This window comes from Lysinibacillus sp. NPDC086135, assembly GCF_044746345.1.
Lineage (GTDB): Bacteria > Bacillota > Bacilli > Bacillales_A > Planococcaceae > Lysinibacillus.
Map to the genome: position 1 here is coordinate 1 of NZ_JBIVCA010000015.1, position 115,343 is coordinate 115,343.

At 36.8% G+C, this 115,343-nt stretch carries 115 protein-coding genes, 1 tRNA gene, 1 pseudogene and 1 riboswitch (1 of these 118 running past the window's edge); of the genes and pseudogenes, 34 read left to right on the plus strand and 83 right to left on the minus strand.

Annotated elements, in window-relative coordinates; genetic code table 11:
* The 6 genes from ACIPKN_RS18230 to ACIPKN_RS18255 all read right to left on the minus strand — a co-directional run.
* A partial coding sequence (locus ACIPKN_RS18230) for a transposase (RefSeq protein WP_400938682.1) occupies nucleotides 1-752 on the minus strand: 752 nt, incomplete at its 3' end.
* 134 nt (nucleotides 753-886) lie between these two features.
* Nucleotides 887-1,357, minus strand: a complete 471-nt coding sequence (locus ACIPKN_RS18235; RefSeq protein ID WP_142510537.1) for a GNAT family N-acetyltransferase — start codon at nucleotides 1,355-1,357, stop codon at nucleotides 887-889.
* Nucleotides 1,358-1,761: 404 nt separating this feature from the next.
* Nucleotides 1,762-2,358 (minus strand): adenylyl-sulfate kinase, encoded by a 597-nt coding sequence (cysC, locus tag ACIPKN_RS18240; RefSeq protein ID WP_400938683.1) that lies wholly within the window; start codon nucleotides 2,356-2,358, stop codon nucleotides 1,762-1,764.
* Nucleotides 2,355-3,494, minus strand: a complete 1,140-nt coding sequence (gene sat / locus ACIPKN_RS18245) for a sulfate adenylyltransferase (RefSeq protein WP_400938685.1) — start codon at nucleotides 3,492-3,494, stop codon at nucleotides 2,355-2,357. Before sat ends, cysC begins: the two co-directional genes overlap by 4 nt.
* A gap of 358 nt (nucleotides 3,495-3,852) precedes the next feature.
* On the minus strand, nucleotides 3,853-4,917 hold the full coding sequence (locus ACIPKN_RS18250) for a sulfate permease (RefSeq protein WP_400938687.1): 1,065 nt from the start codon (nucleotides 4,915-4,917) through the stop codon (nucleotides 3,853-3,855).
* Between the two features lie 12 nt (nucleotides 4,918-4,929).
* Nucleotides 4,930-5,631, minus strand: a complete 702-nt coding sequence (locus ACIPKN_RS18255) for a phosphoadenylyl-sulfate reductase (RefSeq protein WP_400938690.1) — start codon at nucleotides 5,629-5,631, stop codon at nucleotides 4,930-4,932.
* 444 nt (nucleotides 5,632-6,075) lie between these two features.
* Here ACIPKN_RS18255 and ACIPKN_RS18260 point away from each other — a divergent pair, with 444 nt between their 5' ends.
* Genes ACIPKN_RS18260 through ACIPKN_RS18275 form a run of 4 tightly spaced genes read left to right on the plus strand, consistent with a single transcriptional unit; the run spans nucleotide 6,076 to nucleotide 9,942 of the window.
* Entirely contained in the window at nucleotides 6,076-7,125 is a 1,050-nt protein-coding gene (locus tag ACIPKN_RS18260) for a sulfate ABC transporter substrate-binding protein (protein WP_400938693.1), read from the plus strand.
* Between the two features lie 11 nt (nucleotides 7,126-7,136).
* The gene (gene cysT / locus ACIPKN_RS18265; RefSeq protein WP_400938695.1) at nucleotides 7,137-7,970 is read left to right on the plus strand and encodes a sulfate ABC transporter permease subunit CysT; all 834 of its coding nucleotides are present in this window, start codon (nucleotides 7,137-7,139) and stop codon (nucleotides 7,968-7,970) included.
* 9 nt (nucleotides 7,971-7,979) lie between these two features.
* A complete protein-coding gene (gene cysW / locus ACIPKN_RS18270) occupies nucleotides 7,980-8,846 on the plus strand; it encodes a sulfate ABC transporter permease subunit CysW (RefSeq protein ID WP_400938698.1) in 867 nt (288 codons plus the stop codon).
* A gap of 25 nt (nucleotides 8,847-8,871) precedes the next feature.
* Nucleotides 8,872-9,942 carry a sulfate/molybdate ABC transporter ATP-binding protein gene (locus ACIPKN_RS18275; protein WP_400938700.1) on the plus strand — a complete coding sequence of 357 codons (1,071 nt, stop codon included), beginning with the start codon at nucleotides 8,872-8,874 and terminating at the stop codon, nucleotides 9,940-9,942.
* A 41-nt stretch (nucleotides 9,943-9,983) separates the two neighbouring features.
* On the opposite strand, the gene cysI is transcribed toward ACIPKN_RS18275, so the two are convergent.
* From cysI to ACIPKN_RS18310, 7 genes are all read right to left on the minus strand, one after another.
* Nucleotides 9,984-11,705 carry an assimilatory sulfite reductase (NADPH) hemoprotein subunit gene (gene cysI / locus ACIPKN_RS18280; protein WP_400938703.1) on the minus strand — a complete coding sequence of 574 codons (1,722 nt, stop codon included), beginning with the start codon at nucleotides 11,703-11,705 and terminating at the stop codon, nucleotides 9,984-9,986.
* Between the two features lie 87 nt (nucleotides 11,706-11,792).
* Nucleotides 11,793-13,577 (minus strand): assimilatory sulfite reductase (NADPH) flavoprotein subunit, encoded by a 1,785-nt coding sequence (locus tag ACIPKN_RS18285; RefSeq protein ID WP_400938704.1) that lies wholly within the window; start codon nucleotides 13,575-13,577, stop codon nucleotides 11,793-11,795.
* A gap of 131 nt (nucleotides 13,578-13,708) precedes the next feature.
* A complete protein-coding gene (locus ACIPKN_RS18290) occupies nucleotides 13,709-13,858 on the minus strand; it encodes a YezD family protein (RefSeq protein ID WP_400938706.1) in 150 nt (49 codons plus the stop codon).
* Nucleotides 13,858-14,598, minus strand: coding sequence for a sirohydrochlorin chelatase (locus tag ACIPKN_RS18295; RefSeq protein ID WP_400938708.1), 741 nt, complete (start codon nucleotides 14,596-14,598; stop codon nucleotides 13,858-13,860). The genes ACIPKN_RS18290 and ACIPKN_RS18295 overlap by 1 nt, the downstream gene beginning before the upstream one ends.
* A gap of 12 nt (nucleotides 14,599-14,610) precedes the next feature.
* Entirely contained in the window at nucleotides 14,611-15,387 is a 777-nt protein-coding gene (gene cobA / locus ACIPKN_RS18300) for a uroporphyrinogen-III C-methyltransferase (protein WP_400938709.1), read from the minus strand.
* A 557-nt stretch (nucleotides 15,388-15,944) separates the two neighbouring features.
* Complete coding sequence (locus tag ACIPKN_RS18305; protein ID WP_400938711.1) at nucleotides 15,945-16,163, minus strand: hypothetical protein; 219 nt, start codon at nucleotides 16,161-16,163, stop codon at nucleotides 15,945-15,947.
* 68 nt (nucleotides 16,164-16,231) lie between these two features.
* Nucleotides 16,232-17,740, minus strand: a complete 1,509-nt coding sequence (locus ACIPKN_RS18310) for a leucyl aminopeptidase (RefSeq protein ID WP_400938713.1) — start codon at nucleotides 17,738-17,740, stop codon at nucleotides 16,232-16,234.
* A 115-nt stretch (nucleotides 17,741-17,855) separates the two neighbouring features.
* On the opposite strand from ACIPKN_RS18310, the gene ACIPKN_RS18315 reads away from it, so the two are divergent.
* The gene (locus tag ACIPKN_RS18315) at nucleotides 17,856-18,338 is read left to right on the plus strand and encodes a divergent PAP2 family protein (RefSeq protein WP_400938715.1); all 483 of its coding nucleotides are present in this window, start codon (nucleotides 17,856-17,858) and stop codon (nucleotides 18,336-18,338) included.
* A gap of 461 nt (nucleotides 18,339-18,799) precedes the next feature.
* Here the strand turns inward: ACIPKN_RS18315 and ACIPKN_RS18320 are convergent, their stop codons facing one another.
* The 4 genes from ACIPKN_RS18320 to ACIPKN_RS18335 form a co-directional block, all read right to left on the minus strand.
* On the minus strand, nucleotides 18,800-19,129 hold the full coding sequence (locus tag ACIPKN_RS18320) for a YuiB family protein (RefSeq protein ID WP_132361742.1): 330 nt from the start codon (nucleotides 19,127-19,129) through the stop codon (nucleotides 18,800-18,802).
* Nucleotides 19,130-19,448: 319 nt separating this feature from the next.
* Complete coding sequence (locus ACIPKN_RS18325) at nucleotides 19,449-21,242, minus strand: carbon starvation CstA family protein (RefSeq protein WP_400938717.1); 1,794 nt, start codon at nucleotides 21,240-21,242, stop codon at nucleotides 19,449-19,451.
* 119 nt (nucleotides 21,243-21,361) lie between these two features.
* A complete protein-coding gene (locus ACIPKN_RS18330) occupies nucleotides 21,362-21,802 on the minus strand; it encodes a LytS/YhcK type 5TM receptor domain-containing protein (RefSeq protein ID WP_400938720.1) in 441 nt (146 codons plus the stop codon).
* Between the two features lie 20 nt (nucleotides 21,803-21,822).
* Complete coding sequence (locus ACIPKN_RS18335) at nucleotides 21,823-22,320, minus strand: NUDIX hydrolase (RefSeq protein WP_400938722.1); 498 nt, start codon at nucleotides 22,318-22,320, stop codon at nucleotides 21,823-21,825.
* A 177-nt stretch (nucleotides 22,321-22,497) separates the two neighbouring features.
* Here ACIPKN_RS18335 and ACIPKN_RS18340 point away from each other — a divergent pair, with 177 nt between their 5' ends.
* Nucleotides 22,498-23,049 carry a hypothetical protein gene (locus tag ACIPKN_RS18340; protein WP_400938724.1) on the plus strand — a complete coding sequence of 184 codons (552 nt, stop codon included), beginning with the start codon at nucleotides 22,498-22,500 and terminating at the stop codon, nucleotides 23,047-23,049.
* A 161-nt stretch (nucleotides 23,050-23,210) separates the two neighbouring features.
* On the opposite strand, the gene ACIPKN_RS18345 is transcribed toward ACIPKN_RS18340, so the two are convergent.
* Nucleotides 23,211-23,654, minus strand: coding sequence for a MarR family winged helix-turn-helix transcriptional regulator (locus ACIPKN_RS18345; RefSeq protein WP_400938726.1), 444 nt, complete (start codon nucleotides 23,652-23,654; stop codon nucleotides 23,211-23,213).
* A 144-nt stretch (nucleotides 23,655-23,798) separates the two neighbouring features.
* Between ACIPKN_RS18345 and ACIPKN_RS18350 the strand changes: the two genes are divergently transcribed.
* The 3 genes from ACIPKN_RS18350 to ACIPKN_RS18360 all read left to right on the plus strand — a co-directional run bounded on the left by ACIPKN_RS18350 (nucleotide 23,799) and on the right by ACIPKN_RS18360 (nucleotide 25,999).
* Nucleotides 23,799-24,290: a CarD family transcriptional regulator gene (locus tag ACIPKN_RS18350; protein ID WP_400938728.1), complete on the plus strand. Its 492-nt coding sequence runs from the start codon at nucleotides 23,799-23,801 to the stop codon at nucleotides 24,288-24,290.
* A gap of 900 nt (nucleotides 24,291-25,190) precedes the next feature.
* Nucleotides 25,191-25,568 (plus strand): hypothetical protein, encoded by a 378-nt coding sequence (locus ACIPKN_RS18355; RefSeq protein ID WP_400938730.1) that lies wholly within the window; start codon nucleotides 25,191-25,193, stop codon nucleotides 25,566-25,568.
* A gap of 218 nt (nucleotides 25,569-25,786) precedes the next feature.
* Nucleotides 25,787-25,999 (plus strand): hypothetical protein, encoded by a 213-nt coding sequence (locus tag ACIPKN_RS18360; protein WP_400938732.1) that lies wholly within the window; start codon nucleotides 25,787-25,789, stop codon nucleotides 25,997-25,999.
* 140 nt (nucleotides 26,000-26,139) lie between these two features.
* On the opposite strand, the gene ACIPKN_RS18365 is transcribed toward ACIPKN_RS18360, so the two are convergent.
* Nucleotides 26,140-26,511, minus strand: a complete 372-nt coding sequence (locus ACIPKN_RS18365; protein WP_142510557.1) for a HesB/IscA family protein — start codon at nucleotides 26,509-26,511, stop codon at nucleotides 26,140-26,142.
* A 185-nt stretch (nucleotides 26,512-26,696) separates the two neighbouring features.
* Between ACIPKN_RS18365 and ACIPKN_RS18370 the strand changes: the two genes are divergently transcribed.
* Complete coding sequence (locus ACIPKN_RS18370; protein WP_400938735.1) at nucleotides 26,697-27,389, plus strand: DUF2225 domain-containing protein; 693 nt, start codon at nucleotides 26,697-26,699, stop codon at nucleotides 27,387-27,389.
* Nucleotides 27,390-27,439: 50 nt separating this feature from the next.
* Here the strand turns inward: ACIPKN_RS18370 and ACIPKN_RS18375 are convergent, their stop codons facing one another.
* Entirely contained in the window at nucleotides 27,440-27,676 is a 237-nt protein-coding gene (locus ACIPKN_RS18375; RefSeq protein WP_010857481.1) for a NifU family protein, read from the minus strand.
* Nucleotides 27,677-27,759: 83 nt separating this feature from the next.
* Here ACIPKN_RS18375 and ACIPKN_RS18380 point away from each other — a divergent pair, with 83 nt between their 5' ends.
* Nucleotides 27,760-28,095, plus strand: coding sequence for a YuzD family protein (locus ACIPKN_RS18380; RefSeq protein ID WP_400938738.1), 336 nt, complete (start codon nucleotides 27,760-27,762; stop codon nucleotides 28,093-28,095).
* A 70-nt stretch (nucleotides 28,096-28,165) separates the two neighbouring features.
* On the opposite strand, the gene ACIPKN_RS18385 is transcribed toward ACIPKN_RS18380, so the two are convergent.
* Nucleotides 28,166-29,230 carry an NAD(P)/FAD-dependent oxidoreductase gene (locus tag ACIPKN_RS18385; protein WP_400938740.1) on the minus strand — a complete coding sequence of 355 codons (1,065 nt, stop codon included), beginning with the start codon at nucleotides 29,228-29,230 and terminating at the stop codon, nucleotides 28,166-28,168.
* Between the two features lie 357 nt (nucleotides 29,231-29,587).
* On the opposite strand from ACIPKN_RS18385, the gene ACIPKN_RS18390 reads away from it, so the two are divergent.
* Nucleotides 29,588-29,824 carry a YuzB family protein gene (locus tag ACIPKN_RS18390; protein WP_142510561.1) on the plus strand — a complete coding sequence of 79 codons (237 nt, stop codon included), beginning with the start codon at nucleotides 29,588-29,590 and terminating at the stop codon, nucleotides 29,822-29,824.
* A 126-nt stretch (nucleotides 29,825-29,950) separates the two neighbouring features.
* Here ACIPKN_RS18390 and ACIPKN_RS18395 read toward each other — a convergent pair whose 3' ends face one another.
* Both ACIPKN_RS18395 and ACIPKN_RS18400 read right to left on the minus strand, forming a co-directional pair.
* Complete coding sequence (locus ACIPKN_RS18395) at nucleotides 29,951-30,712, minus strand: TIGR01457 family HAD-type hydrolase (protein ID WP_400938743.1); 762 nt, start codon at nucleotides 30,710-30,712, stop codon at nucleotides 29,951-29,953.
* Nucleotides 30,709-31,161: a DUF86 domain-containing protein gene (locus ACIPKN_RS18400; protein WP_400938745.1), complete on the minus strand. Its 453-nt coding sequence runs from the start codon at nucleotides 31,159-31,161 to the stop codon at nucleotides 30,709-30,711. Before ACIPKN_RS18400 ends, ACIPKN_RS18395 begins: the two co-directional genes overlap by 4 nt.
* 88 nt (nucleotides 31,162-31,249) lie before the next feature.
* Between ACIPKN_RS18400 and ACIPKN_RS18405 the strand changes: the two genes are divergently transcribed.
* Complete coding sequence (locus ACIPKN_RS18405; protein WP_142510564.1) at nucleotides 31,250-31,516, plus strand: DUF3055 domain-containing protein; 267 nt, start codon at nucleotides 31,250-31,252, stop codon at nucleotides 31,514-31,516.
* Between the two features lie 176 nt (nucleotides 31,517-31,692).
* Here the strand turns inward: ACIPKN_RS18405 and ACIPKN_RS18410 are convergent, their stop codons facing one another.
* From ACIPKN_RS18410 to ACIPKN_RS18465, 12 genes are all read right to left on the minus strand, one after another.
* Nucleotides 31,693-31,887 carry a hypothetical protein gene (locus ACIPKN_RS18410; protein ID WP_400938748.1) on the minus strand — a complete coding sequence of 65 codons (195 nt, stop codon included), beginning with the start codon at nucleotides 31,885-31,887 and terminating at the stop codon, nucleotides 31,693-31,695.
* A gap of 64 nt (nucleotides 31,888-31,951) precedes the next feature.
* The gene (locus tag ACIPKN_RS18415) at nucleotides 31,952-32,479 is read right to left on the minus strand and encodes a D-glycero-alpha-D-manno-heptose-1,7-bisphosphate 7-phosphatase (protein ID WP_400938750.1); all 528 of its coding nucleotides are present in this window, start codon (nucleotides 32,477-32,479) and stop codon (nucleotides 31,952-31,954) included.
* A 453-nt stretch (nucleotides 32,480-32,932) separates the two neighbouring features.
* Nucleotides 32,933-33,286 carry a YutD family protein gene (locus tag ACIPKN_RS18420; protein WP_400938752.1) on the minus strand — a complete coding sequence of 118 codons (354 nt, stop codon included), beginning with the start codon at nucleotides 33,284-33,286 and terminating at the stop codon, nucleotides 32,933-32,935.
* 32 nt (nucleotides 33,287-33,318) lie between these two features.
* Nucleotides 33,319-34,242 (minus strand): lipoyl synthase, encoded by a 924-nt coding sequence (gene lipA / locus ACIPKN_RS18425; protein WP_132361772.1) that lies wholly within the window; start codon nucleotides 34,240-34,242, stop codon nucleotides 33,319-33,321.
* Between the two features lie 271 nt (nucleotides 34,243-34,513).
* Complete coding sequence (gene yunB, locus ACIPKN_RS18430) at nucleotides 34,514-35,302, minus strand: sporulation protein YunB (protein WP_400938756.1); 789 nt, start codon at nucleotides 35,300-35,302, stop codon at nucleotides 34,514-34,516.
* Nucleotides 35,303-35,345: 43 nt separating this feature from the next.
* The gene (locus ACIPKN_RS18435; RefSeq protein WP_400938759.1) at nucleotides 35,346-36,455 is read right to left on the minus strand and encodes an HD-GYP domain-containing protein; all 1,110 of its coding nucleotides are present in this window, start codon (nucleotides 36,453-36,455) and stop codon (nucleotides 35,346-35,348) included.
* A 41-nt stretch (nucleotides 36,456-36,496) separates the two neighbouring features.
* On the minus strand, nucleotides 36,497-37,861 hold the full coding sequence (locus tag ACIPKN_RS18440) for a bifunctional metallophosphatase/5'-nucleotidase (protein WP_400938761.1): 1,365 nt from the start codon (nucleotides 37,859-37,861) through the stop codon (nucleotides 36,497-36,499).
* A gap of 82 nt (nucleotides 37,862-37,943) precedes the next feature.
* Complete coding sequence (locus tag ACIPKN_RS18445; RefSeq protein WP_400938764.1) at nucleotides 37,944-38,765, minus strand: sulfite exporter TauE/SafE family protein; 822 nt, start codon at nucleotides 38,763-38,765, stop codon at nucleotides 37,944-37,946.
* Nucleotides 38,765-39,622, minus strand: coding sequence for a DUF72 domain-containing protein (locus ACIPKN_RS18450; RefSeq protein WP_400938766.1), 858 nt, complete (start codon nucleotides 39,620-39,622; stop codon nucleotides 38,765-38,767). Before ACIPKN_RS18450 ends, ACIPKN_RS18445 begins: the two co-directional genes overlap by 1 nt.
* A 199-nt stretch (nucleotides 39,623-39,821) precedes the next feature.
* Nucleotides 39,822-40,424, minus strand: a complete 603-nt coding sequence (locus tag ACIPKN_RS18455) for a nitroreductase family protein (protein ID WP_400938769.1) — start codon at nucleotides 40,422-40,424, stop codon at nucleotides 39,822-39,824.
* A gap of 91 nt (nucleotides 40,425-40,515) precedes the next feature.
* Nucleotides 40,516-41,115 carry a DsbA family oxidoreductase gene (locus ACIPKN_RS18460; RefSeq protein ID WP_400938772.1) on the minus strand — a complete coding sequence of 200 codons (600 nt, stop codon included), beginning with the start codon at nucleotides 41,113-41,115 and terminating at the stop codon, nucleotides 40,516-40,518.
* 300 nt (nucleotides 41,116-41,415) lie between these two features.
* A complete protein-coding gene (locus ACIPKN_RS18465) occupies nucleotides 41,416-41,853 on the minus strand; it encodes an Rrf2 family transcriptional regulator (RefSeq protein ID WP_400938955.1) in 438 nt (145 codons plus the stop codon).
* A 1,053-nt stretch (nucleotides 41,854-42,906) separates the two neighbouring features.
* On the opposite strand from ACIPKN_RS18465, the gene ACIPKN_RS18470 reads away from it, so the two are divergent.
* Nucleotides 42,907-43,773, plus strand: coding sequence for a ferritin-like domain-containing protein (locus tag ACIPKN_RS18470; protein ID WP_400938775.1), 867 nt, complete (start codon nucleotides 42,907-42,909; stop codon nucleotides 43,771-43,773).
* Nucleotides 43,774-43,901: 128 nt separating this feature from the next.
* Here ACIPKN_RS18470 and ACIPKN_RS18475 read toward each other — a convergent pair whose 3' ends face one another.
* The 7 genes from ACIPKN_RS18475 to ACIPKN_RS18505 form a co-directional block, all read right to left on the minus strand.
* Nucleotides 43,902-45,260 carry a lytic polysaccharide monooxygenase gene (locus ACIPKN_RS18475; protein ID WP_400938778.1) on the minus strand — a complete coding sequence of 453 codons (1,359 nt, stop codon included), beginning with the start codon at nucleotides 45,258-45,260 and terminating at the stop codon, nucleotides 43,902-43,904.
* Between the two features lie 415 nt (nucleotides 45,261-45,675).
* Nucleotides 45,676-47,073: a Fe-S cluster assembly protein SufB gene (gene sufB / locus ACIPKN_RS18480; RefSeq protein WP_142510736.1), complete on the minus strand. Its 1,398-nt coding sequence runs from the start codon at nucleotides 47,071-47,073 to the stop codon at nucleotides 45,676-45,678.
* Between the two features lie 100 nt (nucleotides 47,074-47,173).
* Entirely contained in the window at nucleotides 47,174-47,602 is a 429-nt protein-coding gene (gene sufU, locus ACIPKN_RS18485; protein ID WP_142510737.1) for a Fe-S cluster assembly sulfur transfer protein SufU, read from the minus strand.
* The gene (locus tag ACIPKN_RS18490) at nucleotides 47,592-48,821 is read right to left on the minus strand and encodes a cysteine desulfurase (protein WP_400938781.1); all 1,230 of its coding nucleotides are present in this window, start codon (nucleotides 48,819-48,821) and stop codon (nucleotides 47,592-47,594) included. The genes sufU and ACIPKN_RS18490 overlap by 11 nt, the downstream gene beginning before the upstream one ends.
* Nucleotides 48,821-50,128: a Fe-S cluster assembly protein SufD gene (sufD, locus tag ACIPKN_RS18495; RefSeq protein WP_142510738.1), complete on the minus strand. Its 1,308-nt coding sequence runs from the start codon at nucleotides 50,126-50,128 to the stop codon at nucleotides 48,821-48,823. The genes ACIPKN_RS18490 and sufD overlap by 1 nt, the downstream gene beginning before the upstream one ends.
* An 18-nt stretch (nucleotides 50,129-50,146) precedes the next feature.
* On the minus strand, nucleotides 50,147-50,926 hold the full coding sequence (gene sufC / locus ACIPKN_RS18500) for a Fe-S cluster assembly ATPase SufC (protein WP_142510739.1): 780 nt from the start codon (nucleotides 50,924-50,926) through the stop codon (nucleotides 50,147-50,149).
* Between the two features lie 593 nt (nucleotides 50,927-51,519).
* On the minus strand, nucleotides 51,520-51,822 hold the full coding sequence (locus ACIPKN_RS18505; RefSeq protein ID WP_400938784.1) for a hypothetical protein: 303 nt from the start codon (nucleotides 51,820-51,822) through the stop codon (nucleotides 51,520-51,522).
* A gap of 479 nt (nucleotides 51,823-52,301) precedes the next feature.
* On the opposite strand from ACIPKN_RS18505, the gene gltC reads away from it, so the two are divergent.
* Entirely contained in the window at nucleotides 52,302-53,204 is a 903-nt protein-coding gene (gltC, locus tag ACIPKN_RS18510) for a glutamate biosynthesis transcriptional regulator GltC (protein WP_400938786.1), read from the plus strand.
* Here gltC and ACIPKN_RS18515 read toward each other — a convergent pair.
* The 22 genes from ACIPKN_RS18515 to ACIPKN_RS18620 all read right to left on the minus strand — a co-directional run bounded on the left by ACIPKN_RS18515 (nucleotide 53,181) and on the right by ACIPKN_RS18620 (nucleotide 81,924).
* Nucleotides 53,181-53,501: a hypothetical protein gene (locus ACIPKN_RS18515; RefSeq protein WP_400938788.1), complete on the minus strand. Its 321-nt coding sequence runs from the start codon at nucleotides 53,499-53,501 to the stop codon at nucleotides 53,181-53,183. The two genes, gltC and ACIPKN_RS18515, sit on opposite strands and share 24 nt — an antisense overlap.
* 170 nt (nucleotides 53,502-53,671) lie before the next feature.
* Nucleotides 53,672-54,718, minus strand: a complete 1,047-nt coding sequence (locus ACIPKN_RS18520; RefSeq protein WP_400938790.1) for a glycosyl hydrolase family 18 protein — start codon at nucleotides 54,716-54,718, stop codon at nucleotides 53,672-53,674.
* Between the two features lie 21 nt (nucleotides 54,719-54,739).
* The gene (locus tag ACIPKN_RS18525) at nucleotides 54,740-56,491 is read right to left on the minus strand and encodes a polysaccharide deacetylase family protein (protein ID WP_400938793.1); all 1,752 of its coding nucleotides are present in this window, start codon (nucleotides 56,489-56,491) and stop codon (nucleotides 54,740-54,742) included.
* Nucleotides 56,488-58,353: a glycosyltransferase family 2 protein gene (locus ACIPKN_RS18530; RefSeq protein WP_400938795.1), complete on the minus strand. Its 1,866-nt coding sequence runs from the start codon at nucleotides 58,351-58,353 to the stop codon at nucleotides 56,488-56,490. The genes ACIPKN_RS18525 and ACIPKN_RS18530 overlap by 4 nt, the downstream gene beginning before the upstream one ends.
* Nucleotides 58,354-58,358: 5 nt before the next feature.
* Nucleotides 58,359-59,786 carry a polysaccharide deacetylase family protein gene (locus ACIPKN_RS18535; protein ID WP_142510748.1) on the minus strand — a complete coding sequence of 476 codons (1,428 nt, stop codon included), beginning with the start codon at nucleotides 59,784-59,786 and terminating at the stop codon, nucleotides 58,359-58,361.
* Between the two features lie 15 nt (nucleotides 59,787-59,801).
* Nucleotides 59,802-61,127, minus strand: coding sequence for a nucleotide sugar dehydrogenase (locus ACIPKN_RS18540; RefSeq protein WP_400938798.1), 1,326 nt, complete (start codon nucleotides 61,125-61,127; stop codon nucleotides 59,802-59,804).
* Nucleotides 61,128-61,698: 571 nt separating this feature from the next.
* Complete coding sequence (locus tag ACIPKN_RS18545) at nucleotides 61,699-62,862, minus strand: dicarboxylate/amino acid:cation symporter (RefSeq protein ID WP_400938801.1); 1,164 nt, start codon at nucleotides 62,860-62,862, stop codon at nucleotides 61,699-61,701.
* 142 nt (nucleotides 62,863-63,004) lie between these two features.
* Nucleotides 63,005-63,289, minus strand: coding sequence for a hypothetical protein (locus ACIPKN_RS18550; protein WP_400938804.1), 285 nt, complete (start codon nucleotides 63,287-63,289; stop codon nucleotides 63,005-63,007).
* Between the two features lie 278 nt (nucleotides 63,290-63,567).
* A complete protein-coding gene (locus tag ACIPKN_RS18555) occupies nucleotides 63,568-66,747 on the minus strand; it encodes a hypothetical protein (protein WP_400938806.1) in 3,180 nt (1,059 codons plus the stop codon).
* The gene (locus tag ACIPKN_RS18560) at nucleotides 66,744-68,168 is read right to left on the minus strand and encodes a glycosyltransferase family 2 protein (protein ID WP_400938809.1); all 1,425 of its coding nucleotides are present in this window, start codon (nucleotides 68,166-68,168) and stop codon (nucleotides 66,744-66,746) included. Before ACIPKN_RS18560 ends, ACIPKN_RS18555 begins: the two co-directional genes overlap by 4 nt.
* Nucleotides 68,165-69,211 (minus strand): HEAT repeat domain-containing protein, encoded by a 1,047-nt coding sequence (locus ACIPKN_RS18565; protein ID WP_400938812.1) that lies wholly within the window; start codon nucleotides 69,209-69,211, stop codon nucleotides 68,165-68,167. The genes ACIPKN_RS18560 and ACIPKN_RS18565 overlap by 4 nt, the downstream gene beginning before the upstream one ends.
* Nucleotides 69,208-70,092: a response regulator gene (locus ACIPKN_RS18570; protein WP_400938814.1), complete on the minus strand. Its 885-nt coding sequence runs from the start codon at nucleotides 70,090-70,092 to the stop codon at nucleotides 69,208-69,210. Before ACIPKN_RS18570 ends, ACIPKN_RS18565 begins: the two co-directional genes overlap by 4 nt.
* Before the next feature lie 458 nt (nucleotides 70,093-70,550).
* Nucleotides 70,551-71,405, minus strand: a complete 855-nt coding sequence (locus tag ACIPKN_RS18575; protein WP_400938817.1) for a MetQ/NlpA family ABC transporter substrate-binding protein — start codon at nucleotides 71,403-71,405, stop codon at nucleotides 70,551-70,553.
* An 85-nt stretch (nucleotides 71,406-71,490) separates the two neighbouring features.
* Nucleotides 71,491-72,159 (minus strand): methionine ABC transporter permease, encoded by a 669-nt coding sequence (locus tag ACIPKN_RS18580; protein ID WP_142509371.1) that lies wholly within the window; start codon nucleotides 72,157-72,159, stop codon nucleotides 71,491-71,493.
* Nucleotides 72,149-73,177: a methionine ABC transporter ATP-binding protein gene (locus ACIPKN_RS18585; protein ID WP_400938819.1), complete on the minus strand. Its 1,029-nt coding sequence runs from the start codon at nucleotides 73,175-73,177 to the stop codon at nucleotides 72,149-72,151. Before ACIPKN_RS18585 ends, ACIPKN_RS18580 begins: the two co-directional genes overlap by 11 nt.
* Before the next feature lie 289 nt (nucleotides 73,178-73,466).
* Nucleotides 73,467-73,571, minus strand: a riboswitch (SAM riboswitch).
* A 64-nt stretch (nucleotides 73,572-73,635) separates the two neighbouring features.
* Nucleotides 73,636-73,938: a thioredoxin family protein gene (locus ACIPKN_RS18590; protein WP_400938822.1), complete on the minus strand. Its 303-nt coding sequence runs from the start codon at nucleotides 73,936-73,938 to the stop codon at nucleotides 73,636-73,638.
* Between the two features lie 15 nt (nucleotides 73,939-73,953).
* Nucleotides 73,954-74,295 carry a toprim domain-containing protein gene (locus tag ACIPKN_RS18595; protein ID WP_132361835.1) on the minus strand — a complete coding sequence of 114 codons (342 nt, stop codon included), beginning with the start codon at nucleotides 74,293-74,295 and terminating at the stop codon, nucleotides 73,954-73,956.
* A gap of 435 nt (nucleotides 74,296-74,730) precedes the next feature.
* Nucleotides 74,731-75,111, minus strand: coding sequence for a glycine cleavage system protein GcvH (gcvH, locus tag ACIPKN_RS18600; protein ID WP_142509367.1), 381 nt, complete (start codon nucleotides 75,109-75,111; stop codon nucleotides 74,731-74,733).
* 173 nt (nucleotides 75,112-75,284) lie between these two features.
* Nucleotides 75,285-75,641 (minus strand): arsenate reductase family protein, encoded by a 357-nt coding sequence (locus ACIPKN_RS18605; protein ID WP_400938826.1) that lies wholly within the window; start codon nucleotides 75,639-75,641, stop codon nucleotides 75,285-75,287.
* A gap of 364 nt (nucleotides 75,642-76,005) precedes the next feature.
* Nucleotides 76,006-77,790 carry an acyl-CoA dehydrogenase family protein gene (locus tag ACIPKN_RS18610; RefSeq protein ID WP_400938828.1) on the minus strand — a complete coding sequence of 595 codons (1,785 nt, stop codon included), beginning with the start codon at nucleotides 77,788-77,790 and terminating at the stop codon, nucleotides 76,006-76,008.
* A gap of 148 nt (nucleotides 77,791-77,938) precedes the next feature.
* Nucleotides 77,939-79,111, minus strand: a complete 1,173-nt coding sequence (locus ACIPKN_RS18615) for an acetyl-CoA C-acetyltransferase (RefSeq protein WP_400938830.1) — start codon at nucleotides 79,109-79,111, stop codon at nucleotides 77,939-77,941.
* 428 nt (nucleotides 79,112-79,539) lie between these two features.
* A complete protein-coding gene (locus ACIPKN_RS18620) occupies nucleotides 79,540-81,924 on the minus strand; it encodes a 3-hydroxyacyl-CoA dehydrogenase/enoyl-CoA hydratase family protein (protein ID WP_400938832.1) in 2,385 nt (794 codons plus the stop codon).
* Nucleotides 81,925-82,288: 364 nt separating this feature from the next.
* Here ACIPKN_RS18620 and ACIPKN_RS18625 point away from each other — a divergent pair, with 364 nt between their 5' ends.
* Nucleotides 82,289-82,633: a thioredoxin family protein gene (locus ACIPKN_RS18625; protein WP_256469537.1), complete on the plus strand. Its 345-nt coding sequence runs from the start codon at nucleotides 82,289-82,291 to the stop codon at nucleotides 82,631-82,633.
* Nucleotides 82,634-82,691: 58 nt separating this feature from the next.
* The gene (locus ACIPKN_RS18630; protein WP_142509385.1) at nucleotides 82,692-83,195 is read left to right on the plus strand and encodes a C39 family peptidase; all 504 of its coding nucleotides are present in this window, start codon (nucleotides 82,692-82,694) and stop codon (nucleotides 83,193-83,195) included.
* 242 nt (nucleotides 83,196-83,437) lie between these two features.
* Here the strand turns inward: ACIPKN_RS18630 and ACIPKN_RS18635 are convergent, their stop codons facing one another.
* The 9 genes and pseudogenes from ACIPKN_RS18635 to ACIPKN_RS18675 form a co-directional block, all read right to left on the minus strand.
* Nucleotides 83,438-84,325, minus strand: a complete 888-nt coding sequence (locus ACIPKN_RS18635) for a 5'-3' exonuclease (RefSeq protein WP_400938835.1) — start codon at nucleotides 84,323-84,325, stop codon at nucleotides 83,438-83,440.
* A 171-nt stretch (nucleotides 84,326-84,496) separates the two neighbouring features.
* Nucleotides 84,497-85,042, minus strand: a pseudogene (locus ACIPKN_RS18640) (GNAT family N-acetyltransferase).
* A 111-nt stretch (nucleotides 85,043-85,153) separates the two neighbouring features.
* Nucleotides 85,154-86,146, minus strand: coding sequence for an agmatinase family protein (locus ACIPKN_RS18645; RefSeq protein ID WP_400938838.1), 993 nt, complete (start codon nucleotides 86,144-86,146; stop codon nucleotides 85,154-85,156).
* A 382-nt stretch (nucleotides 86,147-86,528) separates the two neighbouring features.
* A complete protein-coding gene (locus ACIPKN_RS18650; protein ID WP_400938840.1) occupies nucleotides 86,529-87,554 on the minus strand; it encodes a polysaccharide deacetylase family protein in 1,026 nt (341 codons plus the stop codon).
* The gene (locus tag ACIPKN_RS18655) at nucleotides 87,542-88,288 is read right to left on the minus strand and encodes a hypothetical protein (RefSeq protein WP_400938842.1); all 747 of its coding nucleotides are present in this window, start codon (nucleotides 88,286-88,288) and stop codon (nucleotides 87,542-87,544) included. Before ACIPKN_RS18655 ends, ACIPKN_RS18650 begins: the two co-directional genes overlap by 13 nt.
* A complete protein-coding gene (locus ACIPKN_RS18660; RefSeq protein WP_400938845.1) occupies nucleotides 88,269-89,942 on the minus strand; it encodes a GNAT family N-acetyltransferase in 1,674 nt (557 codons plus the stop codon). Before ACIPKN_RS18660 ends, ACIPKN_RS18655 begins: the two co-directional genes overlap by 20 nt.
* Nucleotide 89,943: 1 nt before the next feature.
* Nucleotides 89,944-91,038, minus strand: coding sequence for a glycosyltransferase family 4 protein (locus ACIPKN_RS18665; RefSeq protein ID WP_400938847.1), 1,095 nt, complete (start codon nucleotides 91,036-91,038; stop codon nucleotides 89,944-89,946).
* Nucleotides 91,039-91,085: 47 nt separating this feature from the next.
* Nucleotides 91,086-91,724 (minus strand): sugar transferase, encoded by a 639-nt coding sequence (locus ACIPKN_RS18670; RefSeq protein ID WP_400938850.1) that lies wholly within the window; start codon nucleotides 91,722-91,724, stop codon nucleotides 91,086-91,088.
* 333 nt (nucleotides 91,725-92,057) lie between these two features.
* Nucleotides 92,058-92,501 (minus strand): SACOL1771 family peroxiredoxin, encoded by a 444-nt coding sequence (locus ACIPKN_RS18675; protein WP_142509353.1) that lies wholly within the window; start codon nucleotides 92,499-92,501, stop codon nucleotides 92,058-92,060.
* A 432-nt stretch (nucleotides 92,502-92,933) separates the two neighbouring features.
* On the opposite strand from ACIPKN_RS18675, the gene ACIPKN_RS18680 reads away from it, so the two are divergent.
* Together ACIPKN_RS18680 and ACIPKN_RS18685 are read left to right on the plus strand one after the other, a co-directional pair.
* Complete coding sequence (locus ACIPKN_RS18680; RefSeq protein WP_400938852.1) at nucleotides 92,934-93,614, plus strand: NUMOD4 domain-containing protein; 681 nt, start codon at nucleotides 92,934-92,936, stop codon at nucleotides 93,612-93,614.
* Between the two features lie 330 nt (nucleotides 93,615-93,944).
* Nucleotides 93,945-94,631, plus strand: coding sequence for a ZIP family metal transporter (locus ACIPKN_RS18685; protein WP_400938957.1), 687 nt, complete (start codon nucleotides 93,945-93,947; stop codon nucleotides 94,629-94,631).
* Between the two features lie 41 nt (nucleotides 94,632-94,672).
* Here ACIPKN_RS18685 and ACIPKN_RS18690 read toward each other — a convergent pair whose 3' ends face one another.
* Nucleotides 94,673-95,701 (minus strand): S-layer homology domain-containing protein, encoded by a 1,029-nt coding sequence (locus ACIPKN_RS18690; protein WP_400938854.1) that lies wholly within the window; start codon nucleotides 95,699-95,701, stop codon nucleotides 94,673-94,675.
* 473 nt (nucleotides 95,702-96,174) lie between these two features.
* Between ACIPKN_RS18690 and ACIPKN_RS18695 the strand changes: the two genes are divergently transcribed.
* Together ACIPKN_RS18695 and ACIPKN_RS18700 are read left to right on the plus strand one after the other, a co-directional pair.
* The gene (locus ACIPKN_RS18695) at nucleotides 96,175-96,831 is read left to right on the plus strand and encodes a hypothetical protein (protein WP_400938856.1); all 657 of its coding nucleotides are present in this window, start codon (nucleotides 96,175-96,177) and stop codon (nucleotides 96,829-96,831) included.
* A gap of 186 nt (nucleotides 96,832-97,017) precedes the next feature.
* The gene (locus ACIPKN_RS18700; RefSeq protein ID WP_400938858.1) at nucleotides 97,018-97,917 is read left to right on the plus strand and encodes a 3-hydroxyacyl-CoA dehydrogenase; all 900 of its coding nucleotides are present in this window, start codon (nucleotides 97,018-97,020) and stop codon (nucleotides 97,915-97,917) included.
* A 103-nt stretch (nucleotides 97,918-98,020) separates the two neighbouring features.
* Here the strand turns inward: ACIPKN_RS18700 and ACIPKN_RS18705 are convergent, their stop codons facing one another.
* The 3 genes from ACIPKN_RS18705 to ACIPKN_RS18715 all read right to left on the minus strand — a co-directional run bounded on the left by ACIPKN_RS18705 (nucleotide 98,021) and on the right by ACIPKN_RS18715 (nucleotide 99,196).
* The gene (locus ACIPKN_RS18705; RefSeq protein WP_400938861.1) at nucleotides 98,021-98,221 is read right to left on the minus strand and encodes a hypothetical protein; all 201 of its coding nucleotides are present in this window, start codon (nucleotides 98,219-98,221) and stop codon (nucleotides 98,021-98,023) included.
* A gap of 3 nt (nucleotides 98,222-98,224) precedes the next feature.
* Nucleotides 98,225-98,809 carry a sigma-70 family RNA polymerase sigma factor gene (locus ACIPKN_RS18710; RefSeq protein ID WP_400938863.1) on the minus strand — a complete coding sequence of 195 codons (585 nt, stop codon included), beginning with the start codon at nucleotides 98,807-98,809 and terminating at the stop codon, nucleotides 98,225-98,227.
* A gap of 144 nt (nucleotides 98,810-98,953) precedes the next feature.
* Nucleotides 98,954-99,196 (minus strand): glutaredoxin family protein, encoded by a 243-nt coding sequence (locus ACIPKN_RS18715; protein ID WP_400938865.1) that lies wholly within the window; start codon nucleotides 99,194-99,196, stop codon nucleotides 98,954-98,956.
* 122 nt (nucleotides 99,197-99,318) lie between these two features.
* Between ACIPKN_RS18715 and ACIPKN_RS18720 the strand changes: the two genes are divergently transcribed.
* The 4 genes from ACIPKN_RS18720 to ACIPKN_RS18735 all read left to right on the plus strand — a co-directional run bounded on the left by ACIPKN_RS18720 (nucleotide 99,319) and on the right by ACIPKN_RS18735 (nucleotide 100,833).
* A tRNA-Cys gene (locus ACIPKN_RS18720) sits at nucleotides 99,319-99,389 on the plus strand.
* 41 nt (nucleotides 99,390-99,430) lie between these two features.
* The gene (locus tag ACIPKN_RS18725; RefSeq protein WP_016993736.1) at nucleotides 99,431-99,604 is read left to right on the plus strand and encodes a YvrJ family protein; all 174 of its coding nucleotides are present in this window, start codon (nucleotides 99,431-99,433) and stop codon (nucleotides 99,602-99,604) included.
* A 78-nt stretch (nucleotides 99,605-99,682) separates the two neighbouring features.
* The gene (locus ACIPKN_RS18730) at nucleotides 99,683-99,985 is read left to right on the plus strand and encodes a hypothetical protein (protein ID WP_400938867.1); all 303 of its coding nucleotides are present in this window, start codon (nucleotides 99,683-99,685) and stop codon (nucleotides 99,983-99,985) included.
* Nucleotides 99,986-100,548: 563 nt separating this feature from the next.
* Entirely contained in the window at nucleotides 100,549-100,833 is a 285-nt protein-coding gene (locus ACIPKN_RS18735) for a hypothetical protein (protein WP_400938870.1), read from the plus strand.
* A gap of 79 nt (nucleotides 100,834-100,912) precedes the next feature.
* Here the strand turns inward: ACIPKN_RS18735 and ACIPKN_RS18740 are convergent, their stop codons facing one another.
* Complete coding sequence (locus ACIPKN_RS18740) at nucleotides 100,913-101,410, minus strand: GNAT family N-acetyltransferase (protein ID WP_400938872.1); 498 nt, start codon at nucleotides 101,408-101,410, stop codon at nucleotides 100,913-100,915.
* Nucleotides 101,411-101,527: 117 nt separating this feature from the next.
* Here ACIPKN_RS18740 and ACIPKN_RS18745 point away from each other — a divergent pair, with 117 nt between their 5' ends.
* Nucleotides 101,528-102,100, plus strand: coding sequence for a DinB family protein (locus ACIPKN_RS18745; protein ID WP_400938874.1), 573 nt, complete (start codon nucleotides 101,528-101,530; stop codon nucleotides 102,098-102,100).
* Nucleotides 102,101-102,129: 29 nt separating this feature from the next.
* A complete protein-coding gene (locus tag ACIPKN_RS18750) occupies nucleotides 102,130-102,468 on the plus strand; it encodes a CHY zinc finger protein (protein ID WP_400938877.1) in 339 nt (112 codons plus the stop codon).
* Between the two features lie 76 nt (nucleotides 102,469-102,544).
* Here ACIPKN_RS18750 and ACIPKN_RS18755 read toward each other — a convergent pair whose 3' ends face one another.
* From ACIPKN_RS18755 to ACIPKN_RS18765, 3 genes are all read right to left on the minus strand, one after another.
* A complete protein-coding gene (locus ACIPKN_RS18755; RefSeq protein WP_400938880.1) occupies nucleotides 102,545-103,738 on the minus strand; it encodes an alpha/beta hydrolase fold domain-containing protein in 1,194 nt (397 codons plus the stop codon).
* A gap of 313 nt (nucleotides 103,739-104,051) precedes the next feature.
* The gene (locus tag ACIPKN_RS18760) at nucleotides 104,052-104,345 is read right to left on the minus strand and encodes a hypothetical protein (RefSeq protein ID WP_400938883.1); all 294 of its coding nucleotides are present in this window, start codon (nucleotides 104,343-104,345) and stop codon (nucleotides 104,052-104,054) included.
* A gap of 137 nt (nucleotides 104,346-104,482) precedes the next feature.
* Nucleotides 104,483-105,334: a pyridoxamine kinase gene (locus tag ACIPKN_RS18765; RefSeq protein ID WP_400938959.1), complete on the minus strand. Its 852-nt coding sequence runs from the start codon at nucleotides 105,332-105,334 to the stop codon at nucleotides 104,483-104,485.
* A 187-nt stretch (nucleotides 105,335-105,521) separates the two neighbouring features.
* On the opposite strand from ACIPKN_RS18765, the gene ACIPKN_RS18770 reads away from it, so the two are divergent.
* Together ACIPKN_RS18770 and ACIPKN_RS18775 are read left to right on the plus strand one after the other, a co-directional pair.
* Complete coding sequence (locus ACIPKN_RS18770) at nucleotides 105,522-106,073, plus strand: ECF transporter S component (protein WP_400938885.1); 552 nt, start codon at nucleotides 105,522-105,524, stop codon at nucleotides 106,071-106,073.
* 130 nt (nucleotides 106,074-106,203) lie between these two features.
* On the plus strand, nucleotides 106,204-106,644 hold the full coding sequence (locus tag ACIPKN_RS18775) for a cell wall hydrolase (protein WP_142509340.1): 441 nt from the start codon (nucleotides 106,204-106,206) through the stop codon (nucleotides 106,642-106,644).
* A 66-nt stretch (nucleotides 106,645-106,710) separates the two neighbouring features.
* Here ACIPKN_RS18775 and ACIPKN_RS18780 read toward each other — a convergent pair whose 3' ends face one another.
* Entirely contained in the window at nucleotides 106,711-108,177 is a 1,467-nt protein-coding gene (locus ACIPKN_RS18780) for a DUF7309 domain-containing protein (protein WP_400938888.1), read from the minus strand.
* A 1,114-nt stretch (nucleotides 108,178-109,291) separates the two neighbouring features.
* Here ACIPKN_RS18780 and ACIPKN_RS18785 point away from each other — a divergent pair.
* From ACIPKN_RS18785 to tnpB, 5 genes are all read left to right on the plus strand, one after another.
* Entirely contained in the window at nucleotides 109,292-110,416 is a 1,125-nt protein-coding gene (locus ACIPKN_RS18785; RefSeq protein ID WP_400938891.1) for an RNase A-like domain-containing protein, read from the plus strand.
* 67 nt (nucleotides 110,417-110,483) lie between these two features.
* Nucleotides 110,484-110,852: an RNase A-like domain-containing protein gene (locus ACIPKN_RS18790; protein ID WP_400938893.1), complete on the plus strand. Its 369-nt coding sequence runs from the start codon at nucleotides 110,484-110,486 to the stop codon at nucleotides 110,850-110,852.
* Between the two features lie 743 nt (nucleotides 110,853-111,595).
* Nucleotides 111,596-111,910, plus strand: coding sequence for a hypothetical protein (locus ACIPKN_RS18795; protein ID WP_400938895.1), 315 nt, complete (start codon nucleotides 111,596-111,598; stop codon nucleotides 111,908-111,910).
* Between the two features lie 1,216 nt (nucleotides 111,911-113,126).
* Nucleotides 113,127-113,714 (plus strand): hypothetical protein, encoded by a 588-nt coding sequence (locus ACIPKN_RS18800; RefSeq protein WP_400938898.1) that lies wholly within the window; start codon nucleotides 113,127-113,129, stop codon nucleotides 113,712-113,714.
* A gap of 471 nt (nucleotides 113,715-114,185) precedes the next feature.
* Nucleotides 114,186-114,470: an IS66 family insertion sequence element accessory protein TnpB gene (gene tnpB / locus ACIPKN_RS18805; protein WP_400938901.1), complete on the plus strand. Its 285-nt coding sequence runs from the start codon at nucleotides 114,186-114,188 to the stop codon at nucleotides 114,468-114,470.
* Between the two features lie 23 nt (nucleotides 114,471-114,493).
* Here the strand turns inward: tnpB and ACIPKN_RS18810 are convergent, their stop codons facing one another.
* Nucleotides 114,494-115,343, minus strand: the final stretch of a protein-coding gene (locus ACIPKN_RS18810; RefSeq protein ID WP_400938903.1) for an AAA family ATPase. Its footprint extends 2,348 nt past the window's final position; 850 of the gene's 3,198 nt are visible here — the last part of the coding sequence; its start codon lies off the right edge, out of view — the gene reads right to left on this strand; its stop codon occupies nucleotides 114,494-114,496.

The window sequence follows — 115,343 nt, forward strand, 5'->3', positions numbered from 1 at the left end:
TATTTTAGTTTGCGTTCAATATAGTCGATTAATTGTTTGCGGGCTTTCTTTGGAAATTTCCGTTCCGTTCTTAAAGCCTTTCGCTCTGCTACATCCGATGAGTCCTCAATTTTTTGATCATATTCAGAAATCACTTCATCTACTTTTTCGACCATTTGAGCGAGGTCTTCCAATGCCAGTTCCTTTTCATTTTCCCGTTCAATTTCTGGTATGATTTCTTTTTCAAGCAGCTCATCGTATAGCTGGTTTGACTTTTGAATTAGTCCGTTATGATATTTCTCAATCGACTTTTTCCACACGAATGTAAATTTGTTCGCATTTGCTTCAATCTTAGTTCCGTCGATAAAAATGGCTTCATTCTCAATCAGTTTTTCTTGCACAAGCTGACAACGAAATTGGACAAAGCATTGGCGTAATAATTCCTTTACTTCCGGATGAACACGAAAACGATTAATTGTTCGATAGCTCGGTTCATAACCTTGAGCTAACCACATCATTCGAACACTGTCTTTTACGAGATCTTCAATTTTTCTTCCAGAGAAAACAGATTGGGTGTAAGCACACAGGATAATTTTTAACATCATTCGTGGATGATAAGCAGGACAACCCGTGCTTCTAAGAAATAAATCCAACGCTTCATTTGGAATACTTTCCACTAAATCATTGATAGCGTAGGCGATATCATTTTCTTGAAGTTTTATTTCTAAATCTAGCGGTAAAACAACTTGATTCATGTTATAATCTTTAAACATAAGGACCCTTCTTTCAGTATAATTTTGTTATGGTGACTTAATTTTATCAGAAGTGGTCCTTATTTTTTATGACAAAAATTCAAAGCCGGTGAAATTTTAGTTTAGGGAGGGGTTTTGTCCCAGCCTCACTTTTTTTAGTTATTTGATAGCATAAAAAATTCCTTCTCTAAACCAATGCCTTCCCAAAAGTTTAGTGCTAAGTCATTTTCTAAATCTACATAAACATTTACTACAGTAGTATTATGTTCGTCATTAAACCAATTCACTAAATCATCTACTAGACGTTTAGCAACCTTCTGTCTTCTATATACTGGCACTACATAAACCTCGTCTATTTGACCATAGTTCATATCGAAAATAAAATCCTTTTTGATCGAAGCCATCCCAAAACCAATCATTGCATTATTTTCATCAGTTGCTATATAAATGGCCCCATATTTTGATTGAATATATTGTTCTAGTTGTTCTTGAATACCCTTCCTTTCACTCTCCCCTAATTCGCAATCTGCAGTTTCTATGGCATTTTCATTCCATAGCTCCAATATTTCATTTAATAATTTTTGGTTTACAATATCCTCCGTTAGTAGTTGAATATGTATGCTCATTTCTTCATCTCCTATAACATATGATGACTTAATCATCCCACAACACATGGAATAATTCTATAAAAATAGGTAAATCTGGATCATCACCAAAACGTGTGGTTGATTTCCGTTCCGACTGGGCGCTTTGTAGCTGACGCTACGCTTTCGCACAGAAAACATCCGCTGCGCTGCAGGGTCTCGGGCCAACACGATGTTGGTCACGAAGGCGTTATCACAGGATGTGATGCTTTTAGCCTTCGTTCCTCTATCGCTGATCCCCGAGGAGTCGCCCAGTCTCCACTCCAATAACTATTTACATAGTAGACGTTTTAACAAAAGTCATCCACAACTTTTGGTGATGAACCGTAAATCTACATAAAAAAATCTGCTCATCATAAGTAAGCAGATTCTTTAAGAAAACAGATTTAGTATATATATCCTTTTGAAGTTAATATGTCTGTGAGCTGGACTACGCATTCTTCGATAGAATGAAGTTCTGTGTCTAAAATAATTTCTGGATTTTCCGGTTCTTCATAGGGTGCACTAATCCCAGTAAAGTTTGGAATTTCCGCATTACGTGCTTTTTTATAAAGACCTTTTGGATCACGTTTTTCACACGTTTCTACCGAACAATTCACATATACCTCTATAAATTCCCCTGTTTCCACAAGCTCACGGACAACTTGACGATCTTCTCGGTAAGGTGAAATAAAAGCAGTTAGAACAATTTGTCCATTTTCCACAAAAAGCTTAGATACCTCTCCAATACGTCTGATATTTTCCTTTCGACCAGCTTCATCAAATCCTAAATCCTTATTTAAGCCATGGCGAACATTATCACCATCTAAGACAAATGCTTGATGGCCACGTTCAAAGAGTCTGCGTGCAAATGCGTTTGCCACAGAAGATTTCCCAGATGCTGATAAGCCGGTGAACCATAAAATAAAACTTTGATGCTTGTTTTGTGTACGACGCTCCTCTTTCGTAATGGAAGCTTCATGCCAAACGATATTTGAACTCACTTTAAAACCTCCTTACGCATTCCCTTAATTAGTACATCCACAACCTCTTTTCGGCTAAATGTACTTGGAGGCAATTCGCCATTACGTAACATTTCACGAACCTTAGTACCCGATAAAATAACATGCACCGAGCTATCATGTGGACAAGTTTTCGTCGTTGCCATGCCCTCACATTTGTTGCAATAGAAACTATGCTCAAATTTTAATGGAATAATTCCTAATTCATCTTCCGTAAATTGTTCAAAGATTTTTTGTGCATCGTATGTGCCATAGTAATCACCAACACCTGCATGGTCACGCCCAACGATAAAATGCGTACAGCCATAATTTTTTCGTACAAGTGCGTGGAAAATAGCTTCCTTTGGACCTGCATAACGCATTGCAGCTGGAAACACGCCTAATTGCACGCGATTTTCAGGATAATAATTTTGTAGTAAAACTTCGTAACTTTCCATGCGAATTGCAGCTAATACATCGTCTGATTTTGTTTCTCCAACTAGTGGATTTAAAAATAAACCATCAATTGTTTCAAGTGCCGCCTTTTGAATGTATTCATGTGCTCGATGCACAGGATTCCGTGTTTGGAAACCAACAATTGTTTTCCAACCCTTTTCAGCAAAAAGCTTTCGTGTTTCAAGCGGATCGAATGAATAGGCAGGAAACTTTTGCTCTAGACGTTTTACTAATGTAATTTTCCCGCCCACATAAATACTTGGACGTTCATACAACTTTTTAACACCTGGATGCTCTGAATCCTTCGTGCCGTATATTAACATTGCCTCTTTCTGTTTATTTGGCTCATAAATATCAGCAACTTCAATAACACCATAAACAGCATCACCGTATACTAATATTGCCTCCTCGCCCGGTTGCAATGTTGCCGCAACTTCCTTGACTACTGGTAATGTAATTGGAATACTCCATACCACCCCTGACGCTAAACGTGTATGTTCAACAACAGATTCATAATCCTCCTGTGTTAAAAAGCCTTCAATTGGGCTGTAACCACCGATAGCAATTAACTCTAAATCGCTAAGTGCAATGGCATCCAAATCAATAATTTTATTTATCTGCGTTACATCCTTCTTTGGATTAAAAGCTTGCACTAATCGTCCACCATGCGGTTGTAAACTCATCAAAATCTCCTCCTAGTTTTATTGAATTACTCAGTTTTATATTTAATCAAGCGTGTTGATCGACCATTTTTATCTACTATAATTAATTAGAAGGCTCTGATTTCCGCTGTGGGTGAGCGTCGAGTAGCCCTATGCTACAATCAGTTAAAATGGACATACATTAGTAAAATATCAACAAAAAAATCATTTTATTAGCCAATAATAACCCTATATTTTCCTAATCAACACGCCTGATATTTAAGTTTATTTACATTGATTTTTCATCTTAGGCAAATTGAGGCTTCTTCGATTAATTTCTTCCTTACAGAAATGATCGGGAATCCTTCTGAATTGACCGGCTTTCCCCTCAACCAGGTATTTAAATTCCTTCACCCTCATCGTATATTGAGCGCTCTTCTTCACGCATTGTTCGCATTAAGCTAATGACACCAAGTGTTCCAATAATAATGCTGCCAATTATGACGATGGCATAGAAATCTTTCTCTAAAAATAGCTGTACTAAAAAATAGGAGATGGTTAAAGAAAGGATTGGCGAGACAATCCAAATACGGATTATTTTTTTCACAATATGCTTATGGAAAATTTGTGTCCCGTTTTTAGCCATCCCCATCCCGATAATCGAAGAGGATGTTACTTGTGTTAACGGCACGGGCAGCCCAAAGATAGAACTTATACCGACTAGTAGTGCACCTGTGCTCGATATTAATATCCCTTCTGCCTTCTCAAAGCGCATAATTTTTTTACCGTTTGTTTCAAGCACTCGTTTTCCTAGTAGCACCGCCCCAAGCGCCACAAATGCCCCACCAAGTAATATTCCAGTTGTTACACTCATCATTCCTGCACCAACAAGAGGCCCAACTGCATTTGCTACGTTATTCATCCCTGCTGAAAAGGCTTCGAAAAATCCAGCGAACACAAGGAGGATTGTTAATATTGAATGATCTTTTAACAAGCCCTTAACACGTAATTTATACAGCCACTTCCCAAAGACAAATGCAATGACAAACGCTACAATTGGCACTATTACCCAAAACGATATGATGACAAGCAATGATTTAATATATAACACTTTGTAGGCAATCCCTACACCTACAACTGCTCCTACTGTCACTTCACTTGTTGATAATGGGATGCCTAAAAGATTGGCGAGAAATAGTGAGCTTGTCGCAGAAATCAAAATAATAATGACAATCTTTACTGTAATGTACTCCTGTGGCATTATGCCGGAGCTGATTGTTTTTATTACCTCTCCACCTCCAAGAACTGCCCCAGAAAAAACACCTACTGAGCAAATGAGCAATGCTTGCCAAGCTTTTTTGATGGCACCTGCTCCGTAAGCGACTCCCATTGAGGCTGCCGCTCCACTAGCACCTATATTCATCGCAAAAAATAAACTAATCGCTATTGCTACATATTCAAGCATGGCAAAACCCCTTTACTCATGTAATCCACATTCAGTTTTACCAGACCCCTGCCATCTACCTGAACGCAAATCATCCATTGTAAATGCCGGTTTTGTACAGTGCTCGCAGCCGACGCTTGGATAGCCTCTGTCATGCAATGGATTGTATGGCAAACTATGCTTTGAGACATAGCGCCAGACATCCTTCCATGTCCAATGAATGAGTGGACAAATTTTAATAGACTGGAATTTATCGTCACGATTGATAAAGTTCGTATTTTGTCGGGTTGGTGATTGTTCACGACGCAAACCTGAAATCCAAGCTTTTGCGCCCGCTAACGCTTCATGTAACGGTACAATCTTGCGAATCTCACAGCATTTATTTGGATTGGACTTCCATAATTCATCACCATATTCAGTTGCTTGTTGTTCGAGTGTAAGTGCTGGTTTTTGCATAGTAATGTTAAGCTCTGGATATTTTTCTTTTACTTTATCAATCGTTTCATATGTTTCCTTAAAATGAACATCTGTATCTAAAAAGATAATAGTAGCATTAGGCTTCACCTTTGAAATAAGGTCAAGCAAGACAATTCCCTCAATCCCAAAGCTACATGCATAGACGATATCCTCTCCATATTCAGCATAACTCCACTGTAAAACCTCTAGTGCGGCCTTATACGTTTCGTCTACCTGAAAATTCAATGTTGGCTCATGCCAAGTTGCATATGTTAGCATATAATCCTCCTCATAACTAAAAAGAGACGTTCTAACGAAAGACATATATAGACATGTCTTTGTTAAAACGCCTCTAGTTTGACTAGCCAGCTTATTATGAAATGATTGTCACTAGTATTTGCTACCTCGTTCTACAATCATTTTTCTTATTACCAAATATATACTAAATTACACCTAGTAGTCAACTAGGTTTTTTGCAAAATTTCATTTCAATGAGCCCAAATTTTTCTACTTTATTCTTGCATATAATGATGGTTAAGAGCACCATTTTTAAATTCCTTGTTGACTAATAGGAAATATATGTTTAATGTATAACTAAGCTTTAAACCAAACCAATATAAAAATGCTGATCAGAGTATCTGAAGGCCATCTACTTATGACGATTATACATCGTACCAGTAGATGGCCTTTTGTAATCTCTAGACAAAAAAGGAGCGATTTTTTATGAAAAAAAGGAAACATTTTCTCCAATCGTTAGCACTTTCATCTGTATTAGCTCTAATATTAACCGGTTGCGGCAGTAGCTCTTCAGAAAAGAATACAAATGCTCAGGAATCCAAAAAAACTATAGAACTATTAAATGTATCCTATGATCCAACACGTGAGCTTTATGAGGAATTCAACAAAGATTTTATAAAAAAATGGAAGGATGAAACCGGTCAAGATGTAACGATAAAACAATCGCATGGAGGCTCTGGTAAACAGGGGCGAGCTGTAATTGATGGTCTAGAGGCAGATGTTGTTACGCTAGCACTAGCTTACGATATTGATGAGATTGCACAAGCTCGAGGCCTATTAAATAAAGATTGGCAAACAGAATTTGACAATAACTCAACACCTTATACATCGACTATTGCCTTTTTAGTACGCAAAGGCAATCCAAAGGGTATTAAAGACTGGAATGATTTAATTAAAGATGATGTATCTGTCATCACACCAAATCCTAAAACATCTGGTGGTGCACGTTGGAATTATTTAGCTGCTTGGGCCTATGCAGGGAAATTATATAAAAATGATGAGGCTAAAATAAAAGAATTTATGAAAGCTCTATATAGCAATGTAGAAGTACTGGATTCTGGTGCACGCGGTGCTACAACAACATTTGTTGAACGTAAAATTGGTGACGTCTTAATAGCATGGGAAAATGAAGCACATTTATCGCTCAATGAATTGGGTGACGAGTTTGATATCATTACACCTTCTTTAAGTATTTTAGCTGAGCCACCTGTGGCAATCGTTGACAAAATCGTTGATAAAAAAGGCACACGCGAAGTAGCAGAGGCTTATTTAAAGTATTTATATAGTGAACGGGGTCAAGAAATTGCTGCAAAAAATTACTATCGACCACGAAATGAAAAAATTCTAACAAAATATCAAGAGCAATTTCCAAAACTTGAACTCGTTTCAATTGATGATTTTGGTGGTTGGGCAGAAGCACAAGCGAAGCATTTTAAAGATGGTGGTACATTCGATGAAATTTATGTACCTCAATAAGGAGGCATGTCATGAATATTTTAACTGTAAATAAAACGACACGCCGCATTATTCCAGGTTTCCACCTTTCACTTGGCTACACTATGTTATATGTTAGCTTGCTAGTCTTATTGCCACTATCTATGATTTTTATTCATACAATGTCCTTAAGCTGGGCAGAGTTTGTTGATATTGTGACCGCTCCTCGTGCTGCCGCTTCCTATAAGGTAAGCTTTAGTACAGCGTTCACTGCTGGTTTACTAAATGTTATTTTTGGCACAATCATTGCTTGGGTGCTTGTGCGCTATCACTTTCCATTTAAACGAATCATCGATGGACTTGTCGATTTACCCTTTGCTTTGCCAACTGCTGTGGCAGGAATTACCTTAACATCACTCTATGCGCCAAATGGTTGGATTGGTCAATTTTTTAATTTTGAAATTGCCTATACGCCACTCGGCATTATCATTGCCCTTACATTTATTGGGCTACCATTTGTCGTCCGTACTGTGCAGCCTGTTTTACAAAATATTAGTACTGAGGTTGAGGAAGCCTCTGCAAGTCTTGGAGCAACTCGTTTACAAACCTTTCGTAAAGTTATTTTTCCAGAGCTTGCTCCTGCCATTTTAACAGGTTTTTCATTAGCATTTGCACGTGCATTAGGAGAGTACGGTTCTGTTGTTTTTATCGCCGGTAATATGCCGATGAAGACTGAAATTACACCATTAATTATTATGACTAAGCTCGAGCAATATGACTATGCTGGTGCAACCGCTATTGCAGTAGTAATGCTTGTCACTTCCTTCATTCTATTATTTAGCATTAATTTTATACAATGGCTGGTAAATCGTCGCTTTGTACATTAGGAGGTATTTATGGAACAGTCTACATTTATACAGCAAGTCGCTCCTGAAAAAAATAATGCAGTGACAAAGTCTGCTGCCTTACAAGAGCCTCGCTTTGTCCGATATACGCTAACTTTTATTGCGCTAGCTTTTTTAGCATTTTTCATTGCACTTCCACTAGTATCAATTTTTTCCACCGCCTTTCAAAAAGGGGTGGACGTATATGTAGCAGCTATCACACATCCAGATGCATTGGCAGCTATAAAATTAACCTTAACTGTCGTCGCGATTGCAGTACCATTAAACGCAATCTTTGGCGTTATGGCTGCTTGGGCTTTAACAAAGTTCAACTTTAAAGGAAAAAATCTATTACTTACAATCGTCGATCTCCCTTTTGCAGTATCTCCTGTTATTGCAGGTTTAGTATTTATTTTGTTATTTGGCTCACAGGGACTATTTGGGGATTGGTTATTTGAACATGACATTAAAATTGTTTTTGCGCTACCCGGTATTATCCTTGCTACTGTCTTTGTTACGTTGCCTTTTGTTGCACGGGAGCTTATTCCTCTTATGCAAACACAAGGCACTTCTGAGGAGGAGGCGTCCATTTCACTTGGTGCCAATGGTTTTAAAACATTTTGGCATGTAACATTGCCAAATATCAAATGGGGCTTATTGTACGGTCTTATACTATGTAATGCTCGGGCAATCGGTGAATTTGGTGCCGTTTCTGTAGTATCAGGGCATATTCGAGGAATGACAAATACAATGCCCCTTCATATTGAAATTTTATATAATGAGTACCAATTTGCAGCAGCCTTCGCCGTTGCTTCACTGATGAGTGTGATCGCCATTATTACACTTATCGTTAAAGATATTATTGCTTGGAAATCATAATCCGTTTTAAGGAGGTATTGTCAGCATGAGCATTCAAATTAAAAATGTATCTAAAAAATTCGGTTCCTTTCAAGCTTTAGAAAATGTTTCACTTCATATTCAATCAGGGGAACTGGTTGCCCTTCTCGGCCCATCTGGTTCTGGCAAAACTTCCTTACTACGCGTTATTGCTGGGCTTGAAACGTCAGATGTTGGCGAGATTTTATTTGATGGTCAATCGATGATAAATCGCCATCCAAAGGAGCGAAATGTAGGCTTTGTATTCCAGCATTATGCCCTTTTTCGCCATATGACAGTTTTTGATAATGTCGCTTACGGTCTTAAAGTACGCCCCCGTAAAACAAGACCGTCTAAATTAGAAATAAAGAACAAAGTGACGGAGCTTCTACGACTCGTCAAACTAGATAATTTTTCTGATCGTTACCCAACTCAGCTTTCAGGTGGGCAACGTCAGCGTGTTGCACTTGCTAGAGCTCTCGCAGTGGAGCCCAAGGTGCTTCTATTAGATGAACCTTTTGGAGCACTGGATGCTAAGGTACGCAAGGAATTGCGTCGTTGGCTACGAAAGCTTCACGATGATTTTCATATTACTAGCATTTTTGTCACACACGATCAGGAAGAGGCACTTGATGTTGCAGACCAAATTGTCGTAATGAACAACGGCAAGATAGAGCAAATTGGTAGTCCAGACGACGTATACACAAATCCAAAGAGTCCTTTTGTTTATGATTTTTTAGGTAATGTGAATCTCTTTAAAGGACGGTTACAAAATGGTATGCTCCTGCATGGTGAATTTGCGATTGATGTACCTGGCGTACTAGAACATACAGTGGATCATGCAGTAGGCTATGTACGTCCCCATGATATTCATATTGAGAAAACTAACAAATCTGGCACCGTCCCCGTCAAAGTTAGCCATATTCATTTGCTCGGACCTATCGTGCAGATTGAGCTGCGTCGTGAAGATATAGATGAATTTTTAGAGGCAGAACTGACTAAGGAACAATTTACTAACCTTCAGCTTAAGGTTGGTGACCATGTATTTGTCAAACCAAAGCAATTAAAAGTCTTTATCCCAGAGGACTTTTCCATTTAAAAAAGCCGTGTAGCAAATTTCTTTGCTACATGGCTATTATTTTATTTATGATGAAAATCTCGTCCGTCGTAAACAGCTGTTACATAACCCGCACGAATAACAAAATCACCGAAATGCTCGCCCTCTAGACGTTCCTTCGCATAGTGTAGAAGGATTGGACGAAGCTCCGTCAATATTTCCTCCTCACCTATATTTTCACGGTATATTTTATTGAGACGATCACCTGTAAAGCTTGCTCCTAAATACATATTATATTTCCCTGGACCTTTACCGATAAAGCCAATTTCAGCCATTGCTGCGCGAGAACAACCATTCGGACAGCCTGACATGCGAATAACAATTTCTGTATCATTTAAGCCTGCTTCATCGATGATTGTTTCAATTTTTGTAATAAGGGAAGGCAGGTAACGCTCTGCTTCTGCCATGGCTAAACCACATGTTGGTAACGATACGCAAGCAATCGAATTACGACGCAATGCAGAATAGTGTGCACCATCTGTAAGCTTATATTGCTCAATAATAGCAGCGATTTTTTTCTTCTTTTGCGGCGTTACATTACTAATCATTAAATTTTGGTTTGGCGTTAAGCGGAAATCACCTGTATGCACCTTCGCAATTTCTCGTAATCCTGTTAGTAGTTCATAATTTTCAAAGTCCTTAATACGACCATTTTGAATAAATAATGTATAATGCCATTGGCCATCTGCACCTTTAACCCAGCCAAACTCATCACCTGTACGATGAAAGGTAAATGGACGCGCCTCCTGAAAACCCCAGCCTAGACGACGTGTTAGTTCTTCGTTAAACCATTCAAGTCCTCTAGCGTCAATTGTATATTTAAAACGTGCATTTTTACGCACCGAACGATTCCCATAATCACGCTGAATCGTAATAATTTTCTCAGCTGTTTCCAATAGTTTATCAGGTGTTATAAAGCCAATTATACGTGCAAGCTGTGGGTATGTTTCATGATCGCCATGTGTCATGCCCATCCCTCCGCCAACTGCTACGTTAAAGCCTATTAGCTTACCTTCCTCAACAATTGCAATTAACCCTATATCTTGTGAGAATACGTCTACATCATTACTTGGTGGAACAGCAATACCAATTTTAAATTTACGTGGCAAATATTGCGCACCGTATATAGGTTCAATTTCTTCATCTTGAGTGTCAACTACCTTTTCACCATCTAGCCATAGTTCATGGTAAGCCCTTGTTCTAGGTAGTAAATGCTCACTTAATTTTGCAGACCAATTATAGACTTCCTCATGTAATGCGGATTGGTTGGGATTCACATTACACATGACATTACGATTCACATCTCCGCAGGCAGCAAGAGAATCTAGTAACACCTCATTAATTTCCTGCATATATTTTTTGACGTTCCATTTTAAAATGCCGTGCACTTGGAATGCCTGACGTGTCGTTAATTTTAAGGAGCCGTTACCATACTTTCTCGCCATTTCATCCATTACTAGCCATTGTGCTGGAGTAGCTGCTCCGCCCGGTGTACGTACACGCACCATAAATTGATAGGCAGGCTCAAGCTTTTGACGCTGACGTTCATTACGAAGATCTCGATCATCTTGTAAATAACTACCATGGAACTTCATTAGACGATTATCATCCTCTGGAATACCTGAGCTTAATGGATTGTTCATCGTACGCTCTAATGTTCCGCGTAGATAATTACTGTCGGTTTTAATACGTTCTACATCACTAGGCTTCCCTGGTTGTGGGGGTAAAATTATTTTTTCTGTCATTTGTTATCGCTCCTTTAATCAATTATGCCTCGGCATAATTGTAGCTGTCACTTCACTTTCGCTACATAAAACACTTGCCGAAAGAAGTTAATAAACGTCACGTTGGTAGCGTTTCTGTCGTTTTAGCTCTTGGACAAAGGCTTTAGCTTCCTCTGGCGTTTTTTGTCCCTGTTGTTCAATAACGCGAAGTATTGTTGCATCAACATCAGCAGCCATCGATTTTTTATCGCCACAGACATAAATGACAGCCCCTTGCTCTAGCCATTCATAAAAGGCGACAGCATTTTCCTCGATTTTATGTTGAACATATATTTTTCTATCTGTATCACGTGAAAAGGCGACATGCATTTGACTGAGCGTGCCTGAAGCAAGCCAACGCTGCCAATCCGTTTGATAAAGGAAGTCCGTGACAAAATGTTGATCACCCAAAATTAGCCACGCTTTTCCTTCGATGCCTAATTCCTCACGCTCCTCTAAAAATGCACGATACGGGGCTACGCCTGTGCCAGCACCAATCATAATAATCGGTGTGTCCTTATGCTCTGGTAGTCTAAAGTTCGGATTTTTATGAACATAAATCGGTAGTGTATCTCCAATTTGAATACGTTCCGCTACACTTCCGGAGCAAACACCAAGACGTTGTCGTCCATTCGTCTCATAGCTTACTTTCCCAATTGTTAAATGTACTTCTTCACTATTTGCCTTCTGACTACTAGCAATGGAATATAGACGTGCTGGAATTTTACGTAGTAAATCTACAAATTGCTGCGCATCCCATATAAATGGTGCAAAGTCTTGCACAACGTCAAGTAAGTCTCTTCCCTTTGCATAGTCCTTCCATGAATTAGAGTCTTCAAGTAGCTTTGCAAATTCATGATGGACCGTATAGGCACCAATTTTTTTTAACAACGGCTTTGATAGTACAGTAATTTCTAGCTTTTTTTGTAATGCATCCTTTAATGGTAGCGTTTCTTCGAAGACGGTTACATCAGTTTGTGGATCAAACTGTAACGCTGTGATTAAAGCATCTACTAGCTTTTTATCATTATCTGGTTGAATACCGATGCTATCTCCTGGTTCGAAATGGAAACTCGCACCTTCGATGGATAATTCAATATGACGTGTTTCTTTATTTGATTCGCGGCCGTTTAAATTAATGTTTTCAAGTACTTCTGCATAAAACGGATTTTTACGAGAATATGTAGTGCCTCCTTGTACTGTCTGATTTTGTGAAGTCGTAGCAGCTATATCGGTCTGTTGCAACAACGCCTGCTGAACAGCAAAGAACCATTGTGCAGCCGCGTCATCATAATCTACATCACAATCTGTGCGAGGAACGATTAAAGTTGCCCCCAATTTTGCAAGCTGCTCATCAAAATCCTTTCCTGTTTTACAGAAAAATTCATAAGAACTATCTCCTAAGGCCAATACAGAATAATGAAGATGCTCTAACTTAGGAGCACGCTTACTATGCAGAAAATCGTAGAACTGTATCGCTTGATCAGGCGGATCCCCTTCCCCATGCGTGCTAACAATGAGCAAAAGATTCGCTACCTTTTTCAAATTATTTGGTTTAAACGTTGCTAACGATGAAATGGTTACGTCGACATCGTTATCTTCCAAAGCTGAGGCATATTTTTCAGCTAACCCCTGGCTATTGCCTGTTTGTGAACCATATAAAATCGTCACGGTCTTAGTGCTTGTTTTTACTATCGGCGTTGCTTTTTCGACAACAGAATCAATAGTTGCTAGTGGTGCGCTTAAATAGCCGTTTAACCAAATCCTCTGTTCTCCTGTTAGTTTAGGAAGCAGCTCATTTAACAGCTTTACCTGCTCCTCATTAAATGGACTATTTACTACTTGTAGTTTCAATCTTGCCACCTCACGTTTTAGTATCAATTTCTAATCTTGATTATTTGTTTGAATTTGGTTGCGTTTCACAACTATTTTCAAGGTCATTTGCTGATGATTTATCACCATACGATTACCGAGAAAAGTTAAAATTATCGAAGTCGTATTTTTTCCTTCTTTTCAATTTGAACCACATAGGAATTTTGCACAATTAATGTAATCGATCCGTGGTTTACAGTATTTAAAATTTGGCGGATATTATCTAATGCTAGATTTACATTTTCGGTCCTTTTATCTACCATTACAAAACACCTTCCTTAGTAATTTTTAATAATTGACAAATACGTTCCACTAAAACTTCCCTTACATTGTCGTCATAGCCTAAACTTTCACATAAAATAACGTTCTTATTCTCATACTCTTGTAATTGCCTTGCTATACTTTGGCGCAAAATCCCAGTAAATAACAAATACGGCACTATAAACACTGGATGGATCCTATTCTTTTCTTGTTGTATCCAATCTTCAAACGTAGGACCCATTCCATATAAAAAGCATGTGTCTACTGCTTCATAGGCATATTTATCACGCAATCTTGTTGCAATTTTATCTAAATCACTCTTTACTGCAGGATCACTACTCCCACGACCTATAAGTAAAACACTTGCATCGTTAGTAGGGCACCTTGCTTCTAAAATTCTAGTCTGTAGTGTATCAATTAATAATTCATGGACACCAAGTGGTTCACCGTATGTAAATCGCACTTGTGGATGCTGTTTTTTCGCTTTATCAATCTCACTTGGAATATCGTGCTTTGCATGCTGAGCAGCAAGCAATAAAATAGGCACGATCGCTATAGCTGTAGCCCCTCTGTTAATACAGCTTGCTATTCCATCTGCAATCGTCGGCGTCGCAAGCTCTAAAAAACAAATTTCTTGAATCGGTATTTCAATGTCCTGTTGTACACTCTTAAGAAAGATTTTTGCTTGCTCCACGCCTGCCTTTACTCTACTTCCATGAGCGACATATAAAATAGCTTGCATGAATCCACATCCTTACACAGAAGCTTCCACTAGATGTGGCTGCGGAATGTTTTGCTCAAACCATTGAATTGTTTCCCTCAAAGCAACAACTTTTCCTACTACAATTATGCTTGGATTTTGGATATTTTCACGCTGTACTAGTTCTTCAATATTAGCTAAAGTTCCTGTAACTGTTTTTTGTTGTGAAAATGTACCCCAATGGATGAGTGCTATCGGTGTTTCTTTATCACGTCCATACTTGAGTAGCTGTTGACGGATATAGGGAAGGTTACCGACCCCCATATATATAGCAATCGTATCGATTCCTTTTGCCAGACTTTCCCATTGAATAGTATCATCCTTGCCCTCTCTCATATGCCCAGTGACCACTGCAAAACTTGAGCTTAAGTCACGATGTGTAACAGGAATCCCTGCATAAGCAGGCGCTGCTATCCCAGAAGTAATGCCAGGCACAATTTCAAATGGAATATTATGCTGAGCTAGCACCTCTGCTTCCTCAGCCCCCCTTCCAAAAACGAATGGGTCGCCTCCCTTTAATCTTGTTACAATCAATCCTTGCTCTGCATAGCTGACAAGTGATTGATTAATTTGCTCTTGGATCATAGCGTGCCGCTGAGGCAGCTTACCACAAAAGATAAGCTTAGCCTCTCGTTTAGCATAGGATAGTAGATTCTTATTTATGAGTCTGTCATATAGGATGACATCAGCACATTCGATACATCGTAATCCTTTTACCGTGATAAGATCCACATCGCCAGGACCTGCACCCACTATAAAAACTTTTCCCATTTGATTTCACTCCCTCTTTTCTCTTGCTTGAGATAGAAAAAAGAGACTCAAATTATCCATAGGCAAAGCAATGCCTGTGAATAATAAGAGCCTCTAGTTTACTAGTCAGCTACGTATTTAATTCTTAGTAATATAATAAGAATAATAAATAATATAGTATATTCTGTCAATACATTATTTAGTGCCTAAAAAATGATTTTTATTTAATTTTACTTAATCAATTATGCCTCGGCATAATTGCGTCCAGAATCGGCTTTGTACTTAGGCCTGCAGATGTTTTTTGTGCGAAAGCGAAGCGACAGCAACAACATAATGTTGGTCACTCAGTCGTTGCTACAGGACGTGACGTTCTTAGTGAGTTCCTATATTTCAGCCGATGTTTTTGACACCTGCTGAAAAGTGACTTAAAACCGCGTTCAACCCACCACCTATAGAAGTGGGAGACTTCTGTACCTGTCACTTCGCTTTCGCTACTTAACACTTGCTAAAAGAAGTTAAAGAAAAAACCAGGTGTCACTTGCTGACATCTGGTTTTTTTGAGATCTATGTTGTTTGAATTAAAATCTACGAGGCCCTCTAAATGGCCCTCTAAATGGTGGACCCGGTCTGAAAAACGGTGGTCTGAAAAACGGCGGTCCGAAAAATGGTGGTCCGAAAAATGGTGGTCCGAAAAACGGCGGTCCGAAAAACGGCGGTCCGAAAAACGGCGGAAATGGTCGGAAAAACGGCCCACCTACTGGCATAAAGCCTCCTGGAAAACCTCCGAAGAATGTCATAAGCTTCCTCCCTTTTTTTACTCTATCTTATGTAGGAGGATGCATTTATCACATGTCTATTGCCTATTCTATTTTTCTTCTCCTAAACGTTGCACAAAGTTTGCTAGTGTACGTACCATTACTCCTGTACCACCTTTTGGGCCTAAGTCATGTACAGCAATAGCATCTGATGTTCCTGCAATATCTAAGTGAATCCATGGTGTATCACCAACGAACTCCCCAACGAAGCCTCCTCCAAAAATCATGTGTCCATCACGACCAGGAGAGTTATTTAAATCAGCGACGTCTGATTTACGAATTCGTTTTTTATCATTTTCTGTTAAAGGCATGCGCCACACAAATTCATCAGTCTCCTGTGCAGCTTCCATGAAAGCAGCAAAGAATTCATCATCATTAGAAAGGGCACCTGTTTTATCCATACCTAGTGCTGTAATTACTCCACCTGTTAACGTTGCAACATCAATCAAGGCAGTAGCTCCTTGTTGTTTAGCATATGTTGTAGCGTCTGCTAATACTAAACGTCCTTCCGCATCGGTATTTAAAACTTCTACCGTTTTACCGCTATATGTCGTAATGACATCATCTGGCTTAAATGCTGTGCCGGATACCATATTATCGGTAGAACCAATAACTGCAACGACATTTTTATTAGGGCGTAATTCACCGATGATTTTCATGGCACCTAGCACGGCTGCCGCACCGCCCATATCGCCCTTCATGCCTACCATTGAATCTTTTGGCTTTAAGGAATAACCACCTGTATCATATGTAACTCCTTTGCCGACAAGGCCAATTGGATCGTCAAAGTCTTCAGTCGCTTTATATTTTAATGTGATTAACCGAGGTTCTTCACGAGAGCCCTGATTGACACATAAAATCCCACCCATACCAAGCTCCTCCATTTGTGCTTTATCTAAAATTTCTACTTCGAAATCGTACTCGACCGCAAGGGACTCTGCGTAATTGGCTAAGTCTATCGCTGTCAGTAAGTTTGGTGGTAAATTAATTAAACTACGTGCTTCATTTACTGCATTTGCATAAATAGCACCAACCTCAAAGCTTGCCACCACTTCATCTAAATCATTAGCAGTAGTTACAAGGTGAACAGCGTCAATACGTTTCTCTACTTCATTTGATGTTGTTTTGTAATGAGGAATTGAATAAAATCCAAGACCTGTTCCTTCACCAGCTAAAAAGGCAACATCTGTTACAGTAATCGACTCTGTCGTAAACGACTCAAGCCAAATCGAATATTCTTTAACCTTTAAAGCTCTTAGTTCCTTGCCAAGCATTCCAAATGCTGCACGAATATCACCTTCAGTTAAATTTTTACGCTCATCCAAACCAACGAATAAAATACGTTTAAGAGTTGCATGGTCTTTTAAGAATGGCAATTTCGTCATTTTTTTAAGCTCAGTAGATACATCCCCTGCACTAATCCACATATCAAGAGATTCTCCATAAAATGATGAAAAGCTTGCCCAATCCTGCATTTGCTCACGATGTTTAGTGACTCCCACTACTAACACTTCAGTAGAAATCGTTTCAAATGTTTTTGCTTCTTTTACAATATGCATGTTAAATTCCTCCATTCACTAATTCTAGTATACCTAAGTTTCAGAAAACGCGTTATATTTAGCTTTTAGAAAATAATGAATGTTATAATAAAAGTAATTATAAGTGAAGGTTGTGATGATTATGAGTTTACTTCAAAATACCCCTTTACTCGTTGCCCTTTTTGCAGTTCTCTTTGCACAGTTTGTAAAAATTCCTATTCATTTTTTTATGACAAGAAAGATTAACTGGGGATTATTTACTTCCACCGGAGGAATGCCTAGCTCCCACTCTGCTTCCGTAACAGGACTAACAACATCTATTGCTTATGAAACAGGATTAGATTCCCCCATTTTTGCCGTAGCCGCTATGTTTTCATTTATCGTCATGTATGATGCGAGTGGAGTACGCTTTCAGGCAGGTCAGCATGCAGCTGTATTAAATCAACTGCGTAAAGACTTTCAAACTTTACTTCATGATTTAAAAAAATGGCCACAAATGGATGGGCAAGAAAAAATGGAAGAGCTAAAAACATTGCTAGGCCATAAACGGAGTGAGGTATTTTTCGGGGCATTAGCCGGCATTTTTATCGCCATCATCACATACCAGTTTATTTTGTGAAGACAGACACATCCTCATGTTGAGGCTGTGTTTTTTTATATCGGAACACTTTTGTGATTTATCGGAAACATAAAAAAATCAGTATTCTTCTCTTCATAGAAAGAAGAATACTGAAATAAGATCAATTATGCCTCGGCATAATTTCGTCTGGAATCGGCTTTGTGCTAAGGCCTGCGTGATGCAGGTCAGTTAGCCGTTATCGCATGGATGCGATCGTTTTAGGCTAACATCCTTTATTAACTCCTTTCCGATTCCGTGACATCCGCCGGAGGCTTTAGGCCATCAGATGTTTTTTGCGCGAAAGCGTAGTGCTAACGCAGCGTCAGCAGCAGCACGATGTTGGTCACTCAGTCGTTGACAGGATGTGGCGTTCTTAGACTGAGTTCCTCTATTTCAGCTAATGTTTGGACATCTGTACCTGTCGCTACGCTTTCGGTACAAAAGACACCTGCTGAAAGAAGTTAAAACATTCGATAACCACTTTTACGCAAATAAATCATGACAATCCCCGCAACAATTGAACCGGCAAAGCCACCAGATAAGATAGAAATATCTACAAACTGCAGTGCTTGCAACTTATCTAAAAGTGCTGGAAATGCGGAACCTGGCTTGAAAATATAATCTAAAAAGCTTACATCATCGATAATAAAGATAACAACAATTGGATACACAATTGCCATTAACCAAGTCATTCGCAGTAGCATATTCAATAAAAATCCAATACCAAAGAACATGACGAAAAATAACAAAATTGAAATAATTAACTGTACTAATGAAACTGGACCATCCATGTATGTATAACCTCCGTTTTCCTCTCATTAGTTTACATGATTACTACAACGCTTTCAATGAACATATCCTTGATTTCGCTTGTTCGCCATATTTAGGGATTATGACCATAACGTGTGGTTAATTTCCGTTCCGACTGACGCTTCGCTTTCGCGCAGAGCAAAGCTTCTTGGGGCGTCAGCCTTCACTCCAATCAACTTATAAATAACATACATTTCAACAAATCATACGCTACTTTTGATGATGAACCATCCATTAAGAAATAAAAGAAACTATTGAAAACTAGTATACGACTAATTTTCAATAGTTTCTCTCTTTTCATTATGAAGCGGTTTGTGATAATAAATACTTTGATGACTTCCAAAGCTTTGCCCATTTTTTAAAAGCAGCTATCACAATTATTAAGCCTAAAATTAACATAATAACAGACAATACACCATTTAACATATTGTATCCAGCAGCCGCTGTATTCCAATAAACATTTTTAATCATCCAAAGGCCAGCTACATTTACAGTGACATATAAATAGGCCAATGGAATAAAGCAAGTTAAGGCGTAGATTCGTTTATCTGCAACTTTTAAGACTATTGTTACACCACATACTAAACCGATTGTTGCCATCAACTGATTCGAAACGCCAAATAATACCCAAATCGAACTGATATCTCCTGAATACAATAAATAGCCCCACATAAAGCATGCAAGTGCACTTGCAAAGATTGTACCTGGAAGCCAATTTGTACGCTTCAGTGGCTTGTAGACATTGCCGCCAAAATCTTGAATTAAATAGCGCGCTACACGTGTCCCAGCATCAATAGCCGTTAAAATAAAGACCGCCTCAAACATGATAACGAATTGATAGAAATAAGAAGACAATTCGGCAAACCAAGGAATCCCTGTGAAAATATCAGTCATTCCAACTGCTAGCGTTACAGCTCCACCTGTGCGTCCTTCTAAGTCCATCCCAATACTTTCGGCTAATGCATGTAAATGTACCGGTTCCATTCCTAATGTAGCAAAGACTGAAGGAGCTGAATTTATCGCAAAATAATCTGCAGGATGTAGAGCCGTTGCTGCGATTAAAGCCATTACACCTACTAAAGATTCTACGAGCATAGCACCAAAACCAACGATACGAATATCTTCCCAGCGATCAATCATTTTTGGAGTTGTCCCAGAGCCTACAAACGCATGGAAGCCAGAAATAGCCCCACAGGCAATTGTAATGGAGACGAATGGCCATACTGGACCAGCAATTACTGGACCACCACCATGAATAAACTCTGTAATTGGTGGAAATTGAATGATTGGGTTCACGAAAAAGACCCCAATGATTAACGCAATAAATACGCCAATTTTCATGAAACTACTTAAATAATCACGCGGGGCTAATAAGAGCCATACAGGTAATGCCGCCGCAAAGAATGCATAGATAGGTAGAATAATAGATAAGGTATTACGGTCAAACGTTAAAAAATCACCAAATGCTGTCCCTTGAATCATCGGTCCAACAAATACACCGATCATTAACAAAATAAAGCCAACTGTTGACGTAACAATTAAATTTCCTGTTTTACGATAAGCAATACCAACAAGCATCGCTATTGGAATCGTAATCCCTACTGCAAAAGTTCCCCACGGATTTCGCTCCAACGCACCAAGGACAACCATCGATAGCCCGGCCATTGTAATTGTAATAATGAAAAGCATGGCAAGGCCTGTACAAAATCCTGCAACAGGTCCTAATTCCTTCTTCATTACCTCTGATAACGACTTTCCTCCATGGCGCATAGAAGCGAATAACACTACCGCATCATGTACTGCACCACCGATTACTGCACCAATTAACAACCAAAGAAGCCCTGGCAAATATCCAAATTGTGCAGCTAAAATAGGTCCAACTAACGGTCCAGCTGCTGCAATCGCTGCAAAATGATGACCAAATGTTACCCACTTATTCGTCGGAACATAGTCTTTACCATCCTCCATAGCGTGTGCTGGGGTGGGCGTATCATCTTTTATCTTAAGTACCTTCTTTGTGAAAAATATGCCATACAAACGATAGCTAATCATCAGTACACAAATGGAACCTATTACAATTGTAATAGCATTCATGTTATCACTCCTTTTTACGTTTTCCACATCATAGCATATAAATTGATAGATTATTCGTAAAATTCGCTAAAATGTCAGAATTTTAAGTTGAAAGGGTGTTTTCTACTGTTGAAATGCAGCTATTTTGATAGCTGGAAAATCTTGCGCACATCCTTCATATAAAGCCTGCTAACAAGCATCGAATCTCTATTATGCAAAATCAACTTGTATTTAGAATTACTCCAAGGCTCCAATAATCCCCACGCTAACACCAACAAGTGGTCCACCAAAATACCAGCAATCGTTACGCCAATTAGCCTCGTATTCGCAATAGCTTCCTCTGCATTTATAGTGCTATGTATCATTTGATTTAAAGGATTGATAGACCCACCTTCGATCTTTATCCCTGTATAGCTGCTAACTATACTTAAAGCACTAAAAATAATAATAAGCCAAACATTTTCCTTAACCCCTTGATCCTGAAATAACACTCCTCGAAAGAGCCGCCATCTTGACATTAAAAAGGCAAACACAATGATTAGCCCTACTCGCTCTAACATAAACAAAAATAGTTCCATCATAGGTCCCATCCTTTGTCACATTATTTTTTAAAGAACAATTTATAAGAGGAATAGCCAAAGACATCTCCTGGGTTAATGCCTACAATCCCCTCTAATTGGTGCTTTTCAAATTGGTTGGACGCCATTTCTTTTAACATCACTGATGTCATTTCATCCTGAACGAGCTCCTTTGGATACATCCATTCCGCTGCTAATAATTCATTTTCCTGAATGCAAATCTGCTGCTGCTCATCCTTCATCCGACAATAAAATATCGCCATATTATCACTAATGTCACCGCGAATCACACCCGTTCGAAAACCAATTAAACCTGATACGTAGCAATCGATACCCGTTTCTTCTTTTAATTCGCGAACAACCGCTTCATCTACGGTTTCACCAGCATTGACAAAACCAGCTGGCAATGACCATCTTCCCTTTAATCCACTATAAGCCTTTTTAACAACTAACCATTGACCTAACGGATTTACTGTTACCCCTGCAACACCTAACCAAACTTTTCCTCTATCTTTTTTCATAAGCTTCACTCCTATAGCACTATTATAACGACCAATTCTCCATATATAGAAGTATTAAATCAGAATATTATGATTGCTTCATACTCCCAATCATAAATACACACTGGTTCCAATTTTGTAAATATGTTACACTTTTTAGTAAAGGGAGTATTCACTCTATTTATAGGGAGGCGTTTTATGTTAAACGAAATATCACCTAATGCAAAACTTTTTATTATAGCGATAGTGTTACTCTTACTATTGCCCTTCATCGTTTTCTTGTTGCCATTAACCATTTCCCAAACGTTTTATTTTAGCAGAGATAATATCGTGCTGATTACTCCAACAAGCAACTTCACTATGCTTTTCCTAGCAATTGCGTTCATTATTTTAACGTTGATCATGCTTGGTTTCAAACGAAATAAATACACCTATTTGATTACACTTATAGTCATCGTGAGCAGTCTAGTTTTAGGCTATTTTTCTCTTTTAAGTTATACCGCTATACAAAAAACACAAATTGTTTTCAAAGAATTTCATCATCAAACTACATATAAATGGCAGGATATTAAGGAAGTCATTTATGAGTATGAAATAGGTGCGGCAGGCACTTATTCTTTCCAAACGAAAAATAACGAAAAGTTTGCCATTAAAGAAAACGGACAATTTGGCTTAGATGAAAAAAGCGCCATTTACAATTTAGTAAATGACAATGGCGCTACATTCGTAGAGCGCGAGAAGGTAAAGTAACGATTATTTTGAACACCTGCTGAAGGAGGTTATAAAAGCCACTTTCGAGTAGAACGAAAGTGGCTTTTGGAATTTTTCAATGTAGCCCACATGCTAAGATAGTACCCTACCTTTTTATGTTATAAGCTGTTCAAACCTTTTCCGTACCTAAACTACGAAAATTATGCTTCCAACTGCTTCATATCCCAATTAAGCTTTAATATATTTTTTAATCGGATGACCTGATCTTCTCCAATTGTATTGACCAGTTGTTTTTCTATTTCTGCTTTACAAAATTGATTTTTTTCAAAACAATCTTCACCAAATTCAGTCATACGAATAGCTTTATGTTTTTTACTGTGTTCGACACTCGTAATTGTCACCAACCCTTTAACTTCCAAACTCTTTATTATTTTATGGGTTGCTTGTCTTGAAAATTTAACATTTTTAGCTACATCTGAAATCGTAAGTTGTTTTTTATAAATCATGCCCAAAATATACCATTCCGAATTTGAAATATATATATCGTTATGCTTATTCCACTTCTCTTCTGCAAGTCTTCGAAGTAGTTCATGACGTTCGCTCAATAAATCAATGACATCTCGATTCTGCAATTCGTCCTTCAACTAGTTCACCTTCATTTCCTATTTTTCGTTATTAATATACAAAAAACAACATCAATCGTCAACCAAGTTGACAAAAATCTTTAAATTGCTTACAATTAATTTAGTCAACTTAGTTGACAATATAGTTTGTTGGAGGGGATATACATGTACAACATTGGCGATGTAGTTATTTACTCATCACATGGACTTTGTTCTATTGAAGATATTTGTGAACAAACCTTTAACGACATTACTAAATCTTATTACGTTTTACAACCACTAAATGAACCACAATTAATCATTCGTACCCCTATTGACAATTCCAAAAAACAGCTTAGAGATGTTATTAAAAAAGAAGAAGCCCTCAGTATTTTACATTCATTCACATCACCCGGTGTGGAATGGATTGAACAAAATACACATCGAATGAGATTTCATTTAGAAATCATTAAATCTGGCAATCGCCAAAAACAAGCAAAGCTGTTAAACACATTGCTACGAAAAAAGCTCGAATATAAGACCAATGAAAAAAAATTCCCTAACCAGGAAGAAAAATTATTGCAATCTTTACAAGATACTATCTTTTCGGAATTTTCAATAGCTCTTAATAAACCATCCGATGAAATTTATGATTATGTTTTAACACAGCTTCACTAGTTGTGAATTATCGGTACAGTAATAAGGCCACGATAAAAAATAATCGTGGCCTTATTCTTATTTAAAAAGAAATATAAAAAGGTTCTGCCCCATAGTTTAAGCAAAGTAATAGTTCATGTTTAAAATCTTCATTTTCAATTAATATTAAAGCCTCTTCAACATCAAAAAACCGACCTCTATACTTTCACAACTCATTTGTAATTCACCTCCAATTAGAAGTTCCTAACAACCATTCGCATACATTACTTTCCAGTTAACAAAATTGTTTATCTTTGAGAAAATAATTGTAATACATAAAGATTTCGAGGTAGTAATTATTTGAAGAAAAATATTTTTACAAGCATTTTGTATATCCTAGTTTTTGTAGGTATGATCATCACATTATTTTTTGTATATAAGGATATTGATAATTTATTTTTAGCTAAATTTGTATTTGGTTATTTAATTTTTCTTGTTTTATTCCTTATTTATATAGTAACCGTATCTATAATAAATTTAAGAAAATTGGATAAGATGGATAAAAGAAAACGGTTCTTTAAACTTATTATTATGACTATTCTAATTAGTTGTTGTAATTTTATTTTTTACTATTTAAGAGAACCATCCAAAATAACTTTTTACAATATTGTACTTTCACCATTAGTTATATCACTCATTTTAATTTTATCGGATTTACCATTCTTATCGAAAAATAAAAAATATTATTGAACTAACAGGATCTTTAAAATTGGGGCTTGTATTGATGAGTGATTCTCAGATTTACGAGTCCTTTTCTTATGCCCAATTTAACCCAACACATAGCTTTATGACTTACTGCACATTTACCATTTCAATACCAATGAATAATATTCCATGTTATAATTTTGAAGAAAATTAATATTAGTTTAAAAGGAGTACAAAATGATGTTTAAAGACCCTTGGAATCCTACGCAAAAAGAGATAAAAAAATGGGCATATAGTGATGAAATGGAACCTGTGCAAGATTGGGAACTCGCTATCTATAAAATCGAAAATATACCAATGATTTGTACATTTGTTGAGGATGAGCAATGTGAACATACTTCTTATTTCCTTAATACTTTATATGTTTTCACTGGAGATATGGTTCGGGTAGGTAGAGATATTCAAAAGCTATCTCAATTACTAGATACGATTGAAAATACAACCAAATCAAAAGAACTTAAATTGTGGATCGAACGTTCTCAACTTCTCATTGAATATCCGGAATACTATGATAGCTCTTATTGGGGTCTTTGTTCAAAGTTTGTTTATGAATGATCACAAATTTTAATATAGCCATAAAAGATAGGACTTGCATCTAGGATTGATTTTCATCCCTGCCAAGTTCTTTTGTTTTCTTCTAACAGCACACAGGATTGCTTCTAAGAGGTTTCTTCAATTATTCTTGTAAGCTAAATCTGTTTTGACCTTATCTTTTTTCCCTGTGGTAACGGTCAATCTCATCTGTTGCACGTTATATATGGGGAGGTAGTAATTTGATTATTTTTGCGTTTATTATCGTTTACTTCATGCCTATACTCGGGATCATTTTTTGTTTAAATCTTGTCAGCATTTTAACTAAAATTAAGAAGGATGAAAAGACAACGAAGAATACATTTTGGCTTACACTTTCATATCTATGGGAACTATTATGGAGTAAGACGAAATTGCCAACTCCATCGCCTATCAAACTAGAGGCTTGTGGTTAGGAGATTTCTTCTCCATTGCTACCTACAGCTTATATTTCATCTTTTTCAAGAACATACAAAAAAGCCTTTTCAATTCGTTATGTTTTCCAACATACAAATTAAAAAGGCTTGGTATCTACACACATTTAGACAATTTATTTCTAATCACAAATCTCAGGCGTACCTTCACGTTTCGCCGCTTTAAAGCTTGTGCCACAGCCGCAAGATGCGATTGCATTTGGATTATCGATGGTGAAGCCTCCGCCCATTAGCGATTGCTTATAGTCAATTTTTGTCCCTATTAAAATCGGCGCATCTTCACGGGAAACAAGAATTGTTAAACCATGTTGTATATCTTCAAAATCATCTTCTTTTTTCTCTTTATCAAAATGCATACCGTATGATAGGCCACTGCAGCCGCCACCATTAACAACTACACGTAAAAACGAACTTTGCTCTTCATTGTGCTCCATCATTTCATTAATATGAAAGACAGCCGCTTCAGTAACTTCAATTACTTGCTTACTTGTCATCCCAATCACCTTCCTTCTTACTTATTATCATATCAATTTTGACTATTGTATGACAAACATTCAGCTTCAAAAGGGTTTTTAGTAAAAATTCTAATATTTTTCACATTTTTAGTATTTTTTATCCATTTCTATAAAACCTTCATTGGTATAATAGTTATAATAAGTCGATGAAAGAGGTATAAAATATGGAGATTTCACCTTATTACGTAAAAAAAATTCAATGTCTTAATTGCAAAAAAGAATTTCCAACATTAAAAGTACGCTCTAAATTCATTAAAGTAGATCATACAGAAACAGATTTTCATCCTATTTATGCAGACGGTGTAAATGCCCTTTATTATAATGTATTTGTTTGTGAGCATTGCGGATTTTCATTTACAGAGGACTTTTCAAAATATTTTTCTCCTGGCACGCAAGATGATATTCGCGCGCAAATTACAGAAAAATGGGTACACCATGATTTTAAGGGCGAACGCACTGTATTCCAAGCAATACAAGCATATAAATTAGCCTTCCTTTGCGGTACGATTAAAAAAGAAAAATTTGTTGCTATAGCTGGGCTTACATTACGTCTTGCATGGCTATATCGTTCACTAAAAAACGAAGGCCAAGAGCAACGCTTTATGACAATGGCCCGAGATTACTATATGGATTCTTATTCAACTGAGGATTACAGCTCAACGCAAATGTCAGATATACGCATTATGTATATGATTGCCGAACTATCACGACGTGTAGGTGATTTAGAAAATGCTACACGCTTCTTTTCAAAGGTCATTGAAAAGCAAAGTATTGGCGGAGAAGCGAAGATCGTAGATATGGCTAAGGAACAATGGGCAATTATTCGAGAAGAAAAAGAACATGCCCGCCAAGTTTAAGAAAAAAAGTTCTAGTCTGAATACATCAGCTAGAACTTTTTTTAGTCGATTTAGAATACTTGCTCTACTTCAATAATACCTGGTACTTCTTCTAATAATGCGCGCTCGATACCAGCTTTAAGTGTAATTGTTGAACTTGGGCAACTACCACATGCACCTAATAAACGTAATTTTACAATGCCGTCTTCTACATCTACTAATTCACAGTCTCCACCGTCACGTAGTAAGAATGGGCGTAATTTATCTAATACCTCTTGAACTTGATCGTTAATTGTTGCTTCTGCCATTTGTCTCGACTCCTTTCCTTATAATGATTATAATGTTAGCAACAGAAAAAATCCAATATTGAATCACGAGGAGTGGAAATGAAATGAGTCAAACGAAACCACTGATTGAAATTTACGGAACAGCGATAATTTGCGCAAGTTGTGTCAATGCGCCATCTTCAAAGGATACATATGAGTGGCTACAAGCAGCCATAGATCGAAAATATCCAAACCAAGGATATGATATTCGCTATATCGATATCGAGGGACCAATTGAGAATGAGCGCGATCAAGATTATGCTACACGCATTCAAGAAGATGAATTTTTTTATCCACTTGTCCTTATAAATAATGAAGTAGTGGGCGAAGGCTATGTGCAATTAAAGCCTGTATTTACTGCACTTGAAAATTTAGGTTTCGTTCCTGACGAAACTGTTTAAAAGAAATAAAAGGAATTGTTTCAAAAGTAAATTTTGAAACAATTCCTTTTTATAAAGATCAACGAACTAATTAGTCATTTTGACGTTTGTAGTACCATAATAATCCTGATTTCATTAAGCGTGCGATACGTCCTGTTACTGTTGTATCTGCTAAGTAAACGAAGCCTTGTTTTTTACCAAGAGCTCCCATGAATCCTTTTAATTTAATATCAGGCATTTTCTCAGGTAAGTTTTCGCCTTTCCAACGCATGCGAAGTACTTTGACGATTTGTTCTGCTTGCTCCTCCGCTAACTGCGCAGTTGGAGGTAATTCTGAAGCAGCACAGTCACCTACAACATATACATGCTCATCATCAAGAAGATTGAAATATTGTGTGACAAGCGGACGTCCTTGTTTATCTTTCTCAACTTCTAAATCACGAACAATTTTGACAGGCTGTACACCAGCAGTCCAAACTACAGAATCGAGTGCAATTTCATCTTCGTGATTGTAAATTTTACCTTGATCAATTTTTGTAATATTTGAATTGGCAATGACTTCGACATTATGTTTTACGAACCAGTCTTTTACATATTTGCTTAGCTTTTCTGGGAAGTCCTTCAGAATACGAGGACCACGGTCGAATAGCTTTATTTTCAAATCTGATCGGCTTTCACGTAACTCACTTGCAAGCTCAATACCACTTAAGCCAGCTCCTACAATTCCGACTGTAGAGCCTGCTGGTAAACCACAAAGTGCTTGGAATGTTGAACGTGATTTCGCCATTGTCTGAATGCTATATGTGTACTCCTCTGCACCTGGTACACCGTGATATTTATCCTCACAGCCAAGACCAATTACTAAATCATCATATTCAATACGTTGTCCATCTTCTAGAATGACTACTTTTTCCGCACGATTAATTTCAACAACTTCTCCATATACAGCCGATAAACGTTCATGCTCTGGAAAGCTTACTCGAATTTCTTTATCTGTTGCAGTCCCTGCTGCTAATGCGTAAAATTCTGTTTTTAAACTATGGAAAGGGGCTCTGTCTACTAGCACGATTTCTGTGTCTAATGGAACATTTGGTAATAATCGAAGCATCAGACGCATATTGCCGTAGCCGCCACCTAAAAGTACTAATTTTCCCATAATAGTCTCCTTTTATATCTCTTGTATTAATTGTTCACAAAGTATCCACAAATGAGTATAACTGATTGTGAGAAGTTTCACAATATCAGAATGCAATTTTGTGAAAGATTTCACAAAATACATGCTAACTTGCTTTTTTCGAACGATTTTTGTATCATTTGAGATCCGATAAATTGTCGCTATTGTTCGAATTTTCCTTGAATATCGTTTTCTTCTCTTCACTTTTGTAAAGGGAATTTACATCATTTGGCGTGCGCACAACTTTATCACTTAGTATCTGCTTTTATATCATGATCAACTCAAATCATTGACGAATGTTTTAAAAGCGAGTAGCATTACTTTGGTGAGGTGACATGTATGAATCCAATGGTTGAATTTTGTATAAGTAATTTAGCAAACGGCTCCCAAAAAACTTATGAAATATTAGAGCGTGATCCGAACATCGACGTTTTGGAATATGGCTGCCTTAGTTACTGTACAAAATGTTCAGAATCATTTTATGCAATCGTCAATGGTGAACTAGTTGAGGCTGATTCTCCTGAAGCGTTGACGAATGCCATTTATCAATTTATCGAAGAAAATCCGTTATGGTAATGAAGGCGTAATACCTCATTCATATAATGATGAAACACTTACTCTAAATTTGAACATATAAAAAGGATGTTATGCCAAAAAAATCGACATAAGCATCCTTTTTTTATGTTTGAACTATTCATTCAATTATGCCTCGGCAATTAAAGCTTCTACTACATAGGTAGGTTGCTGCTCCTTCTCAAGTACAACCTTTGTTGGTGTAACACCCGTATTTACATGGATTGTGTCACAGCCATAACGAATTCCACACATAATATCTGTGTCGTAATTATCGCCAATCATCACCATTTCATCTTTCTTAAAGTCATGCTCTGTTGCAATGACTTCAAGCATTGCAGGTGATGGTTTACCGATATAGATTGGCTCAACGTCTGCAACCTCACCTACTAATCGGGCAAACGACCCATTACCTGGCAAAAAACCATGTTCTGTCGGGAATTTAATATCTTGATTCGTTGCTATAAACGTCGCACCATTTTGCACAGCAATTGTAGCCTTCGCAAGTGCCATATAATCTAGATTTCGATCAATTCCCATAACAAATACCTCTGGCTCATCCTCAGTTGGTTCAATGCCTTCATTAAATAACGCTTTACGAATACCATCAGAACCTAGCATGGCTACTTTTTTGCCAGGGAAATTCAAGGCTACATATTTTGCAGTAACTAATGCACTAGAGTAAATATGTTCTAACGGTGCATTCACACCTATAGCGCTTAAAGCTTCCTGCAGTTGCTCTCTTGTCTTAGAAGAATTGTTTGTTACGTAAAATGGCTCGATTCCTATTTGTTGTAACCGATGAATAAAAGTAATCGCAGAAGGAATGCCATCCTTTCCACGGTACACTGTACCATCTAAATCAAAACAATATGCCTTGTAGGTTTTCATTGGTGATCCTCTGGTAAAAATGCTGAAACAGGGCCGAGTTCATTTGTTAAATAACTATTCACAGCTGGTGAGAATTGCTTTAATGCTGGTAAAGTCGTTGTTAACACATTAACAACTTCCTGAACATCTACATTTGTGAATTCACGAACAAGCATTTTACGTAAACCAACTACTACTTTTAACGGTGCTTCCATTTCAGTAGATACGACTTTTTCATCGATTAAAATATCAATAATATCCTCATAGCTTCCTGGATCACGCATAATGAAACCGTCAATCATTAAATTTCCTACATCCATCATTGACTCCATCACATTGTGACCAATTCGCTCGATTGCTAATTTCTTCATATCGTTTTCTAGCCAGCTATCTTCTGACTCTAAAATTGCTAATAGTCTATCTAAGTACTGTAAGTTTTTTGTGATTTTATTACGATCTACAAAATACACAAGGAAAGCCCCCATTCAAATCTTTAAAAGTTGATAGTCATTTCTCTTCTATAGTACCATATCTATAGGACTGGAAGGAGATTAAAAGATGGAACGTTTTTTTTTATATGATGATGTAGAAGATACAAAAACACGCTTTGTTAGTTTTGCAGGGAATAGGTTACGTTATGATTTAGCCATTTTGCAATCGGGTCGTTTCTTTGGAAAAGTGCTTGTCATGGATATTCAATTTGGACGCTTTGCTATAATTGGTCCAGATGATGTAGAAGAGCCTGGCTATCTTGAACACGTATACAATCGCACAGAGGAAGATACAGTCGAGCTACGGGAATACTTACGTGAATTATTAAATTAACACCCTCCAAAGTGGGTGTTTTTTTGTGCCTGCAATATAGCAATTAAGAATTACATACAAAAAAATTCCGCTTTTCTGCGACAATAGGGTTCTAATTTACGCACTGTGCAACAGAAGGTTGGCGGAATTTTTTTGTAAATATCTTAGTATCAATTATGCCTCATCGGATCGTGCTACTACTTTTCATTATTTAATTTAGCAGGATTATCCTTATTGCGAGGCTTGTCTTTGTTCTCATTGTCATTTTGTTTTTTGGCTTGTTGATTTTGCCCAATTACTCCTAAGTCATCAACACTAATATCAAAGCCAAAACCATATTCTTCTCGATCTAACGATTTTTTATTTTTTTTAGTCAAATTAATCACCCCCAATAAATAAATTATCCTTATTTACATGATTTATACGCTTTGTCTTTCCACTTCAACAATACTAGCGTTATGCTGTTGCATCCTTAATAATCCAATCAGCAGCACTAATTAAATCTGGAAAAATCGCATCTGCCAGTGGATCTTTCGCACCTAAAAATACCCCTTTAGTTCCTGCTCGTTTGCCTGCTATAATATCTGTATCCGTATCTCCCACCATGTAGGATTTCGCTAAGTCAATATTATATTTTTCACCAAGATCTACGATTAATTTACTACTAGGTTTACGGCAGGCACAGCCCGACTTTGGTTTATGGGGGCAATAGACAATTTCGTGAATCATGGCCCCTTCCTTCTTCAATTCTTTTACCATATGCTCGTGTATTTTTTGTAGCTGCGTTTCTTTCATAAACCCCAATCCAACGCCACCTTGATTGGTTACTACAAATATATAGTCGAAGTATTTATTCAATTTTTTTATAGCTTTCGAAACATGCGGCAGGAAATAGAGATCCTTAGGTTTATTGACAAATTTAACGCGATCCGTTAAAACTTCATTGATGACCCCATCACGATCCAAAAATACAGCTTTTTTCATCTAAACAACACACACCTTTAATAAAACTGGAATTAATTTTAAAATCCGTCCTTTTTGATTCACCACCAAAAGTTGGAGATGGTATTTGTTAAAACGTATATCCTGAATATAAGTTGATTGGAGTGGAGGCTGGGCGACTCTTTGGGGAACAGCGATATAGGAACGAAGGCTAAAAGCATCACATCCTGTGATAACGCCTTCGTGACCAACATCGTGTTGGCCCGAGACCCTGCAGCGAAGCGAAGCGGCAGCAACAAATGTTTTTTCTGTGCGAAAGCGAAGCGGCAGCTACAAATGTTTTTTCTGTGCGAAAGCGAAGCGGCAGCTACAAAGCGCCCAGTTGGAACGGAAATCAACCACACGCTATGCCATATTTTTATTATTACCAGATTTTAAAAACCTATCACTACAAAGTAAAAACCTGATGCAAAATTCGCATCAGGTTTTAAACGTTTATTCTGCTATTTGTGCATTCTCAACAAGCTTTGTCACTTCATGTTCTTCACTTACTACAACTTCTGGCTGTTGAGTAGATTTGCCGGATTTTCGCAAGACGAAATATGCACAGCCAAAATTACAATACTCAAATAAGTAATCTTGTAATGTACTAATCTTCGTATCGAAAGTGGCTTTTTGATTTTTATCATCAAAAAAGCCTTTTAAGCGTAATTGACTATAGCCCCAGTCGCCCACAATATAATCATATCTGGCTAAAATATCTGAGTATCGTTCCTTGAATACTTCCTCTTGAAAAGCTTCTTTGTAATCTTCAATAATCTCGTATTCATATCCTTCTATATCGATCAAAGTGGCACCGCCTTCTATTTCAGCATTTGTTCTTACTGTTCTGCTTGTAGCTGACGTTCTTTTGTCGCTTCGTTAACTTGTTCATCAGCATGATAGCTACTACGTACAAGTGGGCCTGCCTCACAATGCTTAAACCCTTTTTCCATTGCGATTTTACGCAGTTTACCAAACTCTATTGGAGAATAATACTTTTTAACAGGCAAATGCTTTTTCGTTGGCTGTAAGTATTGACCAATTGTCATAATATCTACGTCGTTTGCTCGTAAATCGTCCATAACTTCTAAAATTTCTTCATGTGTTTCACCTAAGCCTATCATTAATGATGACTTCGTAGGGATGTCTGGCTGCATTTCTTTTGCCAAACGAAGAAACTCTAATGAACGCTCATATTTTGCACGTGCACGTACTCTTGGCGTTAGGCGACGCACTGTTTCAATATTATGATTTAAAATATCCGGCTTCGCATCCATTAACATTTGAAGGTTCTCTTGTAAACCACCTAAATCGGATGGTAAAACTTCAATCGATGTAAACGGACTTTTACGACGAATCGCACGGACTGTTTCAGCTAATACTTGCGCACCGCCATCCTTTAAGTCATCACGTGCTACCATTGTAATAACAACGTGCTTCAAGTTCATAATAGCTACTGAATCTGCTACTCGTTCTGGCTCAGCTAGGTCTAATTCATTTGGTAAGCCTGTTTTAACAGCACAGAAACGGCAAGCACGCGTACAAACAGATCCAAGGATCATCATTGTTGCTGTACGTCGTTCACCCCAGCATTCATGAATATTAGGACAGCGTGCCTCCTCACATACTGTATGCAGATTTTTTTCACGCATGAGCTTCTTTAGCCCTTTATATTCATCATTTGTGTTTAATTTAATTTTTAACCAATCTGGTTTTCTTAAATATTCTTCTTTTTCTTTGCTTGTAGGTTTACAAGATGTCATACGGATATCGCCCCTATCAAATATATGCAGTTTTTATATTACTATCTTCACTGTCAATGTAACATATTAAATGAACTCCAACAACTATAACAATCTAATATGCCTCGGCATAATTGCGTCCGGAATCGGCTTTGTGCTTAGGCCTGCGTGATGCATGTCAGTGGATGTGAAGTTCTTAGCCTTAGTTCCTCTATTCAGTAGGTGTTTGGACACTTTACCTGTCGCTAAGCTTTCGGTACAAAGAACATTTGCTGAAAGAAGTTAAACATTTTTACTTTTTAGGAGTGATAGGTACTTGAATTGAAGGTACCTCTTCACCACCTTTTGAATAAACACTTGGAACATCCCCTCTTACTAAGCCCATTGCCACTGGAATATCCTGAGTAACTGTAGTAGTTTTACTAGCAAAAGGGACAATAATTTGCACTTTTACTTCTATATGAATCCCTACCGACATATAGGCACTATTTATACCATATTCCTCTATTGAAGAAGTAACTTCACTATGCACATTGCCAATTACATGAAAGCGTATTGGAATTTTAGGTCCTAAATTCCCGATTAAAGGGATATTAGCCGCCTGACTCAACGGCATATAAAAAACTACCCCATTACCTTCATTGATCTTGTTATAATCATATTCAACATTATCAAGATTTGGCAAATGCGACAACTCTCCTTGCTCTGCCTGCTCTAAATACAATTTTACTTGATTGACCGTTTCTGTTCGAACTCGATTAATCGTTTCAGTATTAACTTTCAAATCAGCATGGTTCCCAGGGGATACTTCTACAAGAATATCATTAACATCCATAACACTTGATGTACGAGAATCAATCGCTTTACTCACAACGGAAGATGCAATTTTAGCCGTTTGTATTTCAGCATAATCTAAGTAGGTCGGCATAAGCTGCTCATTTAAATAATAAATAAATAAAAAAACACCGATAATAACAAATACAACTATTAGGGTTAATCGATTCAATCGATTTCCCTTTTTTCTATAGTTGCTATGATTACTATATGATCGTAATTTCATTCTTTTTCGAGGGAAAAACAAAAAATCTCCTCCTGTTCCTTAACGTATGAACAGGAGGAGATTTTTATTCGATTTTCAATGGTACAACATAATCTACTTCAACGCTTTCTATTATTACGGTTGGGTAGTCCACAAAATTAATTTCATATGTAGCTGCTATTAATTGATTTTGTTCCTCAAAAATACGAACCCAAGGTAATGCGGCATTCAATGCATTTTGTCTCGATACAATACCTCGGCGCCCATCCGATAATTTTAAAATAACACCATTTGGATAATGTACAACAGACCTTTTCAATGCTTTTACAATACGTGCATCGTATATCGTTCCAGCGCCTGCTTCTAAAATTGCTAGACCCTGGGAAGGTAGCATTTTTTCTCGATATACACGACTTGTAGTCACCGCATCAAAGACGTCTGCTACACCAATAATTTTGGCAAACGGATGGATTTCAAAATCTACCAAGCCCCTTGGATAGCCACTCCCATCAATCCGTTCATGATGTTGGAAAGCACAATGTGCAACAATCAATGATATGGAATGTAAATTACGTAACAAATCAAAACCATATCGAGTATGCTGCTTCATCGTTTCAAACTCTTCACACGTTAGGCGCTCAGGCTTTGTGAGGATCTCTTTTGGTACCATAAGCTTCCCAATGTCATGTAACAAAGCGCCAATCCCAATTAAACGTAAATCCTCTACTGAGTATCCAAGCTCTTTCGCAATCGCTATCGAATATAGTGTGACTTGAAAGGAATGTTGATATAAATATTCATCAAATAAATACGCATCTGTTAGTATTGTTAAAATTTCATCATTACCCTTAACTGCCAACAGTAACTCGTCTACAATTGAGACAATTGCTTTTGATTGTTGGTCAAGCACATAAGAGGCATTTACTGGATTTAAACCATTGATTGATTGGAAAGAATCTTTAATGGTTGAAATTGCTTTATTTCGAATAACAGTTGGAACTGTTTCTTGTACCTCAATACCCTTAGAAATTTTATCGTCAATATATAAATAATGCGTATTTAATTGTTGAAGCCTTTGTATGATACGTTCATTAATGACAACATCTTTCTTTAAAAGAGGATGCCCCGCCTCATTCCAAATGGTTCTTGCTAATACCATTCCTTCTTTTAATACATCGATTGAAATTAATCGCATGACCTTTTCCCCAATCCATTCTTAAAGCGTTTTATCTACTATTACTTAAAGAATCTTTGACCATAATCTATCATAATGTTTCGTAAAAATTCTGGTAGAATATATTTTTTCTTAGCATATTTAAAGCTTGGATAAAAATAACCGAACGTAAACAAATCAAGTGTTACTAATTTATAAATTCGATCATTATCTGCAAGCTTCCCATTGATAAGTAATTGGCGATCTTCATTCATCGAAAAGCCATAAGTTAACATCTTCCCAAAAATAACGCCTCTAAACCCTAATCCTTTTAGCTCAATATATGGCCATTCTTCATTTTTAGATTGCTGAAAAATTTCTTTCATTTCAGCAACTGATAATTCAATCGTACATAAATTTATAGGATGTGGGAAAATTCTATGCAAATCTAGTGCTGTCACTGTTCCCTTAGGTAAACCATCTAAAAAAATACCCGCGTTAAATAACGCACAATCTGCTCCACTTTTCTCTAAAATCGCACGCGCGAACAAATCTGATAATTGCGAATAATGCAACCATTCCTTGTTGTACGATTTTCCCGTAGTGAATACTGGAATATCAAGTAATCGTTTGCCTTCCTTTTCAAAATATTGAACGATTTCATGTTCATTTTTAATCGCAGGCAAATCATTATTATGAATTAATGTATCCTTTTTTTCAACAATTTCCCTAGATTTTGTATCATATTCTAACGTAAGATGGCCAGTATATTGTCCAAATTTCCCTCCACCCGTTAATAAAACGCCATTAATTAGCTTTCCATTAGGGAGAACATGATGTGTATGTGAGCCGAATATAACATCTATTTCTGGGCATTCCTCAGCTAAAAGCTCATCCTCTGTTATCCCTAAATGTGACAAACAAACAATTATATCTACTTCTTTGCGAAGCTGAAGTGCTAAGCGAATGAGTGAACTTCGTGCCTCATCTATCTCCCAGTCTAATTCGTTATAATAAATTTCAAACATAGCCGTTGCTGCAATGGCTGCAACCTTTGTGCCATAAGCAGTTGTTAATACAACATACGGCTTCATCCACGCTGGGTTTGGTACTTGAGAGGCATTCACATTAGCAACTACTACGTCAAAAGTTGCTTCATCATACAAATGGTATAGCTCCTCATGGGACAACGTTATACCTTCATTATTACCAATTGTCACTACGTCGTAGCCCGCTTCATTCAATAATCTCACATTGCCCTTACCGACTGTTGCTTCCGTATAAATATTTGAACGATCTAAATGATCGCCAACATCAAATAAATAACTTGTTTCTCCCATGGTTGTAAGCTTCGTACGCATTTCTTCCACATAGGTTTGCATTCGTGGCCAATACTTAAAATGACTGTGCAAATCATTCGTATGAAATATATGAATTTTTTCCAGCAATTAAGCCACCTCTTCTTTAAAATAGCTTCTATGTCTGTAGAAGACTTTCTATCAAAATCATCTTTACTTTCCGGACCTAATATCACAATAACCCTTCGATAATAGAACGAATTCCTAATAATAATAAAATAACTCGAAGCGCTACTACAAGCGTATCTGATTTAATTCTTTTATTTAATGCGGCCCCTAGCTTTGCTCCAATATAAGCTCCTGGGATAACAGGAATCGTATAGAGCCATGGAACGTGTCCTAAATAAACATGACTCGCTGAATTAACAATCGACGATAAAAATACCATGAACATCGATGTTGCCACTGCAACGTGCGGTGGGAATAAAAATAAAATAATCATGGCAGGCACGATCATCGAGCCTCCACCAATACCAAATAATCCAGAGGCAAAGCCTATGCCAAATGTTAATGCAATGGCAAACCAAATGGGATACCCATATATAAAGGTATTTCCTTCTTTATCTTTGAACTCCTGTTGCATGCCGTTTTTTACAAACCATTCTACAGGTTTCAATCGATCACGTACAAGTAATATCGTCGCTAAAATGATGAGTAAAATACCAAAATACAAATTAAATGATGGTACATCTAGCCCCTTATTTACCCATGCACCCAGCATTGTTCCAGGTATACTTCCTATAAAGAATATCCAACCACTCTTATAATCAACTGTTTTAGATTTCATATAGCTTAATGTAGAGGCAAGTCCAGTAAAAATCATCATGACAACAGATAAACCAACTACTTTTTGAGGAGTGATATCTGGTATCATCCCTAGATTTAACCCAACGTATAAAGTTGCTGGAACTAAGATAATCCCTCCGCCAAGCCCAACCAACGAGCCAATTATCCCAGATAATAATGCTATAATAACTAAAACAAAAAATTCCATTATAGTTCCCCTTCAAACATGTTTAATTGTTTAGGCGCTAACCCTATGTCTTTAATCGCTAGAATACCTTGTAATTCCTTTGCATTTTTCGCAGCATGAAGCCCTGAATTATTATTAAATAATACATATAGATCCTGTACTTCTGATTGGAGATGTTTCAAACGCTGTCCAAGCTGCTGCAATTCTTCACTATTGTAATCATATAAAAAGCGAACCTTCCGCCAGTTCTCGGCATTACCAGTATTACGCCAGCCATGAATGTTACGTCCATGAATACGTACAAGTGCCTTCGTCGCAGTAGCCGTAGGATAAAATGGTACAGAACCTACGCCAGCCTGTGGTTCATCACAAATTGTATGAATAAATTGATGCTCTCGTAAAAAATCCATTGTTTGCTGCACTACATTGTCCGCATACCATGTTCGATTGCGAAACTCAATAGCTACGTCAAAGCCTTTGAGCTGCTGCCTAATATACAATAAATATTGTACATTCTTAGTCTGACAATCAAACCACGGTGGGAATTGTGCTAGTACAATCGCCAGCTTCCCGTGACGTTTAAATTCATTGGCACATTCGATAAAGGCATTAAACATGTCATTTTTTGATTCAAACGGTATGTCGCCACGTAAATGACCAGTCATTCCTTGATAGGCCTTCACAACAAAACGAAAATTTTCGGGTGTATCTTCACACCACTTTCGAACATTCTCTTTAGAAGGTATTGCATAAAAAGAAGTATCTACTTCTACCGTTAAAAAGTGACCTGTATAATCGAATAATTTGTCCTTTGAGGCAGTCACTTCACTATAAAGCGAAGGATGATCACCCCAACCAGTTAATCCAACTATAATCATGTGACCCCCTCCTCTATGTATATTTATCATAGCATATACTTTCTAATGAAATATGAACGTATCGTAAAAAACCTAGCTTATAAACAAGGCATATATGGATATTATCATACAATATATAGGGTCAATTTCCATTTGACTAAAAATTAAAAACCCGGTTAAGTGCATCACGTCCACTTAACCGGGTTTATTATTGATTTAATTAATAAAACTTCACTACATCTTCAAAAGGTAAAGAAGTTTTTTCTCCTGGTTGCTCATTTGGCTCACCGAATGGCATTTGAGCTACAAGGCTCCATTCTGCTGGAATATTCCAAGTTTCTTTAACTTCCTCGTCAATAATTGGATTGTAGTGCTGAATAGATGCGCCAATTCCTTCAGTAGTTAAAGACATCCATGTTGCGTATTGTAGCATAGCATTTCCTTGATGAGACCAGAAAGGGAATTGATCTTTATAAGAAGGAGCATTTTCTTGCATTTGTTCGATTGTTGCTTGATTTTCAAAGAATAAGATTGTTCCTACTCCATCTTTAAAGCCATGTAAACGCTCTTCTGTTGCAGCAAAATTTTCTGCTGGAACACGCGCACGTAATGTTTCTTTAACAATATCCCAAAACTTTTCATGCTCATTATCCATTAAAACTACTACGCGTCCACTTTGCATATTAAATGAAGATGGTGCATGTACACTAATTTTTAATAGCTCTTCCATTTTTTCTTTTGTAATCGCTGCGTTCTTTTTCACTTTACGGATTGAACGGCGATTAATAATTGCTTCTTTTAAATTAGTTGTTGTTACTGACATTTGTAGTTCCTCCAAATTTTAATTAAATTTATATATAGACTTTTCCATGCAGCCTTCATTTGGCTACTGTTTAAATCTAAATTTCCATTTTCTATTTTTTTAATTGCTGATCGATGACTTGCTCTATTCTTTCTTTACTAGCTAACCCTTGGATTATTTCATCACCAATAATTAGTGTAGGAACAGCCGTAATATTTGCTTCTTCATATGCATGCCTTAGAGACTCTTGATGTACTTCACGATATTTACCTGAAAGCAAAGATTTTTTGAATTCGTCTTTTGGCAGACCTACCTCATTTGCTAATTGAGTTAACACGTCTACATCCTCAATATTTTGTTCCTCTTGGAAAAATGCTGTGAAAACTCTATGATGAAATTCATTTCCTTTTTGATATACCTTAGCGAATTGATATCCTTCAAAAGCTAAATTTGTATAAGGATGTGGAGATACACGCGGTAATCGCATATCAATCCCTAGCTTTTTAGCTGTAGGGAGAATATAGGAGTCCCACGAACCTAATTTAGCAGGCTCTTTCCAAGGATCAATTTTAGGATACGGTTTAGGCCTTAATTCAAACGGCATCCATTCTATGTCAATATCCTTTTCTTTTGCAATTTCATCTAATGGCCCTTTTCCTAAAAAACAGAAAGGACAAATAAAATCCGAATATGCTTTTATTTTAAGGGTCATCCAATAAACCTTCCTTTCTCTTTTTGTTGTAACCATAATAGTTACAACTAAGTCAAATAAATAATGCATTCAGACCAATTATACCTCGGCATAATTGCGTCCGAAATCGGCTTTGTGCTGAGACCTGCAGATGTTTTTTGCGCGAAAGCGTAGCGTCAGCAGCAGATGTTTTTTGTGCGAAAGCGCAGTGCTAACGTAGCGTCAGCAACACTGATGCAAGTCAGTTAGCCGTTATCGCATGGATACGATGATTCCTTTCCGATTTCTGCGACATCCACTGATAGAAGTGAAAGGAATGCATTATTTTGATTGTTGAATTTCACGGACTAAAGATGTAATCACTTGTTCCATAGTAATATTAGCCAATACTTGTTCCATTGCTTCTTGTGCTTGCACTAAAATTAGCTCTAACACAGCCTGTATATTTGCACCTATAGGACAATCAGGATTTGGATTTTCATGTAGATGAAATAACTGATCTTCTTCTACAACTTCTACTGATCGAAAAACATCCAACAAAGTGATAGCATCCAGATCTTTAACTAAAGAAGCTCCACCTGTTCCCCTACGCACTTGCACTATACCTGCCTTTTTAAGATAGGATACTATTTTCCTAATCACTACTGGATTTGTATTTACGCTTTCCGCCATAAATTCTGATGTGCAAATAGTCGATGGATTTTGTTTGATGATTGATAAAATATGAACAGCAATTGTAAAACGACTGCTAATTTTAATCTTCATCACCTCCAGCTGTAACCATTATAGTTACAACAAGAAAATAAGTCAACTGTTTTTATAAGCAAATCAGACATGTTGATAAACTATATTTTACTGTGATATCGAAGGCTTATTTACACTGCTGGTTGCTCGCTTAGGAGTCGAGCATCTTCGCTACAATCAACGAATAAGCTATTTCACGCAGTTAATAGTTTTATAGGGAGGTTCATAACAAAGACATCTCTTCATTTTCCTATCTATTCATGTCTGAAAAAATATTATCATTTATCCCTCGGTATAATTGTAGCTGTCGCAATCTTTCGCGCAGATCATGGCATCCGGAATCGCCTTGAGGGATGGATATAAAATGTCTGAGATCACCTGAGTTTGCTCCATGAGCGCGGGTAAATTAGATGGATCAGCGCCAAAATTTTCAGGATTATTCTTACTAGCCAGTAGTTGCATCACCCAAATCGTCGGCTGAGGCGTCCAAATCGCAAAAGCCGATGTGATTAGAACAATAACAAAAAAAACCATTCGTATAAGCTTAGTTAATTTGAGAATTTGCTTTTTTCCTAATCGTTGATGGGATTCTTGTATCTGCGACTTAGAGTAATTTTCATCTACTATACTACATATTTGTCATTTTACAATTTTCTGACTATACAAGGAATTCAAACCTATATAAAATGCCAGGCAATTATGTTTAACAACCTCGCTAGGCGAAAATGAAATGACTTTGCACAATTACCTATACACAAAGCATAAGATAAGTTGATGGATCAATTATGCCCCGGCATAATTACGTCCGGAATCGGCTTTGTGCTTAGGCCTGCAATTATTTTTGGGGCGAAGGTGTCGCTACAACGACACCGATGCAGGTCAGTTAGCCGTTATCACACGGATGCGATGATTTTAGGCTAACATCCTTTATTAATTCCATTCCGATTCCGTGACATCCGCCGAAGGCTTTAGCTTCTTTCAGCGGATGTCTTTTGTACCGAAAGCGTAAGACAGGTACAGGTGTTTGGACACCCGCTGAAAGAAGAGTTAAACAAAAGGAGGACAACGATGTATCCAAATCAATACTATTATCATTATGCTCCACAGCATAATGGTACTTATCCTATGCTAAACGATGCTCAACTTGTAAATGATATTCAGAAGGCAATTAATGCTGAATATAGTGCCATTGCTTGTTATGAGAAGTTAGCTAAGATGGCTCCTACCGAGGATGAAAAGAATAGAATACTTGAGATTCAAAAGGATGAACTACGCCATCTCGAGGAATTTAGCAAACTTTATACGAATTTAACAGGAAGAAAGCCTTCTTATCAAATAATTGAGGAATGTCCGGACAACTATAGGGCTGGAATCGAATTTGCTTTTAAAGATGAACAAGAAGCTGTTGATTCTTATTTAGATATAGCAGATAAAGCAAATGATCCGATGATTAAAGAAAGATTTCGACGTGCAGCAGCGGACGAGCAAAATCACGCTGTATGGTTTTTGTTTTTTTTTTCAAAAAGCCCCGAGATAAATAGGGAAACTCAAAATGACAGTGATCAAGATACATTACTGCCTTCTACATTGACGTCTCCTCAACTGTTTGGTGAAAACTTAGCTCAATCTATTTTTGATCATTTTCTAGGAAACTTTAACTTTTTTAATAATACATTGGGGCATATAAATGCTTTATTGCCATTTTCCGAACGTAATTGGGTACCGTTTTCTAATAACGAATCGCAGTTATTCGTAACAAACTTAGAAAACAATAAAATAGCCTATGTGGCTAGGAGTCAGAAGGAAAAAGACAATGTATCTATGTCCGAAACCTTTATTGCATATAATATTCCTAATACAGGTTTTCCAACTGTTTTCCCTCAACTTTATAACGGCTCTTTAAACCATCAAAACAACATTAGGTACTTACCTTGAAGATCAAAAGAAGGAGACGATTTTCAATGTTCGTCTCCTTCAATCTAAACGCTATGCAGATTTTTTACCTTTATATCCAAAAAATAATATTACATAATTTCTTTAAGAAAATCCCTTTTATTAAAACTTTATTTACTTTCTTTCCATAAAGACAATGCGAATATCCAATTTGGATCTCCATATCCTTGATAACTTTGCACAGCTTCATATATTTTCCCTTGATGCTCTACTTTATCACCTTTTGTGTACGCCTTATATGGACTCCATTGCTCATAAGTCGACCCTTGCTCTTTTGTAGTCACAGTGAAAATAGAACTTTTATTAGATTCATTTCCTGCTGCATCAACGGCAGTAACTGCATACGTATATGTTGTATTGGATTGTAGATTCATGTCCATAAAGGAAGTAGTTTTCGATGTTCCAACTACAGTCAGTTGCCCTACTTGTGTGCCTCGATATATAACATAGTGGTCAACTGCTACATTATCCTCTGATGCCCCCCACATTAAGTCTACACTTGAGGATGTTACTCCCATCGCATGAAGTGAAGTTGGTTGCGTTGGTGCTTCTGTGTCCGGAACTGCATTCATTGTCTCTACAGCTATAGACTCACTTTCTTTCGAAATATTTCCAGCGGCATCCACTGCCTTTATTGTATATGTATATTTTGTATTCGCTTTTAAATTTTTATCTGTGAATGTTGTTCCCGGTAAAGTTCCAATTGCTTTACCATCGCGTAATACTTGATATTCTTTTACCCCTACATTGTCTGTAGAAGGATTCCATTTTAGCTCAACACTGTTAGAAGTAACTTTCATTGCTTGCAATCCATTCGGTTGACTTGGAGCTTCTTTATCCACATCCACATTATTTACCAAATTTACATCAATTACATTATAGAAAGCATTTGTAGTATCAGCTACATCCCAAACAGCTAGAATCACGTGGTAGCCACTACGGTCAGTTGGCACGTTAATTGTATGAGTTAAATTATTTGATGCAGCAGTACCATTATGTTCAACAGTTCCAATTGGCTCAAGATCAGCACGGGTTAATGGTTTATTAGGATCCCATCCCTTTTTCGTAATATAATAGTGCCACTTGCTTGTTAAATGCGGCGCAGTGTACTTCCATGTAAAGGTATTTGGTCCACCTGTAATCGTATTCTTAAACCAGCGATTTACGGATTGTTGATCGAGGATGCCACCAAACATACCTCCTGCAGATGCAATTTTACCATCAATTGGTCCACCTTGTGGAAATCCTTTTGGTGCCTCTAAGCTCTGTGGCTCATACATAACGTTTCCACAGCTTAAGTTAAGACCGCCATAATTTTGGTTACATAAAGCGGCACGGCTAGCTGGTTTTTCAACAAACCCATGTGCATATGCATTTGGCGCCATTGCCATCCCCATGATTCCAGCTGCTAATATGGCAGCACTTATGCCCTTTTTACTTTTACTTAATTTTGCGAATTTAGTATTCATATAAGTAGTCTCCTTATCTTTGAAAATGTATTTCTACTCGTATGATAGCTATGGATTAAAAATTAGGCAAACTATGTATAAATGTTATAAAAGTCGCATTGTACTGTTATGTTTTTTCGCAAAAGAAGTATATTAATAGCTCTAAATATAGTAATTTTCTTATAATAATGTGCCTTTTCATTTAAAAAAGCTATATATTTTACCAAAGTGTTCATAAAATATTCAAATTAAAATTTGTCAATTTATGATCTTCTCCACAAGTTTTTATTCGCGTAAAAAAGGTTAGTAAGCTATGTGAACAACATCCGCATAAAAAAATCGAGTGCACTGCACTCGATTTCTACAAAGGAAATTTGTGGACAATAAGGGGTTTGGCTTTAGCGTAAAACCCTTATTTACCTCGTTTATCGGCGTATTATCCGATAGAACCTTCCATCTCAAACTTGATAAGACGGTTCATTTCTACTGCGTATTCCATTGGTAATTCTTTTGTGAATGGCTCGATGAAGCCCATTACGATCATTTCTGTCGCTTCTTCTTCAGAAATACCACGAGACATTAAGTAGAATAATTGTTCCTCTGATACTTTTGAAACTTTCGCTTCATGCTCTAAAGAAACATTATCATTTAAGATTTCGTTGTATGGAATTGTATCTGAAGTAGATTGGTTGTCCATGATTAACGTATCACATTCGATGTTAGCACGTGCACCACTTGCTTTAGGGCCAAAACGAACTTGACCCATATACGTTACCTTACCACCTTGTTTAGCAATCGATTTAGAAACGATTGTTGAAGATGTGTTTGGTGCCATATGAATCATTTTTGCACCTGCGTGTTGATGTTGACCTTTACCTGCTAGTGCGATTGATAATGTCATACCACGAGCGCCTTCACCTTTAAGGATACAAGCTGGGTACTTCATTGTTAACTTAGAACCGATGTTACCGTCGATCCATTCCATTGTACCGTTTTCTTCAACAACTGTACGTTTTGTTACAAGGTTGTAAACGTTGTTTGCCCAGTTTTGAATCGTTGTATAACGGCAGTACGCATCTTTACGTACAACAATTTCTACTACCGCTGAGTGTAAAGAGTTTGTAGTGTAAACAGGAGCTGTACAACCTTCAACATAGTGTACGTGAGCACCTTCATCTACAATAATTAACGTACGTTCGAATTGACCCATGTTTTCAGAGTTAATACGGAAGTATGCTTGTAATGGCGTTTCCACTTTTACACCTGGTGGTACATAGATGAATGATCCACCTGACCAAACAGCTGAGTTTAGTGCAGCAAATTTGTTATCCGTGTAAGGAATAACTTTGCCCCAGTATTGTTTGAAAATATCTTCATTTTCACGTAAAGCTGAGTCAGTATCTTTGAACACAATACCAAGGTCTTCAAGGTCTTTTTTCATGTTGTGATAGACAACTTCTGATTCGTACTGAGCAGATACACCTGCCAGGTATTTTTGCTCTGCTTCTGGAATACCTAATTTATCAAAAGTAGCTTTAATTTCATCAGGTACTTCATCCCAAGATTTTTGTGTAGCTTCTGATGGTTTTACGTAATACGTAATTTCATCAAAATCTAAATCTCCTAGGTCGCCACCCCATTGCGGCATTGGTTTTGTATAAAACGTTTCAAGTGCTTTTAAGCGGTATTCAAGCATCCACTCTGGCTCTTGTTTCATAGTTGAAATTTCACGGACGATTTCTTCAGTTAAACCACGTTTTGAACGGAAAATTGATACGTCCTTGTCATGGAATCCGTATTTGTAATCGCCAATATCAGGCATTTTTTTAGCCATCGTTTCTCCTCCGTTCATGCATTATTGTTATCTTGTTTCAAGCTCAGTTATCTTGCTTTGAGTGAAAGCACCTATAGTGACTTTCACCCAAATTTAGATATTATTGATTTACACCTTTTTCCATTGCTTTCCAAGCTAATGTCGCACATTTAATACGTGCCGGAAATTGAGAAACACCTTGCAGTGCCTCAACATCCTCAAGGTCATATTTTTCGCTATAGTCTTCGCCCATCATCATTTTAGAAAAAATTTCAGCAAGCTCTAATGCTTCCTCTACTTTTTTCCCTTTAATGAGCTGCGTCATCATGGAAGCAGAAGACATTGAAATTGAACAGCCCTCACCGTCAAACTTCGCATCTTCTACAATACCGTCAGTCACTTTTAGCGTTAAGTGAATACGGTCTCCACAAGTCGGATTATTCATATCGATAGTAACAGCATCTTCTTCAATAGATCCTTTATTACGAGGATTTTTATAGTGATCCATAATGACTGAACGATATAGTTGATCTAAATTATTAAAAGACATCGCCAAAATACTCCTTCGCAGAACGTAACCCTGCAACTAGGCGGTCAATATCTTCCTCCGTGTTATATAGATAGAAGCTTGCACGCGCTGTCGCTACTTGTTGAAGACATTTCATTAGTGGCTGTGCGCAATGATGTCCTGCACGAACAGCAATACCATTCATATCAAGAACCGTTGCCACATCATGTGGATGTACATCGTCTAGGTTAAACGTTACAAGTCCACAACGTTTCATTGGGTCACGTGGGCCGAAAATTTTAAGTCCGTCAATTGTTTCAAGCTGATTCATCGCGTAGCCTGCAAGTTTATGCTCATGCTCCGCAATGTTATCTAGCCCAATTTCAGTTAAGAAATCAATAGCGGCTCCTAAACCTACTGCACCTGCAATAATAGGAGTTCCACCTTCAAACTTCCACGGTAATTCCTTCCACGTTGAATCGTAAAGTCCAACAAAGTCAATCATTTCGCCACCAAATTCAATTGGCTCCATCTTTTCAAGGTGTTCCTTTTTACCATATAGTACACCTATTCCAGTTGGTCCGCACATTTTATGACCTGAGAATCCTAAGAAATCTACATCTAAATCCTGTACATCGATTTTCATGTGTGGTGCTGCTTGTGCACCATCCGCTACCATTACAGCACCATTAGCATGCGCGATTTTAGCGATTTCTTTAATCGGGTTAATCGTTCCAAGGACGTTTGACGCCATTGACACCGACACAATTTTTGTTTTAGGTGTTATTGTCGCACGAACCTTTTCTAGGTTAAGTGTGCCATCCGCTTCAAGCTCAATATATTTCAGTGTTGCATTTTTTTCCTTTGCTAGTTGTTGCCAAGGAATAATATTAGAGTGGTGCTCCATGTGAGTAATAACAATTTCATCACCTTCAGCAACATTAGCACGACCATAGCTTGATGCAACTGTATTTAAAGCAGTTGTAGTACCGCGAGTAAAAATAATTTCTTGTGTTGATGTAGCATTAATAAAATTACGAACCTTTTCACGCGCCCCCTCATACTTGTCAGTTGCACGGTTCCCTAATGTATGCACACCACGGTGAACATTGGAATTATCGAATTCATAATAATGCTTCATTGCTTCAATCACTTGAATAGGCTTTTGAGAAGTTGCTGCGCTATCAAGGTAAACAAGCTTATGACCGTTTACTTCCTGATCTAAAATTGGGAAATAGCTTTTAATGTCTTTATTCATCATTAGCGAACTTTCCTTTCAATAACCTCCGTCAGTTGCTTTTGAACTCCTTCGATAGGTAATTGCTTAACAACTGGCGCAAGGAATCCATGGATAACAAGGCGCTCTGCTTCTGCTTTCGAGATACCACGACTCATTAAGTAGTATAGTTGTAGCGGATCTACTCGACCAACAGATGCTGCGTGTCCTGCTGTTACATCGTCTTCATCGATCAATAGAATTGGGTTTGCATCGCCACGAGCTTTTTCAGAAAGCATTAACACACGTGATTCTTGCTGCGCATCCGCTTTTGTCGCACCGTGTTCGATGTAACCAATACCATTAAAGATTGATTGTGCTGCATCTTTCATTACACCATGCTTTAAGATATGACCATTTGAGTTCTTACCCCAGTGACGAACCTCAGTAGTAAAGTTAAGTTTTTGTTCACCGCGACCAACAACTACTGTTTTTGTATCAGCATGAGAACCGTCACCGATTAGATGTGTAATGTTTTCAGAAATAGTATCTGAGTCATTCATTAAGCCAAGAGCCCAATCTACTTTCGCATCACGAGCTAGTCGTGCACGACGATTTACATAAGTAGTATATCCTTTCGCAAGTACATCAACCGCACCGTAAGTTACTTGTGCATTGTCTTGAACTACTACTTCTGCAATAATGTTTGCTTGACCTTTTGCTTCTTCAACTGTTGAAATATATGTTTCAACATAAGTTACAGCTGAATTTGCTTCAGCAACAACTAACACGTGGTTATATAATGAAGCTTCTGCATTATCATTTAAGAATACTACTTGAAGCGGCTGTTCGATAATGACATTTTTAGGTACGTATACGAACACACCACCGTTAACAAGTGCCGCATGAAGCGCTGTTAATTTATGCTCATCAACTTTTACAGCTTCTGTCATAAAGTACTTTTTAACAAGGTCGCCATGTTCACGAACCGCTGTTAAAATATCTGTAAAAATAACACCTTTATCAGCTAGTTCTTGTGATGTTTTAATGAAAGCTGGTGTGTTATTGCGTTGAACATAAAGATTTTCTTGTGCCTCAAAATCAATTAAACCTTTTGCTTCTTCTGGTAATGCATCAAGTGAAGAGAATCCTTCACTGTCAACTGTGTGAGTTGGGAAATTTACGAAATCCCATTTTGTAATATTTGTTCTGTCTGGTTTTGGCAAATCTAAACCAGTTACTTTGTCTAGTGCTGCCGCGCGAAGTTCTGTAAACCAAGCCGGTTCTCCATTTGCTTCCGAGAACGAGCGCACGTCCTGTACTGTTACAGGCAAGTTAAGTTCCACTGTCATGCTAGTTCGTCCTCCCTCTTATGCTTCTTGTTCTTCAGTTTCTTCTTCGATACCTAATTCTTTTTTAATCCAGTCATAGCCTTCAGCTTCTAAACGTTGCGCTAATTCTTCTCCACCGGATTTAACAACGCGACCTTGCATCATTACGTGTACATGGTCTGGTGTAATGTAGTTAAGTAGGCGTTGGTAGTGAGTGATCATTAAGCAGCCAAATCCTTCTCCACGCATTGCATTGATTCCTTTAGAAACAACTTTTAGTGCGTCAATATCAAGACCAGAGTCAATTTCATCTAAAATTGCGAAAGCTGGTTTAATCATCATTAATTGAAGAATTTCGTTACGTTTTTTCTCACCGCCAGAGAAACCTTCATTTAAATAACGTTGTGCCATATCTTCGTGCATTTCAAGGAAATCCATGTTTTTATCTAATTCACGGATAAATTTCATTAGAGAAATTTCATCGCCCTCTTCACGGCGTGCATTAATAGCTGAGCGTAAGAAGTCAGCATTTGTTACACCAGCGATTTCAGAAGGATATTGCATTGCTAGGAATAAACCAGCTTTAGCACGCTCGTCCACTTCCATTTCTAGTACATTTTCGCCATCAAGTTCTACTGTACCAGAAGTTACTTCATATTTAGGATGACCCATAATTGCAGAAGCTAGTGTTGATTTACCAGTTCCGTTTGGTCCCATGATTGCATGAATTTCATTTGTATTAATTGTAAGGTTTACGCCTTTTAAAATCTCTTTCCCGTCGATTTCAACGTGAAGATCTTTAATAACTAAAGTTGACATGAAAATACCTCCATAGTGTGTTCAGTGAATGGTGAACCATTCCTTAATTATCATCATTCTAATCTTAACTGAAAATCGTTCTCTATGCAAACCATTTCAATCACTTTCATTTTCCTCTGAAACAATCCTTAATAATAAAGAGTTTGTAAGCATTTTCAGATTATTGCTAATCGTCATTGACAATGAGAATCAACTTTCCTCATTTTCAATGAAATAATTCTAATTGAGAATCAGTTTCATCTAGCTACATAGTGAAAACCCTGCAGAAAGTGCGAATTGTAGCTGTTTTGTGACAAAAATGTATAAATAACAATACCAATACTATAACCATTTTTATTAGAATGGAATCAAATAAAGGAAAAACTCTCGAGAGTACTAGTTAATATAAAGTGGGGTTGATTTCCGTTCCGGGTGGGCCAAAATTATTATTTTTCCCTTTGCCTATTTTATATAGATTGTTCCTTGAAAATATCGATTATGATTGAATATGCAGTTTCAGGAGGCGGTCAAAATGTGGAGATTTGTGTATGTATGCAGACCAACAAACTTTATTATTTAAGACACTAAGGTCTTTATCTAAAAGGGGGAAGTAATTAATATAGAAGTACAGATATAAAAGAAGAAACGGCATAAAATATTATACCAATACCAAAACTCAACGACAGCTTATTGATTTCTCTCAAATCACCCGATTCCTTTTTCATCTCTTTGTAAAATTTTGTCGTCATAAACACGCCGCCCATCAATAACACGGCACAACCGATAGACGCAACGATGTCCACTCCTACAGCTTTACCCATTTCGATGGCCGCTACCGCTATAAAGTATATGCAAGCAGCAAACAAATATAGAGCTTTTTCCTTCCTCTCTAATTTTCCACTTTTCTTTTTCTCCACTTTATACCAATTCTTCAAATCTTCTTGCGACACATACTGCGCAACAATGGCTTCTACTTGTTTCGCACATTTTTTTGAACTTTGACCATATAAAAACCTTCGTATTCTTCAGACGACCGCTTTAAAATATCTTTTATTCTTATTTCAAACGGAATGCTACTTTTCTCTAAGTGTTCGATAATTGCTAGGACACCTCTTACGAATAAGTTAAATTACGCTTAATTATACTATTCCATTCGCCTTTTCCATCAATCCAAAATATTCCACAACCTTTTAAATATCTGACTCTTTCATTTAACAACAATCTTTGAGAAAACTGCCTTCTTCTTACTTCCTTGAGCTCCAATGAAGTTACTAGCATCTCCTTCAATTAAAACTTGCTAGCCAACATTTGTTTATTTACAATCATTTTTCATCTTAATAGTATATAATTGAGATATAATCAATCGTATTTTTCGATTAATAGAGGTGAAGATCTAGTGGAGTTACGTCAATTACGTTATTTTGTTGAAGTTGCTGAGCGTGAACACATTTCAGAAGCTGCCGTACATCTTCATGTTGCTCAATCTGCAATAAGCCGACAAATTGCTAATTTAGAAGATGAATTAGGCACACCACTTTTTGAACGTGTCGGACGAAATGTTAAATTGACACCGATTGGAAAAATATTTCTCGAGCACACTATTACTGCTTTAAAAGCCATCGATTTTGCCGCAAAGCAAGTTGAAGAATATTTAGATCCTGCTAAAGGTACGATAAAAATCGGTTTTCCAACGAGCTTGGCTAGCTATGTATTGCCAACTGTTATTTCAGCCTTTAAGCGTGAATATCCAGATTTGCAATTCCAGCTCCGCCAAGGCTCCTATCGTTTTTTAATTGATGCAGTCAAAAATCGTGAGTTAAATTTAGCTTTTTTAGGCCCTCTTCCACCAAAGGACGAATCGATCCATTCAACAATATTATTTACTGAAAATATTGCCGCATTACTGCCAGCAAAACATCCATTAGCCAAAAAAGAAAGTATTCAGCTTGCCGATTTACGTAACGATTTATTTGTATTATTCCCAGATGGATACATATTACATAAAGTAGCTATCGATGCCTGCCGAGCTGCCGGCTTCTCGCCAAACGTCATCTCCGAGGGTGAAGACTTAGATGCACTAAAGGGTCTTGTCGCTGCAGGCATCGGGGTCAGCTTATTACCAGAAAGCTCACTGTATGATTCAACTGCTCGCTTCACAGTAAAAGTACCGATTAAAGCACCAGCGATTCCAAGAACAGTCGGTATTATTTCACCTGTAAACCGTGAAATTGCACCATCAGAAAAAATATTTTTAGACTTCGTGACAAATTTCTTTTCACGCCTTTCTCAATTCCAATAAAAAAATCGCCGTAGCTGGCGATTTTTTTTGGTTTAAGGTGCTTCCATACTTCAGTTCGGCGGTTTTATCCACGACTTTGGCGGTTTTATCCGTCACCTCGGCTCTTCTTTCCGTCGCTCTTGCCTTTCCATCCGTCACCTCGGCAATTCTATCCGCAACTTTGGCTGTTCTATCCACGATTCTGTCGTTTCTATCCACGGCTTTGACTGTTCTATCCACGATTCTGACGTTTCTATCCACGACTTTGGCGGTTTTATCCGTCACCTCGACTCTTCTTTCCGTCGCTCTGGTTTCCATCCGTCACTTCGGCTCTTCTTTCCGTCGCTCTTGCCTTTCCATCCGTCACCTCGGCTCTTCTTTCCGTCGCTCTCGCCTTCCATCCGCATCTTTGGCTGTTCTATCCACGATTCTGACGTTTCTATCCACGACTATGACTGTTCTGTCTGTCACTCCGGCAATTCTTTCAATCATTCCTTTGATTGTTCGTTAATCCATTGTAACGTTTTTGAGCCTAGACCTCCGGCACGCCATAAAACAACCTCATGGTAACTTCTCTTTTGCACGTGCGCTGTCCATTTTTTAAGTGTTTCAAGATCGGCATACCAAACTTCATGCTTAACATTTTGTTCATCTAAAAAAGTGAAATAAGCCGCACCACTTGCTTGATCGCGATGTTTAACCGCTTTCGTTTTGTTTAGTAAGTCCTCTGCCTCTACCTCCGTTAAAGCAACCGTCTTGCCTTTATTTACCCATTGGAATCCGCCGGTTGAAAAAGCAATCGCTAATTTTTGATTAGACTTCTTAATTTTTTTTACTAAGTCATTTAAAAATGAAAAGGTTGCCTTTGCACCTGGGCCACTATGATATCCGTGCACATTATAAGCCATCACTGTATATTTTGGCCCATTCGGTAATTTAACATTAAATGGAAACTCCGGCTCTAGTACGACATGTAATGAAACATCCTTTTTTAATAGCTGTTCATAAAGTTCCTCTATGAAATGGACGTACTTAGAGATATCCTCTTTAGCAACCTTTTCATAATCAATTTCGATACCATTCACATTGTATTGTTCAACAACCTGCATAATATTATCAATATGTCGCTGCCTTGATGATGCATCTTGAAACAACCGATGTAATAACGCACTATCCTTCTGAACTATTGGGGCGTTATCTGTAACATAATCGTTAATTAACGTGAGTATAACATGATGTGATTCATTAAATTGTTGCTGTGTTTGTTTCAATGTTTCTATCGCATCTTCAGTGAATAATAATTGGTCATTCTCATTAAAATAAGCACCAAAAACGTGAATGTCTTGTAAGCCCTGTTGTGAATTTTTCACATCCTCGATGGCAGATTTATTTTGCCATTCAGGTAACCAAATAGACAATTGAAGCTTGTCTTTGTACTTCAACCCTTCCCTTGCCTTAACAGGTGCTTCTTTGCTATTACTACAAGCTGTAATAATTAGTAGTGCTATACAGATAAACAGAATAATTTTTTTCACTTGAATCTAGTTCCCCCCGTTTTAGAAGGTTTCAATAAAGAAATCAACAACATTATTAAATAAAGTCAATGTTTTGTGCTTTACTTTATCGAATTTCGTATATTGGTTAGTAAAAAGCGTCTGATCGTTAACATCTGTAATCAAAATATCTTCGATGAATGTATCATAAATATCATCTGCATACTGTTCATGCGATGTTTCCTTTTTGCTGAACAACGCACCAAATCCAATTTTAGATCCTTGAATGTCAGGATTTACTTGAATTGTCTTGGATAATACCTTATCTACACCTATGTTAATTTTACCATTTTCTACATAAATGTTAAATACTCTCGTTTTTGTTAAGTTTCTTGGATACTCTTCCTCGTCAATTCTAGAGCCTTTTTGCGTATCCAGATAATCGTATACAGTAGCCTTATTAAATGCATACTCTTCTTCATTCCACTTTATTTCGTTTAACGGAAAACGTTCTTTCTCAACAACGCTTGATTCTGGTGATTTTTCAGAAACAACAATCTCATTATCTATTAATGCCACACGAATATAGCTATTATATTTTTCATCATAGTTTAAATAAATAGATTGTTGTCCTACGACATTCCCTTTAAAGGCAAAGTTTATATTATAGTTCTCTGGCAGAGTTTCCTTCAATATTACCCGTCCTTCACTAGAAGGTTCCGATGTTATTGTAATCTCATTATTTTCAAATTCTGCTGCCCCCTTCAATACTGACCATTCTTTTGCCCGTTGATGATCTCCGACTTCAAATTCTACATTTTGCTTACTAGCTTGGCGGATTTTCATCATCACATGATTGGTAGACCAATAGGGGGATACTTGTAATCTACTTAAATTGTAGAGATTAGCATCCGCATCATTATATGCCCCTAGCTCCAAATTGAAATGCATTTTAAATATATCTTTAATTTCTTTAGTATTCGCACTTTCAACTAACGAATCCATATTATTATAAAGTGAGTTGGCATGCATAATAGCATAGACCTTTGGAACTTCTCCTAATTCCTCCTCATAAATATCATGCATTAGCTTGTAATCTTTTCGGATACGCTTTTCCATTTCTTGTCGCGTTTCACTCGGAATCATATATTGATTGCGAATGAAGTCCATTAAATAATGATTATAATATTCGATAGTCGTTTTATTCGGCACATTATTTTCATCTTTTACACCTAACGACTGTCCTTTATCGTTATACATATTAATATATGTCAGACGGTACCCATTAGAGCCCAACTCCCAATAGCCACTTTTCTTCATGAGTAATAAGTCTTTCGGCTTTAAAAATTTGTTGTCCCGTGTATCCATTTTATTGGCGTACGTAAACATGGTAGCTTTATAATTTAGATCCTCCATGATGTTTTGAGCAAATATACTAGAATCTGTACGTCCATCTTCAAATGATAAATACAACGCCTTTTCTGGCAATGGTTTGTTTTTCTGATAAAAATCTAAAATATCCTGCTGAGTAACGGTTGTATAGCCTTGACTTTCAAGCAGTGCTAGTTGTTTTCTCAAATTCTCTTTAGATACATATTTTGGAGATTCACCCCTGCTCACCCCAAAATATGATAATGCGATAAAACCATCTTTATTCACTAAAGGAACCGTTTCCTCTACCCTTTTATCCGTTAAAAATACCACACGTATTAAAATAACAGCTAAAAATACAACGATAATCGTTTGAACAATTGATCGTATTATTTTCCTTCGATTCTTTTTAGCTGGATTTAATACAACATTTTTTTCACTCATTCCTTCTCACCCATTTTGCTAATTTTTAGAATCGAAAATCGAGATTTTCGTAATTTTTGTTTTTCTAATTTCTTTTCTTTGGCGATGACATCTTGAGGTGTTTCTCTCGTACCCCAAGTTGATTTCCAAAATGTAACCCATGCAACAGGCATTTGCCACAGCAAAATAAATTCATAGAAAAGTACAAAGATAAAACCAAACGTCCACAATTTACTTTTTTTAAAGAAAAGATGGGCTAAGCTCATTAACATTGCCATCAATAACAAGCCCATTAAAAATGTAGTTGGAAAAATGCCATGCATAATTGGCACATAAACTAAATTGTAAACAACAACAATAGGCGCTGCTATTGGTACGATTAAACCGATGATGAAGAAAAGAAACATAAAAGGTTCCTTCTTCCACATAAATAAAAATGCTCGTAACGATTCGCGTAGCCATGATCGTTTCCATCTCATTTGTTGAGATAAAAAGACTTTTGTATCGGATGGAACAATTGTAGAACATACAGCATTGTCCTGATATCCCGTTCGATGTGTTTTCAAAATATAGTTTGTCATACTACGGTCATCCCCGAATGTTGCAGGCTGTCCAAGAAATTTTTGGTTTAACCATGCTGTCTCGTTCTTCAAAATAAGCTCTTTTCGATAACATGCTAAAGGACCAGATAAACAAGTGACTGTATCGAACCAAGATTCAGCAGCTTTCATGATCCGAAAGGCTATATAATAGCGAACTGTTTGCAATTTTGTCAGAGCATTTGTAAATTTATTTTCCACTTCTGTTCTTCCAGCCACACCACCCATTTTAGGATCTTGGAAAGGCTGTACTAAATTTCGAATGGCATGAGGTTCTAAAAAACTATCAGAATCTACGAAAACAACTAAATCATGTTTAGCAAGATGCACCCCTGCCACTAAAGCCTCTCGTTTCCCCCCATTTTGAGGTAGTTTATAGAAGCTTAAACGATCCTCCGTTTTAAAACGCTCACCCTCGTTATAAATAAGGTCAATCATTTCTTTTGCTTTTTCCTCAGTTTTATCTGTTGAACAATCATCTACAACAATAACCTCTAGTTTGTCTACAGGATAATACTGATTAATACAACTTAACACTGTTCTATGAATCCATTGTTCTTCGTTAAATACTGGAATAATAATAGAAACGCCTGGTTCAAACTTAGGGTTTATCGGAACAGTCCTATAGAAAATACCAAATATATATCTACTTAAAAGAAAAGTTGCAGCAATAATACTATATAGATATAAGAATTTATTGAATCTAAAATAAATGACACTTTCAGCCCGCATTAACATAACGATTAGAGAAACTACCAATAAAAATATACTTGCCATAAAGATTGATAGTCCCCATCGTTTTTTTATCATATAGTCATTTAAAGGCTGTAAAAATTCACATGCATAATAGCATCTAGTTTCACCATCTACTTCTTTTGTAAAGTGACGAACAACTTTCGCTTTTACCTTTACCTTCGATTCATAGCCCTCCGGCATCGCACCACCAGGTATGGTGAATTTCATCGTAATAATTTCATCTATTAAAAAATTATTAGGACTATTTGAAAATACAAGGATACCCGTTACCGAAATATCCTCCGCATAATGTTTGTCACTACCCTTTTGCTTTGCTCTTTTAATTTGTACTTCAAAATTCGTTTCATAGCGTAAACTTAACAGCTGTAAACGATATATTTCATTGACATCTGTAGGATCGATTTCTTCCTTTTGATACGAAGCACCTCGACGATTAACGAGATTTCGTACATGTTCTGGGTCAGGAATATTCGATAAAATGCGTCGATCAGAGCGTGGTATCGTTAAAATCTCTTTTTTCTTATTCATGATTATCAATTCACTTTCTTATTTGAATCTTCTTCAATCCAAGTCGACATTTTCGCAAAACTATACCCATCTTTTTGCAGCTTTTCAATGATTAATGGCAATGCTTCAACTGTTTTTGTACCGTCTAAAATGTGCATAACAATCACCTTTCCTGGAGCAATTCTAGTCATCACACGATTATAAATATCTCGAACGGTATATTTTAAATTCCAATCGAATGATGCTATATCGTACATAGCAATAGATTTAACACCTGTAGCGGCAATAATTTTCGCTGACTCCTCATTAATAGCACCTTTATTAGGTCTGAAATACAGCAAAGGTTCTTCCTGTAAGGCATATGTTAACGCCTTATGTGCCATCACGACATCCTGTTGTAACTCTTCTGGTGTCATTGTCGTAACATCAAGGTGATTGTAAGAATGGCTTGCGACCTCATGTCCTCTCTCAACAATTAATCGTGCTAATTGCGGATCCTTTTCTACACCTTTGCCAATTAAAAAGAATGTAGATTGAACATGATACTTATCAAGAACATCTAAAATTTCTTTAATTCTCTCCTCACTTGCCCAATCATCGAAGGTTAAAGCAATTTCTTTTTTTGAAGTATTTTTACGGTAGAACATATTTGGTTTAACATTTTTGTAATCTGGGTTCATTTTAATAGCATCATAGCCTGCAATTTCCTCTAAGGATTTTGCTAAATATCGTTCAGCTAATACATCCGTTAATGTAGAGAAAACGTATCCTTTTTCTTCCCCTACTTTAGACAGTAGTGGTATAACATCAATAATCGCAGGATTAATGTACGTGTTTAAATGAATAACAGATCCGCTGTTGATAAAGCGATGAATATAATCCACTATTTCCTCAGCACTTTGCATATTTCGATCTTTCGGATTAATGGAAGACTCTACAACTCCCTTCATATTGAGGGTTTTAGCCGCTAAACGCATATTGTCAGTTGAGTCACCGGAACGACTACGAACGTATTTCGGTGTATAACCTAATTGCTCTTCAAAAACTTCATTCGCTAAATAAATTTCTTTATACGTTTCTTCATAATTTAAATCAGTCATTTCAGTAAATGTTAATGTTCCGTTTTCTACCTCGTGACCTTTAGTTAAAATGTCCTTCACTAACTCCGGATCTTGCGCTACTCGTGTACCTTCTACAAAGAATGTTGCCTTCATGTTAAATTGATCTAATACCTTTAATAGACGCTGCATTGTTTCATTGTCTGCAAGCCCATTAAAGGTTAATGCTACCTTTGGACTAATAATGCCTATGTGACTATAAGTATCACTCATCGTCCCATCATGTTCCTTTACCTCAATTGTTGAATCAACTGGTTTAATCTGATTTTGAGTAGACGATTGACACCCAGCTAAAAATAAAATGATTAATAGACTACATAATTTTAGTCGTATCATTTCTAAAGAATCCCCTTATAATTTGTAATAATTTTCACTTTTAAATAGATATTGGGTGTTTCTCGTATCAAAAATTAAAGCAGCATGTTGATCAATTAATAAATAATCAATAGTTGCATGATTCGTTAAAATGACGACAGCATCAGCTTTTTGAATTAATTCTCGTGTTAGTGAAACAGTGTTAAAAATGTCGTTATCAACTGAAAATGTTCCGATAAATGGATCAACAACCTTTAGATCACACTGCTTTTCCTTTAATTTCTTAATAACATGTAGTGCTGGTGATTCTCGGAAATCATTAATATTAGGCTTATAAGTAATTCCAATAACTACAATCTCTGCTTCACTTATTTCTTTTTCCTGTGCATTTAAATAATTTTCTAGTCTTTCAACTACAAAGTTCGGCATGGAATCATTAATTTTATCTGCTGCCTCAATTAATGTTGCAGAAATACCATGCTGCTGGCCGGCCCATAATAAATATTTAGGGTCTACTGGTATACAATGACCGCCAACTCCAGGGCCAGGTGTAAATGGCATAAAACCATAAGGCTTTGTTGAGGCGGCTTCAATAACTTCCCACACATCAATATCCATCTTATGGCAAATCTGACTTAATTCATTGACTAGGGCAATATTAATTTGTCGAAATGTATTTTCTAGTAACTTTTCCATTTCAGCAACGTTTGGACTTGTTACAGCAAACACATTTGTATTGATTACTTTTTCATAAAAAAGCTTGGAAACTTCTAAACAAGCTGCTGTTATGCCGCCAACTACTTTAGGCGTATTGGAAACTGAAAAATTTAAATTCCCAGGGTCCACACGTTCAGGAGAATAAGCTAAAAATATATTTTGTCCAATAACGAAGTTACCTTTTTCAAGAATTGGTTGAACTATTTTTTCGGTTGTTCCAGGGTAAGTTGTACTTTCAAGAATTATTAAAGTATTAGGGGACATGTTTTGTTCGATTGCATTAGCTGCATCAACAATATACGAGATATTAGGTGTTCCATCTGCAGTCGTAGGTGTCGGTACACAAATAATAATGACATCTACATGTGCAAGTTTAGAAAAATCATTTGTCGGCTCAAGGTTCTCTTCATAAATTGCTTTTTCGATGATTGCATTAGACATATCAGCAATATAGCTAACACCACTTTTTAATTTAGAAATTTTTTCATTGTCTTTATCGAAACCAATTACTTCAAAACCTTTATTGACGATCTCCAAGGCTAATGGGAGCCCCACATAGCCAAGTCCAATAACCCCAATTGTAGCACTTCTTGTTTTGATTTTTTTTGATATAGCTAATATCGGTGACTCAATTTTTATTCCCATAAGCAATTACTCCTTGTCTAAGTTATTTTAAATTCAAAGACTACTTCTCAATTGCTAATTCTTTTACGCTTCATTCATTTGTATTATGAATTCCCCTCATCCCCACACCCATTCTCAGTAATATAATCCACAAATTTGAAATTTATATCTCTCCACACATATAGTACTAAATAAAACTAAACATTTTCTAAACAAATTCCATATAAAATGAAAAAACAACTATCTTATCGCATTTTTTTCTAACAAAACCTTAAATTCAATTCTTTAGCACTACGTTTTTTTCAATAACTCCCTACATAATCATTAAATTTTATTAAATTTTAGCAAGCACAAACTGTAATAATTTGTAACAAAAAAATTTCACTCTGTTCTTTTAAGGCTATTTAATTATTAGTAAATCCATGAGAAACGCTTTATAATCACAAACTGAAAAATGCACTCTCTCATTAATCTTTAAGAAAACTCCAACATCTGTATACTCGGTTAGCAACTAAATCCTAAGCAAAAAAAAAATCGCCGTAGCAGGCGATTTTTTTTTGCTTAGATGATGCTGTCCATGACTCATCCTGTATTAATTAGTTTTTTTGTTGAAACGATCAACAATCATAGATAATGCGCCATCTCCAGTTACATTTGTAGCTGTACCAAAGCTATCTTGCGCTAAGTATAGTGCGATCATTAGTGCAACCATTGTTTCATCGAAGCCAAGCATTGTTTGTAGTAAACCAATTGCTGCCATGACTCCTCCTCCCGGAACACCTGGTGCAGCAACCATTGTAATACCTAGCATAAAGATAAAGCCGATATATTGTGCAAAACCTATATCCATACCGTTCATCATCATAACACCTAAAGAACAAGTTACGATTGTGATCGTACTACCTGATAAATGAATGGTTGCAAAAAGTGGGATTGTAAAATTCGTTACTTTTTCTGAAGCTCCAGTTTTTTGTGATTGTCGCAATGTAATCGGAATAGCTGCAGCTGATGATTGTGTGCCCAATGCTGTAAAATACGCAGGTAACATTGTTCGAAGTAACATAAGTGGATTTTTCTTATTTAAAGTTCCCGCAGCAGTGTATTGCACTAGCAATATTACCCAATGCATCACAATTATAAGTACGAAGACAATTGCGAAGACAGATAAAATTTTTGCGACTTGCCCACCAAATGTCATGTTCAAGAAGATACCAAAAATATGAAATGGTAAAAGTGGAATAATAACAAATGAAATTAATTTTTCAATGATCTTATTAAACTCTTCAAAACCGCGTTTCATCACATCACTTTGAATGGCTGTCATTCCAATCCCTACGATAAATGCAAAAATTAATGCTGACATAACACCCATTAATGGCGGCATTTCAACTTTAAAGAATGCCTGTGCTAAAAATCCCTCTGGGTTTTTCATGCTTTCCATAGCACCATTTGATATGAAATTGGGCAACACATTTCGCGCTACCAAAAAGGCAAAGATTCCTGCAATGATTGTTGAGAAATAGGCAAAGAATGTTGCCAAACCTAATAATTTCCCGGAGCCTTTCCCAAGCTGAGCAATGCCCGGAGCAATAAATGCAATAATAATAAGTGGTACAACAAAATTTAAAAAATTACCGAATAAGCCATTGAATGTTGCAAATATACGTACAATTGGCTCTGGCATAAAGCTTCCGAGTATTACCGCTAACAAAATAGCGACAATAATTTTTGCCAATAGACCAAATTTAAGCTTCATTATATTGTCCTCCTTAAAAATACAACTGTCTTTCTAGAATGTAATATTAGTAATTTAACATAAACAATCGTGAGAATATACAGTTCAATAAATAGACGGAATTATAAAATATTTTTGTATTTTCAAACAAAATAGTTCATTATCATAACGTGGGGTTGATTTCCGTTCCGACTGGGCGCTTTGTTGCTGCCGCTTCGCTTTCGCACAGAAAAAACATTTGTTGCTGCCGCTTCGCTTTCGCACAGAAAAAACATTGTTGCTGCCGCTTCGCTTTCGCACAGAAAAAACATTGTTGCTGCCGCTTCGCTTTCGCTACAGAAAACATTTGTTGCTGCCGCTTCGCTTTCGCTACAGAAAACATTTGTTGCTGCCGCTTCGCTTTCGCACAGAGCAAAGCTTCCTGAGGGCGTCCGATGAGCCGCTTCACTCGCGATGCTCGCTCCAGGGTCTCGGACCAACAGATGTTTTTTGCGCGAAAGCGTAGTGCCAACGAAGCGGCAGCAGCACGATGTTGGTCACGAAGGCGTTATCACAGAAAGTGATGCTTTTAGCCTTCGTTCCTTTATTGCTAATCCCCAAGGAGTCGCTCAGTCTCCACTCCAATCAACGTATATATCGTACGTTTTAACAAATAACATCCCAACTTTTAGTAATGAGCAAAAAAAACTTAGAATAGGCAAAAACTTACCTATCCTAAGCTCTCATTTAATATGCTTTAAATAATTTTTGTAAAATATAATATGATTGTTTTAGACGCTCTTCAAACTTAGGTGTTTGCCATGATTCCCAAGTATAAGGTGAGAGTTTCGGTAAGACTTGGCCATTTGTCTCTGGTAAAGATTTTACAACTTTGCCCTCTTTATCTACAAAGACCGCACCAATATAAATATTATCCACTTTCGTCGAAGCTGTCTCTCCATCTTTATATAAATCTCCCATAAACTCACGCTGGCTTGGATCTCTAGTTTGGATTAGTAGCCAAGGAATTCGTAGCTCAATCACATGATCATCCGTCCATGTATAGTCTACTAACGAATTATAATCTTTTGCTTTTGGATTGGCATTCCCTTGAAGCAGCTTCCCTGTTTCATAATGACTGAAGTCAGTAGTGATGTTTTGCTCTGGTAAGTACAACTCTTTATTTAACACATAATAAATCGGTGCAAACTTACCACTATTTTTTGTAGGAACTGCCATGCGAGGTGGAATCAGATTTATATTATGACCGTAAAAATAATCATAGAAATCATAGTATTCATCTATGACCACTCGAGAGTCTCCACTTTTATTTAATTCCACCATAAAATCTACGCCATTTGAAAACGTCATATCTTTTATTGATGTTGCCGACGTATTTCCTTGGTTTGGTACTACATCAAGTAAAATACGAGGTGAAGCTTTTTCTAAAACATCACTTTTTAATTTGAAATACAAATATCTTTCATCATAATCGACAGCAAAATCTGTTGTATCTGAAGGTGAGGTATTGTACAGTTGTGTACCTTTCCACTCCGTTGTATTGCCGTCTACTTTTACTTTAAATCTATCAAAGCTTAATACGCCAAATTGCTGTTCATTCGTTTGTGCATTGGACCAAAATGGTCGACGATTCGGGTCATCATAATCCATCGTATTCCAAGTCCGCTTAAACCACTCGTCCTGCCATGTAAAGATAAGACCTCCTAGCAAGCCTTCATGCATAATATCTTCATATAAATGTTGAAGTGTTTCACCCTGCTGCTGTTCGGACATATGCCCCTGATTCCAGCCATAAACATTTTCATGTGTCATACCGCGAGCTGCTGGGATTCCAAATTCCGCAATAAGAACAGGCATACGATGGGCTTCATGTAAGTCTTTTAAATATCCTGCATAACTATTTTTATTGCCCCGGAAATCTTTATAATTTAAATATTTTTGGTCGAAGTTAAAGAAGTCAGGGTAATATGGATACACATGATAGGAAGCAAATTGTCCTGGCGCCTGCATTTCACCCTTCGTATAAATGACATTTGGATTGACTCCTACCAAATCTTCATCCTCAGAAGGTTCAGACGGATGGTCTAGCAAGTCGGTTGTTACCCAGTTAGTAAAGCTCATTGGGCGAATCCAATTGTATTTATCCTTTTCATAAGTAGTAATAAGATCCATTTGCTCCGCTAACCAATGCTCAAATGGTGCAGCATTTTTCGTTTCAAAATACGTCCCATTGTATTCGCCTATATTAGCGTGTTTTTCGTTCGTACCGACTACCATGTGCGGATACCATTCGATTCCTAGCACCCAGCCAATAACATATTTTGAAACGTCAACATCGTATAAGCCTGAAGCATGTCCTGCTACTGGCTTCACATAAGTATTACCGTGGATAACATCTACCATGCGCTTCATTTCTACTTGGAAATCCTTTAAAGTAGTTTCATCATAGGCATCTAATGAATTAGACAAGCCTTCCTCATTAATCCACACACCATGCAATACATACAATGGTTTATCTGGGTTTTCCTCATTGTATTTAGCAAGTGCCCGATAAAAACCTGGCGGGTGTAATGTATAGACACGAATCGTATTGGCATTCATCTCAGCAATTTGACGGAACCAGCGATAGTACTCTTCTTCCGTAATTGCGGCCTCGCCAGGGAATGCTCCCGGTTTCCCCATGCCGATATTAACGCCCTTAAAGACTAGTGGCTCCCATTTCCCATCGTGTAAGACTTCAAATGATTCACCTTGAATACGTGCATTATAATTTTGTTTTTCATGATTAACGTTTTCTTTAACCTCTTTCTGCTCAAACGTTTCAAAAATTTTATGCATGACTGGTATATAAATCGACCAGTAAAATGAACTATCTGCATACTTTTCAGCATATTTATAAATAGTCGGTAAACCCTTTATTTTATAAAGGTTCGGTACCCGTGACATATCGTTGAAATCTCCAGCAAAGTAATAGCTTGTAGTGTAACGTTTATCCTGTGAAACGATAGCCGCAAATTGCTGCGGAATATCGTTGTCCTTTAATAGTTTTTCTCCATCTTTTGTTAAGTCCCATTTATAATTAGCAAGAGCATCCTCCGCATATTTAGGCGTGATAATATCAAACCAATAGCCATATTCTGCACTAGCGGAGGTATGAAAGAATTTTTGCCCTTCTTCAGTAAATTGCACCTGAATACCTTCTGTTTTTACATGCTTGTCCAGTTCCAGCACAATGAGCTTTTCTGTAATTTCATTAAATAGAAGAAAGCCACCGCCCTTATATGGCCAATTATCACCATGTTCATCTATGACCCATTGCGGGATTTCTGAGTTTTTATGATAATCAAGCTCATCAAAATAACGCCCAATCCATCCAGACCATGATATTCCTAAATAGTCCTGTAGCTCTTTTCTAACTGCCTCTGATGTTGGTGACGCAAATGTATTGTATTCAGCTATAAGCATACTTTTCTTGTTGCTTGCTAAACGACCTACTATTGATTGCCATTCTTCCATTTCTAAGCCACCAACAATTTTTTCTGAGCGTTTACCTAGACGCTTTTTTTCAATTAAATCATCCTTATAAACACCATACGTATCTGCCAAATAAATAACATCATAATTGCTATAGTCGGTCGGAAACTTTTTTTCAGATACTCTTTTCGTTTTATCATTCGGAATCGTACCATAGTAATTCTTTTGTGCATCATATGGTTGATGATCAATTGTGTATTTATAATGGTTTAAAAACCAGTTCACACCTAAATGCTCTCGATATGTTTCGTTCGAAACCGTTTTATCTAGGATCGCGACGTTCAGCGGTTTTTCATCGCTCAAATACCACCATGCTATAGGTGTAACAATGAGAATTAGAGTAGCTATGACCCCTATATATATTCGCTTCATACACTTTTCTCCTTTTCAGCAATACCGACACGCTTCATATTGCCCCAATCGCTTTTTCTTAGCACAAACCGAACTAATCCTTCACAGCGCCATAAAAGAGTGAGTGGTCGATACCAAAAAATTTCAGTAAATGCTAAAAGTATCATTCGTAATAGCTCTTTCTTTCTCGGGTAAGTGTTCATTGTCCATGCTTCGAATAGTATAGATGCAATTGAAAAAATAACTCCATAAATAACGAAGAGCAGCAACAGTATTACCGCTGCTTCATAATAGATTTTCCCTAAGAAAAATGCTACTACGATATAAATATAACCACCTAGCTCAACAATTGGACCTAGGCATTCTACAAGCCAAAAATAAGGCAATGCAATAAACCCTAACAAGCCATATTTTGGGTTGAATGTCATCGTTTTATGCTTCCAAAGACTTTCGAATAATCCTTGATGCCAACGTCTACGTTGATTTCGCAAAACCCCTAATGTCTGAGGTGCTTCCGTCCAGCACACAGGATCTGGTACAAATTCAATACGTTTCTTTTCTTTTTTCTTTCTTATCAAACGGTGAATATTCACGACAAGCTCCATGTCTTCTCCAATAATATTCGTTGAATAACCGCCCGCTTCCACAGCCCATTCCTTCGAAAAGACACTAAATGCTCCGGAAATAATAAGCACAAGATTGAATTTACTTAAAGCGATTCGTCCCATTAAAAAAGCTCGCAAATATTCTATTATTTGCATGATTACTAAGTAGTTATTCGGTAAATGGGTTGCAGTAACAGCACCAAGCTGCATTTTCGCTCCATTGGCAATTCGAATATTTCCACCTGCCGCAATCACTTCACCATCAGATAAAATAATCGGCTTCATTACACGAAGTAAGGATTTTTCATCTAAAATTGAATCACCATCAATAGAGCAAAAATAAGGATATTGCGAAACATTGATCCCTACATTTAATGCATCTGCCTTACCGCCATTTTCTTTATCTACTAGAATACAATTCTGATAGATTTCTGATTCATAAATTTGTTTAACTTCTTTTGTAGGGATATTTGTACGAACAATTTTATCAACGGGTTTCATTCGGAAATGCTCGATGACAGTTTGCAGTGTAGTGTCGGTAGAACCGTCGTTAATAATGATAATTTCTGTTTGCGGATATCGTAAATTCAACAATGAATAGACTGTATCTACAACTCCAACCTCTTCGTTGTAAGCAGGGACTAGTAAGGATACTGGTTTTGAGTAGAAGGCATCGATATACGCATCATCATATTCTGAGGGATCTAATTTATAGCGTTTGCGTAAATCTAGCATGGCAATTACAAACATTGCGCAATACGAAACAATAACGAATAACATATAAAACATAATAATGCCGCCAAAGAACCACATACAATAATCTAACATTAATTTCATTTGATCCCCTGCCTTCTGACTACTGTTTCCTGTGCCATTTCAATTGCATATTGGTCGTTTGAAGACTCCATAAATTGCTGTAATTTTGCAATTCCTTCTCTATTTTCTGCAATTGTTTTTGCTGCCTGTGATCGTACCCACCAATTTTCATCTTCAAGAAGCTGTTCTAAATAAGCATAGGTATATTCTAGCGGCACATGCTTAAAGATTTTTGCAATCATTAATCTTACTTCCCACATATCTGATGCCACAAATGGCACATAAGGATCGATTTCATCAATGACACCAATTTCGTAAAGACCCTTTAATGCTCTTATTTTTATTTCTGGTTCCTCATATGTTAATAGCTGTTTTAATTTCTCAATATATTGCATGTTTCTTTTGACAGCTGCAGTATCAATTGCAGCGTATTGAATATTTTTCGCCCAGCTATTAAAGTCTTCAAACAATCGAATAAATACGGAATCCTCTAACAATACAAATAATCTTCTATATTCGCTTTCAGAATAATGAATGCTCAATTCTTTAATTTTTTCGATAAACAATTCTTGTCGGAAGATAGAGTATATTTTTAACAACTGAAAATATTCTTCCTCCGAAATTTTGGCTTTCTCGAATTGTTGACAAGTATCTAATAATTCATCTATCTGTAAATCAGCAATTCGATATAAAGCATTCATCCTAATGCTCCAACGTTTACTTGCTAAATCCTTTTCATAAAACTTTTTTAAATAGCGATTAGAAAACTCTTTGATTTTATGTTCAACTTTTTCATTCGTTATATTTTTCAAATACGATGAAAAGATTATTTCGATAGCTGCTACTTGAGCTCTTCCACGGGGTACAAGCACAATAGAGAAATTTTCATCATTGAATAAATAGTTGTACCAGTGCTGTGAATAGTTTTGTAAATAAGTATCACGTGTTTTTGCAAAGCGAATCTCCCACCCATGTTGCAAAAGTAGATATATCGTAAATAAAAATAAAATGACTAATAAAACAACGATGACCGTTAAAAGAAAAGAAATCGATAGCTCGATCATAGCCAAAACCTCGCAAATGTGCTCCTGATTTTTGCTTCTAACAAACGTAAATTAAATGGTTTTACGATAAATTCATCGACTCCACCTTCATAAGCATTAAGTGTCGCCCCTTCTGAGTTTCGTTCCGACATCATATAAATGATGAACTTTTTCTCATTCGGCATTTCTCGTAAAATGTGCAAAATTTCTAAGCCGTTTTTACGTGGTAAAATATCGTTCATGACAACTAAATGCATATGGCCTGTTTTATAGGTTTCGGACTGTAAAAAACTATAGCCATCTTCATAGGTAGCAACGTCTAGCGTAAAATGAGGAATGTCTAAGTGAGTGAACGTTGTTTCTAGCACTTTTCTAAAGATTGCACTTTGTTCAATAATACTAACCTTTACTTGTTCCATCGATTGTACACTATAATCTGTAACCTGTTCTATTGACCAAATCTGCTGTTCATCATCTGCTAGTTTTTGCTTATTCTTGTCTAACAACGTTTCAAAGTTAGCGCTATTATTTCTTATTTCAGTAATGGAGGCTTTTAAAGCTATTTGCTGATATTCCCTTTCTTGCTTAAGAATTGCAAAAATCCGTTTTAAAAACGCCTTTACCTCAACTTCACTACTTTGCAGAAAAAATATTCCCCAATGTACGCCATCCGCTAATTGGAAAAGTAAATCTGTTTTTCGTATTTTTGATGTCAGAAAAGCTGAAATTTGATGATTCACTTGATTACGTTCTATATCAGTTCCTTGTGAGGAACTAGCTAATTTAAAAAAGACTGCCGTCATTGTTAAACGCGAGCGAATAACACTCTCACGCAAAATTTCAAAATAACCCTTCACCTCATGCTCCTGCATGATGTCTTCTGCAATGATTAATTTATTCATTTGTGTTCACTCCAGTGATGTAAGAAATATTTCATTCTCCTCTATTATTTTTCTATCATTTTTTTGATTTACAAACACAACAACTATAGTAATAAATATTACTTAACAATTACTATATAAAATATTTGGTAAATCAGTCACCTTTAAAATATATTATATTTTTGTCATGAAATACAAAAGAAGACTTCTTTTGAAAAAAAGTTATATTTTTCTGACGAAAGACCACCCTTCTTTAAACAAGAAAAAAGTCCCTTTAAGAATGTAACAATATAGTATTTTTTTGACATGCATTATGAAAGGTGACAGCAGTCCATAGAGGATATTGAAGCAAATGGCCACGGAAAAGAACCCGGAGTGAACATCAACCTTTGTTAATCTATACGCATTTATTCTTTTTCCGACAAAAAAAGGATATGTAAGCTTTCATGCTTACATACCCTTTTTTCGATAAATTCCAATTATTTAACTGGTACAACTGAGCCTTTCCATTCTTCAATAATGAAGTCTTGGATTTCTTTAGATTTTAATACTTCTATTAATTTTTTAATTTCAGGTTTTGTTTCATCACCTGCACGTACAGCGACAATATTTACATATGGAGACTCTTTATCTTCAAGAGAAATTGCATCTTTCAATGGATTTAAGCCGTTATCGATTGCAAAGTTCGAGTTGATTAGAACCGCATCACCTTCATTATTTTCGTACATTTGTACAAGCATTTCAGGCGCTGTATTTGCATCGAATTTGAAGTTTTTAGGGTTTTCTGCGATATCTTTTATTTCTGCTGCTGTTTTATCAACACCATCTTTTAATTTAATTAAGCCCTTAGCTTCTAACAATGAAAGCATACGACCGTGGTCTGAAACTGAGCTAGAAAGTAAAATTGTTGCCCCCTCTGGAAGATCCTCAAGAGATTTATATTTTTTAGAGTAAATTCCGATTGGTTCAATGTGAATAGCAGCAGCATTTACAAAGTCATAACCATTCTCTTTCATGCTAAGCTCTAAGAAAGGTAGGTGTTGGAAGTAGTTCGCGTCAAGTTCGCCAGATTCTAAATGTTGGTTTGGTAATACATAGTCTTGATATTTTTCAATTTTAAGATCGATACCTTCTTTAGCTAAAATTGGTTTTGCTTTTTCCAAAATAATAGCATGTGGTGTATTCGAAGCACCTACTGTTAATGTTACATTTTCTTTACTGTCACTATCACTAGATGATGAGCTTGAGCCTGTTTCTTCTTTTTTACCAGCACCACAAGCGGCTAGAGCTAGTACTAATACAGATAAAAATAAACCTGTTAATAACTTCTTCATTTTATTACTCTCCCTTTTTACTTATATTAAATATGTTAGCGGTATAAAACCGAGATAACCAAATGTTTGTAGTGTGATGCTCTTTTTAACGTTTATCTGTTTTCGCTGTAATTAAGTCGCCAATCCATTGAATAATAAATACTACTATTAAGATTAATATAGTCGCCATTAAAGTTACATCTGAGCGATTACGTTGGAAGCCATCTAAGAATGCTAAGTTTCCTAGACCACCTGCACCGATAATACCTGCCATCGCAGTATAACCAACAAGCGCTACAGCCGTTACAGTAAGACCAGAAATAAGCGCTGGTAACGATTCGGGAATTAATACTTTCCAAATAATCGTTGACGTTTTGGCACCCATTGAACGAGCCGCTTCAATAACACCTTTATCAATTTCGCGCAAGGCAATTAATACCATTCGTGCATAAAATGGTGCAGCTCCAATAATTAATGCTGGTAAAGCCGCGTCTGCGCCACGAATTGTGCCGAGTAAAAATTTCGTAAATGGAATTAATAAGATAATCAATACGATAAATGGGATCGAACGGAAAATATTAACGATTGATCCTGTTAAAAAATTCACAATTTTATTGGCCCATAGTTGGTTGGGACTTGATAAAAATAATAAGATTCCAATTACTAATCCAAGTATAAATGTGATGACCGTAGAAATTGTTGTCATGTACAATGTTTCATACGTAGCGTCCCACATTTTTTCCCAGTCGACATTCGGAAAGAGACTAGTTAGCATTTGCAATCACCTCCGTTTGTACTTCAACTGTATTTAAGTAGCTAAGTGCAGCAGCAACATTGGCCACTAAGCCATCAATTTGCACAATAAGTGTACCGTACGCTCCATTTTTCGTTTGCGAAATATTACCATGTACAATACTTACTTCTACATCAAACTGTTTCACAAGATGTGAAATGACAGGCTGCTCTGTTTTTTCTCCTACAAAGATTAGCTTCACAAGTTGTCCATTAGGATAATTTGCTTTAATTTGTGCCACAGTTTCCTGTGTTTCCTTCGTATCTGTAATTTGAGAAACGAATTTTTTCGTAATGGCCGCTTGTGGAGCTTGGAATACTTGTAATACTTCACCACGTTCTACAATTTCTCCAGCTTCCATAACCGCTACACGATGACAAATCTTACGAATAACGTGCATCTCATGTGTAATTAACACAATCGTTAGACCTAATCGTTCGTTAATATCGACAAGTAGATCAAGAATAGCATCTGTCGTCTCTGGATCGAGTGCGGATGTTGCCTCATCACATAACAATACCTCTGGATTATTAGCAAGTGCACGAGCGATACCTACCCGTTGTTTTTGTCCCCCTGATAGTTGTGATGGATATGCTTTTTCGCGCCCTTCCAAGCCAACTAGTGCAATCAATTCTTTCACATGTGCTTCACGTTTTGCCTTTGGCACACCTGCGATTTCGAGTGGGAAAGCGATGTTTTCTGCAACAGTTCTAGACCAAAGTAAATTGAAATGCTGGAAAATCATACTTACCTTTTGTCTAGCATCCCTAAGCTTTTGCCCCTTTATGGATGAAAACTCTTGATTGTTAACCGTCACCGTACCAGATGTAGGCTTTTCTAACCCATTTAACAAGCGAATCATTGTACTTTTACCAGCGCCACTATAGCCGATAATGCCGAAAATTTCACCTTTATTAATAGAAAGGTTGACGTCTTTAACTGCTGTTAATTCGCCATTCGTAGTTTTGTATTTCTTCGTAATATTTTGAAGATTAATCATAGCGAATTCTCCTTTTCTCATATCAATTATGCCTCGGCATAAGGTCACTCAGTCGTTGTTGTTGCTGTCGCTTCGCTTTCGCACAGATAAAACCGTGTTGCTGTCGCTTCGTTTTATCGCCACAGGACATGGCGTTCTTAGACTGAGTTCCTCTATTTCAGCGGATTTCTTTTGTACCGAAAGCGTAGTGACAGGTACAGGTGTTTGGACATCCGCTGAAAGAAGTTAAAAAAACCCCTTCACTTATAGACAAGTAGAAGGGGTCACGTAACTTATACGCTAAACCGTTCTCTCATCTTTCAAAGATAAATCTTTGGGTGATTTGGCACCTTTTCACGTTTGTGATGGTTGCTGGGCTTCATAGGGCACTTCCCTCCGCCGCTCTTTATAAGAGTTCGATATATTTATTGTTTTTTTAATATATTTGTTACTTTACCACGCGATTAATATTCCGTCAATTAATTTTTTAACAATTCGTATAAATACGGTACAGATTGAAAGGCATAAACCTTTGCTGTCATTTCTCCGCCTTCATATACGAGTAAACATGGTACACTTTCGATTTTATTATCATAAGCTATTTGCTCTATAAAATTTATATTCGCTTTACCAACCTGTAGTTGTGGCAACAATTGTTCAACAACCATCATCATTTTCGATGCAACTGCGCACGTTCCACACATTGGCGTATATAAATAAAAGGCAGCCTTTTCACCGGACTGGATAGCCGCGTTCCACTGCTCTATTGACCATTCTTCCATCTTTTTCACGCAACCTTACAAAATATACTCATTATGGATTGAGAAATGTGCACGAAGCAATATCGCCGCTAACACTTTCCTCGGAGTTGTCTCAACTTCCTTATATGTTGGCATCGTCCGTAAATGCTCAGCCTCTGGATAATGTCTGTCCATTAATGCCCGTAGCTTATTACCTGATGTATCTGCATCAAAAAATGTATAAAGCTCACAACCCTCATATGGATCGAGTAGCTCTTCTAATTGATGCACACCAATTGTACCATTTGTACAAAGTATTTTTACGTCTTCATTTAAAATAGGTTCGATTTGAAGTTTATCCGATCGGCCTTCGACAATTAAGCATTTTCCCTCGAACATCACGCCACCCCCATTTAGACATAGCCCTTATAATTCATTATATCAATAAACCTTGTCGTTGATACAGTTAGATACCTATTAATAAAGGAATATACTTGCATTTACTTCACCAACTATAGTGGAAGAATGAATGAGGATAATAAAAAACGTCGGTAGTTTCCGACGTTTTTCTGATTAATTTAGCCTCGACATAATTGCGTCCGGAATCGGCTTTGTGCTTAGGCCTGCACGATGGCCGACACGATGTCGGTCATTTCGGTAATGCCACAGGACGTGGCGTTTTTACCGATGCAGGTCAGTTAGCCATTATCGCATGGATGCGATGATGGCTAACATCCTTTAAGCACTCCTATCCGATTCCGTGACATCCGCCGGAGGCTTTAACTTCTTTTAGCTGATGTTTGGACACCTGCTGAAAGAAGCTAAAGGCTTGTCTTATTCTGCAATCATTTCTTCGTATTGCTCAGCTGTCATAAGCTTTTCAATTTCTGAAGCATCAGCAGGCTCTACTACGATCATCCATGCTTTTTCATATGGTGATTCATTAACGAATTCTGGGCTATCTTCTAAATCTGCATTTACTTCAACTACTGTACCTGAGATTGGTGCGTATAATTCAGAAACTGTTTTAACAGATTCTACGCTACCGAATGGATCATCAGTTTTGATTTCGTCGCCAACTTGTGGAAGTTCAACGAAAACGATATCTCCAAGTTCAGCTTGTGCGAAATGAGAAATACCGATACGTACTTTACCATCTTCTACTTTTACCCATTCGTGCTCTTCAGAGTAACGTAAGTCTTTAGGTGTGCTCATGCAAAAAACCCCTCCATAAATATGTAATATATTCATTTTCAGTGTGCCATACTTCTACCATAAAAACAAGAATCAATTATGCCTCATTCATCTCAACCATATAGAGGTGAAGACTTCTGACCTGACGCTTCGCTTTCACTACATACAACCTTTACTGAAACAAGTTAAAAGCGTCATTTCCAAGCTTGCTCAAAATCTGATTCTTTAAACCCTAAAGTAACTTTTTTTCCATCGGTTACTATCGGACGTTTAATCAACATACCATCTGATGCCAGCAGTTCAAGCTGCTCTTCTTCAGTCATTGCAGCAAGTTTATCTTTCAAGCCAAGCTCTCGATATTTCATACCAGAAGTATTAAAAAATTTCTTTAAAGGTTGTCCACTAGCTTGCCATAAGTTTGATAATTCGTCCTTTGTAGGTGGTTGTTCAACAATGTGTACCTCTTCGTATGAAACCCCATTGTCATTTAGCCATTTTTGAGCTTTTTTGCAAGTAGTACATTTCGGATATTGAATAAATTGAATCGTCATTTATAGGCTCCTCTACTATCATTTTTAGGAACTACATTTTCAGTGTATCCCTCATTTTCTGTAGTATACCATCATAACCATTACGAACCAAAATGAAACTCCTCATGCTAACCGTGGGTTAATTGGAGTTCCAGGCCACTAGCATCCGATGAGCCGCAACAAAAGCGCAGAGAGTGGCTAGACGCTCCAAAATGCCGAGCGCCGATAAGATACTAAGAATCGCTGATAACATGCCAACAATCACACAAAGCGCCCAGTCGGAACGGAAATCAACCCCTCGTTTTGCCAAAGAGCTACACTTTTATTTTCAACAAACAAAAAAACCTAGCTATCACATCTCGGATAGCTAGGGTTATTTTGCATATTAAACTACAAATTTTTCTGCTTCAATTAATTTAACAGAAGCTTCGCGTTTCTTCGCGATTAAGTTGTATGGGTTGTTGCGAGTTAATTTACGTAGTGCAGACAATGTCATGCGTGCAGCGTCGCCGTCTGCTGAAGCAAGAATCGTATCTTTTGCCTCTTTTTCAATTTCTGCAAATGCTTCTTGGCAGAAGATTTGAGTGTACAGTAATTTTTGATGCGCTTTTTCAGCACCGTCACGAGCAATCGCTTTTTCTGTACGTAATACAGCTGATTCCATCGCGAATAATTGGTTTGCGATATTAGCAATATTCACCAATACTTCTTGCTCTTGATCAAGCTTCGCGCCGTAGCGTTGTGCTGCTAAGCCTGCTGCTAATACAGCAATTTTCTTCGCATTTTTCACAAGATATTTTTCCTGTGCTAGCGGTTCTGTGCCTACATCTTCAGGCATTAGCATAAGCAGCTCTTGTTGTAAGTTTTGAGCAACTTGTAGCAATGGTAATTCACCTTTTAATGCTTTCTTCATAAATGTACCTGGTACAATCATACGGTTAATTTCATTAGTACCTTCAAAAATACGATTAATACGAGAATCACGATAAATACGCTCCACTTCGTATTCAGCCATAAAGCCGTAACCACCGTGTAATTGAACCGCTTCATCCGCAATGTAATCTAAAGTCTCAGAACCAAATACTTTAGCAATAGAACATTCAATAGCATACTCAGCAATTGCGCCAGCAATCACTTTCCCTTGCTTTTGCTCATCTGGGCTTAGCTGGCTTAAACGATCCTCAAATAAACCTACTGTACGATAGTTTAATGACTCAGATGCATATAAGTGCGATGCCATTGTTGATAGTTTTTCTTTTGTTAGATTGAAATCAGACAGCTTTGTTTTAAACTGCTGACGTTGGTTTGTATATTGAATGGCAAGCTCTAATGCACGCTTTGAGCCACCAATTGTTCCAACACCTAATTTATAGCGCCCGATATTTAAAATATTAAAAGCAATTACGTGTCCGCGACCTACTTCACCTAAAAGGTTTTCTACAGGTACTTCTGCATCTTCAAGGATTAATGTACGTGTCGATGAAGATTTGATCCCCATTTTTTTCTCTTCTGCGCCAACCGAAACGCCATTAAAGTCACGTTCAACGATAAATGCCGTGAATTTATCACCATCGATTTTCGCATAGACAACAAATACATCTGCAAAGCCTGCATTTGTAATCCATTGCTTTTCTCCATTTAAAATATAATGTGTCCCTGCATCATTTAACTTCGCAGTTGTTTTTGCACCTAATGCATCAGAACCTGAACCTGGCTCAGTTAATGCGTAAGCAGCAATTAATTCACCTGACGCAAGCTTCGGTAAATACTTTTGCTTTTGCTCTTCATTTCCGAAAAGTACAATTGGTAAAGAACCAATACCTACGTGCGCACCATGTGTAATAGAGAAGCCGCCAGCAACAGACATTTTTTCTGCGATTAATGCAGAAGAAACTTTGTCTAATCCCAGACCCTCATATTCTTCAGGTACATCTGCGCTTAATAAGCCGAGTTCACCTGCACTTTTTAGTAGACGAACCGAATGCTCAAATTCATGGTGTTCTAAATTTTCAACGACTGGTAACACTTCATTTGCTACATACTCTTCAGTTGTTTTAGCAATCATTTTATGCTCATCTGTGAAATCTTCTGGTGTAAATACACGATCTAATTCCACATCTTCAATAATAAATCCGCCGCCTTTAATGAAATCCGTTGTTTTTTCTGTCATGCTAAATTCCTCCCTATTTATCTATTGTTAGTAGCTTTAATCCCCAATATATAGAAAAGCTTGAAGCACTGTGTTCGGAGGCAACCGGAAACGCTGCACTCCAAGCTGATCTAGCAACTATCCCTATTTCTTCGAACGTTGAATTAAGTTATAAAATTTCAAATACCCCTGCAGCACCCATTCCGCCACCAATACACATTGTCACGACGCCATACTTCTTACCTTGACGCTTCAATTCATGAATAAGCTTTAATGTTAGAATGGCTCCAGTTGCACCAAGTGGGTGACCTACGGCAATCGCTCCACCATTGACATTTACTTTATTTTGGTCGATGCCTAATTGACGTACGACCTGTAAGGATTGTGACGCAAATGCTTCGTTAATTTCCCATAAATCAATGTCATCAATGACTAACCCTGCAATTTCAAGTGCTTTAGGTACCGCCACGATTGGTCCAATACCCATCACCTCAGGAGGTACACCACCAACTGCAAAGCCTAAAAACTTCGCCATTGGTGTAAGCCCTTGCTTTTCTGCTTCCTCACGATCCATTACAAGTACTGCCGCTGCACCGTCCGAAGTTTGAGAGGCATTACCAGCTGTAACACTGCCCTTAACATGGAAGGCTGGACGAAGCTTCGCTAAACCTTCTACAGATGTACCTGGACGTACACCTTCATCCATGCTAAACGTGAATTTTTTCACCTGTGGCTTGTTGTTGTCATCTACATAATGCTGCTCTACTTCGATTGGTACGATTTCATCATTGAATTTACCTTCTTTAATCGCTTTTTCTGCAAGCTCATGTGAACGAACAGCAAATGCATCCTGATCTTCTCTACTTACATTGTATTGACGTGCCACTTCCTCCGCTGTATGCCCCATCCCCATATAATATTGGGGAGCAGTTTCTGCTAGCGTTGGATTTAAGCGAGGTGTATTACCTACCATTGGCACCATACTCATAGACTCGACTCCACCAGCAAGAATCGCCTTAGAATGTCCTAGCATAACACGCTCTGCTGCAAAAGCGATTGCTTGTAAACCTGATGAACAGAATCTATTAATTGTCAGCGCTGGTGTTGTATCTGGTAACCCGGCAAGCGCTCCTATATTACGTGCTACGTTCATGCCTTGCTCAGCTTCTGGCATTGCACACCCTAAAATTAAATCGTCAATCGGACCTTCATAGCCCGCTCTTTTTAATGTTTCTTTGACAACAACCGCTCCAAAATCATCTGGTCTAACTGTTGCTAAAGAACCCTTCTTCGCTTTTCCAATCGGAGTTCGTGCTCCTGCTACAATAACGGCTTCACGCATCGTATTAATCCCCCTTTGTTTCATGTGCAAGTATGGTTAATTTCGTGTTATCAATTATGCCTCTGGCATAATTGCGTCCGGAATCGGCTTTGTGCTTAGGCCTGCACGAGGGCCGACACAATGTCGGTCATTTCGGTAATGCCACAGGACGTGGCGTTTTTACCGATGCAGGTCAGTTAGCCATTATCGCATGGATGCAATGATCTTAGGCTAACATCCTTTAAGAACTCCTTTCCGATTCCGTGACATCCGCCGGAGGCTTTAGGCCAACACGATATTGGTCACTCAGTCGTTGCCACAGGACGTGGCGTTCTTAGACTGAGTTCCTCTATTTCAGCGGATGTTGGATACCCGCTGAAAAGTGACTTGAATTCGCATTCATCTCACCACCTATAGAGTTAGGAGACTCCTGCTGAAAGAAGTTAAAGTTAGTTACGCAGCGGTTTTCCCTTTAAAAGCATGTGCTGCATTCTTTGTTGAGATAAAGGTTCTGCAACTAGGCTTAGGAACGCCTCACGCTCAAGGTTTAATAGGTATTGTTCATCTACTAATGTGCCATATGGAACTTTACCACCAGCAATGACATACGCTAATTTTTTAGCTATTTTTAAATCATGTTCACTAATATAGCCTGATTCAAACAATCCTTGCGCACCGATTAATAGCGTACCGTAGCCTGATGCACCGACTACAGGAACTTTCGCAGGTACAGGTGGTTGATAGCCTGCCTCATAAAGCGCTAGTGCTGCTTGTTTTGCATCATATAGTTGGTGATCTGGGTTAACAGAAATCCCATCAGCAAAGTTTAAGAAGTTATTTTCACGTGCTTCTTCGCCAGACGTCGAAACTTTTGCCATCGCAACTGTTTCAAATACTTTATTAGCAATATGTTGATAGTCTACCTCAACACCATTTGGTAGCCCTTTGATGAATTTTTGGTAAAGTGCCTTATTACCGCCGCCACCAGGAATTAATCCTACGCCGACTTCCACTAAGCCCATATACGTTTCCATTGTTGCTTGAATATGTGCTGCTGGTAAGCAAACCTCTGCTCCTCCACCAAGTGTCATAGCAAAAGGTGCTGCTACAACAGGCTTACGAGCGTATTTAATCTTTTGCATTGCATCTTGGAATGCTTTAATAACGAAATCTAACTCAAAAATATTATCATCCTGTGCTTCTACTAAAATCATTCCTAGATTCGCACCAACACAGAAGTTTTTCCCTTGGTTACCGATGACTAAGCCTTTATAGTTAGCTTCTACTTCATCGACTGCAAAGTTAATCATTTGAATAATGTCCAAACCAATTGCATTTGATTGGGAATGGAATTCAAGTAAGGCAATTCCGTCACCTAAATCTATTAAGCTAGCACCTGTATTTGATTTAATAACACCGTGCTTTTTCTTATAGCGTTTTAAGTTAATTTCTTTTTCATTAACTGGCACTTTTACATATTCAGAGCCATTATAATACGCTAGATCACCGTCAATTTCCGAATAGAAAGTTTCAAAGCCGCTTGCTAACATATCTTTGACAAATGCCGGCACTTCACGACCTTCAGCCTCCATTTTAGCTACGGACTCTTTGACACCAATTGCATCCCATATTTCAAATGGCCCTTGCTGCCAACCGAAGCCCCATTTCATAGCATTGTCAATCGCAACAATATCATCAGCAATTTCACCGTGTAGCTGTGCCGAGTAAATTAGCGTTGGAGCGAAGATACCCCATAATAACTCTCCTGTGCGATCCTTCGCATATGTTAGTGCTTTTACTTTATTGGCTAATCCACGAGTTTGTTTTGCCATCTCAATAGAAGGTGTTTTTAATTTTTTTGCTGGGCTATATTCTAGTGTGTCTGGATCAATTTCAAGAATCTCTTTACCTTGCTTCAAGAAGAACCCTTGACCTGATTTTGCTCCTAACCAGCCGTTTGTGACCATTTTCTGTAGGAATTCTGGTACTGCAAATACTTGCTGCTCTTCACCAGTTGTTTGATCATAAACGTTTTTCGCTACATGGATAAATGTATCTAAACCAACAACATCCAGCGTTCGGAATGTTGCAGATTTTGGACGACCGATTAGTGGACCTGTTACAGAATCCACCTCACCAACCGAATAGCTACCCTTCATCATTTCTTGTAAAGTAATTAGTAAACCGTACGTTCCGATACGGTTGGCAATGAAGTTCGGTGTATCTTTAGCAAGTACGACACCTTTTCCAAGCACATCTTCGCCAAATGTTTTCATAAAGCTTACAACCTCAGGCGCTGTTGTGTTTGCCGGAATGACTTCAAGTAATTTCAAATAGCGTGGCGGGTTGAAAAAGTGAGTTCCTAGGAAATGCTTTTTAAAATCTTCTGAACGCCCTTCTGCCATTGCATCGATACTTATGCCAGATGTGTTAGAACTAATAATTGTGCCAGGCTTACGTACAGCATCAATTTTTTCATATAGGCTTTGTTTAATCGCTAAATTTTCAACGACAACTTCAATAATCCAATCTACATCTTTTAATTGCTCTAAATCGTCCTCAAAGTTACCAACCGTTAGTAGTGATAAATTTTTCTTAGAAGTAAGTGGTGCTGGCTTTTGCTTTAATAACTTTTGAAGCGCTCCGTTAACGATTCGATTTCTTACAGCAGGATGCTCTAAGGAAAGACCTTTCGCTTCTTCCTCTTTTGTTAGTTCCTTCGGTGCAATGTCTAATAATAATGTTGGAATACCGATGTTTGCTAAATGTGCTGCAATTCCAGAACCCATTACTCCAGAACCTAGAACTGCAGCTTTTTTAATATTGTAAGTCACAAGCAATTCCCCCTTATTCTCCCATTGAATGAATAGCCATTCATTTTTTGGCTAAAAAAATTTCAAGTTTGCCTTAGTGTATTTTTGTCCAGATCATTTTACGCGTAATCTGTGACATACGACTGAGGCTTATCTTCATTCAGCTACCATTTTGGATTAGAGGTTAATATCTTCTGCTGAATAAAGATAAAACTACTTTTTCTGTTTTTAGTTTAGATTATTTTGTCTGATTTAGCAATCTTTTTTCACCAATTATTTTTTCGATACACAACTTTTTTTGTTTTTTACGAGCGAAAACATAACAATAAGTAGATAGCAATAATTCCAAACAGAAAACTTTCAGGTTGAGGAAAAAATGTGTAGAATGGAAAGCAAGGAGAGTGAAATACTAATGAAAACAATTACAACTGCTGAACAATTTAATGAACTTATCTCAGGTGATCAAAAAGTTCTAGTGAAATTTTACGCTGGATGGTGCCCAGATTGCACACGCATGAATATGTTCATCGATCCAATTATCGAAGAGTACAACCAATATGACTGGTATGAACTTAACCGTGATGAGCTTCCAGAAATCGCGGACAAATATGATGTAATGGGTATTCCAAGCCTACTAATTTTCCAAAACGGTGAAAAATTAGCACACTTACATAGTGCAAATGCTAAAACACCTCAGCAAGTTATAGAATTCTTATCTGCACAACAATAATGGAAAAACGAGCTGCATTTCTTTTTGAAATGCGGCTCTTTTTAAAAAGGAGATTATGATGCGCCAGCAACTGTCGCTACTTGGAAAGTCTCAATATGATGCATCCATTTCACCAAAATACCATAATTCAGCTTGTGGTCCTACAACTGTACACGTAGTCTTAAATTATTTAGAAGATCAAGCTCCCTCGGTAAATGAGCTTTATAAACTTCTCGGTGGCACCAAAATCGGGTTATTTAAATGGCGGCTAATTCGCAATCTTCGTCGGCTCCGTCCGACATGGGATATTCGTGACTGTACGTTAAAGGAAGCTATGCAGGAAATCGATGCAGGTCGCCCTGTCGCCATACGCTTTGATCGATATTTCAGCTTAAATTGGCGCGATAAAAAATCTACCTTCGTCTATCATTGGGTCCCCCTCATTGGCTATGAAATACGCAATGATGAGCTGTGGTTAATATTCCATGATAATGGCGGCCCTAATCGTGAGAGTAAAATTCGAACGGCTCCTTTTAAAGATAATGAAAAAGTATTGAGCTTCGTGAAAATTACACCGAGCTAGACGAGAGCGTGCTTGCAATGCTAGAAACGCTCTTTTCTTATCAATAATTTAAGCTTACTCAAAATTTGTATAATAAAAGCAGAGCATAATTCTATACTCTGCGTGGATAACTTGATGTTTGTTGATTAATTATGCCTCGGCATAATTGCGCCCAGAATCTGCTTTGTGCTAAGCATGCAAATGTTTTTTGTGCCGAAAGCATAGCAACAGGTACAGATGTTTGGACACCCCGCTGAAAGAAGTTAAATAAGTGAATAAAGTGAACGTGCCTGCTTGGCGATTAATGTGTAGCCAAGTTCTTCTATTTCTTTGAACGTTTGAGGCTCGTAATTAGGTAATACTAAGCTCGCTAATTCTGCCTCGATTGGTACGTTCGTTTGAATTGTTGCAAGCTCGTGTGACAATTTTAGCATGTCTATATTCTCTTTAATTTTTGTGCGTTGACCTGGCTTTAATTCGTCTATTGACGTAAGAACATTTTCGATAGAACCATATGTTTGAATTAACGTAAGTGCCTGCTTTGGTCCAATACCTTTAACGCCTGGATAACCGTCACTCGTATCTCCCATAAACGCTTTGACCTGTGCAAATTGAATAGGTTCGATGCCATATTCCTCTTGAAAGCGCGTATGCGTATAAACGTCATACTCTGAGTAGCCTTTTTTCGTAAAAGCAATTTCTGCTGATGGTCTTAAAAGTTGCAGTAAATCCTTGTCTCCGCTAATTACCGTAATGTCAGCCTCATCCTGAAACTTTGTAATCATTGAGCCAATTAAATCATCTGCCTCCATTCCTTTAACACCGAAATTTTGCCAACCAATTTGTTGCGATAAATTTTTCGCCATATCAAATTGCGGTTGCATTTCCTCTGGTGGTGATGGACGGTTAGCCTTATAGCCATCAAATAATTCATTACGGAATGTATGTGCACCCATATCCCAACAAACAGCAAGATGGGTCGGCTTCATAATAGATTGTGCCGTTAATACATGACGCACAAATCCTTGGGCACCATTAGAAGGTGTCCCATCCGCCAGGCGAATATAATGCCCCATCGCAGCCGATGCAAAAAATGAACGGAATAATAGCGCCATGCCATCCACAATTAAAAGTTTTGGTTTTGTTGTCATATAAATAGTCCTCTCTATTACAATACAATAATTGTATTTATCTATCATACTTTTATGAAGCATTGTCTATTATAGCAAACTATATGAGAACATCTACAATATATAGCATAGTGTTAATTTTATGCAGTACCTAAACTTCCATCATTATGCCTCGCCATAATCATCATTTTATTAGAGAGCCAAGACGGGGTATTCTGCCTTTAAAAGCCCATAAACATCAACGTCTTCATATGTATCCACTAAAAATCTATTTTGTCTCAATGTTCCTTCTTTGCGCAATCCACACTTTTCTAACACCCTAGTCGATGGTTTGTTTCTAGAAATGGCAGATGCCCAAATTTTGTTAAGACCTAGTTCGATAAAACCAAAATGAATCATGCTATTTACAGCTTCGGTTGCAAAACCTTTCCCCAAATAGTCCTGACCAAGCCAATAGCCAAGTTCACCTCTATTGTTGACCTTGTCAATTCTTAACGTAATCGTACCTACAATTTCTCTCGATTCTTTTGAAACAATTCCTAAAGGGTATTCGACTCCTCGTTTTATAAGTTCTGGCTACATATTAATCCAATCTTGTGCGAACTTCAATTCATATGGGTGCGGAAGCCCAAGAATATCTGCTAATCTTTTGTCATTAGCTAATTTTTTGATTCTGAATGCGTCATCCATAGTAAAAGGTTCTATACATAGACGCTCGGATTCTAATTTTATAACCATATTTCCTCCCCCTTTGTTATCAATAAGCCCCCTTGTTTCGGACAATCTTTATGCAAAAAAGTTGATTGCATCACACTTTACGACCTGCGTGAGAAACCGACTTTTACTGGATTATTTACTGACACCTTGGACGTTATTTTTTTGAATACGATTGCGGTAATCCAGTCGAATACCTGTTAGCCATTGTAAAAATGCTGTCACACCCATTTTCACTGTTTCGGGGCGTAGATCCCCCTCCTTTGGATCGGCATAGACAAAGTCAATATGGCGGACTCCTTCATTTTCTCCAATGAGCTTTAGAATATCAAATAATTCACAGGCCGTTAAACCACCTGGTGTTGCAGCAGGTACATCTGGGGCGAATGTAATATCGAGCACATCCAAATCAACAGATACATAAATACGATCTACCTCATACATAAGCTGACGGAGCATTTCACGAATTGTTAATTGTATGCCATCACGACGCATTTGCTTTAACGTAATCATATGTATTCCTTGTTCTTTCGCGTAGTGAATCATTTCAGGTGAATTAAAAAATCCGTGTAACCCGACATTATAAACATGTTTCCCTTCTACAACGCCTGCTGCAATGAGCTGCTGTATTGGAGAATCCATAGCTAAACCAATTTCCTCCTGATTCCGAGCATCCAAATGCGTGTCAATTTGAATAATCCCTATGCGATCCTTTGGAAAAGCATTCTTTATTCCTCTAAGAGAGCAAGCTGTTATCGCATGATCTCCACCTATCAGACACGTGAAACTTTTAGAATATGCGGTGCTTAAACTTTCAGCCGCAGCTTCTATAGCTGACTCTGAAAGCATTCTATCCGTCTCATGGATTGCTACATCACCTACATCAACGACTGCCAACGCGCGCAAATCTACTTGCTCATCTAAATTATAAGATTGAAAACTTGGCCAAGCCTTTCGAAATGCTGTTGGATACAGTGCCTTTTCGGATGGTTTACTATCATACGATAATAAAGCACCGTACAAAATAATATCTACATCATTTGGAAGTGGATTTTCTTTTTGCTTCACCCATTGATGCATAGCTGAACCATTTTCTTGCTTATACTGCCATTCTGGTTGAATAAACATGTTAACCGACCGCCTTTACGTCATTTTTCTATAACTATCTTCAAATTTTCCCATTCTATATATTGAAAATTCATCAGCATAACGAAGGGTTGATTTCCATTTCGGCTGGGCGTTTCCCTGGGGCGTCCAATGCCGAATTAAAGTCAATTGCCCTATACTTCTTTATTGATCCTATAAATATACCTAGTGAAATATCTTCCATATTAATAGTACCATTAGTACATACACTTTCGTCAAAGTTCGGTATTTTCCCTCTTAATTTCTTAAAAAATCTACATACTCCATTTACCCCTTTATACACAAAAAGTAGCAAACTAGGCAATTTTCTAGTTTGCTACTTTTTATGTTTGATTCAGTGGGGTTTTTTCACCCCTACTGATTATTAGTCTTCACCTATCGGGCTTTTGCGGGATAAAGTTTGGCAAATTTCTGCGACTTCGTACATCGTATAGCTTTGAAAGTTATATCGATTATGCAATTCCTGATAATACTGTAAAAGTTCCTCAAGCATAGCTAAATTTTTTTCGATATTCTTGCCAAAATTATGAGGATGCCACCATAAATGATAAAAAGCTTTAGACCTTGCAGCTGCATGCATACCCTCTTTTATACGTTGGACTTTTAAGCCTTCAAAAAATCGTAAAGGGCTACAATAGGGCCTTAAAAATGCACTTGAACGAATGTTAATAAAGGAATCCTTTTGCATTTCTTCTAGCGTTACTAGATGATTTCCCGTTATATTAACATAGCTATCCAGCCATTTTTTCGCACCTAATAGTCGACTTTTTTTCGTAAATTTTTGAGGATCGTACAACGGGTGTTTTTCATTTCCTCGATAGCATACAAACCCTACTTCCTTACATGCTGAAAAATATGCTTCATTCACTTGATTACGCGGAAAGACAATCGATTTCATCGGTCCAATATTTTCTTCACAAATCATAGCAGTAGCATGTAAATCTGCACGGAAATTTGCTTCAGTTTGTCCATTTTCTAAACAGTAAAAATGTGAAAATGTATGACTGCCTATTTCTTGATGTGGCGTACGTTTAATCTTCTCAATTAAGGATTTGCCGAAATGTAAAAGGTCCTCTTGCTCATTTTCTCCTACTTTTGCAAGTTGTGTATGTGCTGCGTAGCGCATGTTTTTATATTTTATTGGAATACCTCTTAAGTAGTGAGCCATTTCCGCTTTTGTTTCTGCAAACAATAGACCTACTGTTGCCCAAGTCGCATGAATGCCATACTGTTCAAACAACTCTAGTATTTTAGGCAATGCTTCACGGACGCCATATAAATTTTTATTGTATTGTCCGTGCTTAAATACATCGTGGACACCCCAATTTAGCTCAAAATCCAATGATATAACAAGACCTCCACGATTTACTTCAATGACTACTTCCTCCATTTTTGCACGCCCAGTAACAGTGCACGTATTTTGGATTGGGTAATGTAACCAGAATATACATCGACGACTTGTCCACCGAAGCCTAGTTTAAACGCACGAACATTTTGATCATCTGTCAGCTTCCCCATATCATATAAAACAAAGCCTTGCTCCTTTAAATGCAATAAATTATGCCATAGTAAGAACCGATTTGCATATCGAATTGGTCTTTTTAAATGCTCTGGCATTGATTGTGAATGACAAGTCGCTACATAATAGGACATCGCTTTTTTAGCGTATATAATATCGAGTCTATAGCATAGTGTTTGTCCACAAATACTGCGAATCTCAGACAACCATAGTGCTCCTTTATTTTTTAAAAGCGTAATAGCTTCCATTTGAGACTTACTAATTAGCTCGAGTTTTTTTCTTTTTGCGAAGTTATTATAAAACTGTTGAAAGGCTCGTAAATTGGCATCTGATGGTTCTTTATAAATAAAAACTTGATAGGACTCTTTTTGTGCACGTCGAAGAATTTTTCGATTACTTTCTGAAAGAGCAAGATACAATGATAACTCACTATCTGTAAGGTGAATATGAACCGTTTCACTTTTAACAAGCTTACGGCTTGGTACAAGTGAATTTGTATAGCCAATAACCTTCATTGATTTTCTAACATTGGCTGGCTTCTCTACGAAATAAAAATGCTGCATTGCGATATTCCATCGCTTACTTTTAATGGACAGAATGAACATCGCCCCCACTCTCTGTGTATTTTTCTACATGATTTCGCTCATAACGAGCACATTTAAAATGTTTCATTCGAGAAATACGTTTATAGCCTAGCTGCAATAATCGTTTACGCTTTCGCCATTGCCAAAATCTCGCAGTAACCCAAAGTGTTTGTGCAGGTTTCATTTTTTGGAAGAAGGCTGTAATAATATCGATATTTTTATAAACATCATATGTTAAAAAATATGTCTGCTTTGGCAATGCTTCAACAATTTGCAAATCATCTACACGCCAGTTCACCGCATGTAATGCAAACGCAGGTTTATTCGTTTCTGCATAAGAATCTTTGTAAATCGTGTATCCCTTATAAAATAGAGAAATAATTTCTTCCTTATCGAGTTGCATCGCCTCCTGTATCGACAACTCCTCAAACAAATCTCCTACAGGTCGTTGCGGTGTAACATTATCTGATGGGGATAATTCATACAAATTCACTTGCTTAAAACGAATAAATTTTTCTACGAATAGTTGTCCATATTCTAGCCAATTTTTTACTTTCCCATACTTTACTAAGTAACGTAATTGACCTAGAGTATTGCGTTTCCATTCCACGACACGATGATTGTCCTTTAAAAATTCCTTGAGCCGTTCCTTCAGCGTATAGCTACTCGCCAATAGCTTTGCTTGCTTCGTTCCACCGCTTACGAGCATGCGCCTCGTAAAATCAATATTAGAGCGCCAATCGAACTTATACGGCTCATAGCCAATACTCATATCGAACAAGCGATAGTTTTCAGAATACGTTCGCTTAATCGTTTCTTGATTCACTAATCTGCCAGGCCCAAATATATTAAATGTTGGCTCATGTGCAAGTGCGTAAGTTACATAACGTCCACGACAGCAAATTCCATATGTGAAGGCAATCCATTGGTCTTCAAAAACAAGTGCGTCTACCTCGACTTGCAATGCCTCCCCTTTAAGAAGCGTTAACTGTTCGAAAAAATCCTTTTTCTTCCCTTTCGTAAAATCACTTGTATCTATTTTTTTAGCCCATCGTCGATCAAATAATCTAAACATTTGCCAAAGTTCGTCTCGCGAAGGGATTTTCCTCGTTAATGAGCCTAATTTTCGTAGCTTCCGTTCTCTTCTATCCATACCATGCATTTTTCTACGTTGATTAAAGTAGTTAGGAATATCTACATCATGAAAGGCAAGATACGGAGTCACTACACGAAAAATACTTGGACGTAACTGCCTTTCAACAAAATATTGCTCAATGACTTTTGTAGAGTCTTTGCTTTCCAATAATCCATGAAATGAAAATAGTAGATGTTTATACTTTTCAATGAGCTGATCAAACACAAAGGTTGTAGCGGGCAACAGCCATTCTTTTTTCGCTACAACACCTGAATAATTCGCAATATTTTCTCCCGCAAAGGCATAAATTCGTACTCCCCATCGAAGTCGAACCATGAAGGGGAAAAAGGCAATGATAGTACCATTTTCTTCAACAGCATAGAGCTCGACACGCTCTCTTCGTCCAACAATTTGCCACCAGTTATAAAACCAAGCAAATTCTATAAATGGATTATCATTGTCCTCAGATGCTAAAATTTCATCCCAAATATCCTTGTACCACATAAGCTCATCATCAGTTCGAATGCGAATTAATTGCAAATTAATCACCTTTCTTAGCCGATTTTAAAACAGCCTGTTCGTAGATAAATAGCGTTTTCTGATACATTGGTAGAAACGTAAAATTCCTTAAAAAGCGGCGTTCACTTGCGTCCCCCATTTTTTGACGTAAGCTCTCATCTATTAACAATTGTTTAAGCCTGTTCTTTAGTAGATCTTTATCATCTCGATTAATTAAAAATCCATTCTCATACTCAGAAATTAACTCATTGACACCGCCCACATTCGTAGCGATAATTGGAAGTCCAGCTCGCATTGCTTCAATAATTGAAATCGGTAAGCCCTCCCAATCTGATAACAAGACAAATACATGACTTTCCTCAAGTAAGGATGTGACATCTAATTGATTGCCCAAAAATGAGACACGATCTATTAAACCTTTATCGGCAATAAATTCTTCTAAACTAGGGCGCAGTGAGCCATCACCGATCAATTGCAAGCGCCAAGGTACATCAGAAAGCTCCACTAAAGCCTCTAGCAATAAATCCTGTCTTTTTGGCACTTCAAAACGAGCAACCATCACGATTAATGGATGCTCCTCATTCTCTTTTATAGGTGCTACTTGCTTCTCTATTTGATCGATGCCATTATGAATCGTCAGCATTTTATGAGCAGGAGCAATTTTTTGCATTAATGCTAACTTGCGATCATATTCAGATACCGTAATAATTTTAGTTGTCAACGGCTGAACTGATTTTTCCATTCGACGATACATCCTCTTTTTTTTGTGCGGTACACCTTCTGTAAAACTCCAGCTATGAGCCGTAAAAACAGTTGGAATGCGTAAAAGCCTTCCTACTACACGACCAATTGCGCCCGCCTTCGATGAATGCGCAGCAATAATATCTGGTTGTATGTTTTTAAATGTTGCTCTTAATTGCCAAAAGGTCTGTAAATCCTTTTTTAGGTGAATCGCTCGCTGCATGGCTGGGATACTGATAACATCAATTTTTTCTTCTTGAAAGCGCCACAGTGACGGATCATAAAGGCCTGTTACAATAGTTACCTCGTGACTATCTTGCTTTAATTTTATGGCGAGTGCCTCCACATGCTTTTGCGCTCCTCCAATCTTATCCATACGTGTAATAAGCTGAACGATCTTCAGAACCTAACACTCCTTAATTTTTAATAAGCACCTGTTCTCGCTAAAACTACGAAAAGTGTTTTGATGATAATTTTAAAATCCATCCAAAAGGAATAACGATCAACGTATTCTAAGTCATATGAAATTTTTTGCCCGTGAGAAATATTAGAGCGGCCGTTAATTTGAGCTAGACCTGTTAAACCTGGCTTTACTTCTAAACGCCGTGCCTGTAAAGTGTTATAAGCATTTGTGATGGTTGGAACTTCTGGACGTGGTCCAACAATACTCATATCTCCTTTTAAAACATTAATGAGCTGTGGAATTTCATCAATACTGAACTTGCGAAGAGTGGCCCCAACTTTTGTGATTCGTGCATCCTGTTCAGTTTTAAAAAAATAATCATCCGGAATTCCGCCTGCACACATAGTAGGCATATTCACTGGAACTGCTTGTATGGTCATTGTCCGCAGCTTCCAAATAACAAAGCGCTGATGATCCTGTCCGGTACGGATTTGTTTAAAAAAAACAGGGCGGCCTGTGCTAATAAGTAAAACGAGGAATACTACTAACATAAGAGGGATGGTAATGAAAAGTAATAGGAGTGCCCCCGCAATATCAAAAATTCTTTTCCCGTACTGACTATAAAATTTAATAGTCTGAGCTGACTGCTCGTGCAACACATCATCCTTCGCATTTTTTTACCACTTAACTTTATATATTCATTTGGGACATTTATAGAACTACTTTTGAAGAAGCAATTCCATAATAATATGTAGAAAAAAGGTACATCACCATAACGTGGATTGATTTCCGTTCTGGTTAGGCGCTTTCTAGGGGATGTCGGGGAAACGATGTTTATTGCCCGAAAGTGAAGCGTCCGTCAATAAGACGTAAAGTCTTTACTCCAATCTGCCTACTAAAAATGCATACATGTAATAAATCAAAAAAGGAGTTATTTCAAAATCATTTTTGAATAACTCCTCATATTTAGCCATTAATAGAGATGTTCCTTTTTATCCTTGTATAATCTGTACTTCGCATGTAATTTGAACATTTCCTTTTAATGCCTTACTAATCATACATGTTTGTTCTGCCTTCTCAGCTAATCGATTAATTCTTTTTCGTTCTCGCTCAGATAAATTTTGTACAATAATTTTTGGCTTATGTAAAATTTTCTCATAAGTAAAAACACCGTTCGTGACATCAACAAAACCTTCAGCTTGCATAGACAAATCCAACACAGCAATCTTCGAATTTTCAAGTAATGTAGCCAGTGTAATTAAATAGCAGGTTGCTGCCGCTCCTAGCAGCATTTCATCAGGATTTGTCCCCATCCCTGGTCCATTCATTTCTCGAGGAATAGAAATTTTCGTATTTAGATTGTCTGCAACAATATTACCCGTCCCATTTCTCCCCTCCGACCATTGTAAATTCATAGTAAATAAATGTTGAACCATAAATAAATCCTCCTTTGATTATATTGGCTACGAGTAGAGCGCTTACCTTTGGGACATGAGCAGTTCTTTGCTCCATCACTTTACCCAATCAGTTTTCTTCGTTACCGGACCAATTCTATTATCTGCCTAATCAGCTTGCAAGGTTACTAGAACATTTCTACGTACAACTCCATTTCTCCCTTCGAAGGATTCTAATTTTTTAAAGTGATTTTATGGAAATGGAGGTTGATCGACTCCTTCGGGATCATCGTACGCCCCTAGAATAACGCCCAACCCAAACGGAAATCAACCCCACACTATAGCGACAAACGCAATCCTTCCCTCAGTCTAAAGAATTATCAGTGCAATAATGAAACATCCAATATTTAAGAAAAACAGTAAAACTGATTTTATGGTAAAATAGAAAAAACAATTCTTTAGGAGATTTTAAAAATGATTTTAACAAAGCAACAAGCAATACAAGCACTTAAAAAGAACAAATTTATCGGTTTTACTACTAAAACAGGAAATATTATTATAAGGAAGATGAATAAAACCGATTATAATATTTTTGTATTTGAAGAAGGCAAAGATAAACCAGTACGTTATGTAGGTTCTATTATGAACGTCATGGCGACAATGAGCGACAAAGCTTCTAACAAGGATTTCGTTATTGTGGAACAGCTTTCAACTCAAAATAAAGGAGAGGCTGAATCTGTAGAGAATGATGAAATCAAAGAAGTAGTGGAGCCTGCAGAGAAAGCTGAAATTAAAGAAACTGCTAAACCTGCAGAAAAAAATGAAGCCAAAGAAGCAAAAAAAGAAAAAGTAGAAAAAACAGCTGACTTCGATGAAGAAAGACGTGCTATTTCAGGTTACGAGGGCTTATATGATGTTTCGGCGAGCGGTCGGATCATTACAGTGCGTGAGAATCGCCCATTAGCTCGATGCAACGATGAATATGGTTTCCATATTGTTCGACTAACAAAAGAGGGTACTGCTTCAAGTCACAATGTATTTGAACTTTGGAAACAGGCATACCCTGAACTTGAACAAACTAATTTTAAAGGTGCCTTAAAAGCGAAATATGGTACAGGCTGCAAGCTAAGCGATAAACCGGGTATACACTTTTAACCCTCTTAGTGAGTGTCACGAAATTTTGCAGAAGCATAATTGATTTATAAACCCCGAACGTCGATGCATTGACGCTCGGGGTTTTTAAATTATGGAAAGGAACCTACTATAATTTGCGATTGATATCTATTCCGGTTTGATTACGCAGATTTCGATAATAAAGCCCCTAATAATAGATTTATCGATAAATTAATCTCTTACTTTTTAGTAATTCATACAACGGACCTTTTTCTAAAACTTACGACTATCATATTCGTTTCTACTTAGCATATATTTTTTAAAAACAGCTTAAAGAATATATAGGGTGGAGGAATTTTGCAGTTGAGCGCAATGATACTTGGTGGCTTTCTTTTTTTTAGTGCTAGCATTGGAGGAGCTCTAGCTTGGGTATTCTCTAGGCTATTCCAGCATACAACTCATGGATTATCATTATTATGTGGTGGATTTTTAGTTGGCTTACTTGTAGTAGACGTCATTCCTTCTTCTTTTCAAATATACAAATCATTTGGCCTGTTACTTGGCATTTTGTTGGGCTATTTAATGTTTGAAATACTTAATAGTTTATTTCACACTTCTCATACTCAAAATTCCTCAGTATCACTATTGGCAATCGCTATCATTATCCACACTATTCCGATGAGTCTTACTATCGGACAGTTGTTAGGGAAAGCCTCATTAAGTATTGCTATTACAGCTTCTATTATTCTACATCATCTACCAGAAGGCTTTGCACTTTCTACAGCATTATTATCACAAGGAGAACGGCTTTGGAGACTCTTTATTTATTTTATAGCATTTTCGATTTTCTTTAGTGTTTTCATACAGATTGGTCAATATTGGGAGTTATCTGATAAGGCACAAGGCGTACTAATGGGCGTATCGATTGGGTTAATCGCAACAGCCAGTATTTCAGAATTTATTTTGCATCATATTCGTTCAGTATCAATAAAATCAATTATAGCATTCGTTTTATTAGGTTATTTATTAAGTCACGTATTTCATATGCTAGTCGAATAAAAAAGCAATCCACCCCATATTGTGGATTGCTTCTTTTTTAATTACTTTTCGTCACCAATTAACATAAATGTTAGTGATAAGATTTTAGCGAACTGTGCACGTGAAAGATTACCTTTTGGATTAAATTGACCGTTTGCTCCATCAATCACACCTAATTGCTTTAATAATCCGATTGATTCAACAGTTTCCTTACGCATTTGGTTTTTGTCTGCAAATGGGTTATTTTTGCTAACCTTACTTACATCAAATTCCATTCCTTCTAAGTATCTTGCAGTTACAAATGCCATTTCCTCACGTGTAACAGGTTTATACGGCTCAAAATTAACACCATCAAAAATATCAATTATGCCATATTCCTCTAAAATCGCTACTTCCTTCGCACCCGGGTATTTTGCCAAATCTTTATATGTAGCAGGACCTTCATAATCTTCCTTCACATCTAATCCTGAAGCACCGAAAATCATAGTAACTAATTGTCCGCGTGTTACTTGACCATTTGGATTAAATGTTGTAGCAGATGTACCCTTAATAATGTCTAATTGGAACAATAATTGGATATAGCCCTCTGCCCAATGTCCAATAGTATCCGTGAAGTAACCACCTGGTTTTAACACAAGATCATTTTCCTTAATTGATCCAATAAAATCATTCAAATCCTCATCAGCAAAAGCTTGCCATTTCCCTTCAGCATAAACTTCCGCCTTAAATGCATTTCCAGATGGAGTAAATCTCATTTGAATAGAGTCACCGAAAAGCTCTTTAAATTCTTTTTGTTCTTGTGCACTCATTTCAGTAGTTTTCAATAGTGCTTGTAACGAAATCTTTACTGTCATATTATTTTTCGTCGTTACTAATGTCATCTCTTTATCTTCATAAGATAATTTAGAAATTACTAGTGTTTTATAAAGATCTTGGTATGTCATCGATTGCGCTTGTTTAGTCGCTGCAACTGCCTGTTTCGGATGGATAATACTAGAAACATCTACAGTTTCTTGAGCATTTGCTTGTAATCCAAAACCTCCTGTAAAACATGCAATACTAAGTGCACCAGCTAAAAACGTCTTTTTCATTATACTTGCCCCTTTCCATTCATAAATTCAGTGTACTAAAACAACTGTTAGTAAATCTATAAAAATATGTAAATTATTCAAAATTATAAAAAAGTCCTATTTTCTTAAAAATACAAAATTACTAAATCTCCAAAAATATCAGGAAGTATATTACATAATTTTTACAATGCATCAGGTACTTTTTACAATAAATCCAATGAAATGTACCATTATTCTTCGTTTAGAATAAACACCGTATCATAAATATGCTTTATGCCTCTTTTTATTTATGCAGAAAAATTAGTAAATCTTGTTTTTTCTTTAGTAGGTATAAAGTAGATAGCCAACACTAATTCATGCTCTTTAAATTGAAAAAATCAAAGGGTTTTCTTTGCGTGGAAAAAAATTCAATGTTAAGTATAGTTCTATTTTATTCTATATATTAAAATATTTGATATATAAAGATTTCTATCTAAAGAAAGGAGTTTTAGTACTTGGTAAATACTCTTGTAAATATATTTGTCCTTATAACTCTCTTCAGTATTGTTATAGCAATTGTTTTTCTTCTTCTTGCAGTGATCAATTTCATAAAGATGGATAAGATTAAAGCACTGAAAATGTTGAAATTAACCGCGATCCCCATTATCATTATGATTTTTTGTATGATAGGATTTTGGGATATTTCCCCTGAATACAAAGCAAATAAAGAAAAGATGACTATTACATATGAAGAAAAACCAGTAGCTAAAGTAGAATCAACAGAAGATGCAACTTGGCAGACTAAAGTAAAGGAGGTTGCTTCTCTTAATAGCACTTCTTCTAAAAAGTTCGATACAATTGAAGCCTACGCTAAAAAGTATCCCGCTACAAAGACTGAAATCAAAGAATTCGAGGATTACATGAAAGCCGAATATAAAAATAAAAAATATTTGGCAGACGTACAAAATAATGAATATATGCTAGAAAATATTTTTAAGGCATATGTAGTGAATAGATACTATGGGGAAGAAGAAACGCCAATCAATGATTTTGTCTTTGGATTTTATCAAAACGTTAATTATACTTTTAAGGGACTTGAATCCATTAATAGTCATGCAATAAAATATAATGAACGCCAAATGAACAAAGCATTAGCGTCTATTGAACATTAAATGTCACTCTCTCGGGTGACGTTTTTTACTTTTGGGGAAATTAATGAAGTCGTTATATTATTATAATAATTGAGGCTTTCATTTGATTTTTCAATATTAGAAGAAGTAGTATGGAGGTGTAACAAGGGATACAGCACATACCCATACAATTATATTAATGTAGCAATTTCGAAGGAGGAATTTAGGATGAATTATCAAAATATTACAGTTGCAGGTAGCGGTGTTCTAGGTAGTCAAATTGCTTATCAATCAGCTTTTAAAGGATTTAATGTAACAGTATACGATATTAATGATGAGGCCTTAACAAATGCACAAGATCGTATCACAAAATTAAAACCGTTATACCAAGAAGACTTAGGCGCGACGCAAGAAGAAGTTGATGCTGCATATGCACGTTTATCATTTAAAAGTGATTTATCAGAAGCGGTTGCAAATACCGATCTTGTGATTGAGGCGATTCCCGAAGTTGTTAAAATTAAAACGGAATTTTACACAAACCTTGGCAAAGTTGCCCCTGCTAAAACAATCTTTGCGACAAACTCATCTACATTATTACCGAGCCAATTTGCTGAAGCAACTGGTCGTCCAGAGAAATTTATAGCGCTTCACTTTGCAAATACGATTTGGAAAAACAACACAGCCGAAATTATGAAGCATCCAGGCACTGATATGAAAGTGTTCGATGAAGTCGTAGAATTTGCACGTGCAATCGGCATGGTTCCACTTCCATTATATAAAGAACAACCAGGCTATATTTTGAATTCATTACTAGTTCCATTTTTAGATGCTGCTGAATCACTATTAGTAAAAGAAGTAGCAGACCCAGAAACAATCGATAAAACATGGATGATTGGAACAGGAGCACCACTAGGTCCATTCGCCATCCTTGACATTGTCGGCATTAACACTGCATTCAACATTGTAGAGGCAAAAGCCGCTGCTACAGGTAATGAAAACTTTAATAAACTAGCCAACCTCTTAAAAACAGAGTATATCGAAAAAGGCAAACTAGGCCGCGCTACAGGCGAAGGGTTCTATAAATATCCAAACCCTAACTTCGCAAAGCCTGATTTCCTAAAAGGCTAATTAATAAAACGATGTACATAGTGTCTTCACTATGTGCATCGTTTTTTATTTCAAGGCGGAATTTAGGTTGCGGGTAGTCACTCGAAACAACCGGGTATAAAGTTCACGAGAAAAAATCCCAAAAACTAGGTGCATCCTGAAATTCTACTGTTGCAAGCTTCTCTATAATTTTCAATTTAATTTCTTGTTCCAAGTCTTCCCTTTCCTGAAAGTCTGTATTGTGCAAACATTGTTTTATTTTCGGTATGAAATTCTCTATAATCGTTAGCGTCTCCTCATTGTATTGATTTTCTAAAATCGTCATATATTATTCCCCCTTTTTGCTGAGTGTAGTTTTGAGTTTATTTAAAGCCTTCCTATGAAGGTTTGATATATTCTGCGGTGTAGTTTGTAATGTGTGAGCTATTTCTTTTATAGAAAGCTCTTTTACATAAATCATCTCTAATATTTGAAGTTGTTTAACCGTTAGTTTTTGCAAAGACTTTAAAAGCAATTCATCTTCAATATTGTCAAATAATCCTCCATCAACTATATGATCCAGTTCAATTTCGACGCTTGCATCTTCTATTAGCTCTTTCGCAGTCGTGCCACCTTCTTCTGATAAGCCCTTATCTAATATTAATAAAGCACGATTTTGTAGCCTTCTCCTTTTTTTATCAAAATCTAAGCTAAAAAAATAAATTAAATTACTGACATATTTGATTTTCCTAACATTTATATAGTGAGATTGGAAAGATTCATCGACAAGTTTCTTATTTTGTTCGGTTGGATATAAGATCGCCTTTTGCACCAAATAAAGATTATTGGAATCCGACAAAAAGCTTTTTATGATTGGATTGTTAACCTGCGCATTATTTCTATAGAAGAATTCCTCTATTTTTTGTTTCTCCATTTAATTATCCCTCCAATACTTCCGCCTTCTCTCTATTTAAAGTGAATGTTGTATCTATATTATAAACTAAAATAGGAACAAATGTTCTTAAAAAGAATAAAAAAAACACCTTTTATACAAAAAAGGTGATTTAATCCAACTCTTTCAAATATCTAAAATAGCTTTTATTTTTTCTGGCTGATAACCAATAATTCTCTCCACTTTATGATCAGCGACTATTAAAGTAAATGGGATAGCACTACTATTAAAATGCTTAAACTCCTTTAATACGTGCTCTTCATTAATATCCTTATTGGTATACGTAATATTATTTTCTTCTAACCATTCCTTTAACCTAACACAATATTGACATTCCTCGCTTGAATATACCGTTATATCATATTTCATCTTAAAGACCTTAAAGAGGTCTAAAACATAAGAAATGGAAACCATGACAAAATAATATTTTTTTACAGGAAGGTTGTTTTTATTACAGAAGGATCCTCTTTACATAGTACAGTTACAATTTTGATGATATAGCCAAGCGGTAAGGCAAGGGTCTGCAAAACCTGGATCCTCGGTTCGAATCCGAGTATCACCTTATATTACTAATTTGGAGTAAGAGGGAGGGTGATTTACATTATGACACCAGAAAATGTTCCAATTTGGATTAGCCTAATAGGAAATTTTGGATTCCCTATTGCCATTACAGTCTATCTATTCATTCGCTTTGAAAGGAAAATAGATAAATTAGAAGCGGTTATCATGGAGTTATCGGAAGTTATAAAATCTCTTAATTACAAAAAAGGAGGGTGAACCACATAGAAATTGAAAAATTAATGGCGGGTGTTCAAACATCTGCTAAAATTTAAATGAAGGGTGGGAGGGTCTAAATTGGGAATTGGATTAGTTGCTTTGGGGTTAGTATTAGTACTAGGAATAGCTATTATGATAAGTCTTGGTAAATCGAGTAAAAAGAAATATATAATTTTGGGAATAACTATGATGTTAGTAATTGCTCCTTTATTCTCAGGGGTTGTTTCTATTCTGTATGGGAGATATGAAGGTGAGGGATTTGCGGCGGTCGTACTAATGATGGTCATGTTTCCACTTCTATTTTTAACGGGACTTGTGCTTCTTCTTTTAGGAATTTTTAAAAAAGGGAAAGCTAAAGCTATTAAGCCAACGGATGCGTAACAGCTTTTATTGCTTTTATATGACTTTCATTTGACGCTTATATTTATTATTGTGCAGGTAATTGACTTACACTTGCATTTCCTACTAACTCGCGTTAGTGGGTGTATTATTTTGTCTTTCGCTTTCGATTTTGACCAGCATATAATTTATTGCTAAAAAGGTTATCTTTTCTGTATGATTGTAAATAATGGAAGGGGAAATTTATGATAGCCTACAGGAGAATTGCTGTACTATATTTTCTTATTATGTTCCTTAGCATTTTTATTGCAACACAAATGAACAGTATATTAACCGGTGTATTGGTTCTTGCTTTTTTGTATTGGTTGTTTATTGGTTTTCCTTATTTATTACAAGAAAAGGTAAAGTTTTTCGAGATATGTTGGAATTGGTTAACGAAAGGTGGAAGAATAGGTCCTAGAAACTAAAGATTTACACATTCATTTTACTGAATATTCAGATTAATGAACCGAGTAATGTGATCAAATCCTGGAAGCTTACATGCTTTATCAGATTTTTATTTTAAGCATACTATACAACTATAAAGGGATCGATTGGAGGCAATTATGATTAGCAACATTAAAATTGCAAAGGTCAATATTGCGCTGGCAATTTTACTTGCGTTAGGTATCACCTATAATTATTTTTACAATCATGTACCAATTCAAATTGAACTCTTAGGCAATTTAGGATTTTGGTTAGTATTCCCATTATCAATCATCAATATAGTACTGAGCTTAAAGCTACTGAAAAATAAAACGGGTAATGCTAGTAGCTACGTCACTTTTACGATTGCTGTCATTATTTTAATCATTGCTTTATTCTATTTGTTTCATTGGACCACGCCATAAAAATCAAAAAACTCCAAGGGTAAAAGCTCTTGGAGTTTTCGCTTTAGCTTATTTCAGTGGCTGCATCCACTGAAATAAGTTATAGATACAAAGCCATATAATCCTCATCAAAATATTGCTGACCTATTTTTAATGCCCTCTTCTCCGTTCCAAAAACCTCAAACCCTAAAGAAGAATACAGTCCTTTTGCTGAAGCATTCGTTGACACAACCGTTAGATGAAGCTGTTCAACTCTCTTTAACTCCCTCGCTTTGTTAATTGCTTCGACCATTAAATGCTTACCAATACCAAGCCCTCGCTTTTTCGGAGAAACATACACCGCAAAGATGCTCGCTTTATGCTTTAACTTAAGCTTACTTTCCTGCACTAACGTCGCAACACCCACTAATTCTTCCTGATCAAATACCCCTATCGTATAAGCCCCCTGTGATTCAAATCTGCTGGCAAACAGCTCAATCGGATTATCCTTTTCCTCCTCAAAGCTAGAGCCAAATGCCTCAGGATTATTTTGTAGCGCTTCTAATCTTAAATTCCGATAGGCTTCAGCGTCTGCAGCTATTAAAAGTCTACTATTCATTTTTATCCCTCCTACGATACTTTCCATTTTTATCGCCAATTCTTAATAGTATTTTATGTACTTCCACAAGATAATTCCCTAAAATGGAAATAACAGCACAAAGAAGAATGTTAAAATATGAAATCTAACAGTATGGCGCATCATTTTCATCTATTACAAGAGCAGCGAATTCACTACGTATCTTGCATTCATTCACTCCCACAGGAACAACTATGGCACCGCGATAAAGAAGGAAAATGGTCTATCGGTGAACACTTCTATCACCTTTATCTAATCTTAAAAATGCTGAAAACAGCAACAAAGTTTTCCTTACTACTGACGCCTTACGCAAAAATGCGAAGAAACAAGCCTTTCGCTACAGAAATACATGATATATACGAGGAATATAAAAACAAAAAAGGAAGCGGCATGAGAGCTCCAGGAATATTAGTGCCCCCCTCTAAAATTCGTTTTATGCTAAGCAGCAACGAAATCGAACAATTACTAGTAAACGAAACGAGTGTAATGCAAGAATTAGTAAAAAATATTGAGAAGGATATTGCCGGGCATATTGTCTTTCCAGATCCCATTGCTCACTACCCTAACCTTATTCAATCTATCCAGCTACTTGCCATCCATGAAAAGCATCATTTTACAATAATGACGGAGCAATATAATCGATTGATTGCATCTAGTGAAGTTTTAATTTAAGCGTTTTAAAATGAAAAGAGGTTTGAAATATGAAGATTCTAGGAAATATTATTGATGATCAAGGAAGATGTAAACACTATTTTAAAAAACAAGATACCATTTCAATTAAATTTAAATGCTGTAGAGAGTATTATCCTTGCTATAAATGTCATGAGGAAAATTCAAATCATAAAATTCAGCCATGGAAGAAAGAGGACTTTCATGAAAAGGCAATATTTTGTGGTGTATGTAAAAGTGAATTAACGATTCATGAATATATGAATCACACAAGCTGTAAACATTGTCATACTCTTTTCAATCCAAATTGCAGTAAGCATTTTCATATATACTTTGAGACGGATAATAATAATCCTACATGTACTTTCTAATTATAAAAGCCTTTGAAGAATGATTAATTCCTTCAAAGGCTTTTCCTATTACCATAACAGGAGCTACGCGTAATGATTATTTATTATATTTTTGAAGAAATACTTTTACTTTCTCCTTGGCAAATTGCGTGCTCAAACTACCTGGATTTGCATCAAAGCCATGATCGACCTTTGGAAGAAGATAATGTTCATGCGCTACACCGCTTGTAGTCAGTTTCTCACCCAAGACGTTTGCCTGCTCTACAGGAACAATACGATCATCCGTCCCTAAAAACATAATAGTTGGTGGCGTATGTTCCTGGATATAGCTTATAGGGGAAAGCATCTTATAACGCTCAGGGTAATCGGATGGTGAACCTCCAATGTACTTAGCCATAACATCTTGGACATAACTCTTACTTGGATTGTTCTTGTAAAACGCAGTCATATCTGACGGCCCATACATGTTAATCACTGCCTTGATCGGTACATCCGGAACATCCGTTGATGGCGGTAAATGCTTATCTCCCATACTATATGCAGCAAGCATAGCTAGATTTCCCCCAGCAGACTCTCCCATTAAAATAATTCTATTCGAATCAATCTTATACGTATCTGCATTTTGCACGATCCAACCAATCGCCGATTTAACATCCCCTACTTCATCTTTCCAACCTGCTTCAGGAGGCATACGATATCGGACATCAAAAACAGTGTACCCTTGATTATTCATCCACTGATTCCAGTCTTGCACTTGGCCTTTATCCCCACTTACCCAACCACCCCCATGCACTTGAACAATGACAGGTGTTAAAACATCCTCTGATTTTTTCTTCGCTGGCCACACATCAAGCTTTAGTTCAATGCCGTCCGTAGTTTTCCCATACACCACATCTACACTAGGCTTTGTTGAGATATTTTGTTTATAGAAAAAATGTGAACTAAGAGCAACCGATACATTCTCGCTTTTAGCATAGCTTTTCATATTACTAATTGGCTGCACAGTTAAAAACATTAATAACAACAAAATAGGAAATAACACTGTAAGAGCAATTAAGGTTTTCTTCCAAAAAGAAAGAGCTAATAAAACTATTAGTATTAATGCTGTAACTACTAGAATAATCGGAAATATAGAAACTCCCCATGCAAGTAGACTCATTATTTTATCCATATTACTCGGATTAAAAATATAGTAGGCCACTATAATAATAATAAAACATACTATCACAGAGAGGATTGTGAGTAGCCACTGAAGAAAACCTCTAGGTCGCCAATTTGTTGTCTGATTCATTTTTAAAACCTCCCCTATTCTAAAGAACTTCACCCGTGCGATGGTTTAATATATACGATATGTTATTATCATTCCCATTTAAACATGCAGCCCCAAGTTCATCTAGTAGTTTCAATTTTGTCACCACATGTTAATTCTACACGCATAAATCATACTTGATATTTCAAAAAATGCCCGCAACCATTAATCTTGGCTACGGGCTGTTCACTATTTCATTGAATAAATTGAGAAAGTGCCATGTTTTAGAAGGGTAGAATGCTTAAGCTCAGTCAAAAACTGCATAAAAAAGAGCCGAAAAGATTCGATTCGGCATTTATTCAAACATTCCTATACTGAGCTCCCTACAAAATGATTCTATCGTGTCACGCTCTTCTTTTGGCAATGCTTCGTACTCAACCAGATATTGTGCTGAAAAGTCTTCTAGCTCCTTATAACTGACTTCTCTTGTCAGGACGATTCCATTGACCTCATTAGCCAATTCGTTTGCCGCCACAATATCCGTAAACGTAAAGGCTTGTTCTTCGTCATCCGTAAATGTAAGAAGGTCAATTTCCCCCTGGTAATAGCGATTATCTACTTGCACTACATAATATCTAATTGAATCCATTATACACCTCCCTAATTCATGATTTTCATTATTACCTGTTTACTAAAAATCCATCCCTTATCAATTCGCACGGGCGTTACCTTCAATAAACTGATGAATATCCATGTCACAACGCAGTTATAAAAACCCTGACATTGCTAAAGCAGCATTCGTAAAAACGTTTCAAAGTTCACGCCTGCTTCACGTGGAATTTGCGCTTTTGATGTCGCTTCAATTGAAGCAGCCAAAAACGTCTCGGCAAGCTTCATCGACTCAACTAAATCCTGTCCGCGCATCATGCCACCCATAATGACGGATGCAAACAAATCACCTGTGCCTGAATAGCTCTCGCCGTTGTATTCTCGGATACTAGAAAACGAACGATGTGCATCGACATACATATTGCCTACATAGCGCTTATTCGCGTCTGCTGGCGGCGGATTCAAACCGGTAATTATAACGTTCGCTTTAGTTTCCTGCTGCAGCTGATGGCCCGCTTCCTCTATCGCCTGAATATAATCTAAATCGTCCTGATAGCTCTGTAGCTTCTCGTATGACAATCCCGTAAGCAAGCAACATTCTGTAATATTTGGCGTAATAATATCTGCACATTTCACTAGCGCCTTCATACGATCAAGCAACTCGCCTGTATACATTTTATAAACCTCGCCCAAATCGCCCATTACCGGATCGACAAGCAGCGTTGTTTCACTCGAGTGGAAGACGTTTAAAAACCGAAAGATATTATCGATTTGCTCCTTCCCTGTCACAAAACCTGTGTGAATACCATCAAAGGTTGCTCCAAGCTTGCTCCACTCATCCACAAAGTAGTCCATCTTTGACGTTAAATCCTCACAATAAAAACTTGAATACCCTGTTTGCGCGGTTAATATTGCAGTTGGTAATGGCACCGCCTGAACACCCATCACTGACAGCACAGGCATCGCAGCCGTTAACGAGCACTTCCCAAAGGATGACATATCCTGAATTACAGCAACTTTTTTCATCATACTCTCCACCTAACTAATCCTGCTTGTATTCTCTCATCGTATCATAATTAGCTAGATGCGAAAATGCACTCCCTTATAGAAAAACAAACTGACCTTTACTTTTTTTATCAAATTGGCACTTTTACGATAGTCAGTCCTTTGCTAAAGTAAAAATTATTAAAAAATTCATCCTAGCGAGGACATGCAAATGCAAAATATACAAAGTCAATCCTATACAAAACCACGCACGAAAACATTTGATTTAGTCATTACTTCCATTCTTGCAGCACTTGTTTTCGTCGCGACAATGTTTATTAATATAAAGCTACCATTCGGGCAAGGTGGACTTATTCACCTAGGAACATCCATGCTTTTGATCACGTCGATTTTATTTGGTCCTAAAAAAGGGGCACTTGCTGGAGCAATCGGAATGGGCTTATTCGATATCGTAGGTGGTTGGTTAATTTGGGCGCCAACTACAATTATCTCCCGCGCATTACAAGGCGCCATCGTTGGGAAAATCGCTTGGTCTAAAGGACATAAAGGCGACGACATCCGATTAAACATTTTAGCAGTCGGTGTTGCTATGCCCGTGATGATTGCGGTCTACTATATCGGGCAAGCGATTATGTTCAAAAGCTGGGTTGCCCCTATGGCATCCATTCCAGGGGACGTCATTCAAAACGTTGTCGGCTTAATGATCGCGATCCCAGTATGTATCGTGATGAAAAAAACACCGTACTTCAAAAAGAATTTCTAATAATAAACACGCCATCTTACTGTTTTGCCGACAGCATCGATGGTGTGTTTTTCAATTATAAAACTATTATTAGAATTTCAAATGACAATAATGAAGGCTTTTTTTCATACTATATGGTGGAGGTGAAAAAATGCCAAGAGTAAAGTATATAAATTCCGACGTTGACCTAGTGGCAAGGATGATGAGGGCAGAAGCGGTAGGTGAAGGAAACCAAGGAATGCTATATGTTGGCAATGTTATTGTGAATCGTGTGATAGCAGAATGTCCAGACTTTAAAGATTTAAGAACGATTAATGATGTTATTTATCAGGTACAGGGAGGAAATTATTCTTTTGAAGCTGTTCAAAAAGGGAATATGTTTTACCAAAGGGCGCGACCTAATGAAAGAAGATTAGCAAAACTGACGCTGGATTATTGGCGAGATCATCCAGCGAAATACGCACTTTGGTATTTCAATCCATACGCACCATGTCCTCCAACATGGTACGGTCAACCTTTTACTGGTCAATTTAAAAATCATTGCTTCTATGAACCAGCACCTGATACATGTGAAAGTGTTTATCAAGGATAGGTATAACAAAAAAATCCCACGGAAAAGTCAACTTTTCAGTGGGATTTTGTGTAGTCTGCTTATTCACTATTCTTCAATTAAATCCATTGACATGTCTTTCATAAATTGTCTCACTTCTCGAATGCAAGGAAGTTCACTTTCTACAAGTTCCACCCCTACAACTTTTGCTAGTGGTTGAAGCATCGGACTTAACTCTTTAGAAACAAATATTTTACTTGGTCTTACCTCTAAGCCCTGTAAAAATGCCCATAACACACCTTGTGCAATTGGTGGCGTTTTAGGCATCGGGAACAATTCATGTTCAATAACCAAATTGCTTCCTCGTTCTACAAGCATACCAGCAATCGGATAAACAGTGCGGCTCGTTTCTTCCGATTCTACGCCAAAAGGCATGTAAAATACATCATATTCTACTTGTAACGCGCTTTTAGGCTTTTTCTTATATTTTGCTTTTTCAAACATTGAAATTTCCTCATAGCACTCAAACGTTGGCTTGGGCATATTTATTTGCAAAATATAGATCTCTTGTAACTCACCATCCATTTGCACTTTAAACATTGGATATTGATGTTCAGCTAGCTGCGGATATTCCCAGCCATCCTTCCGAGCTTCTGTAATATTAATCATCCTACCTATAACATCAATTAATAGCTCTACCTCTAAATAATCTGGTCTTTCAGGATGCGTTCCCTCCAGATAGCTACGGAACTGAATCCAGTTCTTCTTCCCTCTATACGACAGTCCATTATCTTTAATTAATAAATAATCTGCTAGGTCTAACTCTTCCCTATCAACAAAATTCACAGTTAAAGCATTTAAACCATAAGAGAAATCGCTCGATAAATTTTTCTCATAAAGAATGTTAGCTAAGCTATGATAGCCAAGCTCCATGTCAAAAATCATTAACCCAAACTCTTCACCACCCGCTCCCATAACAGAAACAAGTACTTTGTAATCTACATCTGCAAAATGAATGCCTACAACTTCATCATCACTAAAATATTGCCATGGCTTTAGTTTTTTCAGGTAATTTGTGAGCTCCAATAAAGTAAGATAATCCGGCTCTAGATTTTCTAGTAAACTATTGGCCTCTTCATCCTCCCTTATCCGTTCATTAACTTCCTCCAAATCAATCTTGTCCATGTTACCCGTATGAATATTACCTGCTCCCGCAATACATAAAAAAGTTTCACAGTTCGTCGGTAAATCCTCATTGTTCTCTAATCGAATAATAAACGATTCACTATTATCAATTATATGTGCAATGGCTTCATCACCAGATTTTCGAAGCCATTCGTCGACCAACTCTTCATCTGTATCTAAATCCGTATCATTTTTAGGTAAAAAACAAATCTTTTCTTTAGATTCCCGTCCATCTTTTTTAACCATTTCAAAATTAAAATAGTCCGCCCCATCCAAATCAAAGCTAAGTAATATCATGTTATCTAGCAAGGAAAAACTACTGTTCTTCGGTAATAATAACTTTCGATAAATCTCTGGGTTTTTCTGACTTTCAATATGCAACTGTATCATTGTTTAACCTCCTTCTTCTACTTGTTAAAGTGATGCTAATGAAGTTACGGCTTACGTTACATTCACACACTAGAGCAATAATCACTTGCTCTATCTCTTCAATCAATTATGCCTCGGCATAAATGCGTCCAGAATCGGCCTTGTGCTTAGGCCTGCACGACGCAGGTAGTTAGCCGTTATTAACTCCTTTCCGATTCCGTGACATCCACCAGAGACTTTAACTTCTTTTAGCAAATAACTTTTGTACCGAAAGCGTAGCAACAGGTACAGCATCTCACCACCTACAGAGGCGGGAGATTTCTGCTGAAAGAAGTTAAACATTTCTACTTTGTAGCTATTAAACCGCTCTCTATTAACTCTACTAACAACCTGTCTGTTCTGCAATACTTCAAAATCCATTTCTCACCAATTGTTACACACCTCAATACTTGCAGTGTAAATTGTGAAAAACACCCTAAGTTGTCTAGTAACAGCGCTTTATTGTGTTTATAAAAATTACATTTTAGAAAGGTGTTTTTGTGAATTTTAGTTCGTCATTTAATAGTATTTAAAAAAAGTCAGTCATCCTCGTACTCGAATTCTATTTCCTTTTCTATTATTTCGTTCTTATGAAAATCCAACAATTCCCTATCATTAGATTGAAGCTTCCTTTTTCCGTCGGCTTTAATTCCTCCCGATTGTTGTAGTTGCATAATTGCATCATAATGTGCATTCTTTTTTTGGAAGTTTATATCCAATTTTAAATGTAAGTATTTTCACTCCTAGGATTGATGCACCAACGAACTATCTGCCAATTATTATGTAAGATTTAAATGTCCTATTCATTAAATAAATAATAAATCCTTTGTCACGATGTCTAAGGGAGAATTTCACACCATTAGACTCCTTATTTATTTCTAACCCATATCCAAAAGCCCTTACACTTGTCATATAATTACATATTTTCTCAAAAGTTTCTATATTCTTATTTCTTAACATTTATACCTAAAAGAGAATAAAATTGCTTAATATACAAAATTATATACACAAAAATAATTTGCTAACCCAACCTTGGTAACATATACTATTTTTTGTAATAAAATTGTAAAAAAATAAATTATAGGTGGTTTTGTATATGGTTCGAAGTATTCCCGGTCCTAGTAAAAAAATTAGTACATATGGTATTGACACAAACAAAATGACAAAAGTCATGAGGAACATTGCCTTAGAAAAAAAATCAAACTCAAACACTAGTAATTCTTCTAAAGGTAGTAAACAAAATCCTAAACAAGTTATAACTAAATCAAAATCTGCACTAGAAAATGGTGTAAGATCACAAATTACTAACAGACAATCTAATTCAATTTCGAACAATCCAACTAATATTAGATCAGATACTGGTTATCAAATTTTTTATAGTGTTGATTCCTCTAGCCTTGGTAGTTCAGTGATTACACTTAACAATCTCAATAGTATGGACGGTGTGAGAACAGCATCGTTAGATACCGTGGAAATTTCAGGGAAATCAAGAGAATTATTTGTGGCTAAATCTTCAAAAGATAAATATCTGGATATTGCAGGAACTGTTTTTGATATTGTAACTGATTTTATCCCTGGAGTTGGCACTGCAAAAGACATTTATAATGTTTATAAGACAATCGTAGACCCTAAATCAAAGGTTGCAGATATTGCATTGGCTTTAGTTGACTTAGTTCCTGGACCGAGTGTTAGCAAGTTGAAAAAATTTGCTGATGTAATTATAGACAAATTTAGTTTAAATAAATCTACTGCAAAAAAATTAACGGATGCTTTAGTTAAAACATCTGCTGCAAAAATCCGAAAAATGGATATAGATGATACGAAAAGACTTATTAACGCTTCTGAAGGTAAAGATCGTGGACATACACTATCGGCACATATGAATATTAAAGATGAAGCATTACAGGCTCGATCTAAAACCAAAGATAAAAAAGGGGCTAGTAAATTTTCAAATCATAAAGTAATGCAAGAATTTGTTAATACTGTATTAGATGACGAAGCTGATAAGATAGCTTCTTGGTTAAAAAATACAAAATCAGATAAGTTTGTTTCTAGTACACACAAATCTAAAAGCTCTTTAGGATATGGATATAAATATAATGCCGCAAAAAAATCTTATGTAAGAGCTGACAATCTAAATACAGGCCTAGTAGTACTAACGAGAGATAATACTAATGAATATGGCTTTATCGTAAAAACAGCATATCCATTGGTTAAATAATCAAAAGTTTGAAATTTTGTATTTTGTTTATTAACATAGATTTTATACAGATTAAAGGAGTTAAAGAATGATATCAAATAGAGAAATAATGTTCTATGATTTACCAAAAGAAGAACTTGAAAGAAAAATAAAAGTTTCATTTAATGATATTACTTGCTTTTATAACAGAGATATGGCGATTGAAATTGTCAATGAAATATTGAATATGCATAGTGAAGAAATTGCTCAATGGTTATGGGAAGACTCCAATGACTCACGTAGACGCATTAGATTAGAATCTAGCCATCAATATCCTATTGGCTATGGGATTTCACAACGCACTAAACAAGAGTATACAGATCTAACAAAAAGTTATATTATTTTGGAGAAATCAGGATTTTCTGAAGAAGGATTTTACATTATCTTCACGGCGCCATTAATAGAATACAATGATTAAGTTACAGAATGGAAAACTTTGATGAAACTAAGTATTTTTGCAAGCTCATTTTTACCCAACGATTTAGTGGGAACAGCTTAAAGATGCAGTTATCGATTATAGGAAAGTATCTAGAAAATACCGGTTCACATTCAAAGAAGAAATACTATATCTTAAACTACTGTTAGCTCAAAAACAATACAAGATATTAATAATGTCTATGACTTAGAATATACCCAAGTATGTGATGTACAAAGACTAGTAAATGAAATTTTACCTATTTTCGAGAATATAAATATAAAGAAGACATTTCTTATGTTCCTATGAAAGCTTTAAATTATACGTTTGATACAATTATTATTCCAACGAAAAATTTTTATCTTTTGATTTTATTGTTACCTATATTCAAAGAGTAGGAGATACATTTATTCAACATTTTAAGCAGGAGTTGCAAAATAGAAAAAATATTTAAAAAGGTGTCTTTATTTTAGAATCTAAATACAGAGATCCCTTTATTCAAGACATGTTTTTATCTTAATTTTATTAATTCAAATAATTAAAAATATTTTTTAATAACAGTCATTGAATAGTCGTGTTTTAAATTACCAATCATGTTGCAATAAAATCTAATATAACGAATTCTTGTAAAAGCAAACTTTAATCTCTATTAAATTATAATCGAGAACGATTTTATTTCGGCAAATTATAATCAATAAAAATGTAATTTGTACATAAAATTATAACAAGGAGTTAACAAATAAAACATGGAAACACTAATTACGAATGAAAGAACTTATGATATTTCTTTTATTCCATTTGAAGACAAGTGCGGACTAAATGAAGATGGAACATATGAAATAGCCTACAGTGGTCACTATATTGATATTCATTTTAATGAAGATATATTTGAAGGGAAAATATATGAAGAATCAAAATATAAAATCTCTTTTTTTTCTAGTCCTTTCCCTTTTTTTGGAGAAGATATAGAAATGGTAAAGAAATATTTTCAGGAAAAGCATGGTATACTAGAATTTTATTATCTTGACATAGACAGCGATGAAGGTTATGTAGAATTTTAATTATAAATTACACAAGACGGTGAACTGCAACCCGTCAAGTAGATAATGAAATTAATAAAAACGTGTTAAACGACTTGAGCCCTAAACTAAAAGGGCTCAGGCCGTTTAAATGTTTATGATATCGATCGCTTCCTTTAACGCCTTATCACTCCAATATCTTAGATTTACCTCTTAAAAACATTTTTTAGTATTAAAGGGATTACTGACAATTACTAATCGATGCTCCAGAGACAGTGATAACCATTTCCTAAGTTTCATTTACCTGTTCCTCCGCTTTTTTAATAACTGCTTGTTAGTATATTGCGTAGCATTTCCTCCGAATAATTTTTAGCATTATAATAGAAATGATTTCTTCACTCTCTTGCTTAGACAATCCCTCTCATCCCTTTGTGCTGATCAAGACGATGCAAAACGTATTGTCCTGCAGCTGCATGTCCTAGATAAGCAGGACATTGTACGATGGTATTTGTGTGGGCAATCAGTGAAATTTGTATATCCAAATCGGCAAATACATTACTTTGCCAATAGTCAATGAGCTTTTTTAATGGCCCTTGTCAGTTCACAAAATTTCTCACGATGTAGCATGTTGACGCCAAGTAGATTGTTAGCAAAATAAAAACATATTGTACAAAGCCTTCTATGACATATAACTTAATATGGCTAATTCCAACACGTATCGGTCATTTCACGAACAGAATTTCATCATAGATTACCTCTATCCATCTACTACCTCATAAGGGGATGGATACATATATGCGGAATAATAATTTCAACCGTTGAAGTTTTATGTTTTATTATTAGCATATTTTTCAATTAGTTTTAAAGGGAGAGAAAAAATGATATCAAACAATGAAATAATGTTTTGTAAATTGACAGATGAAGAACTTGAAAAAAACTAATAATTACATTTACTGATATCACGTGTTTTTATAATCGAGATATAGCAATAAAGGCTATAAATGAAAATTTAGTGATGATAGCGAAGAAATCGCAGAATGGATATAGCAAGATTCCAGTGAATCACTTAGACGTGTGAGATTATAGTTCACTCACCAATTCCCTATAGGGTATGGTATTTCAAAGAAGAGCAAGCAAAAATACACTGACTTAACAAAGAGTTACCTCATTTTGGAAAAGTCTAGTTTGCATGACGAAGGATTTTATATAATTTTTTCTGCACCATTAATTGAATACTAGCTAAAAGGAGTCGCTAAATATGATAGTTATAGAAGAAATAAAGTATTTTATAGACGCACATTTTATCCCGGGTATTGGCTGGGAGTTGATAGAAGATGTAGTTATTGATCACCGAAAATTAAGTAAAGAGGAAAGAACTAAATTCAAAGAAGAAATTTTATATATAAAAAATTTATTAGATCAAAATCAATTTGAAATAGTAAAAAAAATTATTGTGAACAACGATTTAGAAGGTACGAAATTATCTGATATTGAGCATATGCAAAGATTTGTGAATGAAATTTTACCTATTATTGAAAAATTCGAATTAAAAAAAGAAATTTCTTATATTCCATTAGAAAGTCTAAAATATATGTTTGAAACTATAATAATCCCAACAAAAACATCACTATCATATCCATTTTTAGCTATCGATATTCAAAGAGAAGGCGATACATTTATTCAACATTTCAAGCAAGATTTGGAGTATGTAGAACAAGCCTTTAAAAAGAATGATAAATCAAAGATTGAAGAGATACTTCAAATTTCGCATGAAAAAGGTGTTTATATTTTTGACTCTGAATATAGAGATTCTTTTATTCAAGAAGTTATGAAGAGTTTGTCATAATTAATGATATGAGGCTAGCTGACCTCTCACACACCATAAGTATGAACTTTCGGGGTGCGAAATAGTTAGTTTTTTCATTTCGAGTAGACTTCATAAAGCCTATCTCATCCTAACCTTAATTCTATAATACTTTTGATTAAACAAGTTTATCGAATATAAAAATTTATTTATTCTTATTGTTATTCTTTTTCAATTGTAAGCCCGTATTCAAATAACACATATAAACAACCAGGCACCTCCTGTACGATAAATATATCAATTTAAGGAGGTGCTTCTTTATATCAACTACTAAACTAAAAATTGTCCCTATGACACTAGATCCTATCATCACTAATAACTCTTCAGCAACAACTTCACCACAAAATTCTCTAGAGCCGAGCTGCATCATTAAAACAACTAGTGCTGAAATTTCCTTCTTTTAATGGTGAGATAAGCGCATCATCCAAACGATCCTGAAGGATTGAACAAACGATGATGCATGATTTTACAAGCGTGCAGAATGTCTACATCCGTAAAGGTATTGATGGTCTCTCTATACTCATTCAGGATTCTTTTGAATTAGATCCGTTTAGAGATTCCATTTTCTTATTTTCAGGATGGAGCAAAGACCGTTTTACCCCACAGGTTGAGTGGGAACAACTTGAAAATGCGGTTAATTGTTTCATAGGAAACTATCTAAAAAGAACGCTTAAAATTTCAAAGAAGAAATCCTATGGAATGATTTGTTTGGAACAAACTTCTGACAATGCTTATTAATTATAAATCAAAAACAATTACATTCACTTCTTATTCTGTATCCCTCGAATCGTACTTTTCGGAATTGTTGCATCATGCTCAACAATGAATACTTTCGAGAAGCAGTTGTAATACGTTTCATCATGTCCCTTTGGCGACACTATAATCAGCTTACGTTGCAGTTCCTCGGCATAAAGATTAAATACCTTATTTTTTCGCTCATCATCTAATGCGCTATCAAACTCATCGAGCACGATATAGCCTGGTGAAGTAGCTAAGTTTTGCAGTAGTGCGAGCGCGAAAAGAAGTGAACTTAGTGATTCCTCCCCACCCGATACACCTAGCCCTACCTTTCCACTACGAGCCTTCATACTCACATCTTCAAGTGCACCTTGATGCCCAATTTTACGCGCTTTAATATACAGTCGGAAATTGACACGACCTGATTTTTCTTCAATGCGTTCCTTTTCCACTTGCCCTTCAAACTGGAACAAATCCATATATTTTTGGAAAAGCGTATTGATTTTGATTAAGTGCATCGAAATCGTGGTTTCTAAGCGGTCTTCCCACTCATTTGCACGAACCGTATTGCTTTCAAGGAGTTGCTCTGATTTCGCTAAATCAGCATTTTTCTTATCGAAATCAGCTTTTTGTTGATCGTAATTTTGCTGGGCATTTTCGTTAATTTTTTCTAAGCGGGCATTGCGTAGCTCAGCTTTTGCTTGTTCGCTTTCAGCCTGTAGCATCGTCAGTGATAAGTTCGTTGCTAGTTGTTCGTCTAGTTGCTGTGCTTCTTGCGGTAGCACCTGTTCAAGTTCAATCATATCAAGCTCACAGCGACTTTTCATCGTTTCATCTAATTCTAGCTTGTCCTTTGCCTTTTTAATCGTTAAC

Bases quoted from the DNA above. Each gene is read 5' to 3' on its own strand.
- ACIPKN_RS18445 (WP_400938764.1), bottom strand. From the start codon at position 38,765: ATGGAATTTTTTGTTTTAGTTATTATAGCATTATTATCTGGGATAATT.
- ACIPKN_RS18470 (WP_400938775.1), top strand. From the start codon at position 42,907: ATGTATCCAAATCAATACTATTATCATTATGCTCCACAGCATAATGGT.
- ACIPKN_RS18795 (WP_400938895.1), top strand. From the start codon at position 111,596: ATGGAAACACTAATTACGAATGAAAGAACTTATGATATTTCTTTTATT.
- sufC (WP_142510739.1), bottom strand. From the start codon at position 50,926: ATGTCAACTTTAGTTATTAAAGATCTTCACGTTGAAATCGACGGGAAA.
- ACIPKN_RS18585 (WP_400938819.1), bottom strand. From the start codon at position 73,177: ATGATTAATCTTCAAAATATTACGAAGAAATACAAAACTACGAATGGC.
- ACIPKN_RS18775 (WP_142509340.1), top strand. From the start codon at position 106,204: ATGCCAAGAGTAAAGTATATAAATTCCGACGTTGACCTAGTGGCAAGG.
- ACIPKN_RS18385 (WP_400938740.1), bottom strand. From the start codon at position 29,230: ATGGGAAAATTAGTACTTTTAGGTGGCGGCTACGGCAATATGCGTCTG.
- ACIPKN_RS18755 (WP_400938880.1), bottom strand. From the start codon at position 103,738: ATGAATCAGACAACAAATTGGCGACCTAGAGGTTTTCTTCAGTGGCTA.
- ACIPKN_RS18350 (WP_400938728.1), top strand. From the start codon at position 23,799: ATGTACAACATTGGCGATGTAGTTATTTACTCATCACATGGACTTTGT.
- ACIPKN_RS18575 (WP_400938817.1), bottom strand. From the start codon at position 71,405: ATGAAGAAGTTATTAACAGGTTTATTTTTATCTGTATTAGTACTAGCT.
- ACIPKN_RS18580 (WP_142509371.1), bottom strand. From the start codon at position 72,159: ATGCTAACTAGTCTCTTTCCGAATGTCGACTGGGAAAAAATGTGGGAC.
- ACIPKN_RS18535 (WP_142510748.1), bottom strand. From the start codon at position 59,786: ATGATACGACTAAAATTATGTAGTCTATTAATCATTTTATTTTTAGCT.
- ACIPKN_RS18615 (WP_400938830.1), bottom strand. From the start codon at position 79,111: ATGCGTGAAGCCGTTATTGTAGCAGGAGCACGAACTCCGATTGGAAAA.
- ACIPKN_RS18320 (WP_132361742.1), bottom strand. From the start codon at position 19,129: ATGGATGGTCCAGTTTCATTAGTACAGTTAATTATTTCAATTTTGTTA.
- ACIPKN_RS18655 (WP_400938842.1), bottom strand. From the start codon at position 88,288: ATGTTCATTCTGTCCATTAAAAGTAAGCGATGGAATATCGCAATGCAG.
- ACIPKN_RS18490 (WP_400938781.1), bottom strand. From the start codon at position 48,821: ATGATGAATAAAGACATTAAAAGCTATTTCCCAATTTTAGATCAGGAA.
- ACIPKN_RS18705 (WP_400938861.1), bottom strand. From the start codon at position 98,221: ATGACGATTTTAGAAAATCAATACAATGAGGAGACGCTAACGATTATA.
- ACIPKN_RS18750 (WP_400938877.1), top strand. From the start codon at position 102,130: ATGAAGATTCTAGGAAATATTATTGATGATCAAGGAAGATGTAAACAC.
- ACIPKN_RS18455 (WP_400938769.1), bottom strand. From the start codon at position 40,424: ATGTCAGTAACAACAACTAATTTAAAAGAAGCAATTATTAATCGCCGT.
- ACIPKN_RS18745 (WP_400938874.1), top strand. From the start codon at position 101,528: ATGAAATCTAACAGTATGGCGCATCATTTTCATCTATTACAAGAGCAG.
- ACIPKN_RS18735 (WP_400938870.1), top strand. From the start codon at position 100,549: ATGATTAGCAACATTAAAATTGCAAAGGTCAATATTGCGCTGGCAATT.
- tnpB (WP_400938901.1), top strand. From the start codon at position 114,186: ATGATGCATGATTTTACAAGCGTGCAGAATGTCTACATCCGTAAAGGT.
- ACIPKN_RS18260 (WP_400938693.1), top strand. From the start codon at position 6,076: ATGAAAAAAAGGAAACATTTTCTCCAATCGTTAGCACTTTCATCTGTA.
- ACIPKN_RS18645 (WP_400938838.1), bottom strand. From the start codon at position 86,146: ATGTTTATTCAACCAGAATGGCAGTATAAGCAAGAAAATGGTTCAGCT.
- ACIPKN_RS18250 (WP_400938687.1), bottom strand. From the start codon at position 4,917: ATGCTTGAATATGTAGCAATAGCGATTAGTTTATTTTTTGCGATGAAT.
- ACIPKN_RS18380 (WP_400938738.1), top strand. From the start codon at position 27,760: ATGAGTCAAACGAAACCACTGATTGAAATTTACGGAACAGCGATAATT.
- ACIPKN_RS18340 (WP_400938724.1), top strand. From the start codon at position 22,498: ATGTTAAACGAAATATCACCTAATGCAAAACTTTTTATTATAGCGATA.
- ACIPKN_RS18475 (WP_400938778.1), bottom strand. From the start codon at position 45,260: ATGAATACTAAATTCGCAAAATTAAGTAAAAGTAAAAAGGGCATAAGT.
- ACIPKN_RS18295 (WP_400938708.1), bottom strand. From the start codon at position 14,598: ATGCAAGCTATTTTATATGTCGCTCATGGAAGTAGAGTAAAGGCAGGC.
- ACIPKN_RS18635 (WP_400938835.1), bottom strand. From the start codon at position 84,325: ATGACAACAAAACCAAAACTTTTAATTGTGGATGGCATGGCGCTATTA.
- ACIPKN_RS18760 (WP_400938883.1), bottom strand. From the start codon at position 104,345: ATGGATTCAATTAGATATTATGTAGTGCAAGTAGATAATCGCTATTAC.
- ACIPKN_RS18370 (WP_400938735.1), top strand. From the start codon at position 26,697: ATGGAGATTTCACCTTATTACGTAAAAAAAATTCAATGTCTTAATTGC.
- ACIPKN_RS18450 (WP_400938766.1), bottom strand. From the start codon at position 39,622: ATGATTATAGTTGGATTAACTGGTTGGGGTGATCATCCTTCGCTTTAT.
- ACIPKN_RS18355 (WP_400938730.1), top strand. From the start codon at position 25,191: ATGATGTTTAAAGACCCTTGGAATCCTACGCAAAAAGAGATAAAAAAA.
- ACIPKN_RS18335 (WP_400938722.1), bottom strand. From the start codon at position 22,320: ATGAAAAAAGATAGAGGAAAAGTTTGGTTAGGTGTTGCAGGGGTAACA.
- ACIPKN_RS18515 (WP_400938788.1), bottom strand. From the start codon at position 53,501: ATGGAAACCAGAGCGACGGAAAGAAGAGTCGAGGTGACGGATAAAACC.
- lipA (WP_132361772.1), bottom strand. From the start codon at position 34,242: ATGACATCTTGTAAACCTACAAGCAAAGAAAAAGAAGAATATTTAAGA.
- ACIPKN_RS18395 (WP_400938743.1), bottom strand. From the start codon at position 30,712: ATGAAAACCTACAAGGCATATTGTTTTGATTTAGATGGTACAGTGTAC.
- ACIPKN_RS18540 (WP_400938798.1), bottom strand. From the start codon at position 61,127: ATGGGAATAAAAATTGAGTCACCGATATTAGCTATATCAAAAAAAATC.
- ACIPKN_RS18630 (WP_142509385.1), top strand. From the start codon at position 82,692: ATGCGCCAGCAACTGTCGCTACTTGGAAAGTCTCAATATGATGCATCC.
- ACIPKN_RS18365 (WP_142510557.1), bottom strand. From the start codon at position 26,511: ATGACAAGTAAGCAAGTAATTGAAGTTACTGAAGCGGCTGTCTTTCAT.
- ACIPKN_RS18765 (WP_400938959.1), bottom strand. From the start codon at position 105,334: ATGATGAAAAAAGTTGCTGTAATTCAGGATATGTCATCCTTTGGGAAG.
- cysT (WP_400938695.1), top strand. From the start codon at position 7,137: ATGAATATTTTAACTGTAAATAAAACGACACGCCGCATTATTCCAGGT.
- ACIPKN_RS18570 (WP_400938814.1), bottom strand. From the start codon at position 70,092: ATGAATAAATTAATCATTGCAGAAGACATCATGCAGGAGCATGAGGTG.
- gcvH (WP_142509367.1), bottom strand. From the start codon at position 75,111: ATGAGCACACCTAAAGACTTACGTTACTCTGAAGAGCACGAATGGGTA.
- ACIPKN_RS18650 (WP_400938840.1), bottom strand. From the start codon at position 87,554: ATGGAGGAAGTAGTCATTGAAGTAAATCGTGGAGGTCTTGTTATATCA.
- ACIPKN_RS18405 (WP_142510564.1), top strand. From the start codon at position 31,250: ATGGAACGTTTTTTTTTATATGATGATGTAGAAGATACAAAAACACGC.
- ACIPKN_RS18700 (WP_400938858.1), top strand. From the start codon at position 97,018: ATGAATTATCAAAATATTACAGTTGCAGGTAGCGGTGTTCTAGGTAGT.
- ACIPKN_RS18530 (WP_400938795.1), bottom strand. From the start codon at position 58,353: ATGAATAAGAAAAAAGAGATTTTAACGATACCACGCTCTGATCGACGC.
- sat (WP_400938685.1), bottom strand. From the start codon at position 3,494: ATGAGTTTACAACCGCATGGTGGACGATTAGTGCAAGCTTTTAATCCA.
- cysW (WP_400938698.1), top strand. From the start codon at position 7,980: ATGGAACAGTCTACATTTATACAGCAAGTCGCTCCTGAAAAAAATAAT.
- ACIPKN_RS18460 (WP_400938772.1), bottom strand. From the start codon at position 41,115: ATGACCCTTAAAATAAAAGCATATTCGGATTTTATTTGTCCTTTCTGT.
- sufU (WP_142510737.1), bottom strand. From the start codon at position 47,602: ATGTCTTTTAATAATTTAGATCAACTATATCGTTCAGTCATTATGGAT.
- ACIPKN_RS18740 (WP_400938872.1), bottom strand. From the start codon at position 101,410: ATGAATAGTAGACTTTTAATAGCTGCAGACGCTGAAGCCTATCGGAAT.
- ACIPKN_RS18590 (WP_400938822.1), bottom strand. From the start codon at position 73,938: ATGGAAGAATGGTCAATAGAGCAGTGGAACGCGGCTATCCAGTCCGGT.
- ACIPKN_RS18435 (WP_400938759.1), bottom strand. From the start codon at position 36,455: ATGCGATTAATTTCAATCGATGTATTAAAAGAAGGAATGGTATTAGCA.
- ACIPKN_RS18595 (WP_132361835.1), bottom strand. From the start codon at position 74,295: ATGTTCGAGGGAAAATGCTTAATTGTCGAAGGCCGATCGGATAAACTT.
- ACIPKN_RS18375 (WP_010857481.1), bottom strand. From the start codon at position 27,676: ATGGCAGAAGCAACAATTAACGATCAAGTTCAAGAGGTATTAGATAAA.
- ACIPKN_RS18680 (WP_400938852.1), top strand. From the start codon at position 92,934: ATGATTTTAACAAAGCAACAAGCAATACAAGCACTTAAAAAGAACAAA.
- ACIPKN_RS18785 (WP_400938891.1), top strand. From the start codon at position 109,292: ATGGTTCGAAGTATTCCCGGTCCTAGTAAAAAAATTAGTACATATGGT.
- ACIPKN_RS18315 (WP_400938715.1), top strand. From the start codon at position 17,856: ATGATTATGAGTTTACTTCAAAATACCCCTTTACTCGTTGCCCTTTTT.
- ACIPKN_RS18685 (WP_400938957.1), top strand. From the start codon at position 93,945: ATGATACTTGGTGGCTTTCTTTTTTTTAGTGCTAGCATTGGAGGAGCT.
- ACIPKN_RS18710 (WP_400938863.1), bottom strand. From the start codon at position 98,809: ATGGAGAAACAAAAAATAGAGGAATTCTTCTATAGAAATAATGCGCAG.
- ACIPKN_RS18715 (WP_400938865.1), bottom strand. From the start codon at position 99,196: ATGAAATATGATATAACGGTATATTCAAGCGAGGAATGTCAATATTGT.
- ACIPKN_RS18675 (WP_142509353.1), bottom strand. From the start codon at position 92,501: ATGGTTCAACATTTATTTACTATGAATTTACAATGGTCGGAGGGGAGA.
- ACIPKN_RS18610 (WP_400938828.1), bottom strand. From the start codon at position 77,790: ATGACAGAAAAAACAACGGATTTCATTAAAGGCGGCGGATTTATTATT.
- ACIPKN_RS18725 (WP_016993736.1), top strand. From the start codon at position 99,431: ATGACACCAGAAAATGTTCCAATTTGGATTAGCCTAATAGGAAATTTT.
- ACIPKN_RS18415 (WP_400938750.1), bottom strand. From the start codon at position 32,479: ATGAAAAAAGCTGTATTTTTGGATCGTGATGGGGTCATCAATGAAGTT.
- ACIPKN_RS18325 (WP_400938717.1), bottom strand. From the start codon at position 21,242: ATGAATGCTATTACAATTGTAATAGGTTCCATTTGTGTACTGATGATT.
- ACIPKN_RS18625 (WP_256469537.1), top strand. From the start codon at position 82,289: ATGGAAAGCAAGGAGAGTGAAATACTAATGAAAACAATTACAACTGCT.
- ACIPKN_RS18605 (WP_400938826.1), bottom strand. From the start codon at position 75,641: ATGACGATTCAATTTATTCAATATCCGAAATGTACTACTTGCAAAAAA.
- ACIPKN_RS18235 (WP_142510537.1), bottom strand. From the start codon at position 1,357: ATGAGCATACATATTCAACTACTAACGGAGGATATTGTAAACCAAAAA.
- sufB (WP_142510736.1), bottom strand. From the start codon at position 47,073: ATGGCTAAAAAAATGCCTGATATTGGCGATTACAAATACGGATTCCAT.
- ACIPKN_RS18780 (WP_400938888.1), bottom strand. From the start codon at position 108,177: ATGATACAGTTGCATATTGAAAGTCAGAAAAACCCAGAGATTTATCGA.
- ACIPKN_RS18770 (WP_400938885.1), top strand. From the start codon at position 105,522: ATGCAAAATATACAAAGTCAATCCTATACAAAACCACGCACGAAAACA.
- ACIPKN_RS18555 (WP_400938806.1), bottom strand. From the start codon at position 66,747: ATGAAGCGAATATATATAGGGGTCATAGCTACTCTAATTCTCATTGTT.
- ACIPKN_RS18305 (WP_400938711.1), bottom strand. From the start codon at position 16,163: ATGACATTCTTCGGAGGTTTTCCAGGAGGCTTTATGCCAGTAGGTGGG.
- ACIPKN_RS18330 (WP_400938720.1), bottom strand. From the start codon at position 21,802: ATGATGGAACTATTTTTGTTTATGTTAGAGCGAGTAGGGCTAATCATT.
- ACIPKN_RS18525 (WP_400938793.1), bottom strand. From the start codon at position 56,491: ATGAGTGAAAAAAATGTTGTATTAAATCCAGCTAAAAAGAATCGAAGG.
- cysI (WP_400938703.1), bottom strand. From the start codon at position 11,705: ATGACAGAAAAAATAATTTTACCCCCACAACCAGGGAAGCCTAGTGAT.
- ACIPKN_RS18665 (WP_400938847.1), bottom strand. From the start codon at position 91,038: ATGGATAAGATTGGAGGAGCGCAAAAGCATGTGGAGGCACTCGCCATA.
- ACIPKN_RS18275 (WP_400938700.1), top strand. From the start codon at position 8,872: ATGAGCATTCAAATTAAAAATGTATCTAAAAAATTCGGTTCCTTTCAA.
- ACIPKN_RS18390 (WP_142510561.1), top strand. From the start codon at position 29,588: ATGAATCCAATGGTTGAATTTTGTATAAGTAATTTAGCAAACGGCTCC.
- ACIPKN_RS18290 (WP_400938706.1), bottom strand. From the start codon at position 13,858: ATGGTAGATAAAAGGACCGAAAATGTAAATCTAGCATTAGATAATATC.
- ACIPKN_RS18800 (WP_400938898.1), top strand. From the start codon at position 113,127: ATGATAGTTATAGAAGAAATAAAGTATTTTATAGACGCACATTTTATC.
- ACIPKN_RS18565 (WP_400938812.1), bottom strand. From the start codon at position 69,211: ATGATCGAGCTATCGATTTCTTTTCTTTTAACGGTCATCGTTGTTTTA.
- ACIPKN_RS18545 (WP_400938801.1), bottom strand. From the start codon at position 62,862: ATGAAGCTTAAATTTGGTCTATTGGCAAAAATTATTGTCGCTATTTTG.
- ACIPKN_RS18560 (WP_400938809.1), bottom strand. From the start codon at position 68,168: ATGAAATTAATGTTAGATTATTGTATGTGGTTCTTTGGCGGCATTATT.
- ACIPKN_RS18690 (WP_400938854.1), bottom strand. From the start codon at position 95,701: ATGAAAAAGACGTTTTTAGCTGGTGCACTTAGTATTGCATGTTTTACA.
- ACIPKN_RS18255 (WP_400938690.1), bottom strand. From the start codon at position 5,631: ATGCTAACATATGCAACTTGGCATGAGCCAACATTGAATTTTCAGGTA.
- ACIPKN_RS18310 (WP_400938713.1), bottom strand. From the start codon at position 17,740: ATGCATATTGTAAAAGAAGCAAAAACATTTGAAACGATTTCTACTGAA.
- sufD (WP_142510738.1), bottom strand. From the start codon at position 50,128: ATGACAGTGGAACTTAACTTGCCTGTAACAGTACAGGACGTGCGCTCG.
- ACIPKN_RS18790 (WP_400938893.1), top strand. From the start codon at position 110,484: ATGATATCAAATAGAGAAATAATGTTCTATGATTTACCAAAAGAAGAA.
- cobA (WP_400938709.1), bottom strand. From the start codon at position 15,387: ATGGGAAAAGTTTTTATAGTGGGTGCAGGTCCTGGCGATGTGGATCTT.